Source organism: Leptolyngbya sp. FACHB-321 (assembly GCF_014695975.1).
In the GTDB taxonomy this organism is placed as follows: Bacteria; Cyanobacteriota; Cyanobacteriia; order Leptolyngbyales; family Leptolyngbyaceae; genus Stenomitos.
The window spans coordinates 1-115,343 of record NZ_JACJPI010000071.1 but is presented as its reverse complement, the minus strand read 5'-3'; the positions used below and the strand labels follow the sequence as shown (position 1 = coordinate 115,343).

91 protein-coding genes, 2 tRNA genes and 7 pseudogenes (1 of these 100 running past the window's edge) are annotated in these 115,343 nt (G+C 49.4%); 47 read left to right on the top strand and 53 right to left on the bottom strand.

Features of this window, described 5'->3' with window-relative positions; all coding sequences use genetic code 11:
* The 5 genes from rfbC to H6F76_RS19850 form a co-directional block, all read right to left on the bottom strand.
* Nucleotides 1-483, bottom strand: partial view of a dTDP-4-dehydrorhamnose 3,5-epimerase gene (gene rfbC / locus H6F76_RS19870; protein WP_190510878.1) — the 5' portion only. It extends 63 nt beyond the left edge of the window; only the first 483 of its 546 coding nucleotides appear in the window; its start codon is at nucleotides 481-483; its stop codon lies off the left edge, out of view.
* 554 nt (nucleotides 484-1,037) lie between these two features.
* On the bottom strand, nucleotides 1,038-1,436 hold the full coding sequence (locus H6F76_RS19865) for a hypothetical protein (RefSeq protein ID WP_190449261.1): 399 nt from the start codon (nucleotides 1,434-1,436) through the stop codon (nucleotides 1,038-1,040).
* Nucleotides 1,437-1,698: 262 nt separating this feature from the next.
* Nucleotides 1,699-3,915: a phosphoketolase gene (locus H6F76_RS19860; protein WP_190510877.1), complete on the bottom strand. Its 2,217-nt coding sequence runs from the start codon at nucleotides 3,913-3,915 to the stop codon at nucleotides 1,699-1,701.
* A gap of 157 nt (nucleotides 3,916-4,072) precedes the next feature.
* The gene (locus H6F76_RS19855; protein WP_190510876.1) at nucleotides 4,073-4,483 is read right to left on the bottom strand and encodes a DUF202 domain-containing protein; all 411 of its coding nucleotides are present in this window, start codon (nucleotides 4,481-4,483) and stop codon (nucleotides 4,073-4,075) included.
* A gap of 291 nt (nucleotides 4,484-4,774) precedes the next feature.
* Nucleotides 4,775-6,958, bottom strand: a complete 2,184-nt coding sequence (locus H6F76_RS19850; RefSeq protein WP_190510874.1) for a transglycosylase SLT domain-containing protein — start codon at nucleotides 6,956-6,958, stop codon at nucleotides 4,775-4,777.
* Nucleotides 6,959-7,172: 214 nt separating this feature from the next.
* Between H6F76_RS19850 and H6F76_RS19845 the strand changes: the two genes are divergently transcribed.
* On the top strand, nucleotides 7,173-7,649 hold the full coding sequence (locus H6F76_RS19845) for a CRR6 family NdhI maturation factor (RefSeq protein ID WP_190446609.1): 477 nt from the start codon (nucleotides 7,173-7,175) through the stop codon (nucleotides 7,647-7,649).
* Between the two features lie 126 nt (nucleotides 7,650-7,775).
* Nucleotides 7,776-9,179 (top strand): 3-isopropylmalate dehydratase large subunit, encoded by a 1,404-nt coding sequence (leuC, locus tag H6F76_RS19840; RefSeq protein ID WP_190510871.1) that lies wholly within the window; start codon nucleotides 7,776-7,778, stop codon nucleotides 9,177-9,179.
* A 167-nt stretch (nucleotides 9,180-9,346) separates the two neighbouring features.
* Here the strand turns inward: leuC and H6F76_RS19835 are convergent, their stop codons facing one another.
* Both H6F76_RS19835 and H6F76_RS19830 read right to left on the bottom strand, forming a co-directional pair.
* A complete protein-coding gene (locus H6F76_RS19835) occupies nucleotides 9,347-9,634 on the bottom strand; it encodes a hypothetical protein (protein WP_242036748.1) in 288 nt (95 codons plus the stop codon).
* A 317-nt stretch (nucleotides 9,635-9,951) separates the two neighbouring features.
* Nucleotides 9,952-10,101, bottom strand: coding sequence for a hypothetical protein (locus H6F76_RS19830; protein ID WP_190510867.1), 150 nt, complete (start codon nucleotides 10,099-10,101; stop codon nucleotides 9,952-9,954).
* A 48-nt stretch (nucleotides 10,102-10,149) separates the two neighbouring features.
* Here H6F76_RS19830 and H6F76_RS19825 point away from each other — a divergent pair, with 48 nt between their 5' ends.
* The 3 genes from H6F76_RS19825 (at nucleotide 10,150) to H6F76_RS19815 (ending at nucleotide 15,166) form a co-directional block, all read left to right on the top strand.
* Nucleotides 10,150-11,958, top strand: coding sequence for an iron uptake porin (locus tag H6F76_RS19825; RefSeq protein WP_190510866.1), 1,809 nt, complete (start codon nucleotides 10,150-10,152; stop codon nucleotides 11,956-11,958).
* Between the two features lie 350 nt (nucleotides 11,959-12,308).
* Complete coding sequence (locus H6F76_RS19820) at nucleotides 12,309-14,150, top strand: hypothetical protein (RefSeq protein WP_190510865.1); 1,842 nt, start codon at nucleotides 12,309-12,311, stop codon at nucleotides 14,148-14,150.
* A gap of 212 nt (nucleotides 14,151-14,362) precedes the next feature.
* Complete coding sequence (locus tag H6F76_RS19815) at nucleotides 14,363-15,166, top strand: MlaE family lipid ABC transporter permease subunit (RefSeq protein WP_347276075.1); 804 nt, start codon at nucleotides 14,363-14,365, stop codon at nucleotides 15,164-15,166.
* A gap of 165 nt (nucleotides 15,167-15,331) precedes the next feature.
* Here H6F76_RS19815 and H6F76_RS19810 read toward each other — a convergent pair whose 3' ends face one another.
* Complete coding sequence (locus tag H6F76_RS19810) at nucleotides 15,332-15,883, bottom strand: hypothetical protein (RefSeq protein WP_199304977.1); 552 nt, start codon at nucleotides 15,881-15,883, stop codon at nucleotides 15,332-15,334.
* Nucleotides 15,884-15,927: 44 nt separating this feature from the next.
* A complete protein-coding gene (locus H6F76_RS19805; RefSeq protein WP_190446603.1) occupies nucleotides 15,928-16,155 on the bottom strand; it encodes a DNA-directed RNA polymerase subunit omega in 228 nt (75 codons plus the stop codon).
* A gap of 340 nt (nucleotides 16,156-16,495) precedes the next feature.
* On the opposite strand from H6F76_RS19805, the gene H6F76_RS19800 reads away from it, so the two are divergent.
* From H6F76_RS19800 to H6F76_RS19745, 12 genes are all read left to right on the top strand, one after another.
* Nucleotides 16,496-17,206, top strand: a complete 711-nt coding sequence (locus H6F76_RS19800) for a GDSL-type esterase/lipase family protein (RefSeq protein WP_190446616.1) — start codon at nucleotides 16,496-16,498, stop codon at nucleotides 17,204-17,206.
* 86 nt (nucleotides 17,207-17,292) lie between these two features.
* A complete protein-coding gene (rdgB, locus tag H6F76_RS19795) occupies nucleotides 17,293-17,862 on the top strand; it encodes an RdgB/HAM1 family non-canonical purine NTP pyrophosphatase (protein ID WP_190510861.1) in 570 nt (189 codons plus the stop codon).
* A 362-nt stretch (nucleotides 17,863-18,224) separates the two neighbouring features.
* Nucleotides 18,225-18,899 (top strand): sugar transferase, encoded by a 675-nt coding sequence (locus H6F76_RS19790; protein WP_190510859.1) that lies wholly within the window; start codon nucleotides 18,225-18,227, stop codon nucleotides 18,897-18,899.
* 595 nt (nucleotides 18,900-19,494) lie between these two features.
* Nucleotides 19,495-20,772 carry a YdcF family protein gene (locus H6F76_RS19785; protein ID WP_190510857.1) on the top strand — a complete coding sequence of 426 codons (1,278 nt, stop codon included), beginning with the start codon at nucleotides 19,495-19,497 and terminating at the stop codon, nucleotides 20,770-20,772.
* Between the two features lie 51 nt (nucleotides 20,773-20,823).
* Nucleotides 20,824-22,584, top strand: a complete 1,761-nt coding sequence (locus H6F76_RS19780; RefSeq protein WP_190510855.1) for an ABC transporter ATP-binding protein — start codon at nucleotides 20,824-20,826, stop codon at nucleotides 22,582-22,584.
* A 189-nt stretch (nucleotides 22,585-22,773) separates the two neighbouring features.
* Entirely contained in the window at nucleotides 22,774-23,559 is a 786-nt protein-coding gene (locus H6F76_RS19775) for a DUF928 domain-containing protein (protein ID WP_190510853.1), read from the top strand.
* A 95-nt stretch (nucleotides 23,560-23,654) separates the two neighbouring features.
* Nucleotides 23,655-25,895, top strand: a complete 2,241-nt coding sequence (locus tag H6F76_RS19770; protein WP_190510851.1) for an adenylate/guanylate cyclase domain-containing protein — start codon at nucleotides 23,655-23,657, stop codon at nucleotides 25,893-25,895.
* Nucleotides 25,896-26,377: 482 nt separating this feature from the next.
* Complete coding sequence (locus H6F76_RS19765) at nucleotides 26,378-27,730, top strand: efflux RND transporter periplasmic adaptor subunit (protein ID WP_347276071.1); 1,353 nt, start codon at nucleotides 26,378-26,380, stop codon at nucleotides 27,728-27,730.
* A 9-nt stretch (nucleotides 27,731-27,739) separates the two neighbouring features.
* On the top strand, nucleotides 27,740-29,005 hold the full coding sequence (locus H6F76_RS19760; protein WP_190510849.1) for an ABC transporter permease: 1,266 nt from the start codon (nucleotides 27,740-27,742) through the stop codon (nucleotides 29,003-29,005).
* A gap of 136 nt (nucleotides 29,006-29,141) precedes the next feature.
* Nucleotides 29,142-29,813: an ABC transporter ATP-binding protein gene (locus H6F76_RS19755; RefSeq protein ID WP_277881256.1), complete on the top strand. Its 672-nt coding sequence runs from the start codon at nucleotides 29,142-29,144 to the stop codon at nucleotides 29,811-29,813.
* A gap of 150 nt (nucleotides 29,814-29,963) precedes the next feature.
* The gene (locus H6F76_RS19750; protein ID WP_347276070.1) at nucleotides 29,964-31,487 is read left to right on the top strand and encodes a GAF domain-containing protein; all 1,524 of its coding nucleotides are present in this window, start codon (nucleotides 29,964-29,966) and stop codon (nucleotides 31,485-31,487) included.
* Between the two features lie 105 nt (nucleotides 31,488-31,592).
* Nucleotides 31,593-32,585, top strand: coding sequence for an ABC transporter permease (locus H6F76_RS19745; RefSeq protein WP_190510845.1), 993 nt, complete (start codon nucleotides 31,593-31,595; stop codon nucleotides 32,583-32,585).
* 77 nt (nucleotides 32,586-32,662) lie between these two features.
* Here the strand turns inward: H6F76_RS19745 and H6F76_RS19740 are convergent, their stop codons facing one another.
* Nucleotides 32,663-32,917, bottom strand: coding sequence for a hypothetical protein (locus tag H6F76_RS19740; protein WP_190510843.1), 255 nt, complete (start codon nucleotides 32,915-32,917; stop codon nucleotides 32,663-32,665).
* 116 nt (nucleotides 32,918-33,033) lie between these two features.
* Here H6F76_RS19740 and H6F76_RS19735 point away from each other — a divergent pair, with 116 nt between their 5' ends.
* Nucleotides 33,034-33,945, top strand: coding sequence for an EI24 domain-containing protein (locus tag H6F76_RS19735; RefSeq protein ID WP_190510841.1), 912 nt, complete (start codon nucleotides 33,034-33,036; stop codon nucleotides 33,943-33,945).
* A 174-nt stretch (nucleotides 33,946-34,119) separates the two neighbouring features.
* On the opposite strand, the gene H6F76_RS19730 is transcribed toward H6F76_RS19735, so the two are convergent.
* Nucleotides 34,120-35,247 (bottom strand): S-layer homology domain-containing protein, encoded by a 1,128-nt coding sequence (locus H6F76_RS19730; RefSeq protein WP_347276069.1) that lies wholly within the window; start codon nucleotides 35,245-35,247, stop codon nucleotides 34,120-34,122.
* A gap of 193 nt (nucleotides 35,248-35,440) precedes the next feature.
* Nucleotides 35,441-36,442 (bottom strand): zinc-binding dehydrogenase, encoded by a 1,002-nt coding sequence (locus tag H6F76_RS19725; protein WP_190510837.1) that lies wholly within the window; start codon nucleotides 36,440-36,442, stop codon nucleotides 35,441-35,443.
* A gap of 164 nt (nucleotides 36,443-36,606) precedes the next feature.
* Here H6F76_RS19725 and H6F76_RS19720 point away from each other — a divergent pair, with 164 nt between their 5' ends.
* Entirely contained in the window at nucleotides 36,607-36,966 is a 360-nt protein-coding gene (locus tag H6F76_RS19720) for a hypothetical protein (protein WP_190510835.1), read from the top strand.
* A gap of 83 nt (nucleotides 36,967-37,049) precedes the next feature.
* Here H6F76_RS19720 and H6F76_RS19715 read toward each other — a convergent pair whose 3' ends face one another.
* Nucleotides 37,050-37,967, bottom strand: a complete 918-nt coding sequence (locus H6F76_RS19715) for a LysR family transcriptional regulator (protein ID WP_190510833.1) — start codon at nucleotides 37,965-37,967, stop codon at nucleotides 37,050-37,052.
* A gap of 192 nt (nucleotides 37,968-38,159) precedes the next feature.
* Here H6F76_RS19715 and H6F76_RS19710 point away from each other — a divergent pair, with 192 nt between their 5' ends.
* Both H6F76_RS19710 and H6F76_RS19705 read left to right on the top strand, forming a co-directional pair.
* Entirely contained in the window at nucleotides 38,160-39,098 is a 939-nt protein-coding gene (locus tag H6F76_RS19710) for a DMT family transporter (protein ID WP_190510831.1), read from the top strand.
* A 36-nt stretch (nucleotides 39,099-39,134) separates the two neighbouring features.
* Nucleotides 39,135-39,437, top strand: a complete 303-nt coding sequence (locus H6F76_RS19705; protein ID WP_190510829.1) for a hypothetical protein — start codon at nucleotides 39,135-39,137, stop codon at nucleotides 39,435-39,437.
* Between the two features lie 169 nt (nucleotides 39,438-39,606).
* Here H6F76_RS19705 and H6F76_RS19700 read toward each other — a convergent pair whose 3' ends face one another.
* The 3 genes from H6F76_RS19700 to H6F76_RS19690 form a co-directional block, all read right to left on the bottom strand.
* Nucleotides 39,607-39,825: a hypothetical protein gene (locus H6F76_RS19700; RefSeq protein WP_190446586.1), complete on the bottom strand. Its 219-nt coding sequence runs from the start codon at nucleotides 39,823-39,825 to the stop codon at nucleotides 39,607-39,609.
* A 216-nt stretch (nucleotides 39,826-40,041) separates the two neighbouring features.
* Nucleotides 40,042-40,115 (bottom strand) — tRNA-Asp (locus H6F76_RS19695).
* A gap of 317 nt (nucleotides 40,116-40,432) precedes the next feature.
* Nucleotides 40,433-40,506, bottom strand: a tRNA-Asp gene (locus H6F76_RS19690).
* 147 nt (nucleotides 40,507-40,653) lie between these two features.
* Between H6F76_RS19690 and H6F76_RS19685 the strand changes: the two genes are divergently transcribed.
* Entirely contained in the window at nucleotides 40,654-41,148 is a 495-nt protein-coding gene (locus H6F76_RS19685) for a GNAT family N-acetyltransferase (protein WP_190510932.1), read from the top strand.
* A gap of 264 nt (nucleotides 41,149-41,412) precedes the next feature.
* The gene (locus H6F76_RS19680; protein ID WP_190510827.1) at nucleotides 41,413-46,215 is read left to right on the top strand and encodes a CHAT domain-containing protein; all 4,803 of its coding nucleotides are present in this window, start codon (nucleotides 41,413-41,415) and stop codon (nucleotides 46,213-46,215) included.
* Nucleotides 46,216-46,315: 100 nt separating this feature from the next.
* Here H6F76_RS19680 and cpdA read toward each other — a convergent pair whose 3' ends face one another.
* The gene (gene cpdA, locus H6F76_RS19675) at nucleotides 46,316-47,107 is read right to left on the bottom strand and encodes a 3',5'-cyclic-AMP phosphodiesterase (protein ID WP_199322242.1); all 792 of its coding nucleotides are present in this window, start codon (nucleotides 47,105-47,107) and stop codon (nucleotides 46,316-46,318) included.
* Between the two features lie 684 nt (nucleotides 47,108-47,791).
* On the opposite strand from cpdA, the gene H6F76_RS19670 reads away from it, so the two are divergent.
* Nucleotides 47,792-48,277, top strand: a complete 486-nt coding sequence (locus H6F76_RS19670) for a hypothetical protein (protein ID WP_190510825.1) — start codon at nucleotides 47,792-47,794, stop codon at nucleotides 48,275-48,277.
* Between the two features lie 273 nt (nucleotides 48,278-48,550).
* Nucleotides 48,551-50,311: pseudogene (locus tag H6F76_RS19665) on the top strand (asparagine synthase-related protein).
* A gap of 441 nt (nucleotides 50,312-50,752) precedes the next feature.
* Here H6F76_RS19665 and H6F76_RS19660 read toward each other — a convergent pair.
* Together H6F76_RS19660 and H6F76_RS19655 are read right to left on the bottom strand one after the other, a co-directional pair.
* The gene (locus H6F76_RS19660; protein ID WP_190510823.1) at nucleotides 50,753-51,589 is read right to left on the bottom strand and encodes a protein-glutamate O-methyltransferase CheR; all 837 of its coding nucleotides are present in this window, start codon (nucleotides 51,587-51,589) and stop codon (nucleotides 50,753-50,755) included.
* Nucleotides 51,590-51,757: 168 nt separating this feature from the next.
* Nucleotides 51,758-52,912, bottom strand: a complete 1,155-nt coding sequence (locus tag H6F76_RS19655) for a universal stress protein (protein WP_190510822.1) — start codon at nucleotides 52,910-52,912, stop codon at nucleotides 51,758-51,760.
* Between the two features lie 191 nt (nucleotides 52,913-53,103).
* Between H6F76_RS19655 and H6F76_RS19650 the strand changes: the two genes are divergently transcribed.
* Nucleotides 53,104-54,294, top strand: coding sequence for a glycosyltransferase family 4 protein (locus tag H6F76_RS19650; protein ID WP_190450229.1), 1,191 nt, complete (start codon nucleotides 53,104-53,106; stop codon nucleotides 54,292-54,294).
* A gap of 101 nt (nucleotides 54,295-54,395) precedes the next feature.
* On the opposite strand, the gene H6F76_RS19645 is transcribed toward H6F76_RS19650, so the two are convergent.
* Nucleotides 54,396-57,872, bottom strand: coding sequence for a hybrid sensor histidine kinase/response regulator (locus H6F76_RS19645; RefSeq protein WP_190510819.1), 3,477 nt, complete (start codon nucleotides 57,870-57,872; stop codon nucleotides 54,396-54,398).
* 392 nt (nucleotides 57,873-58,264) lie between these two features.
* On the opposite strand from H6F76_RS19645, the gene H6F76_RS19640 reads away from it, so the two are divergent.
* The 5 genes from H6F76_RS19640 to fni all read left to right on the top strand — a co-directional run bounded on the left by H6F76_RS19640 (nucleotide 58,265) and on the right by fni (nucleotide 63,374).
* On the top strand, nucleotides 58,265-59,296 hold the full coding sequence (locus H6F76_RS19640; protein WP_242036746.1) for a circadian clock protein KaiA: 1,032 nt from the start codon (nucleotides 58,265-58,267) through the stop codon (nucleotides 59,294-59,296).
* Nucleotides 59,297-59,421: 125 nt separating this feature from the next.
* On the top strand, nucleotides 59,422-59,742 hold the full coding sequence (kaiB, locus tag H6F76_RS19635) for a circadian clock protein KaiB (RefSeq protein WP_190450227.1): 321 nt from the start codon (nucleotides 59,422-59,424) through the stop codon (nucleotides 59,740-59,742).
* A 125-nt stretch (nucleotides 59,743-59,867) separates the two neighbouring features.
* Complete coding sequence (kaiC, locus tag H6F76_RS19630; protein ID WP_190510818.1) at nucleotides 59,868-61,424, top strand: circadian clock protein KaiC; 1,557 nt, start codon at nucleotides 59,868-59,870, stop codon at nucleotides 61,422-61,424.
* Between the two features lie 296 nt (nucleotides 61,425-61,720).
* Nucleotides 61,721-62,254, top strand: coding sequence for a bifunctional pyr operon transcriptional regulator/uracil phosphoribosyltransferase PyrR (gene pyrR / locus H6F76_RS19625; protein ID WP_190510816.1), 534 nt, complete (start codon nucleotides 61,721-61,723; stop codon nucleotides 62,252-62,254).
* A 97-nt stretch (nucleotides 62,255-62,351) separates the two neighbouring features.
* Nucleotides 62,352-63,374, top strand: a complete 1,023-nt coding sequence (gene fni / locus H6F76_RS19620) for a type 2 isopentenyl-diphosphate Delta-isomerase (RefSeq protein WP_190510814.1) — start codon at nucleotides 62,352-62,354, stop codon at nucleotides 63,372-63,374.
* A gap of 227 nt (nucleotides 63,375-63,601) precedes the next feature.
* Here fni and H6F76_RS19615 read toward each other — a convergent pair whose 3' ends face one another.
* Together H6F76_RS19615 and H6F76_RS19610 are read right to left on the bottom strand one after the other, a co-directional pair.
* Entirely contained in the window at nucleotides 63,602-64,690 is a 1,089-nt protein-coding gene (locus H6F76_RS19615; protein ID WP_242036745.1) for a glycerate kinase, read from the bottom strand.
* A 96-nt stretch (nucleotides 64,691-64,786) separates the two neighbouring features.
* Nucleotides 64,787-66,769 carry a serine/threonine-protein kinase gene (locus H6F76_RS19610; protein WP_190510812.1) on the bottom strand — a complete coding sequence of 661 codons (1,983 nt, stop codon included), beginning with the start codon at nucleotides 66,767-66,769 and terminating at the stop codon, nucleotides 64,787-64,789.
* A 445-nt stretch (nucleotides 66,770-67,214) separates the two neighbouring features.
* On the opposite strand from H6F76_RS19610, the gene H6F76_RS19605 reads away from it, so the two are divergent.
* From H6F76_RS19605 to H6F76_RS19595, 3 genes are read left to right on the top strand one after another with little or no spacing between them, the layout of a single operon-like run.
* Nucleotides 67,215-67,424, top strand: a complete 210-nt coding sequence (locus H6F76_RS19605; protein WP_190510810.1) for a DUF2997 domain-containing protein — start codon at nucleotides 67,215-67,217, stop codon at nucleotides 67,422-67,424.
* Nucleotides 67,425-67,470: 46 nt separating this feature from the next.
* Nucleotides 67,471-67,857 (top strand): DUF1257 domain-containing protein, encoded by a 387-nt coding sequence (locus H6F76_RS19600; protein ID WP_190510808.1) that lies wholly within the window; start codon nucleotides 67,471-67,473, stop codon nucleotides 67,855-67,857.
* A complete protein-coding gene (locus H6F76_RS19595; protein WP_190510806.1) occupies nucleotides 67,857-68,342 on the top strand; it encodes a ferredoxin in 486 nt (161 codons plus the stop codon). The genes H6F76_RS19600 and H6F76_RS19595 overlap by 1 nt, the downstream gene beginning before the upstream one ends.
* 308 nt (nucleotides 68,343-68,650) lie before the next feature.
* Here H6F76_RS19595 and H6F76_RS19590 read toward each other — a convergent pair whose 3' ends face one another.
* On the bottom strand, nucleotides 68,651-70,063 hold the full coding sequence (locus H6F76_RS19590) for a DUF4335 domain-containing protein (RefSeq protein ID WP_190510803.1): 1,413 nt from the start codon (nucleotides 70,061-70,063) through the stop codon (nucleotides 68,651-68,653).
* Nucleotides 70,064-70,202: 139 nt separating this feature from the next.
* Nucleotides 70,203-70,817: a DUF3038 domain-containing protein gene (locus H6F76_RS19585; RefSeq protein ID WP_190450217.1), complete on the bottom strand. Its 615-nt coding sequence runs from the start codon at nucleotides 70,815-70,817 to the stop codon at nucleotides 70,203-70,205.
* 359 nt (nucleotides 70,818-71,176) lie between these two features.
* On the opposite strand from H6F76_RS19585, the gene H6F76_RS19580 reads away from it, so the two are divergent.
* A complete protein-coding gene (locus tag H6F76_RS19580) occupies nucleotides 71,177-71,332 on the top strand; it encodes a hypothetical protein (RefSeq protein ID WP_190450216.1) in 156 nt (51 codons plus the stop codon).
* 91 nt (nucleotides 71,333-71,423) lie between these two features.
* On the opposite strand, the gene H6F76_RS19575 is transcribed toward H6F76_RS19580, so the two are convergent.
* Nucleotides 71,424-72,587, bottom strand: coding sequence for an aminotransferase class V-fold PLP-dependent enzyme (locus tag H6F76_RS19575; protein WP_190510801.1), 1,164 nt, complete (start codon nucleotides 72,585-72,587; stop codon nucleotides 71,424-71,426).
* A 249-nt stretch (nucleotides 72,588-72,836) separates the two neighbouring features.
* Here H6F76_RS19575 and H6F76_RS19570 point away from each other — a divergent pair, with 249 nt between their 5' ends.
* Both H6F76_RS19570 and H6F76_RS19565 read left to right on the top strand, forming a co-directional pair.
* Nucleotides 72,837-73,694, top strand: a complete 858-nt coding sequence (locus tag H6F76_RS19570; protein WP_190510799.1) for a TPM domain-containing protein — start codon at nucleotides 72,837-72,839, stop codon at nucleotides 73,692-73,694.
* A gap of 126 nt (nucleotides 73,695-73,820) precedes the next feature.
* Nucleotides 73,821-74,450 (top strand): precorrin-8X methylmutase, encoded by a 630-nt coding sequence (locus H6F76_RS19565; RefSeq protein WP_190510798.1) that lies wholly within the window; start codon nucleotides 73,821-73,823, stop codon nucleotides 74,448-74,450.
* Nucleotides 74,451-74,524: 74 nt separating this feature from the next.
* On the opposite strand, the gene H6F76_RS19560 is transcribed toward H6F76_RS19565, so the two are convergent.
* From H6F76_RS19560 to H6F76_RS19545, 3 genes and pseudogenes are all read right to left on the bottom strand, one after another.
* Complete coding sequence (locus tag H6F76_RS19560) at nucleotides 74,525-75,334, bottom strand: phosphate ABC transporter permease (RefSeq protein WP_190510797.1); 810 nt, start codon at nucleotides 75,332-75,334, stop codon at nucleotides 74,525-74,527.
* 1,774 nt (nucleotides 75,335-77,108) lie between these two features.
* A pseudogene (gene cas12k / locus H6F76_RS30615) lies at nucleotides 77,109-79,130 on the bottom strand (type V CRISPR-associated protein Cas12k).
* Between the two features lie 6 nt (nucleotides 79,131-79,136).
* Nucleotides 79,137-79,571, bottom strand: coding sequence for a hypothetical protein (locus tag H6F76_RS19545; protein WP_190510793.1), 435 nt, complete (start codon nucleotides 79,569-79,571; stop codon nucleotides 79,137-79,139).
* Between the two features lie 1,283 nt (nucleotides 79,572-80,854).
* Between H6F76_RS19545 and H6F76_RS19540 the strand changes: the two genes are divergently transcribed.
* The 6 genes from H6F76_RS19540 to H6F76_RS29820 all read left to right on the top strand — a co-directional run bounded on the left by H6F76_RS19540 (nucleotide 80,855) and on the right by H6F76_RS29820 (nucleotide 84,299).
* Entirely contained in the window at nucleotides 80,855-81,109 is a 255-nt protein-coding gene (locus H6F76_RS19540) for a hypothetical protein (protein WP_206754398.1), read from the top strand.
* A gap of 64 nt (nucleotides 81,110-81,173) precedes the next feature.
* On the top strand, nucleotides 81,174-81,329 hold the full coding sequence (locus H6F76_RS19535; protein WP_190510790.1) for a hypothetical protein: 156 nt from the start codon (nucleotides 81,174-81,176) through the stop codon (nucleotides 81,327-81,329).
* A gap of 337 nt (nucleotides 81,330-81,666) precedes the next feature.
* Nucleotides 81,667-82,287 carry a hypothetical protein gene (locus H6F76_RS19530; RefSeq protein ID WP_190510788.1) on the top strand — a complete coding sequence of 207 codons (621 nt, stop codon included), beginning with the start codon at nucleotides 81,667-81,669 and terminating at the stop codon, nucleotides 82,285-82,287.
* 403 nt (nucleotides 82,288-82,690) lie between these two features.
* On the top strand, nucleotides 82,691-83,269 hold the full coding sequence (locus tag H6F76_RS29830) for a histidine kinase N-terminal 7TM domain-containing protein (protein WP_199322240.1): 579 nt from the start codon (nucleotides 82,691-82,693) through the stop codon (nucleotides 83,267-83,269).
* Nucleotides 83,202-83,543, top strand: coding sequence for a histidine kinase N-terminal 7TM domain-containing protein (locus tag H6F76_RS29825; protein ID WP_347276068.1), 342 nt, complete (start codon nucleotides 83,202-83,204; stop codon nucleotides 83,541-83,543). Before H6F76_RS29830 ends, H6F76_RS29825 begins: the two co-directional genes overlap by 68 nt.
* A 36-nt stretch (nucleotides 83,544-83,579) precedes the next feature.
* Nucleotides 83,580-84,299 (top strand): GGDEF domain-containing protein, encoded by a 720-nt coding sequence (locus tag H6F76_RS29820; protein ID WP_199322238.1) that lies wholly within the window; start codon nucleotides 83,580-83,582, stop codon nucleotides 84,297-84,299.
* 565 nt (nucleotides 84,300-84,864) lie between these two features.
* Here H6F76_RS29820 and H6F76_RS19520 read toward each other — a convergent pair.
* Nucleotides 84,865-86,382 carry an ABC transporter permease subunit gene (locus H6F76_RS19520; protein ID WP_190510786.1) on the bottom strand — a complete coding sequence of 506 codons (1,518 nt, stop codon included), beginning with the start codon at nucleotides 86,380-86,382 and terminating at the stop codon, nucleotides 84,865-84,867.
* 128 nt (nucleotides 86,383-86,510) lie between these two features.
* Here H6F76_RS19520 and H6F76_RS19515 point away from each other — a divergent pair, with 128 nt between their 5' ends.
* On the top strand, nucleotides 86,511-87,260 hold the full coding sequence (locus H6F76_RS19515; protein WP_190510783.1) for an amino acid ABC transporter ATP-binding protein: 750 nt from the start codon (nucleotides 86,511-86,513) through the stop codon (nucleotides 87,258-87,260).
* 733 nt (nucleotides 87,261-87,993) lie between these two features.
* Here H6F76_RS19515 and H6F76_RS19505 read toward each other — a convergent pair.
* Nucleotides 87,994-88,846 (bottom strand): annotated as a pseudogene (locus tag H6F76_RS19505) (IS630 family transposase).
* 277 nt (nucleotides 88,847-89,123) lie between these two features.
* Here H6F76_RS19505 and H6F76_RS30610 point away from each other — a divergent pair.
* Nucleotides 89,124-89,237, top strand: a pseudogene (locus H6F76_RS30610) (IS630 family transposase); the annotation flags it as partial.
* 452 nt (nucleotides 89,238-89,689) lie between these two features.
* Nucleotides 89,690-91,897, top strand: a complete 2,208-nt coding sequence (locus H6F76_RS19495; protein ID WP_190510777.1) for an ATP-binding protein — start codon at nucleotides 89,690-89,692, stop codon at nucleotides 91,895-91,897.
* A gap of 432 nt (nucleotides 91,898-92,329) precedes the next feature.
* Here H6F76_RS19495 and H6F76_RS19490 read toward each other — a convergent pair.
* The 22 genes and pseudogenes from H6F76_RS19490 to H6F76_RS19395 form a co-directional block, all read right to left on the bottom strand.
* Nucleotides 92,330-92,722, bottom strand: a pseudogene (locus tag H6F76_RS19490) (transposase); the annotation flags it as partial.
* Nucleotides 92,723-92,994: 272 nt separating this feature from the next.
* Complete coding sequence (locus H6F76_RS31120; protein ID WP_277881255.1) at nucleotides 92,995-93,117, bottom strand: hypothetical protein; 123 nt, start codon at nucleotides 93,115-93,117, stop codon at nucleotides 92,995-92,997.
* Between the two features lie 986 nt (nucleotides 93,118-94,103).
* Nucleotides 94,104-94,895 (bottom strand): SDR family oxidoreductase, encoded by a 792-nt coding sequence (locus H6F76_RS19485; protein ID WP_190510774.1) that lies wholly within the window; start codon nucleotides 94,893-94,895, stop codon nucleotides 94,104-94,106.
* A gap of 43 nt (nucleotides 94,896-94,938) precedes the next feature.
* Nucleotides 94,939-95,937: pseudogene (locus H6F76_RS31575) on the bottom strand (zinc-dependent alcohol dehydrogenase family protein).
* Nucleotides 95,938-96,059: 122 nt separating this feature from the next.
* The gene (locus tag H6F76_RS19475; protein ID WP_190510772.1) at nucleotides 96,060-97,055 is read right to left on the bottom strand and encodes an alpha/beta hydrolase; all 996 of its coding nucleotides are present in this window, start codon (nucleotides 97,053-97,055) and stop codon (nucleotides 96,060-96,062) included.
* Between the two features lie 208 nt (nucleotides 97,056-97,263).
* Entirely contained in the window at nucleotides 97,264-98,004 is a 741-nt protein-coding gene (locus H6F76_RS19470; protein WP_190510771.1) for a dienelactone hydrolase family protein, read from the bottom strand.
* A 511-nt stretch (nucleotides 98,005-98,515) separates the two neighbouring features.
* Nucleotides 98,516-99,385, bottom strand: coding sequence for an alpha/beta hydrolase (locus H6F76_RS19465; protein ID WP_190510768.1), 870 nt, complete (start codon nucleotides 99,383-99,385; stop codon nucleotides 98,516-98,518).
* 61 nt (nucleotides 99,386-99,446) lie between these two features.
* Nucleotides 99,447-99,911, bottom strand: coding sequence for a lipocalin-like domain-containing protein (locus tag H6F76_RS19460; RefSeq protein ID WP_190510766.1), 465 nt, complete (start codon nucleotides 99,909-99,911; stop codon nucleotides 99,447-99,449).
* Nucleotides 99,892-100,800, bottom strand: coding sequence for a dioxygenase (locus tag H6F76_RS19455; RefSeq protein WP_190510764.1), 909 nt, complete (start codon nucleotides 100,798-100,800; stop codon nucleotides 99,892-99,894). Before H6F76_RS19455 ends, H6F76_RS19460 begins: the two co-directional genes overlap by 20 nt.
* A gap of 142 nt (nucleotides 100,801-100,942) precedes the next feature.
* Nucleotides 100,943-101,419, bottom strand: a complete 477-nt coding sequence (locus H6F76_RS19450) for a DUF981 family protein (RefSeq protein WP_199322234.1) — start codon at nucleotides 101,417-101,419, stop codon at nucleotides 100,943-100,945.
* Nucleotides 101,420-101,447: 28 nt separating this feature from the next.
* Nucleotides 101,448-102,098: an MOSC domain-containing protein gene (locus H6F76_RS19445; protein WP_190510762.1), complete on the bottom strand. Its 651-nt coding sequence runs from the start codon at nucleotides 102,096-102,098 to the stop codon at nucleotides 101,448-101,450.
* A gap of 54 nt (nucleotides 102,099-102,152) precedes the next feature.
* Complete coding sequence (locus H6F76_RS31110; protein ID WP_277881253.1) at nucleotides 102,153-102,275, bottom strand: hypothetical protein; 123 nt, start codon at nucleotides 102,273-102,275, stop codon at nucleotides 102,153-102,155.
* A gap of 41 nt (nucleotides 102,276-102,316) precedes the next feature.
* Nucleotides 102,317-102,754, bottom strand: coding sequence for a cupin domain-containing protein (locus H6F76_RS19440; RefSeq protein WP_190510760.1), 438 nt, complete (start codon nucleotides 102,752-102,754; stop codon nucleotides 102,317-102,319).
* Between the two features lie 78 nt (nucleotides 102,755-102,832).
* Nucleotides 102,833-104,410 (bottom strand): GMC family oxidoreductase N-terminal domain-containing protein, encoded by a 1,578-nt coding sequence (locus tag H6F76_RS19435; RefSeq protein ID WP_190510757.1) that lies wholly within the window; start codon nucleotides 104,408-104,410, stop codon nucleotides 102,833-102,835.
* A 54-nt stretch (nucleotides 104,411-104,464) separates the two neighbouring features.
* The gene (locus H6F76_RS19430; RefSeq protein WP_190510755.1) at nucleotides 104,465-105,178 is read right to left on the bottom strand and encodes an alpha/beta hydrolase; all 714 of its coding nucleotides are present in this window, start codon (nucleotides 105,176-105,178) and stop codon (nucleotides 104,465-104,467) included.
* Nucleotides 105,179-105,267: 89 nt separating this feature from the next.
* Complete coding sequence (locus H6F76_RS19425; RefSeq protein ID WP_199322233.1) at nucleotides 105,268-106,089, bottom strand: alpha/beta hydrolase; 822 nt, start codon at nucleotides 106,087-106,089, stop codon at nucleotides 105,268-105,270.
* 175 nt (nucleotides 106,090-106,264) lie between these two features.
* Complete coding sequence (locus H6F76_RS31570; protein ID WP_347276074.1) at nucleotides 106,265-106,441, bottom strand: isochorismatase family protein; 177 nt, start codon at nucleotides 106,439-106,441, stop codon at nucleotides 106,265-106,267.
* A 58-nt stretch (nucleotides 106,442-106,499) separates the two neighbouring features.
* Nucleotides 106,500-106,658: a hypothetical protein gene (locus tag H6F76_RS19415; RefSeq protein ID WP_190510753.1), complete on the bottom strand. Its 159-nt coding sequence runs from the start codon at nucleotides 106,656-106,658 to the stop codon at nucleotides 106,500-106,502.
* Complete coding sequence (locus H6F76_RS31565; protein WP_347276073.1) at nucleotides 106,655-106,930, bottom strand: ATP-binding protein; 276 nt, start codon at nucleotides 106,928-106,930, stop codon at nucleotides 106,655-106,657. The genes H6F76_RS19415 and H6F76_RS31565 overlap by 4 nt, the downstream gene beginning before the upstream one ends.
* A 56-nt stretch (nucleotides 106,931-106,986) precedes the next feature.
* Nucleotides 106,987-107,253, bottom strand: a complete 267-nt coding sequence (locus H6F76_RS19405) for a DsbA family protein (protein ID WP_190510751.1) — start codon at nucleotides 107,251-107,253, stop codon at nucleotides 106,987-106,989.
* A 360-nt stretch (nucleotides 107,254-107,613) separates the two neighbouring features.
* Entirely contained in the window at nucleotides 107,614-108,243 is a 630-nt protein-coding gene (locus H6F76_RS19400) for a response regulator (protein ID WP_190510919.1), read from the bottom strand.
* A 21-nt stretch (nucleotides 108,244-108,264) separates the two neighbouring features.
* Nucleotides 108,265-114,228 (bottom strand): AAA family ATPase, encoded by a 5,964-nt coding sequence (locus H6F76_RS19395; protein ID WP_190510916.1) that lies wholly within the window; start codon nucleotides 114,226-114,228, stop codon nucleotides 108,265-108,267.
* 59 nt (nucleotides 114,229-114,287) lie between these two features.
* On the opposite strand from H6F76_RS19395, the gene H6F76_RS19390 reads away from it, so the two are divergent.
* The gene (locus tag H6F76_RS19390; RefSeq protein WP_190510750.1) at nucleotides 114,288-114,563 is read left to right on the top strand and encodes a hypothetical protein; all 276 of its coding nucleotides are present in this window, start codon (nucleotides 114,288-114,290) and stop codon (nucleotides 114,561-114,563) included.
* A 553-nt stretch (nucleotides 114,564-115,116) separates the two neighbouring features.
* On the opposite strand, the pseudogene H6F76_RS19385 reads toward H6F76_RS19390, so the two are convergent.
* Nucleotides 115,117-115,343, bottom strand: a pseudogene (locus H6F76_RS19385) (IS630 family transposase); the annotation flags it as partial.

Here is a 115,343-nt window from a genome sequence, read left to right as displayed (position 1 = left end):
CTCTGCCTTTAAAGTCCAATCGATCGCCAAATCGGGATCATTCCAGAGAAGGCACCGCTCAAACTGCGGCGCATAGTAATCGGTTGCTTTGTATAGAACTTCAGCAACTTCTGAGATGACTGCAAAACCATGAGCAAACCCAGCAGGTACCCAAAGCATTCGCTTGTTTTCTGCACTGAGGTAGCAACTTACCCATTGCCCAAAGGTGGGAGATTGCCGACGAATATCAACGGCTACGTCCAATATGGTGCCTGTGATCGCTCGCACTAGTTTGCCTTGGGGCTGCTGAATTTGATAATGCAGTCCACGCAAGACGTTTTGGCAGGAGCGGGAGTGATTATCCTGGACGAACTGAGCAGCTACTCCCGTCTTGTCTGTAAAAACCTGTTCGTTGAAGCTTTCAAAAAAGAAGCCGCGATCGTCTTCAAAAACGCGAGGTTCAAAAATCAAGACATCAGGAATTTCAGTAGGCAAGACGTTCATTGGAATTTCCTCACAACACTTCCTTTTAATCTAAAGGCTCAGAGTAACCCACGAGAAGTCTAAACCAATTTTCACTGCAAGTTTTGCCAACTGTAAGCGTTATAACGCGTTGCTTAATGAAGGCTCAAGCGCTTGAGGCAATCTTCATTAAACGCCATTGCAATGGTAAAGATTAACTAGAGCAGATGCCAAGCTAGCAGACAAGCGCTAAGTAGATGTGAAGCATAGCTGTTCTCTCAGTGGTATAGCAAAAGGCTAAAGGACTAAGTAGAACCTTTACTAGAAGCAGAACTGGAAACCCTAATCTGTCCTAACTCTCTCTTCAACTGCTATGGCAAGCCTCAACTATTTAGACATTTAGAGCAGTGGAGCGAGCGTCACCGGGATAACCGCTATTAATAAATTTTAAATAAAGTTATTGCTGTAGAACGAGTAGCTTAGCAAGGTGAAGGCTAGGTAGCTAATCGAAAGCGTAGTAAAGCTAACCGAAACAACTTGAGTTCACGACGTTGGGCTTCACTACGCTTGCCTGAGTTAATCAGAGGGTATGGGTATTAGATGCTGCAAACAGGCTTATCGTTGGCATTAAGCTTGATTGTGCCTTCGGTGCCACCAACGACGAAAGGATACTGTTCTTCTCCAACCGTTCTGACGAAGGTTGGTTTTTGCAGGGAACATTCTCTGATCGCTGCACCCCAAGCGGCATAATCACTGCCCAGTTTGTCAGTAATGGGAGTGTTGGTAGAAATTTCTGCATTTTTCACGATCGACAGTTCAATTGGCAATGTGAAGTAGATAGGCGCTACAGGTGGAGTCGGTAGATCGACCGAGCGACCACCCACAATGGTTTCTTCATCAGGCGAAGTCGTTACCGCTAGTGGGGCTGCTGATGCTGCGACAGCATGACCGACTGAAAGTGTAACAATGGCTGCGACAGCAAGCTTTTTCAACATAGCAAGATTCTCCTCAGTGATTTTTTAGTGATGGGTTTATCTCAGGCGATCGACGCACAAATCGTATGCTGATCGTCTGACACAACTAACGGACTTCTCAACTATAGTTCCCAACTAGAGCTTAAGTGATCCATCAATCCGCTAGTCAAGCCTCATGAACGTTAACACAACTTGTGTACTTTTAAATACCACAATTTCTTAAAAGCAAATTTTGCTTTCGCGTTAGAGGTGGTAGGGTGGGCAGCTACTGCTGGAATACTCCTTAGAGGGACAAGGCGATCGCCCGGTTTGCCAGAGCATCGGCTGTAATGCCATTAACTGCCATCAAAGCAGTGGGGCTAGCCGTTGTTTCACCGCGCTTCCAGGCAAAGGTATCGCGCTTCGCCAAACTTCTTAGCATGATTGGTTCTAGCATGCCGCTGGCACCACCCGTCACACCAATTAGGACATCACCACCAAACAGCGACTCAAACTCAGCATCGTTAAGAAAGGCACTATCGGGTTCGGAACACAGATCCCAGCCCACATCGGATGCGCGGTAAAGGCGACGTGGATTAATCACTGAGACGATGCGGACACCTATGCCCTCTGCGGTTAACTGGGTAGCTGCTTCAAAGACGGGGATCAGGGGCATATCGCCGATGACGGCAAACACAACGGTTGTACTGCCGCTAGTTTCGTGCAGGGTGATGGCACCATTAGCGATCGCCTGCTGCGTCTGGTCAAACGTCGTCCGAACGGGTAAGGGCGACTTACTAGCTGTAATCACTACCCCTTTATTTTTTTGAGTCAGCGCCCAGTCGTAGCAGACCTGAATGCTGTTAGCATCGGGCGGAAAGAGCGGGAAAACGTTGCCGTTGCGCATCATGGCAGCGAAGTAGGCTTCAATTTCGGGGCGTTGATGCGTCCAACCGTTACGTCCTTGCTCTAGTGCCCCTGCCGTAAAAAGCGTCACCGTAGCAGGCGTAGGACGACGAAGTTCTGCCATTGCCTGCGTCACCGTTTGCCAGATAGGTAAACCGTTGATCGCGAACGATTCATACGAACACCAGAGCGATCGCGATCCCATTAACGCTAATCCGGCTGCCAGCCCTGCACAAGCATCTTCGCTCAACGGTTCATAGACCTGTCCACCCGGAGCCTGATAATACAGTGGATCTTCAGTTGGATGAATGATTTTGAGCGCCTGATTAATGTTGGCAATACCTGATGCCTCGTTGCCATCAGCATTAGTTACTACATAGGCAGCATCGGCTTGCCCAACTGCTGCAACTAGCTTACCCATTGCAGTGGTGGAAACCTTTGGCTCGCCACCAACCGTAAATTCTTCTAGGGGCAGTTGACCAAGCGAGGGGAGCGATCGCTCAAATTCTGTTACCACCGTTTTGCTAGCAGGACCGCCACCTGCCCGCTCACAGTTGGTGCGTACTAGTGCCCAGGCATTAGGCGAAAGCGCACGAGCTTTCAATGCCGCTACAATGTCAGGATTTTCTAACGTGTGCTGGGCATAAAGGTTGTGAGATTTTGCGCCACGTGCATGCACACCTGCACCTTTAAGCTGCTTAATAATCAGGACGGTTAGCTTACCACCAAGGGCAGAGCGAGCCGCTTCATCCATTTTTGCCAGCACCGCTTTGCCGAATGCGAGGCGCTGCTCGGGGGCGAAGATAGTGCTATCAACGTAGGCTCCGGGCTGGTTTTGGTCATCAAAGTCTTTGGCATCAATAAGTACCACTTGCTCAAAGCCGTTGCCGCGCCAGTATGACTCCATCTGCTCATTCGTTTTTAGTGACACCATGCTGTGGTGTTCCTGGGAGTAGCCGTTCCAGACCAGCACGGGTAGAAAGTTTGTTGCAGTGGGGTAAGCTGTGTGGAAATGAGCCATCGCGCTCACAATGTAGGGTTCGCCCAAGCCGCCATCACCGACTGTGAAAGGAAAGAGCTTGTCAGGGTGCAAGAGTGCTGCTGCCATCGCAAAGTGTTGCCCTTGCCCTAAAGGTCCGGCAGGTGCAAGAATGCCAGGGATAAAGCCAGAGAGATGACCCAGCAAGCCGTGCTGCTCGCGGAAACGATCGCGCAACTGCTGCACGGTGGTGATGCCCATGTCTTCCAGTGATCGATCCAGGAACATAGCGCTGTAGAAGCCAGGTGCATGGTGCCCGACCTCAGTAATGATATTTTTGTAGCCCAACATGACTAGTGCGGCATACGCTTCTGCCTGACTGGCAAAGCCGCCGGGGTGCCCAGAAGCCTTACTGGCTGTCACCTGTAAGATTAGATAGCGCAAGGCATCAGCATACAAAAGCGTTTGATACGCAGCAGCAGGATCAGTAAGATCGGCGATCGCGGTTTGACCTTCTCCAATCGCTGGCACAGCACCATAGACATCAAAACCTGGCACTGCATCGCTGTAATACTGAATGCCATCACAGAAGGCGGGCGTGCTAACGGACTGGGGATTAGGACTAACTGCGGTCATGCTTCAGATACCTACTGCAACTAAAAATCTGGTGGCGATTGCCCCTAATCATAGTACACAGCCCATTACACAAAAAGAGCAGAGGGTTTTTGATGGTAGCGGTTGTGGCGGTCTATAGCTGATAGGGTGACAGCATCAAGGATAATGAGCATTACAGTTAGGGCTTTTTGGGCATTGAAGGGGATGGAGGTGGCTCCTGTTGCAACAGTAGAGGAATGCTCAACGCTCCTAACACGATCGTGATGCCAGTAATGACCCAAATGATTAGTCGATTCGGTCGGTAATCTCCTCGCTCAATCTGCCACAGCACCTGGTTGTAGCGCCAAGCAGCTAAAGCAATAAGCACAATGCCAAAAATGACCAAACTGATACCCAGGTTCTCTGAATTAAAAACAGGGTTGCTAGGCACCTCTTGGTCAGTAATAGCTACTCTTAACTGACGTAAAAATAAGCCAAAGCGAGCAATGGCAAGTCCGAACCCGATTAAGGTAATAGAGGTACGAAGCCAAGCCAAGAACGTACGTTCATTTGCCTGATGCTCTCGTTGTCGATCAGGTGGTCTGGTCATGAAGCAAGATGCTAACGGTTGTTCAGTAGCCCACGATCGATCTGCTACAGGCTTCAGCATTACTAGGTCGATTGCACCGGCAGTTTAGCGGCATTTCGCTCTTGTCCAAACGGCAATACAACCAGGCGATCGTTTAGCTAGACGCTCAAATTGCTCTGGTAGGTTCTGAAGCATAGAATTGCCAAAATTGAAGGGCTAAACAAGCCTCATTTGGGCAGCGTTGCTAAACGAGTAATGCTAGGGGTCAACATTATGGACGCCTTAATGCACTTAAGATGCAAGGCGATCGTTCTACGACTCAGGTGTAATGCCATCAGGTTGCTCTTTTGAAACTTGAGCGACCTTCTGAGCGACATCTGGGTTGTACAGCCGTAGATAATTCCAGTAGTTTTCAAAAACCGATTTGACGTAGCCTTTGGTCTCGTTGTAAGGAATGTTCTCGACAAACACATCAGGATCTTGTTGTCCTGCTTTTGCGACCCAGCCACCAACAGCTCCGGGACCAGCGTTGTAGCTGGCGATCGCCAGCATTGAATTGCCGCTGTATTCCTGGTGCGTGTAATCGAGATACCAAGTGCCTAGCTTAATGTTGTCGTCAGGATCATTGAGCTTGTACTCCTTCAACTTGATTTGCTTGGCAATCCAGGCTCCCGTATCGGGCATGACTTGCATTAGCCCAGTTGCGCCTACACCAGAGCGGATTCCGGGCATAAAGCGCGATTCTTGCCGGATTAGTGCCGTGACTAATAGCGGGTTAAGCTGCCGCTCTTGCGACCAGGTTTCGATCGGCTCTAAGAAAGGGAATGGGTAGAGCGCCTGCCAGTAAGATGCTTGCTGTTTAAGTGCCTGGTACTGAGATTTTTCTTCTGGCTTATCCCGTTCGCTCAAGAACGAAACCATAAAAATGCCGTCTAGATAGTCGCCCACTCCCAACCGCATCACGCCATCGGTAAACTGTTCAGCGACCGTTGGCTGTTTGGGGTTGCTAAACTCAACCTGCCATAGCTTCCAGGCATCGTGGTCTTGCCCAAGCTGAAACAGTTCTTTGAGGGTGGCTGAGCCGACTGGTAAATCTGGACGAGCGGCAGGGCGAACGACCTCTGGGTTGATTTGGCGCACGCTGTTAAAATCACCAACCTCCCAGCCTAAACGGGATGCCGATCGCCATGCATAGTATGAATGCGGATACTTTGACAACGCCTGTTGATACGCCGCTTTAGCTTCTTGCTGTTTACCAAGCTGTTCTGCCCATTTGCCGCTCCAATAAGCAGCTTCGGGCGCTTGTTCGCTGGTAGGGTTATGTAAAAGGACTGATGATGCCCAGACATATGCCGATTGGGCATCATTGGCAGCCCCACGCTCTTGAGCCAGGCTCCATCGCAGTTCTGCCGCTGCATCCGATTTGGCATAGCGCGTCAGTAGAATCTGCCGTACCTGCACGGCATACTTGAGGCTATTTTGCTGCTCCAACAGTTTGGCTTTTTCAAGCAATGCCTCGCCTGCTTTCGCTGGAAACCGCTGCACGACCTGATCCAGGTAGGCAATCGCCCGTCCTGAGTCTGATAGTTTGGCAAGCCGGAGCAAGGCTAGAGCAGACTCGTCGGCAGTGGGAAAATCCTGAACCACGCGCTGGTAGGCCTGAATCGCACCACCTTTTTCGCCCAGTTGAAAACCGCGTCCAATGCGATAAGCATTGAGTGGGGTATAGGGTGCCTGCGTATAGGCGGCTCCAGCTTTGCCGTAGAGCTGTTTTTCCCAATAGCCAAAGGCGATCGCCTCCCAGTCCTCAGGCTTAAGCTGCGCAGCGTATTGCTTGGTTAAAGTATCCAAGACAGTCAGATAGTTTTGGGCATAGAGCGCATGTTTTGCAATCAACAGCAACAGTTGTGGCTGTTTTGGGTTTTCCTTGAGCCGTTGCTGTACCAGCGCGATCGTGCTGGGATGAGACGGGAACTGAGCGATCGCCTGATCCCCATAGCGCGGATTTTCGCGCTCCAGTGCTACCAGCGCTTCTGCCGTAACGGGACTTTTGGGGTAAGCCTTAACCAATTGCTGTTGCGTTGCCTGGACGTTAGCCCGATCGCCGATCGCCTCATACGCCTGGGCACGCTGCCTCAGCACGTAGGCTCCCAGAAGCGGATAGCTGTCCTCTAAGTCCTTTAAAGACTCCAGTGCTTTTTTGCCCTGCCCTTGCTCAATGAGTTCCGCTGCCAACAGATAGCGGGCACGACTGCGTTCGGGCGATTCTTTGTCTTTGACGATCGCCTCTAGCGCTTTCGTTCGTTGGGCGGGTGGCAACGCTTTGAATGCAGTCACTTGCTTTTTGGAAGTGTTGCCTCCCCCTGGCGAACCTGCGATCGACCAAGGCTGCTCTTGCTGTCCACGCCACTTGAGAACGGGAACCGTTGCTCCTACAATCAAAGCAACCAGCCCCGCAGTACCTAACAATATCTGGATCTTTCGTCGCTTCAGCATGAAGCCTCCCAATCTGGGTGAAATCTCCTTGTGAATTTAGCACTTTTAAACGAAAGTGACTGTTTGATTTGAGGGAAATTACAGGAGCGCCAGATCCCTAAATGCTTTGAGAAGCCAGGGATCTGAACCTAACCGTTCTTTCACAAAGACTTGAGAACTGCTGCCGCAAATTTAGAGGAAGATAAAGAAGCAACTGCTTTGGTTTCTGGACTTCATGGCAACAACGACGATCGCCCTCAATGCAGACCTTATCAATGCGCTAGATCTGTCTCCGCTTCAGACTGTCATTGACCCACTGTTGCAAGAGGGTAAACTTATGACCTACGAGCAGCAGCTTCAATTTACGATCGACTACCCTCAGGAACCAACCGACCCCAGGGAACTACCCGAGATTCCGGAAATACGGCTCTGGTTCATTCGGCTCGATGCGCGTTACCCGTGGTTGCCCTTTCTGCTGGACTGGAAAGCCGGTGAATTGACGCGCTACACTGCCATGCTGGTGCCCCATCAATTTCACCCCAAAGATGGCATTCAATACAATCCAGAAGCGTTAGAAATTTTCGTGATGCACAAGATTTTTGTGCTGGCGGGCTGGATGCAGTCGCAGGGTTTAGAGGGCAAAGCAAGGCTGAAAGCCATGACTCAAATGTTTGGTTACGAACTGGATGATGCTTTTTTTGACTTGCTGTAGGTAGCTATTTTGACAGTATTTTGACAGCAAGTTCTGACAGCTCGGAAAAAGTTGAGTACATGAACGGCTGCGTCGCTTGATAGAATAGAGACCCACCAATGATTGCAGGCGAGCAACGCAAGAAATATGAGCACAGGGACGCTGTTTGATAAAGTTTGGGATGCACACACCGTTAGCGTTTTGCCTTCTGGACAGACGCAGCTTTTTATTGGGTTGCACCTGATTCACGAAGTCACTAGTCCTCAAGCCTTTGCGATGCTGCGCGAACGCAAACTGAAGGTGTTGTTTCCCGATCGCACCGTCGCTACAGTCGATCACATCGTGCCCACAGACAATCTAGCGCGTCCCCTTGCCGACTCGATCGCTGAGGAAATGATGCAGGCGCTAGAGCAAAACTGTCAAGAAAATGGCATCACCTTTCATAAGGTTGGTTCGGGCAATCAAGGTATCGTTCACGTCATTGCACCAGAGCAAGGCTTGACCCAACCTGGCATGACGATCGCCTGCGGTGACAGTCATACCGCCACACATGGAGCCTTTGGCGCGATCGCTTTTGGCATTGGCACCAGCCAGGTACGTGATGTATTGGCATCGCAAACGTTGGCGTTGGCAAAGCTTAAGGTGCGTAAGATTGAAGTCAACGGCAGCCTGAAACCGGGTGTCTATGCTAAAGATGTCATTCTGCACATCATCCGTAAGTTAGGCGTGAAAGGTGGTGTAGGCTACGCTTACGAATTTGCGGGCAGCACGTTTGAGCAGATGAGCATGGAAGAACGGATGACTGTCTGCAACATGGCGATTGAAGGTGGTGCTCGTTGCGGCTACGTAAACCCTGATCAAGTTACCTTTGACTATCTCAAAGGGCGCGATTTTGCACCCAAGGGCGCTGATTGGGAGAAGGCAGTTGAGTGGTGGAACAACATTCGCAGCGATGCCGATGCCGTCTACGATGATGTTGTTATCTTTGATGCCGCAACGATCGCTCCTACTGTCACCTGGGGCATTACGCCCGGTCAGGGTATTGCGGTCAATGAAACTGTTCCCACGCCCGACGAGATGCCAGCGGATGAGCGGGCGATCGCGGAAGAAGCTTATCAATATATGGACTTGCAACCAGGAAAACCGATGGAGGGCATTAAAGTAGATGTTTGCTTCATTGGTAGTTGCACCAACGGCAGAATTAGTGACCTGCGTGAAGCCGCCAAATTTGCTCAGGGACGGCACGTCGCAAACGGTATCAAAGCTTTTGTTGTCCCTGGTTCCGAGCGGGTGAAAAAACAAGCTGAAGCTGAAGGACTACACAACATCTTTGTAGAAGCGGGCTTTGAATGGCGCGAACCGGGCTGCTCTATGTGCCTCGCGATGAACCCCGACAAGCTCCAGGGTCGGCAACTCAGTGCGTCGTCCTCGAACCGCAACTTCAAAGGTCGGCAAGGCTCATCGTCTGGTCGCACGCTGCTTATGAGCCCAGCAATGGTAGTCGCCGCAGCGATTACAGGTCAAGTTACTGATGTCCGTGAGCTGATTTAGGCAGTGCCGCTCTTACCACTTGCTCTGGATCGTGACTTAAATAACCTGTAGACCTCGCAATTTGTCGTAGGGGCAAAAGCCCTTCAATATGGCTACGCTCAAGCAGTGGTGTGCCCCTACATGAAGAAGCTGACTTTAATTTGAGTTGTATTTTAACTGAGTTGGCACTAACCGTCGTGCAAATTTTGGTGACGGTAAAAAGCGTACGCATCAAACAGCACGCCTACTAAACTACAGGTTAAACCAATGACTAAAGCGCCCTGAAACGGGTCGCCGCTGCCAAAGACGGCTAGAAATTGCAGGAGTTTTTCGGCTCCGGCTCGACCGATCGCCTCTGCAAAAGGAACCTGTTCGAGTGTCGATAATAGCGCCAAGATTATGCCAATAAGCGCTATAGGGGCAGCAAAGCTAAACGTGCTCGTTAGCAGCAGTGAACGGACGAAAGCTGGTGACATGAGCATAAAGCCAATAACATGCTGGTCAGAGTTAAACGGTGCTGAGGCAATGTGTTCTCTCTACAGTAGGAGCGATCGCCCACAATTAGCGTGTGTGTGAGAAATCTTAAATCAAGCTTAAATATCTTGTTGAAGCTCTGTGAACAATTTCGAGAAAATCTAGACATAAGTTTTGTGTTGCCTCAAGGTTTGGCCGCAGTGCCTCGCTCTAACGTCGCCCGAAAACGTAGTTGCGGTCTCTGTGCCAGTTCACTAATTGCTTCTGGTCGGGACTGATCAGCTAGCTAAAACGTTAATGTAATGAAGGTTTAACGCTACTATTTTTCTTCCTTGGAAGCTTTTGCATCTATGAAGGTTTGATTAATTTGAAGCACAGCGCCAGTGCGATCGCGCACTGTAAGAGTTAAATTCTTGAAAGCTGTATCGACCGTTACTTTATGTGACGTTGGAGGTGCAGGGTGTGTCATAAAGCATCTCCTGGGGAATACTGTCGCTAATTAGAGGAGTTGTAGGTTATGAGAGACCGTTTATTTATGTCGGAGACGTTGTTATCCCCAGTGCTAGCTTCGGCAGTACTGGGGCTTTTTATGGTTAGTCCCGCCTTGGGAGCCGTTTTAGAAGAAGAGGGTACAGGCACAGCAGCAACAGCAGTAAGTCAGCAGCCTGCGATCGTGCCCTCGCCAGATGTTTCCCCAGCACTTTCGACTGCTCCCACGCTTGCTCAAGCGTTGCCATCTGAACAAGCGCTACCTGAAGCGGTAGATCAGAGTAATGATGTCGTTAATTTAGACGCTGCGACCCAGCCAACCGACGGCATGGCTCAGGTGACATCGGTTTCTCAGCTAACTGATGTTAAACCTACTGATTGGGCGTTTCAGTCCCTACAGTCACTTGTAGAGCGCTATGGCTGCATTGTTGGCTATCCTGATCAAACCTTTCGTGGCAACCGTGCGCTTACCCGCTATGAATTTGCCGCTGGCTTGAACGCCTGCCTCGATCGTGTCAATGAACTGATTGCAGCGGGCACAGGTGATCTGGTTAAAAAAGAAGATTTGTTAGCCGTGCAAAAGCTTCAGGAAGAGTTTGCGGCTGAACTTGCAACTCTGCGGGGACGGTTAGGCACATTAGAAGCCCGCACAGCAACGCTAGAAAAACAGCAGTTCTCCACCACCACCAAGCTGTTTGGTCAGGTCATTTTCGGAGTGCAAGGGCGCAACAGCCCCGATATTTCGTTAGCAGGCTTTAACTTTAATGGCAATGATGACCAGGTAAATGTTATCTCAAACGCTCAACTAAGTCTTTTTACTCAGTTTAGCGAACGCAGCATCTTGCTGGTTGGTCTCCAGGCAGGCGCAGGCAGATCCTTCGGCAACCAACTGCTGACAAATGATGTGCTGTTGGGCTATGAAGGCGATTCTCGTAACTCTGTAAGACTTAGCGACCTAACCTTCCGTCAACTGTTTGGCAACAACTTTGCTGTCATTGCGGGACCTGTTGGTGTCAACATGGTGAACGTCTTTCGGGGTGCTAATAGGATTGAAAGCGCCGGACAAGGACCGCTCTCTCGTTTTGCACAGCGCAACCCGATTCTTAACATTGGTGGTGATGGTGGTGGTGCAGGCTTCGACTGGCAAATTACGCCTAGCCTCTCGTTGCAAGGGGTTTACTCGTCCAACCGACCGGAAGACCCAATCAATGGTGGGCTTTTTGGCGGCAGTAACGGCGCAACGACAGCGGGCGCACAGTTAACTTTTGCACCAACTCGCAACATTGATATTGCTCTTCATTATGTAAATGCCTATTCGCCTAGTGGCTTTTTGGGTACGAGCGTAGGCGATGACCAACTTGCCCTGCCTAACCCGTTCTCCTTTCGTGCCCCTATCAAGACTAACGCGATCGGTGGTACTGCGGCTTGGCGCATTACACCCAGGATTACACTCGGCGGTTGGGCTGGCTTTACAACCTCTGACCTGAAAGGTTTCTCTGGCAATGTAGAAACGATTAACTGGATGGCGTTTCTCAACTTCCCTGATTTAGGTGCACGCGGTAATCTGGGTGCAATTTACGTAGGTCAGCCACCACGCATTATCAGTAGCGATCTGCCTGCTGGTCGCAATGTCCCCAGCTTTATTAGTGAAGGAAATTTACTTGCTGGTGAGGGTGACCAACCAGGGACAACGACTCATGTTGAAGCGTTCTACCGCTTCAGAGTCTCTGACAACATCAGTATTACGCCCGGTGTCATTTTTGTTTTCAACCCTCGGCAAAATTCAGCGAACGACACCATCACGATCGGCGTACTTCGGACAACCTTCACGTTTTAAGCGCTTGGAGACAACATAAAACAGAAAGTGAGTTGCTAGTTGTTTTGTCTTGTCTCGGTATAAACCCAGACAAGACATATTGAGAACGACAAGCTATCGCCCTTGCCTAAGTACCTTAATGACCGAAGTCGATCGTGAAAACTCCTAATTTCAAAGGGTTTTATGAGGTTTTCAAGAACCTGGCTGTAATCAGGAACTTTCCGTCCAAACTAAAGTTCTGGCAAGTTACTAGTAGCAATTGGTTTCAGTAATCTCGTTGTCTCTACTACTAACAAGCCCCGTTAGTTGCGTGTCATTTACTTAACACTTGGTTGACTTTTCATTCACCAAACATTTAGAGGATTATTACTGTGATTGATCAATCCACTCGTTTCGCCGTTTGTCTAGGACTATTAGCAGGCAGTTTGGCGATCGCTACCGCCGCCCATGCTGATATTCCCATTACTAGCGGTCAAGCAACTGGTGATGCTGCCTTCTTCTTGCCAGGTACCGCACCGACTGCCACTACTCCTGCGGGTACTCCAGTTCTCTTTGATACAGCAATTCAAACCTTGAGGCTCGTCACGCCAAATGGCACGACAACGACATCACGCTTTCTTCCCAATGCCAGTCAATTTACAGACACCAACGGCAATAACGTACCCGATAGTGGAGACAAAGGCAGGCTAGAAGGCACTCTGTCAGGTGTAGCTTTTTCGGCTAGCGGTAATCCAGTCTTCTTTCAAGGCGTACCGACTGCAATCAACTTTACACTCAGTGCTTTTTCACCTAGCTTCATTCAAGGTGGCACACTGATTAGCCCCCAGCAGGTTGGTACTGCTCCGCTTGTCTTCTTGCCTGTGCAAAATGTTACTCTGTCAGGCGATTCCAGCACCTCGTTTACCTCAAAGGAGGGTTTGTTAAGCGTAGGTGCCTTTGATGCTGCTCTGACTGGTGATTCGATCAAACTGCCGTCTGATTTGCAATTACGGTCTACCAACGTCAGCAATGATGTGTCAACGGTATTAGGACGACGCATCAAGTTTGAGTTTGAAGGCAAGGATGTTTTACCGACAGCGGGAACCGATCTTAATCCGAGCGACGGTGTAATCACTTTTAATGGACCGACAACCAAGTTTCAGGTTCAAAGTGTCGAAACTCCGGGCACCAGTGAGTTTAAGCTCGAAGGCACTGTTGCCAACTTGGATCTGAAACTCACGGCTCCATTCAGTGGAACGCTGAACGGTACACTGTCTTCAGCCGCCAGAACAAACTATGAAGTCAAGGGCGAAGGCCCAGGCTATGTTGCTTTTGGTAATAGTACTGCGACGTTTGCGGGTTCTGCTCGTAACGATACCCAATTCAAGTTTGAGCAATCCAGTGGCAAGCTAGACGGTAGAAGTAACGGTGATGTTTCATTTGCGTTAAAGACTGGCAGTGGTAATTTCACAAGCTTTTCTCCAGCAGTGGGTGTAAACAACAACGGTACGGCGTTCAACAGCAGCACGAATACCAGCACAAACACCAGCACGAATACCAGCACGAACACCAGTACGAATACCAGCACGAACACCAGTACGACTAGTACAAATACGATCGTTTTCACCAACTTTGTCGCAAATACCACCTACATCAGACTGTTTAACCCATCGCTCTTTGTAGTGAATAGCACTGACGGCGATGACGATGATGACAGCCGTGATGATGATGATAGACGTAGTGATAACGATGACGATGACAACGATGACAATAGCAATACGACCTACACCATTTATCGGCAGCGTGGTTCCGTTGAAGTGGTTGTAGAACGTGATTCGGAAGATCGTATTTTGCTGGTGGAGCGCGATCGTTCTGACCGTCAACTGCCCCCCGGTCAAGCAAAACGTGGGCGAGTTGTTTCCGCTTACCAGGTCATTGGGTTATCCAGCCGTGTCTTCCCAGGGTTAGTTGGATTGCGGCAAATTTCAGCCACACAAGCACAATCCACTACCACTCCGACAACAACAACTCCAGCAACTACCACTCCGGCAGCTACTCCGACAACAACAGCTCCGGCAACTACCACTCCGACAGCTCCAGCAACTACTACTCCAGCAACAACGGCTCCGGCAACTACAGCCCCGGCAACTACGACTACCCCCAGTAGTGCTCCCGCAGGCACCACAACTCCGATCGAATCGACGACTCCCAGTGGAACAACTACCACTCCGTAGAGACAGGAGCCACCTTTAAAGGACACAAAGAGGCAATGGAGCAGATGTGTTCCATTGCCTCTTTCTTTTCATTAATCAGTAAAGGAATGGAAGGGTGAATGATTCGCAAATCATCGATCGACCCATTATGCGATCAACAACAAGGAAGGGCAGCGGTTTCCAATTTTTAAGCGTATCCGCTATTGTGGCTAAGTTAGCGTTTGAGTTGTGTGATTGTGAGTGAACAGCAGTTTGCTACTGGCTTAAGTTTGTGGAGTCAGCGTTTGCTGGCAGCCATCCTTTTAGGGGGACAGGTAATGGTGCATCTATTAGCAGGCAAAATTCACCGCCGCAACACCCTCGATCAAATGGCGATCGTGGGTCCAGCATCGCTAATGATTGCTCTGCTGACATCTACCTTTATTGGTATGGTGTTTACGATTCAGGTATCGCGCGAATTTATCAACTTTGGGGCGAGTAATGCTGTGGGGGGTGTGCTGGCAGTCTCTCTCACGCGCGAAATGGCTCCTGTCTTAACGGCGGTGGTTTTGGCAGGTCGTGTCGGTTCAGCGTTTGCAGCCGAGCTTGGGACGATGCGCGTAACAGAGCAGATTGACGCGCTTTATATGCTCAAAACTGACCCGATCGACTACCTAGTCATTCCCAGAGTGATTGCCTGCTGCCTGATGCTACCGATTCTGACTATTCTCTCACTGCTAACTGGCATGATCGGTGGCATGGTGATCGCCAAGACTCTTTACGGCATTCCACAGAGCGTTTTTTTCGATTCTGCTCGCAACTTTGTTAGCCTATGGGATTTATGTAGTGCGCCAATAAAAGGCAGTTTCTTTGGTGCCGTGATTGCCATCATTGGAACAAGTTGGGGGCTGACGACAACTGGGGGCGCGAAAGGTGTAGGGCAATCGACAACGACTGCTGTTGTCACCTCGCTGCTTGCCATTTTTATTTCTAATTTCTTTCTTTCGTGGTTTATGTTCCAGGGCTTGGGAAGTAGCTTAGGAAAAGGTTTGAGCTGAACGCAGGCAAGAGGCGTTGTAAGTCTTTAGGGATTAGTGACAGCGATAAACATACGATCGCCAGTAATGCCATGGGCAATCGGGTCTACAGCAGTCAATCAACAAAAAAACGTGCTGCTGACGTTGGTTCTAGCGGTCTTACCTAGGGTTCTACTGCGAAAGTTCCTACTTCGGAAGTTGTGGTGAAGCGGGCGCAGGTTTTGGCTTGGAGGAACGGGTGGACTGGGGTACAAAGGTATCTACCAACGCTTGTACCAATGCTTCGCGCTGTGAGCGATTCAGACGATTAATTGCTGCTCGGTCACCTTCGGCTGGACTGGTTCGCAACGTGGCGCGGCTAGGATAGCTAGTTTCATCAAACCCTCCATCCAAGCCCAAGCCCAAGTAATCTGCCAGTGTCAGCTTCCAGTCAAAACGATAGGACGGCGATCGCCCTGCAACGTAGAGGTGATAGCGGATGAAGCGACCGACCAGGGTATTGTCTGTCTCAACTTTACCAGTTTCTTTATTTACATACTGGTTTTCTTTGGGAAAGTCAGGCAACCGTTCGTAGACAGATTGCCATGCTGTTTCTGGGCGCACTCGTTGGGCGATCGCAGGCAACGGACCGAACGGCTCAGGGCAAACGATTGCCAGAGTCGTTAGAAAAAACCACCCGCTCATAAAAGTGATCAGGGTTTTTACAGTCAGTCGAAGTGCTGTCTTTTTCTTTGGCATTACGATCGCCCATCCAATTGCAGAGAGTCAGCTAATTGAGCAACCTACTCACCAATGATTTCTGGCTGAGTTAGCTCATCTGACATTTCAATGATTGCCCGCATGACCGGCTTCATGGTTGGATCATCCACACTGTCAAAATCTTCAAACCGACGACGCTTCGCCCGATTTGCGACCTGAACCGTAATCCGATAACGATTGGATGCGGCTGAAATCAATTCATCAGCTCGACGCATCAACTGAGTGCTATCGAACGCGGTACGCTTCTGCATAAAGGTTGCCTGTAATTGCGAATAACAAAGGAGAACTGTAGCCCCCAGTCTATCAAGAGTTACAGACTTCTGTTGCAGTTTTCCTAAATTGCTTAGACCTTGACAATGCCCTGATGCTCCGGAAAAGACGCACTGAACAACCAGTAATACTGCCTACTGCACTCGATCGCTCGTACTTGGTCACACGGCAGTTTATATTGGTAACGCTATATAAAGTAATGATTAAGCCTGATTAGACAGTATTAAGCTTTGCAAAGCATTTAACAGAATGGTAGAAACCCCCTTTCAACGTGTTGCTTACCAAAAGCAGGATCTCATGGAACCAGTGACGCTCACTTCAATGTACCAGCCAACCTATGCCCGCTCTGCTGTAGCAGTGACCTCTCTAAAAGTGGTCGCACTGGGAGATAGCCTGATTTATGGCTTTGGCGACCCGGTTGGGGGTGGGTGGATTGAGCGTCTGCGCCGGAATTGGATGCAGTCGAGTGGTCCCGATTATGCGCTTTATAACCTGGGCATTCGGGGTGATGGGGTGAAGCAAGTTGCTCAGCGCTTAGAGAGCGAATTTCGCCAGCGTGGTGAGCTACGCAATCGTGTACCAGATTTGATGATTCTGTCGGTTGGTGTGAATGATTCGGCTCGTTTAGGGCGATCGCAAGGACGGAATTTCACAGATCTTGCAATGTTCGAGGCTGAAATGATTGCCTTGTTGGAGCAAGCACAGCGGTTATGCCCGACTCTCTTTGTCGGGATGGTGCCTGTTGATGAAGCCAAGATGCCCTTTCAGAAATGCTTCTATTACAACCATGCAGATCAGTTTCGCTATAAAGAGGTCACACGCTTAGCCTGTCAGCATTACCAGATTCCCTACCTTGATGTTTTTTCTCAGTGGTTAGAACGGGGTACAGACTGGTATCGATCGCAGCTAAGTGACGACGGGCTACACCCAAATGTCTCTGGCTATCAGTCCTTATTAGAAGATGTGCTGCACTGGCAGCCCTTTACTGATTATGTCTGGGGAACGACAACGAACCTGGAGTGCTTGGTCTAGAGCAGACCGATGTCCGTTAGCATTTGTGACTGTTGTCGGATGCCTGGTATAAAGTTGAGCATTGAGATCGTGGGATTTAGACGCACATGACAGCGCTGGTAGTGGCTACGGGAAACCCAGGTAAGCTAAAAGAAATGCAGGCTTTTCTAACGGGATTAGATTGGGAGCTGCTGCTCAAGCCTGAAGCCATAGAGATTGAGGAGACAGGAGAAACATTTGCCGAGAATGCTTGCCTTAAAGCCTCTCAGGTAGCGCTAACGACGGGAGAATGGGCGATCGCGGATGATTCTGGCTTGGAAGTGGATGCGCTGGATGGTGCGCCCGGTGTTTATTCCGCCCGTTATGGCAAGACAGATGCAGAACGCATTGAGCGACTGCTGAGTGAGCTAGGCAATGAGCTGAATCGTGAAGCCCGCTTTGTATGCGTGATTGCAATCGCCCAACCCGATGGCACGATCGTTCGGCAAGCGGAGGGTATCTGCGCTGGCAGTATTCTTCACGCCCCACGTGGTAGCGGTGGCTTTGGCTATGATCCGATCTTTTACGTTGCCGAACAACGGCTCACGTTTGCCGAAATGTCACGCGAGCAAAAGCAAACCCTAAGCCATCGTGGTAAAGCGCTCCAAGCCTTACTGCCACAACTGCGATCGTTGTAAGGCTATTGTTTTAAGACTGTCGATTAAAGTACTTGAACGAGTGTGCAGCCGTAGCGGTAAGACAACGCTATGCTTCCCAATTTCCTGTGCTTGAATTCTCATGTCTCAGGCAAGTGGTGGTGCCGCATTGTGTTAGAAGCACCACTACCCAAAATGGTTTAGCAGGTCTGGGCACGCCTTTTCTAAACGGAGATTCTAACCGAAATTTACAATAACTTTATAAAAAAGTTAGTTTGTGAAGTTGCCGAAAAGATTAGGTCAGTAGATCAGCGTAGACAATCAGGTGCTATGAAGTAGGGCTTATAGTTTAGCTAGGCTTTATACGTATTTATACGGTTTTATTCTTAAAAGCTGGAGCGACTATGCAATCCATATTTTTTACTGCAATGGTTGACCCATCGCTATCGACTCTTACAGAGAGCCAAACACCCCATCGATCGGCTCGCTCCCTCTTCAAGCGCGCTATCGATATAGTGGGTAGTCTAGTGGGCTTGCTACTACTAGCAATACTCTTTATTCCACTAGCGCTTGCTATCAAGCTAGATAGCCCTGGTCCAATTTTTTATGCTCAAGAACGTTATGGTCTACTAGGGCAGACATTTCGCATCTACAAGTTTCGCTCGATGGTGCAAAATGCGGATGCTCTAAAGTCGCAGGTAAAGAATGAAGCGAGTGGGCTGATTTTTAAAAATCAGGATGATCCTCGCGTGACAAGAATTGGTCGGTTTCTGCGTCGTAGCAGCCTGGATGAGTTTCCCCAATTTTGGAATGTGTTGCTGGGGGAAATGAGCTTGGTTGGAACGCGCCCACCTACGGCTGATGAGGTTTCGCGGTATGACAGCCACCACTGGCAGCGGCTAAACGTCAAGCCCGGTATGACTGGAGAATGGCAGGTCAACGGTCGATCGATGGTCAAAGACTTCGAGGACATTGTTAAGCTTGATCTGCACTATCAAGAGCAATGGCATCCGCTTTATGATTTGACGTTGATTGTGCGGACTGTCTACGTCATTGTGGCTAAGGTTGGTGCTTTTTAAGCCGCTTTGCTGGCTGTAAGCGTTTGCACAAAAACTATATGTTAAATAACTGAAGGGCGCATCCAGCGCCCTTTTTGCTTTGTTGCATCAGTGCTAAGACTAGATCAACGACTAGCTCACTATCCCGTTAGCAAAAGCAAAAAAGGGTGAGTTAAAGACAATCAAGGCAAGCATCACTGAAGCCTTACTGGCACTGCTAGAACCTCTTGAACGGACTCCAATCGAAAACATTGACTGAGCAAGCAACATCAGCTTAGTTTGCCATGCTTAAATCGTTCGGGAGCGACGTGCGATCGCCTGAATTGGCTTAACGCAAACGTACTGAATCAACGGCTGTTTCTAAAAAACGTTTGTACTAAAACGGCGTATGATTCAGGTAGATTGTTGCTGTGCTTGCTACTTGACGCTGGCGATCAATTCAACCCTTACAGTCGATCGCCGATGAATTGTTGCCAATTCACAATTTGGTTGCATCATGGTGTCTGTAAAAGGATGTCTGTAAAAGGGTCTGGGCAGCAGTCAATATGAGTATGCGATCGCGTTGGCATGGTTATCAAGCAAATTCAGTTGTAGCAAGCAGGTAGGAACGCTCGGCATGGTTTTACTGCTTACAGATGTCTTTCTGTTGCTTACCCAGGTTTTGCTGTGGATTGTGATTGGGCTAGTCACCTGGTTTGTGCTGCTCAAAGCATTGCCCAAAGCCTTTTTAGGAATGTTGGTGCTGCTGCTGATTTTGCTTATCCTGGCGGTATCTTTTTTTGGAGGACCCCCTGCCCCAAATACAGGCGTCCTGGAAGTGCTGTGGCGGATTATTTCGTTTCCGTTTAGCCCGTTAGGGCTGGGACTAATACTGGTTTTGATCCTGCTGTCTGGCGTTAAACTCGGCAAGGTCATCAAAAATGTGATTACTGCCGCGCTGATCTTGCTGGCGCTGGGCTGTTTCCCGCTTGTGGCTTATTACCTGGCGCAAGAACTAGAGATGGAGGCGATCGAGCTAATTGGTGCACAACCACCGCTTGCAGGCGATGCCCGTCGAGTCATTGTGTTGCTGGGTCAGAATACGACGCGCCTACAGCTTAGACCACGACTAGGGAATGTACCCACGCCGCCAGCCACCACACCTGCAAATGCGCCCCGAGTGGAACGCCCTGTCAGCCCTGAAGCGTTTCAAGCCATTTCTACGCAACCGATTCAAATGACTGAGCATGGCGATCGCATCATTTATGCCGCTCAACTGTATCAGGAAGAAGCTCGTGCAGGGACACGCCCTTTGATCGTCGTCAGTGCTGGACCACGCCCGGATCGCGCACAAAAGGAAGGCGAATCGAGAGAGCAAATTTCGGAAGCACGCGATGTCCAGATTTTGCTAACCCGGACATTAGGTGTGCCGGAAGCAGATATTCGTCTGGATCACGAGGGTACCAGTGTACGTCGCAGTGCTGAAAACGTATACAGGTTGCTTACAGAGGCTCAACGGGTTAATTTTGGCAATCAACTGACGCTGGTTGGCACTGCGCTCAATATGAATCGGGCGGCACTCACCTTTGTCCGTGTGTTTAACGAGAGTACTATTGTCATCCGCCCAACTGACTTTTTTACGATACCGCCTGGTACTCACCTTGCGCGGCGTGTACAGGGGCGTGACTTGATTGAGCGTCAGCTTCTCGCAACTGATGTGCTGCCTAATGTGGATGCACTCTGGTTAAGCAGCCAGGCGATCGAAGAATACCTCAATGCTATTTACTATTTTCTGCGTGGCTGGATCAGGTTTGGCGGTGCATCGCCACGAGTGCTAGCGCCACCTGCGGCTATGCTTCCGTCACCGAGTCGTCGTGCTCTGACCTCGATCGCCACTCTGATTCGTTTAGGATGAGAAAGCTTCTGCGTCGATCCAACGCATTGATATCTCGTACTACACCAAATCATGGCTCAATCTCGACTGCGTAAACTGGGGCAGTACCTTCTTCCCCATTGGAAAGCAGCAGGCTCAGGCGTTTTAGCGCTTTTAGTGGTCAATCTTTTGGGCGTTCGCATTCCATTACTGATTCGGGATGCGATCGATCGACTTCAGATTACGTTTAGCTTCAGTCAAGTTTTCTACTATGTCGTCCTGGTGCTGGGCATGGCATCAGTAATGTGGATTGTGCGCATGGCATCGCGTACGCTGCTCTTTGGAGTTGGTCGCCAGGTCGAGTTTGATCTGAAACAGAAAGTGTTTGCTCATTTGCTGACGCTGGAACCGTCTTACTTTGCAGCGAATACGGTGGGTGATCTCATTAATCGATCGACGAGTGACGTGGATAATATCCGTCGTCTGCTGGGGTTTGCGGTGCTGAGCCTGGCAAACACGCTGTTTGCCTATGGGCTAACCTTACCTGCCATGCTAAGGATCAACGTCAAGGTGACGTTGCTGTCGCTGGCAGTCTATCCCGTCATGCTGATCTTGGTGCAGGTCTTTAGCACACGGCTTCGAAGCGAGCAGATTGTCGTGCAGGAGCAGTTGTCTGACCTCAGCGAGTTGATCCAAGAAGACATGAGCGGCATTTCCCTGGTGAAGATCTACGCCCAGGAAGAAAACGAGCGAGAGGCGTTTCAGCGTCGCAACCAGGAGCTTTTGGAGGCAAATCTGTCGCTTGCATTAACGCGGAGTACGCTACTGCCGCTGCTGCCCGGTTTAGCAAGCGTTGGGCTGCTGGTCGTGTTGCGGTTTGGAGTCAGCGCCATCAACGAAGGTGCTATTACCGTCGGAGACTTTGTGGCACTCTTGCTGTATGTGGGGCAACTAGCGTTTCCGGCAGCCTTACTGGGTTTTACTATTACGGCATACCAAAGAGGCGAGGTGAGTGTCGATCGCATCGAAGCCATTCTTACGGTGCAACCCCGCATTCGCGATCAGCCCGACGCGATCGCCCTGTCACGATCGCAGGTTCGGGGCGAGTTGACTGCCGACCATCTCACGTTTGCGTTTCCAACAGCAAATGGTAGCAACAGCAAACCTGCCTTGCAAGCCGTAAGTTTTACCATTCAACCGCAGGAAACCGTTGCCATTGTGGGATCGATCGGTTCTGGCAAATCGACGCTGGCGAATGCACTGCCCCGGCTACTAGATATTGCTCCCGGTCAACTGTTTTTAGACGGCTTCGACATTACCCAGGTGCGCCTTGCAGATCTCCGTGGCGCGATCGCCTACGTTCCTCAAGACAGCTTTCTGTTCAGCACGACAATTAAAAACAACATTCGCTATGGTGAGCCGGGCGCAGACGAAGCCAGGGTGATTGAAGCTGCTAAACAGGCACAAATTCACAGTGAAATTCTCAATTTTCCACATCAGTATGAGACGATCGTTGGCGAACGCGGCATTACCCTGTCTGGTGGTCAACGCCAACGAACAGCACTTGCACGGGCACTTCTAGTCGATGCACCGATTCTTATCCTGGACGATGCCCTTTCTAGTGTGGATAACCAGACCGCTACCCAGATTTTGCGAAACCTCTCGGAAGGCACCCATCGCAAAACCGTCCTCTTTATCTCACACCAGTTGTCGGCGGCAGCGAGTGCCGATCGCATCTTTGTGATGGAGCAGGGCACGATCGTCCAGTCTGGTACTCATAGTGGTTTGATCGGACAACCAGGGCTATATCAAACCTTGTGGAACCAACACAAGCTCGAAGAAGTCTTGCAATAGATCTAGCGAGATTTTCTACAGCGCAATGGTAATTTTAGAGTATTGGTCAGCAGTGCCACTTTCTTAAATGCAAAAGTCTGCTGTCAGAACGTTTTATCGGAAAACGTCTCAAAGTCCTGCGCTGAACGGTGAATTCAAACACAGCTAGTTTTATTAATCACTTACCGAAAGTATTGAGGAACGGTCACAATGACCTGCAAAAAGAGTTCGCGCTATCAAACCATCCTTTCCCTGACGCTGCTTATGCCATGCCTAACGCTGTTTGGGCTATCTGCTCAAGCAACACCAGCAGCCAACCAGGCGACGATCGCGCCTCCCTCTAAAATTAGCCTTAAATTTAAAGTACCAAAGCGTGGCGCACCGACTTCTACAGCCGGTGGAGCAAGCCGTGGCTCTTGCGTGACAGCAAACAAGCCGCCTAGTAAGCCAGCACTAACGGCACTCAAGCCTAGTACTCGGTTAGGCTTGACGGTTGCCGAGCGTCCCAGCTTTTTTGTTTACGTGCCTCAGTCGCTCGCACGGACAGCAGTCTTTTTGCTCTTAAGTGATGATGATACTGAAGTTGTGTACGAAGCTACCTTCGCACTGCCCTCAACAGCAGGTGTCGTGCGCTTTGACCTACCAAATAATGCTCCAAGCCTGCAAGTGGGTAAGCAATACCACTGGTACATCACAACCGTCTGCAATACGACGGCTGGCTTGAGTGGCAGCCCTACTGTTGAAGGGTGGGTCGAGCGCATAGTTCCCGATGTGACACTAACAAAAGCTCTTCAGAAAACGCTACCAGGCAATCGCCCCAATCTTTACGCAGAAGCGGGCATCTGGCACGAAACCCTGACGACCCTGGCAGATCTTCAGCAGCAATACCCACAAAACACAAGGCTTCTTCAAGACTGGCGCGAGGTACTGCAATCAGTCGGGTTAGATGCAGTGGCAGCAGCACCGTTGATTACTGCTAACACTATGAAGCCATAGTAGCGGTCAGTGGGGTCTGTAGCTTGCTGCCCATAGGATTGGCTAAAGGCTAAAAGCTAATAACGCAAGATTCACAAATGCCCCGGAACTGCCCTATGTGGAAAGCGCTCAAACAAAAGGTCTGGCAATGGCGCGGTGTCATCATCGCTGTGCCGAGCGTGACGATCGCCGTTTTGGGTCTGCGATCGTTGGGCTTGCTGCAAGCACTAGAGTTTCCGGTGCTGGATCAGTTTTTTCTCATGCGCCCACAGGAAGCGATTGACCCTCGCATTGTCATTATTGAAGCTAATGAAGCCGATTTACAAAAGGTAGGGCATTGGCCATTGACGGATGCCGAACTTGCTAATGTACTGCAAACAATCAAGCAACAGAAACCAGCTGCGATCGGGCTTGACTTGTACCGCGACTTGCCTGTAGAGCCGGGTAATCAGACCTTGACGAAGCTCTTTGAAACAACTCCGAACCTGATTGGTGTTCAGAAGGTTGGCAGCAGCAGCGATAGTTCTCCAGTCAATCCACCTCCCATTTTGAAGCAGCGAGATCAGGTCGGCGCAAACGACTTCGTGCTGGATGCTGATGGCAAAGTGCGTCGTGGCTTGTTCTATCTAGAAGACAGTAAAGGCGAGAACGTCTTCAACTTTGGGTTTCTGCTGGCAGCCCATTATTTGAAAAACCAAGGCATTGAGCCAGAGTTAACTGCTGACCAAACCATCAAGCTAGGCACGGCAGTCTTTCCAGCGCTGGACGCTCATGCGGGCAGCTATGTGGGCGCGCAGGCAGGTGGCTATCAGGTGATGCTGACCTATCGTGGCACCCTGCAACGCTTTCAAACAGTAACGCTCACGGATGTGTTGGAACGCAGGCTGTCGACAGATCTGATGCGCGATCGCATTGTCCTCATTGGTACCACGGCTGAAAGCTTAAAAGATCTGTTTTATGTGCCGTACAGCAGTAGTTTAACGGCTCCTACGCGCATGGCAGGTGTCACCATCCACGCTAACTTTATTAGCCAAATTCTTAGCGCGACGTTAGATGGACGAATGCCGACGCTGAAAACATGGAATGAGCCACTGGAAGGGCTGTGGGTTCTTGTCTGGGCAACGATCGGAGCTAGCTTAAGCTGGCGGCAGCGCTATAGCGGCAAACCGGGATTTCGTCCCTGGAATATAGTCAGCATTATATTTGCAGCTAGTTGTTTAGTTAGCGGCAGCTACGTCATGTTTTTGCAGGGCTGGTGGATTCCTGTCGTGCCACCGATCCTGTCGTTATTTGGTGCCTCGATCGTCATTACGGGTTACCTCGCGCAATCGGCTGCGGAGATGCGCCGCACGTTTGGGCGTTATCTCACTGACGAAGTGGTTGCGAGTTTGCTCGAAACACCCGGAGGCTTGACGCTAGGGGGCGAACGCCGTAAGGTGACAATCTTAATTTCTGACTTACGCGGCTTTTCGGCAATTTCAGAACGCTTGCCGCCCGAACAGGTCGTCATGATTCTCAACCTCTATTTAGGCGCGATGTCCGACACGGTGACCCGTTATAGCGGCACTATTAATGATTTTATTGGCGATGGCGTTTTTGTCATGTTTGGTGCACCGATTTATCAAGAGGATGATTCAGAACGAGCAGTTGCCTGCGCGATCGCCATGCAGACGGCAATGGTAGACGTGAATCGGCAAAATCAACAGCTTGGGCTACCGACGATCGAAATGGGCATCGGCATCAATACGGGCGAAGTGGTAGTTGGTAATATTGGCTCCCAACGTCGCGCTAAATATACCGTTATTGGCAACCACGTCAACCTGGCAGCACGGATTGAATCTTATACAGTCGGCGGGCAAATTCTGATATCGGACGACACATTTCGCAATGTTGGAGACATCATCAAAGTTGATAGGCAGATCCGGGTAGAGCCTAAAGGTATCAAAGAGCCAATAACCCTCTACAACGTGAATGGCATTGGCGGCAAGCATAATCTCTCTTTGCCCGCAGACAAAGAGTTATTCATCGCGCTTACGCCCGAAATACCCGTGCAATACACCGTTCTGGAAGGCAAACATGCAGTTGGCACAATTTTTGAGGGCACGTTAGTCAGCCTGTCAGAGAAGAGCGCCGAACTACGATCGGATCACTTTCTCACCCCCCTTAGTAACCTCAAACTCAATTTGCTTGAGCCCTCTCGGGATGCTGTTGCAGTAGATGATCTCTACGCCAAAGTTTTAGACAGACCGGCAACCCATCCGAACTGTGTAAGAGTGAGATTTACAGGTATGCCCATTCGCTTGGCTGAGTTATTGCCTGATGGCTCTGTGACGATCGATGCTCCGCGTCATTCCTAGAGCGTTACAGCCATTAAAACTAACCGTTCCAGAACGCTTTTAGAGCAGTTTTTAAGCATCTACGGTTAACGCTGCGGCTCAAGAATGTATTAGGCAACCTGCTTGCGGCTGCGCTCAACCTTCCCGCAGCGGCAGGTTAAACGTTGGAGAACTCAGGCTCCTAGTTTTCTTTTTGAACAGTCCCCTTAAATCGGGATCGCATCCCAGATTCAGAGTACGTTAGCGAGAATTACAATTCGGGATAAAGTTACCGTTTGAACCTTGAGTTCAATCGTAGAGTCTAAGAGAACAGTTGATTGTTTGAAAGCCAGAACGTCGCTTCGTTGCTATAGCCTCTTAGTAAGACGATCGCCCAATTGCTTAGATATGGAAAACGCAAACATAAGGATCGCTTTTCCAGCAAGGTTTTTTTATCCTTTGGCTGACGAGAGACTGGTGTAATCAATTTGAGCCACACGCACAATGGCTAGGCGGAGAGCAAAGTGAAAGACCTTGTTAAACGTGGGATACCAAAATGGGCGATAGGGCTGCTGGTTCTAGCGCTAGTCTTGGGCGGGGGATACGTTGCCTACAGTCAGGTGATGACAGCACGACGGCAAGAAGCGCGACGGCAGATTCAAAGTGCCACAGTGGAACGTCAAAGCTTGCCAGTGAAGATTTCAGCCAATGGCTCCGTGCTACCTGAGCGATCGGCTAATGTGAGTCCAAAATCGTCGGGCATTCTCAAACAACTGTTGGTGAAGGAGGGCGATCGGGTCAAGGAAGGACAGATTCTGGCGTATATGGACGCGTCTAACCTTCAGGGGCAGTACACCCAGGCAAAAGGACAGTTAGCTCAGGCACAAGCAAATTTGGCTAAGGTCGTTGCTGGTAACCGCCCTCAAGAGATTTCTCAGGCAGCCGCTCAGCTAGCGAATGATAGAGCAGCCTTAGGTTCTGCCGAGTCCACGTTTCAGCAAAACCAACAACTGTTTAGTGCTGGCGCACTCGCCCAACGAGACCTCATCACTGCTCGTGCAACCCGCGATCAAGCCGCCGCTCAGGTACAGAAATCGCAGCAGGCTTTAAGTTTGCAGCAGATGGGTTCTCGTCCAGAAGATATCGCAACCGCCCGTGCTCAAGTTGTGACAGCGCAAGGAGCTTTGGAAACGATTCAAGCCGATCTGGACGATACGGTGATTCGCGCTCCGTTTAGCGGCATCGTCACCAAAAAGTTTGCTGATCCGGGCGCGTTCGTCACACCATCAACAGCGGGTAGCTCGGCTTCTTCGGCATCGGCTTCGATATTGGCGCTAGCTTCCACCAATCAAATTTCGGCAAATGTGGCTGAAGCAAACATCGCTCAAATCAAAGTGAGGCAGTCGGTCAAGATTACAGTGGACGCGTTTCCAGGCAAAACGTTTGAGGGACGGGTGATCCAGGTAGCTGCACAGTCAACCCTGACGCAAAACGTCACTAGCTTTGAAGTGAAAACGTCTGTTTCCGATCCCGGCAATCTGCTGCGGTCTGGCATGAGTGCCAATGTGGAATTCAACGTGGGTACGTTGAACAATGTGCTGGTGGTGCCTACGGTGGCGATCGTTCGTCAGGATGGGGTCAGCGGCGTACAAGTTATGGGTGGACAAAGAGGCGAGGGTCGTCGTCCGACGTTTCGTCCTATTACTACAGGCGTATCAACCGATGATGGTAAAACAGTTGTGCTTTCTGGGCTTCAAGAAAAAGACCGGGTACTAATTAGCTTCCCACAAGGCGGTCGTCCTGCTGGAAGAACACCTTCCCTTCTACCAGGTATGGGTGGTGGCGGTCGTGATGGCGGTGGCTCACGGCAGCGTTAGGATCATCTTATGGGACAGTTTACTCGCATTCGCCCAACCCGTGTTTCGCTGCTAGAAGTCCTCTCTATGTCGATCGAGGCGCTGTGGAGCAACCGACTCCGCACCGGGCTGACAATGCTGGGGGTGATTATTGGCATTGCTTCGGTGATTACCGTTACGTCGGTGGGACAAGGCGTGCAAAAAGCAACCGAGCAGCAAATTCAGGCGCTGGGAACGAACGTCATTTTGGTGTTAACTGGGGCTGCCCGCACGGGTGGAATCAGCCAGGGATCGGGAACTGCCTCGACCGTCACTTGGGAAGATGCTCAGGCGATCGCTAGACAGGCTCCAGCCGCTCAAGGTGTCACTGCTTACTTGCAACGTGGCGTACAGGTTGTTTATGAAGGCGAAAACGCTTCGACATTACTGCTAGGCACCGATTTAAGCTATCCCGATGTCAAGAATATCCATCCCCAAGAAGGACAATTTTTTAGCCAGGCAGATCTAGATGCTGCTAGACCTGTAGCGGTGCTGGGCAGTAGCATCCGCCATGAACTTTTTGGCACCAATGGAACCGCGATCGGTGCTCAGATTCGTGTTCAGAGCGAGCTTTATAGCGTGATTGGGGTCATGGAGACGAAAGGTTCCGTTGGAGGACAAGACCAAGACGATCGCATTTACGTTCCCCTGACCAATATGTCTGCTCGTATTGTCGGCAACAATGCCATTAATGGTATTGCCGTCAGTGGCTTTTGGGTGCAGGCAAAAGATGCGGCAGAGCTTGATGCGGCACAGTTTCAGGTGACAAACCTACTGCGGATTCGGCACAACATTTACCCGCCGCAACCCGATGATTTTCGGATTACCAATCAGGCAGATATCATTAATGCGTTCAGCAATATTGTGGGGCTGTTTACCGTAATGGTAAGCGCGATCGCGGGCATTTCTCTCGTTGTCGGCGGCATCGGTATTGCCAATATCATGCTGGTTTCTGTGGTGGAGCGCACACGAGAAATTGGTGTTCGTAAAGCAGTCGGAGCTACCAACAGCGCTGTCTTAAGCCAATTTTTGACTGAAGCTGTCATCGTCTCGATCGCAGGCGGCGCACTGGGAATCGGCTTGGGCGTTGGCATTGCGTTTGGTGCCGCAACCCTCTTCAAATTTCCCTTCGTCCTCTCTATCTGGTCGATCGTCGCAGGCTTCGGTCTATCGTTCGTCATTGGACTCATAGCAGGCGTAATCCCTGCCCGAAATGCGGCACAGCTTGACCCGATCGCGGCGTTGAGAAGCGAGTAAGCAACATCTACTAGATCCCCAACTTCTGTACCAGTTTCAGCTAACAATCAAGGCGAAACAAAGAAGTTGGGAATCTGTATGATTCGCTTTGCCTTTTACCGACTCATTACTCTTACCCTCGCCCCGCTTCTCCCCTATGGCAAACATGATTTGGATGGAAAATATCACCAAGACTTACCGTTTAGGTGAAGTGGATGTACCTGTGCTAAAAGGCATTGATTTGGCGATCGAAGAGGGGGAATATGTTGCCATCATGGGAGTTTCTGGTTCGGGTAAATCAACGCTGATGAATATCATCGGGTGCCTTGATCGCCCCAGCGGAGGCGATTACATCCTGGAAGGTAGAAACCTGACGACGCTAAATAATGATGAACTGGCGTTTATTCGCAACCAGCGGATTGGTTTTGTGTTTCAGCAATTCAATTTGCTAGCGCGATCGACGGCGCTTGATAATGTGATGTTACCGATGATCTATGCCAGCATCTCAAAGCCGCAGCGTCAAAAACGAGCCAGGGAAGCGCTGACTAGAGTGGGGCTAGCAGAACGGTTGTCAAATCGTCCAAACCAGCTATCGGGTGGGCAACAGCAGCGTGTGGCAATCGCCCGTGCCCTAGTGAACCGCCCCGCACTGGTACTGGCAGACGAACCAACGGGAGCGCTTGACAGCACAACTTCCCAGGAAGTGATGGATTTAATGACGGATTTGAATCGGCAGGGCATTACGATCGTCATCGTGACGCATGAACCAGATATTGCCGCACAAACAAACCGCATCATTCATGTGAAGGATGGGTTGATTGTTGCCTAACGATCTATGCAAAACGGTTGCAGGGCGGTTCCTGATAGCCGCTCTTTGTAGCGTCTTTGTGGCGACAGCGGTATGAACGGTATTTACAGATACAGAGCCAATTGCCTAATTGCGGCTCAATAAGAGGGCTACCGTTGGTGGATGGCGCTTGTGTCTGAGCCAACTCCTAGATTCCTCGATTCAACGCAACTGCTCTTTGACCTACAGCGAGGCAATGAAATTGCGCGTAGCCTGAGCGGTTGCCTCGACCCAGAGACAATCGCACACCGTGTCACAGAGGGTATGGTGGCAGGCTTTGGTTGTGCCTTTGCCCGCATTTGGTTGGTTGAGCCAGACCGTACAGAACTAAAGCTGGTGGCATCCTCTGGGATGTATACCCAAAGGGATGGCTCCTTTGCCAGAGTGCCGATGGGTGCTTTTAAGGTTGGCAAAATTGCTCAGAACGGCATCCCCTTTTTGAGCAATGCGTTAGCGGATGAGACCTGGGTGCGCGATCGCGAATGGGCGATCGCCAAGGGGATTCGTGGTTTTGCAGGCTATCCCTTAACGGCTGGTGGTGAAGTAGTTGGGGTGCTGGCAGTCTTTAGCCAACAGACAATGGCACCCGAATTTCTGGAAGTTTTGCAGAGTCTCTGTGCAACGGTAGCGATCGCTCTTGAACTGGCACTGCACCATCAGCAAGAGAAACAAACCTGGCAGCAGGAAAAACAAGCCTGGAACGCGCCTAAACTTGACGCTACGAATCACAGCCCTCTCTCTGAGCAACTGGCAAATATTTTAGCTAGCGTGCGTCCAACGCTAGTCGGCACCGAAGTACCCCTTTCGGCACCGTTGATGTACCTATTTTTACGAACGGCAGAAATCCTGAGTGCAATGCAATGCTTGTACTGCCGCCTGACCTACGGCACGACCCAAATTTCTCTAGAAGTCATGGCTTCGTCTCTGCCCATCAAAACGCAACCAACCAAAACGCAACCAGTCAAAAACCAAGAGAGAACGTCACCGTTTGATGAACTTTTATTTGCCGCCTCCTGTCTGGGCGGTAGTTTACAAAGCTACATGGGTGCTGATCAGCGTGCAGTGCAGGTGTTGCTGACTGTGCCCTATCCTGGCTGTGTGTTGGGTTCGCGTGTGTGCATTCAATGTCGGTTACCTGTCTTACAAATGGCATTTACGCATCTAGCGTATCTGGCTGGTTTGACTGTCTGCACGACAGCAGACGATCGCACAGTCCCCCTGCTTACCGACGATCCGGCTCAGGTGGATGCACTGAATCCGCTACTGTGGGTAGCAACGCGCGAGCAAGCAACGCCAAAACAAGCAAAAGGCAGGCTGGATTTGACAATTACCCCGATTCAACTACGGGCGGCTGTAGAAACGTTAGCCAACGGTTATAGCTGGGGCTTGGTATCTAAACCAAAGCTAGACGCACAGCGCCTTTCTGAACGCGAACAGGAAATTATGGCGCTGTTGGCTCAAGGTTTGCGCGATCGCGATATTGCCAACGCTCTCTATATCAGCGATCGCACGGTCAAATTCCACATCAACAATATTCTGGCAAAGCTCAAAGCCAAGACCCGCTTTCAGGCACTGTATCAGGTGACTTGCAACGGTTGGCTGGACCGAGAAATTTTGGAGCGATCGCGCATTCCAGAGCCGTTAGAGGGATCATAGTGACAACGCCTGCTGCGTGTATTCAAACTAAAGCCAGCGAAGCGTTCTAGCAGCGACGCCTGGCACTTAGCATTCAAAATTCAAACCTCATCTTTTTCCACTCTTATGGATACGGATCAAATCATTGCCATTCTTGCTACCGCGATCGCCACGGCTACACCCCTTGTTTTTGCCTGCATTGGCGAAACCATTACAGAACGAGCCGGTGTCATTAACCTTTCTGCTGAGGGGACGACTATGCTCGCGGCAATGACTGGGTTTGCGGTGGCAAAAACGACAGAGAGCTTGGGCAACACGCCGAGTCTGCTGTTGGGCTTTGGCAGTGCAGCACTGGTAGGAGCTGCGATCGCCCTCATCGTTGCCTTTGGTGCGCTGACCTTAAAACAGTCTCAGGTGGCGATCGGTTTTGTGCTGGCGTTGCTATGTGCCGATCTATCATCCTTTTTGGGCAATGCTTTCGTCCGTATCCCTGGACCAACGGTTCCCAGCTTCAATGTGCCGTTTTTGCAGGATCTACCGCTGGTCGGCAAGTTGCTGTTTCAAAGCGATCTGCTGGTATACGCCAGTTACGGACTCATTGCGCTGATTTGGGTTTACTTCTACCGCACTCGCGCTGGACTCATGCTGCGAGCGATCGGCGAACAACCCGCTGCCGCGTTTGCTAGAGGTACAAATGTTATTCTGATGCGCTACGTTTACACCCTGTTTGGTGGCGCTTTGATGGGTATTGCGGGCGCTGCGTTTGCGCTGGATTTCAAAGCAGGCTGGAGCCATCGTCATACGGGCGGCTATGGCTGGATTGCGCTGGCGATCGTCATCTTTGGCGGCTGGAATCCGCTTCGAGTCGCGTTGAGTTGCTACTTTTTTGGCATTTTGCAATCAATGGCAAGCGTCGCTCAGAGCGTGATCCCCGCTATTCCTACGCAGGTCTTTACCGTTGCGCCCTTTGTATTGATGATCTTGTTTCTAGTACTGACATCCAGCGAGTGGTTAGAACGCGCCTTAAAACTGTTGCCCCCGACTTTAGGACGTGCAGCGGCTCAAACGATTCACAGTACGCCACCCGCCGCACTGGGTCGGGTCTTTGAGCAGGATTAAGTCTTTGAGCAGGATTGGGATAGTAGGGACGTACGAGAGACGTTCTGCACCTGAAACCGCATGGGAGAAGACACCAATTACTCGTTGCTTTCGCTAGGTTCCAATTTGCGAGCCGGTTTGAGAAAGAGCCAGCAAACGAAAAAGAAGGAGGCTGTAAGCAATTGGGTCAGGTCAAGGGTAGACAAGGAGCCATCAGAGAAGATAGCGATGCTGCGATCGATAATGCCAAATACCCAGAAAGAAACACCAAGCAGCCAAATTCTCTGCTTAAGATCTCCTCCCAAGGGATAAGGTTGCGTCACTTGCTGATCGTTGATCGGTTTAGTTTTCATCTACCCAATAATATAAACAACGGTTAAAAGTTATTGACGAGTCAGCCTACTTATGCAGGTCTTATAGATATAGTAGAAACATTTCTTTTTTATTGCCATATTCTGGTAACCTTTTCATGCCTTTTGCAAAAAACACCATGACTGAAGAGTCCGATTTTAAGCTCCTTCATCGTGTCGGGTTGTTGCCTGTTGGCTTCGTTGCGGGACCAACCTACCCGTTACAAGCGCTGCTGCTGCTTCAAAAAACGCCTCAGCTATGGGGTTGTGTGGCAATCCCGATTATGGTGAATGTTGCGATCGGGGCAGCGCTCTATGCTGGGTTACTGCTTCCCGCTTGGCGAGGGATTGGTCAATGGGCTTCTGGCATTCCGCTATGGCTGGCGCAATGGGTCGCTGGATTGCCGTCCTGGGCATCCCGGCTTTTAACTTGGGTGCCAACAGGGGCTACGTTTCTAGATGACGTGTTGCGCTTTTTACTTGCGATCGCGCTCTTCGTGCTCACGGGGCTACTGCTCGTACAGTTCGGAGCCATCCTGGGTGCTCCCTGGTATGGCAACCTGGCAGAACAAACAGAACGGTTACGTATGGGACAGTTGCCAATCGGGTCGCCCAGTCTAAGCCGTGCTGTGCAAGATGTTTGGCGTGCCATTACGTTTCAGCTTAAAAAGCTGCTGCTGCTGCTCGTGCTGGGGCTACCGCTACTGGTGCTCAACTTTCTGCCTCCTATAGGAACGGCGATCGCTAGCGTTGGTGGTGTAGCACTGGCAGCGTTGTTAGTGGGTTTGGATTTTCTAGATGCGCCGTTAGAACGTCGTCGCTTAAGTTTTCGTCGTAAGTTGGGGGTGTTTGGGCGATCGCTGCCTGCCAGCGCCACCTTTAGCTGGAGTTGCCTGGTGCTGGTCAGCATTCCGTTTGTGAGTTTGCTGGCAGTACCCATCTGTGTTGCCGCTGGAACACTGTTTTGCTGCGATCGTGTCTTGCCGTACTTACCTGAAAGTCAAGATCCTGACAGTTCGATACAATCATAAGATTTTTAGCAAGCAAAAGACCTGCAGGGGCAGGTTTGCTACCAACGTGCTCGGCTATTCGCAAAGAATCTGGCAAAACCTGACCCCTACAAGCGGTACATTCTTTCTCAGAAATCTCCTAAGCGGTCAGCTCTTAGCGATCAGCTGTCAGCCAAATGTTGATCGCTAAACCTGTTACTTTGTGCTTTCCATGATCCTGGCTGAACGCTCTGGAGGTGCTAACAGACTAGGAGTTTGATTGCTAGCAGCGGTAGCCGCAGTTGGAATAACGAGCTTGTCACCTTGTTGCAGAACGATATCGCGGCTGCGATCGCCCGACTGAAGCAACTGCTGCACATTGACATTAATGACCTGTCTTGCCGATGACTCATCAATGCGATGGATCTCGACTTGACGTAGATCAGCACCGTCTAATGTACCGCCTGCGCGTTGGATTGCCCGTGACACAGTGGGTAATCCAGCATCAGAAGGCGCATCAATTCTGCTGCCGTTAGCAATGGCATAAATGCCAGGACGAGGCACTGCACCTTTCACTTGCACTGCCATCGTAAGGGGTGCTGAGGTTTCCTTAGCCAGCGTTTGATAAATCAAAGCGGCAGCGTCGGCGCGAGTGGGCAGGCGATCGGAGTGAAGTTGCTGTAAATCGCCATAGGAAACAGGCGATGCTGTGAATGCCTTCTGCGCCATCAAGTCAAACTGACGTGCTGTGACACGCTCATTTGGACGAAAGCTGCCATCGCGAAAGCCCCGTACAATGCCCTTTGCCGCTAGTGACTCAATATAACTTTCTGCCCAATGCCCTTGGACATCCGAGAGCGATGTGTTTACAGAGGTGAACGGTAGAGACTGAGTGACACTAGCGTTCGGTCTATTTTGATCAATGGCGTCTGGTTTACTTTGCTCAGTGGCAATCGTCTCTGGTAGCGTCATCTCAGGAACATTCTGCATCGCGGTGCTGTCAACTACTGGGCGAGCCGCTGATCGAGTCGGCAGTGATCGCATCTTCGGTGGCACATTCACTGTGGGTAAGCCACCTCTAGCGGCAGCGCTGCGGTTAGCTGCTAGTTGTCGCGGTGATGTAGCAGGCACGTTAAGGCGAAGCTTCAACCCGTCTGTCATAATGGTTTCAGGAACGGCGATCGTGTCAGGTATGTTCGTATTGGGCTGTTCTGACTTTGCCCCATCTTTTGCTGCCTTAGAAGCTGACTCATCATCCGGTTTATCAGCATTAGTAAAAAAGGTAACGTAGCCCTGATAGCACGCTAATGTCGTCAAGGTGCTGTAAATAAGCACTTTCGGCACAGTGATACGCATAAAGTTCGATCGCGAATGGGTCGGGAAGCGCTGATGTTCCGTCTTTTTTCACTAAGAAGTTGAATCTAGACGCGCTACTACCGAATACAGCACTTTGCCCACCTATCAGGACGAACGGTTGCATTGAGCCTGACGCGTTCTGTTTTGACGATCGCCCTGACGCATTCTGTTTTGACGATCACTACGGGTCAATAAGCAACACAAACTTGCCTGTTGTAGAGCCTGCTTCAAGCGATCGATGTGCCGCCGCCGCTTCAGCCAGCGCAAAGGTTTGACTAACGTGAAGCCGAAGCTGCCCTGCATCAATCAACTGTGCACATTGCTGCAAAATGTTCGCCTGTGCCTGCTGCTGTGCCACTAAGCCTTTCAACATGGGCAGCAGCATGAGTTCAAAGCTTACGCGCTGGTTGCGAGTCCGGGCTGTCTTCCAATCGGTTGTTGGGTCAGCTTCTAGAATCGTCACAACATCGCCATAGAATTTCGTAGCAGCAAACGATTGACCCAGCACAGCACCACCCACCGTATCAAAGGTAACATCGACACCCTGTCCGTGCGTCCAATTCACTACCGCCTGCGCCACGTCTACATCCTTGTAAAACAGAACTTGACTCGCACCTAAATCTCTAGCAAAAACCGCTTTAGCTTCTGTGCTGACCGTAGTGCAAACCTCAGCACCGCGTAAGTTCGCTAGCTGGATGGCAATGTGCCCAACGCCACCCGTGCCAGCATGAATCAAAACGCGCTGCCCTGCCTGAAGCCTCGCGCGGTCATAGAGTGCTTCCCAGGCGGTAATCAAGACTAACGGCGCAGCGGCAGCCTCAGCAAAACTGATGGTAGTGGGCTTGCGGGCTGCAAACCGGGCATCAACGATCGCCCACTCGGCATAGTTGCCGGGATGTCCACCCAGCCCCCCATTACAGAAATACACCTCGTCGCCAGGTTGAAACTGCTGCACCCCTGCACCCACTGCTTCTACGATCCCAGCACCATCGCACCCCAAAATGGCAGGCAGGCGATCAGGAAAAAAGGTGCCACGTTTGCGTAGCTTAGTGTCAATTGGATTCACGCCCGCTGCTTTCAGACGCACTAACAATTCCGTATCTTGCTGTAGGGTTGGCGCTGGCACGTCACAAAGCTGCAAAACATCTGGTGCTCCAGGGGTAGTCATCAGGACAGCTTTCACAGGTTCTCTCTCCTTTTACCGATCGTCTTCCGCATGTTGAGCAATCATCCTGTTGTCGCCCTTCTTACGTTGTATCTATATTAAAGATCCTCCGTACGGTAGTCGTAATTAAAACACTGCTACAGGTTGAATAAACAATAACCCTTTACGAAGTACAAAGCTCAATGATGTCAGACACGAAGCGCACGATTAAAGTCTCCGATATATCTGACGAAGCGCTGATCGAAATTTGTCGAGCCGCAGAAGTTGTTGCGTGTGAATGCCCCGGCTATCTGGCTCGAATTTTGCGCCAAGTCAGGACTTTTCGTAACTACACCACTAACTGTATTGAACAGTTTCCTGAGGACGCTGAAACTCACCTTTGGCTAGCAGAGCGTGCAGAGCAAGCAGAAATGTTGCTCCACCAAACAATGATCGAGCTGATGCAAAAAGAGTCACTGATTGATGACTCAGAATACATCATCTTGGATAAGCTTTCTGAACGAGCGCGTGTAACTGCACTCAAGCAAATTGGGATTGGTTAATTCGGTTTAATTAAGGGTGCATATCGCCATTCTCTAATGGTGAGAGATGTGAGAAAAGTGAAAATTCAATCAATTAGCGCGACTTACGCAAGCAGTTTTGGCATCAACAAATCCTTACACTTTAAGATATCTAGAAACGCAAAAACGGCTGGCACCTGTAGAGCATCTGCCAGCACAGCAATACCAATTACTCGATAGATTGGCACTGGCAAGCTAAGGACTTGAACACCTGTGGGGATAGGTTCAGCCGCCAGTCGAGGCAGCACTGCTGCCCCTAGCCCACGCGCAACCATGCTGACGATCGTCGAATCCGTATTCACCCGATAAGCAACATTTAAGGTGCAATGAAAGGCAAGACAGTGCTCGTAAAATTGCAGCATGGTTGCATCTGTTTCGGGTGGCATAATGATTGGGTGGTGTGCCAAGTCATCCCAGCTTAAGCGCACACCTTTGAGCTTGAATGTAGGTGGAAAAAGTGCAACAAACTCATCTTGCAGCAATTCCCACACCTCGAAGTCTTCGCTAGTTGGCAGATAGGTAAAGCCAATATCCGCTCGCCCTTCTCGCAACGTTTGTTCCACTTCAGGGAGGTCTTCGTGATCGGTCAATTGTACAGTAATGTCAGGAAACCGCTGCCGAAACTGCGCGATCGCCTCTGGCAAAATATGCGTTGCCACACTACGAAACGATGCAATCCGCACCTGCCCACCCTGCAAGCCTTTGGCTAAGTTTGCTTCTTTAAGCATGCCATCAAGCGACTGCATCATCTGGCGAGCATAGGTCAAGACCCGATCGCCAACAGGAGTCAGGTATGCCCCATGACGACCGCGTGAGATGAGCACCACACCCAGCATTGCTTCTAAAGTGGCGATCGCGTGGCTAACTGCCGATTGAGAAAGCCCCAACTGCAACGCCGCTTCACCAAAGTTGCCCCGTTCCGCCACTGCAATTAAAGCACGCAGTTGCGAAAGTTTAATCTGACCCTGACGAGTAGAATTCATGGTCGATGCATCACTTTTTCGATCTAAGTCAAGGTCAACTCTTTACCTCTTACTTCTCACTGCTCGTTCCATCAATTCTATTCATAGATGTGATGAGAGCTGTCTTTTGATTTATGTAAAGGCAATTGACTAAAGTGAACACAGTCCGAGTTTGCTTTCTGCTATGTCTCTAACAAAAGTTTGCTTTGTGCTATGTCTCTAACAAATACCAAAAATCTTCATACTAGAGGCATCTTACTGCTCCTTGTCATCACATTGATTTGGGGCACTACGTTTCCAGTGATCAAGCAAATCATGGTCAGCGTTTCGCCAATGGCGCTGGTTGCAGTTCGCTTTTTGCTGGCAGCGCTTGTCTTTACGCCCTGGTTGCGCCAGGTCAATCTGCCACTGTTGCGTGATGGGGTGCTGCTAGGCATAGCCTACTTGGCATCCTTTGTTACTCTCACCATCGGCATGGAGACGATTTCAGCGGATCGGGCAGCCTTTGTCCTAAGCCTCAACATTATTTTAGTGCCACTGTTTGGGCTGTTTCTGGGACAACGCTTGCAGGCAATTGCAGTAGTTGCAGCAGGAGTGGCGATCGCAGGCATTGGCATTATGTCTTGGGAAGGCGGTGGGTTAAGCCTTGGCGATCTGTGGGTGTTGGGCAGTGCAGTGAGCTATGCCGTTTACATTCTGCTGTTAGAAACAGCCACGCCGAAGCATCCCCCACTTGCCTTGACTGCCATACAGCTTGCTGTTGTGGCTGAAGCTAGCGTTCTGTGGGCAGTTCCCGAAATCATGACGCAATTGCCTGCAATCGCGGCCCACTGGGGGCAACTCATGTACTTGGGTCTTGTTGTTACTGCGACGACAACAATTGCCCAGGCGATCGCTCAACGCTGGGTTTCAGCTCACGAAACGGCTCTAATCTACACGCTTGAACCCGTTTTTGCCGCTGTCTTTTCGTTCTGGCTCTTAGGAGAACAATTAAGTGGACGCGGACTGGCAGGAGCCGGACTGATCTTAACGGCAATGGTGCTAAGCCAAAGTCAACCGTTTATTACCCAATGGCTGGGTGGAGCAGCACGCTCTGAAGCACTGGAAGAAGTAACGGAAGACGCAAAGCAACCTAGCGAAGCACCGCTCTAACCAGCAAAAAATTTATTTAACAGCAGAGGTATCGAAATGAGACTGACATTACGTTGGTTTGAAGAACAGTGGGAAATAAAACCCACACAAGGCGTAGCGACTCACTTAAAGCAGTCAATTTTAACTTGGTTAGAGCAAGCGGCACAAAGGTTCGTGCAGCGCTTGATGGCAGATGCAGAACCGCAAGTTTGGCAGACCACTGATGCAAATGGTAAGCGCTGGTGGAATGCTCATGATCCTGCAACCAGCCGATCGCTCTACAACGTACCTGAAGCTGAAATGCGTGCCTGGCTTGAGCAACGTTACTATCCTGTTAAGGCTAATGCTTCAAGGGCTTAAAACTTGTAACCAACCTCTGGCACTCCCAGCGTTAGTCTGAGAGTGCCAATCTTTTAGGGCGATCGCTCAAGAAGCGATCGCTCTAATGCAACCTGAATGCTTACGGTAGAGAACTGTCAAAAGCGTGAGATGCTCACACTACAAACGGTTGGCAGACTGAAACTAAAGTCTACAAACTGTTCGCTGGCTGTGGCTCGTCAGGGTGCATGGCATTCCAAAGTTTCTCAGCGTCCTCGTCTGATAAAGTCACAACGCTGTTTTTATTCGATGCATCTGTTGCTGCTAAATGGACAAACCCTTTGAGCGTGTCAGCGGGTGACCACACGATTCGGGTAATGTGCTCTGTATTCAATGTTGCTTGGGCAAACGGGAAGTAGATAAACGCCATATTGGTTGTTTTTTTTGGTAATGGATGAGCCCAAGTGCTAGCGAGAAAGGGCTTGAGGTAAATACACTAGCTTATTTAAGGGTGAAATGATGCATTAGCTTGCGAACGAACGATCGTAAGTAAGCCTGCTAGTGCTGCTTTTGTGTCTAGAAAAGGCAGGTGTGATGTAAAACAGCACCTATCTGGAAGCATCAACTATAAGCGTTCGATGATTTACGGGACTGACGGGGCTCGAACCCGCAACTTCCGCCGTGACAGGGCGGTGCTCTAACCAATTGAACTACAGTCCCCTATCGCCCAAAAACCAACCCCACTTACCCAGACGTAATGCTGGTAGGGCTGAAACATAACCTTTAGAATCTTACATTACTTAGTAGCGATTCTTCGCGACCGCCACTCACAATCTTTTAAACTCAAGCGTTAGTGCGACCAATCACGCCATCGCTGTCACAATTGCTTTTCCGCTGAAAGCACATTTACGCACACGCAACTCAGCATTTCCACGGAACTTAGACGAACATTCATTTGCTCGAACCAGTTGAAAGCGGTCATAATAATGCAGCTTGTGTCTAACAACAAGCACCGCGCTAGATATTAAAACTCTCTACGGGACTGACGGGGCTCGAACCCGCAACTTCCGCCGTGACAGGGCGGTGCTCTAACCAATTGAACTACAGTCCCTTATGCCCTTTAAGAGGCAATCTCTATTGTGATGATTGAGCGCACTTTTGTCAAACGTTTTTTAGCTTTTCTCAAACGATTTTGAGGAGCGGCTGCAAAACTAACTTTGTGATAAGTTCCAGCCAACCTGGAGGGTGGGGAATGGCAATGTACATTCGGGATGCAGTAGAAGGGGATTTGGCTGCGATCGTAGCGATTTACAATACAACGATCGAATCCCATCTAGTGACAGCAGATCTACAGCCTGTTACGGTTGAGAGCCGCCTGAATTGGTTTCGAGAGCATCACCCCGACAAACGACCGCTGTGGGTAATGGATGTGGAAGGAACGGTGGCTGGTTGGCTAGGGTTTCAATCGTTTTATTACGGACGGGCGGCATATGCCAGTGCCGCAGAGTTAAGCATCTATGTTTCGCTGGCTTATCGTCAGCAAGGCATTGGGCAGGCGTTACTCAAGCGCTCGATCGCTCAAAGCCCGTCCTTTGGCATCAAAACGTTGCTGGGCTTTATCTTTGCTCATAATCAGCCGAGCCTATACTTATTTGAACGGTTTGGCTTTCAACGCTGGGGCTATTTGCCGGGAGTCGCAGAGTTTGACAAGATTCCTCACGATTTGGTCATCGTGGGTTTGCAGTTGCCTTAAAATGAGCTTCGCTGGTGGGAGTGCAAGTATAGCAATGCTTTCAGCGGTAGCCCTGCTGCTTTAAGCGCACGATCGAGTACTGCACTCGCGATCGCTACAATCGTTAAAACAAAATACTTTTGTCAAGATTTATTCTATCCTTCAGGATGAGCGTCTTGCCGCTTAGATTTAATCTTTGAGGACTTAATTCCACGCTAAATTTCGAGGGATTAGGCAAGAAAGCACTACGGTAAGCAACCAATCTTTAGGCGTTAAGGCACACATATGGCACCTCTGATTTCGCTTGTGATGACAACATATAACCGGGAACGGTATGTGGGTGCCGCGATCGAGAGTGTACTGCAACAGACGTTTACCGATTTTGAACTGCTGCTGTGGGATGACGGTTCTGACGATCGCTCAGCCACCATTGCCGATAGTTTTGCTCAACGCGATCAACGGGTGCGTGTCGTTGCCGCAGCGCATCGCGGACGAGTGGCAGCACTACAGGCGGCGATCGCCCATACCACCGGCGGATATCTTGGTTGGGTTGATAGCGATGATCTGCTAGCTCCAACAGCGCTTGAGCAGACGGTACGAACGCTGAACGAGCAGCCGCAAGCGGGGGTCGTTTACACCGATTATCTGGATATGGACGAGCAGGGCGTAGTGTTCCGGTATGGGCAGCGCTGCGGCATTCCTTACTCCAAAGATCGGCTGCTGCTGGATTTCATGACCTTCCAGTTTCGCTTGATGCGGCGATCGATCTTTGATCAGGTGGGCGGCATCAATGGTGCTTCAGACTATGCGGAAGATTATGACCTGTGCCTGCGGCTGTCAGAAGTCACGGAGATTCATCGGGTCAGAGAACCACTCTATTACTACCGCAACCACGCGGACAGTACCTCCCAGCAGTGCCGTCTTGAGCAGGTGTTGCGATCAAAGGCGGCGATCGCTCAAGCACTCAAACGCCGAGGACTGGCTGATCAGCTTGCCATTGAAGTTCAGCTTCCTGAAGGACACTTTTTTCTACGTCGCAAGACTGCACCGACTCCAGCCACGCCATCTTTTGTGGCAAAAATGAGTTCACTGCTGGCATCCTTGCCCTTACTAGGAGCAATTACAGGAGTGCCTGCCTATGCTCAGTCGATTACTGCTGCACCCGACAACACCAACACCAACGTTATTCTCAACGGCGATCGTTATGACATTAGTGGCGGCACACAGGCAGGCAGTAACCTGTTTCAGAGCTTCCAACGGTTTGGACTCAGCGCCAGCGAAACCGCTAATTTCCTCGCTAATCCTCAGATTCAAAACATTCTAGGACGAGTGGTGGGCGGCGAGGCATCGGTCATTAATGGACAAATTCAGGTGACAGGCAGTAACGCTAACCTGTTTTTACTGAACCCAGCGGGCATTATCTTTGGTGCTAACGCTAGCCTGAATGTCCCCGGTTCCTTTACAGCCACAACGGCAAATGGCATTAGCTTTGGCAACGGTTGGTTTAGCGCCTCTGGTACGAATGACTATGGGGTGCTGATAGGAGCACCGGGAGCCTTCGCCTTTACGACTACCCAACCAGGCAGTATCGTCAATTTTGGCAATCTTGCCGTTACGTCTGGTCAAACACTAGGACTCTTGGGCGGGACGATCGTCAGTACAGGCACCCTTACAGCTCCAGGCGGGCAGATTATCGCCGCAGCCGTTCCGGGTCAAAGCCTGGTCAAACTCAGCCAACCGGGAAGTCTGCTGGGTCTAGAAATTCAGCCGATCGTGCCTACACAACCAACGACGTTGCCGCAGAGCTGGAGTTTGCCGATCGCCTCCCTGCCTCAACTGTTGACTGGGGGAATTTTTGGCAATGCTACTGAAGTCAGCGTCAACCCTGATGGCGCAGTGGTATTAAGTGGATCAGCAACGCGGATCGCCACAGGTGATGTTGTCGTTCGTACAGCCACAGCTCAGACAGCAACCTTCTCTGCAAATCGCAATCTGACGTTAGTCGAAAGCCAACTGCAAACAACGGGTGATTTGAGCTTGCTGGCACGAGATACGGTGTTTGTTCGTGATAGTGTTGCCACTCCGTTTGCAGCAAAAGCAGGCGGCAAACTGACAATTCAGGGCGATCGGGGTATTGATATCCTGGCGCTCAATCACCTTCAAACGGCACCCTTTCAAAGCGGTGGTGATTTAAGCCTACTCAGCAATGGCGCGATTTCTGGCGATTCGCATTTCACTAGTGGCGGCAATCTTTTTGTGCAGAACCTCTCTGGTGGTGCAGGCACTTTTGTCAGCTTTTATGACCCGATTTTTACTGTTGCGGGTGCCTTTACGTTCGGTGCCTACGAAGGTGTGGCGCTCAAGGTTCAGGCTGGTGGAGATATTACCTTCACAGGACCGATCGTCATTACGGGACCGGATACTACTGCCACTGGTGATCCAGATTCTGGCTTGTTAACGACTAGCAACGCTCTCATTTTGCGTACGAGCGCAGGCAACATCACGACTGGCGACATTACTACCAGTGGTGAGGGTGTCGATGGCGGTCCCGTCATTCTTTCAGCTCCTGGGAACATCACGACAGGCGCGATCGATGCATCGTTCGTAGGTGCTGGTTACGGAAGCTTTAATGGAGGAGCGATTACCTTAACAGCTGGCGGTATCATCACTACGGGCGCAATTAACTCATCGTCCACAACAGATATTGCCTTCGGTCCGGTTCTTAGTGGTGGTGCCGTTAGCTTGACAGCGGGCGGTAGCATTACCACAGCCGACATCAGTTCGTTTTATGCGGGTGGTGCTATCTCTGGTGCGCAGGGCGGCAATGTCACACTGCAAGCAGGCAATAGCATTGCTACGGGTGCCATTAATGCTTCTGCAATTACCAATAATGACAGCTCTCTTTTTAGCACTTACCAGGGTGGCACAGTCAATTTGACTGCTGGTGCAGCACCTGGCACCAACATTACCTTCAGCAGCATCGATACCCGTGGCGGTGGAAGCCTTGCTACCACTGATACAGGCAATGGCGGTAATGTACAGGTCATTGCGAATGGACTTGTGCAAGGGACATTCCCAATGACCACGATCAATACTCAAGGCACTGACACAAGCGGGACAGTCGCCATTCAGCATGATGGTGGACCAACCAACATCCCGTTTATCGTCGGTGGTGCCAGCCCTAATGGCACCGCAGGTGCAATCGTCCGGGACGGCACTAACATCGTTGCTTCCGGTAGCTTCCCAGTGCAAGCAATCGACACTTTGGTCGAACCAGCGACAGGCATAACTATCACCGCTCTTAACACACCACCAGTTCTCAATGCGACTTCATCGCTGTCTGGGGCAACCAAAAATGTCCCATTTACGATCGGTTACGCTGACCTTGCTCCTGTCGTGACGGATGCAAACCAGGATGTGACCACGCTCACGATCGCTTCGATCGCCCCTGGAGCCACATTGACTCTCAACGGCAATTCAGTTACTCCTGGTAGCGTTACTCTTGCGCCAGGAGATGTGCTGGTCTACACGCCGCCAACCGACGCAACGGGGCTACTCAGTGCCTTTACGCTGAATGCCAGCGATGGTGTCTCAAGCGACTCCGTGCTCGTGCAGGTGAATGTCCAGGAAGTAGTAACTATTCCACCACTCGATCCCATCCCTGAGCCGATCCCTGAGCCGATCCCTGAGCCAACACCTCTGCCAACACCTGATCTCTGCACACTGGCAGCCTGTGGGCAAACAAGTATTAAACCAGAGGTTGCTAATCCTCTTCCCGAATTCAGGTTGGCTCCCGATACCCCAGACGATCGCTTCACCCGTGCGTTTGAGTCATATCTCGGTCTCGGTGAAACTACTGCCAGATCTCGCGAAGAGCCAAGAGAGATCGTCCAGCGCATTGAGAAAGATACGGGTGCTAAGCCAGCTTTCATTTATGTCAGCTTTGTACCCACCTCGCTTCAGATGGCTGATGTGACCCAGCCCAAACCTGGGGTAAATGAAACTGCCGATACAAGCTCTGCTCAGGCAGGTCAACACAGTACCGACCAACTGGAACTGGTCGTCATTACGGCGAAGGGCGAAGCCATTCGTAAACGCATCCCAGAAGCAAACCGCGCCAAAGTACTGCCTCTGGCGCAGCAGTTCCTTCATGAAATCTCAGATCCGCGCAAGACACGCGCTACAACATACCTCAGCACCAGCCGACAGCTTTACCAGTGGCTGATTGCACCGATCGCCGCCGATTTAGAAGTCAGAGGGATCAACAACTTAGTGTTTTTGATGGATACCGGGCTGCGATCGCTCCCTATAGCAGCCCTCCACGACGGGAAGGGCTTTCTCATCGAAAAATACAGCATCGGCGTAATGCCTAGCGTGAGCCTCACTGACACTCGCTACCGTAACATTCGAGACGTGAAGGTTCTAGGGCTAGGGATTTCAGAAAGCACTCAAGAGCAAACCCCGTTGCCAGCCGTTCCTGTTGAGGTCTCTATTCTGGTGAATCAACTCTGGTCAGGACGACTGGCTTTTAACAAGAATGTCACCCTCGAAAATCTCAAAGCCTTTCGCCAAGAGCAACCCTTTGGCATCCTTCACCTGGCAACCCATGCAGATTTTTACCCTGGCACGATCAACAACTCTTATATCCAGCTTTGGAATGCCAAACTACGGCTCGATCAAGTCCGTGAACTGGGCTGGAACGATCCGCAAATCGAACTACTCGTGCTGAGTGCCTGTGCTACCGCGCTGGGCGATCGCGAAGCCGAACTTGGCTTTGGCGGGTTAGCTGTGCAAACAGGTGTTAAAACGGCTGTTGCCAGCCTATGGTACGTCAGCGATGCCGCTACTACTGCTCTCATGGCTGGCTTTTACAAAGACTTACGCACGGCTCGCATCAAAGCGGACGCACTCCGACAGGCACAGCTAGCGATGGCAACTGGCAAAGTCTTTCTGCAAAACGGGCGCTTGCAGGGCATCGAAACAGGCGAAGGCATTGCACTCCCACCTGCTAGCCTTGCTATCCGCGATCGCCAGCTCTCTCATCCCTACTACTGGGCAGCCTTTACCATGATTGGCAGTCCATGGTAGAGAAAGGCTTAAGGCTCAAGGATGAAGGCTAAAAGCTAAAGAGCGCTACTACTTTTTAGCCTTTAGCCCTTATCCTTTCTTTAGCCCTTATCCTTTCTACTTAGTATCCCGTTGCTGCCAGATCAAGCTGCGGTACGTAACTCGATCGCTTTACAGTCGTCCACCAGTCTGCATCGTCATACAGATGCAAAATTCTAAAGCCTGGTTTTTCTTCATCCAGGGCAAATTCGGCGCTACCTGGCTCAAATTGAATGCAAGTTGAGGGCGTACCAAGATATTGCACACCATGCCGGGCCTGGCTATAGTCTTGATGAATGTGCCCAAAGAGCACTAGCTTTACCTGCGGATGGCGGTCGAGCACCGCAAACAACGCCTCAGGGTTTCGCAGCGTGCTGCTATCTAGCCAATCAGACCCGACCACAAACGGTGGATGGTGTAACCCAATGAGCGTTGGCACAGCTCCAACAGTCTCTAGCTGCTCATCTAACCACTCTAAGCTGGTGGCTGACAGATGACCATGAACACAGCCTGTTACCTGAGAATTTAGCAGCAAGAAATGCCAACCACCGGCTCGAAACGACTTTTGGGCAGACATCAAGCCCTTGGTCAAAACCTGCTCCATCTCTGGTAGGCGATCATGATTGCCCGGTAGCCAGTAGGTTGGAATCCCCAACGGAGCCAACATCGACTGTAGCAAGGCATACGACTCTGGCTTGCCATCTTGCGACAAATCCCCTGTTAGCAAAAGTAGATCGGGCTGTGGTTGCAGCTGCGCTACTTGCCGCACAATGGTCTGAAATGACTCTTGCGTTGGCAGCCCTAACAGTTGACGACGCTCGTCTGCAAACAGATGCATATCAGTAAGCTGAACAACACGGAGAGGAGACATCATAAGTTATGTAAGGCAAATCTACGGAGAATCAGACACGACTGGGGCTAAACCCTATGCATCTTGATTTGAAAGGGAGCTAAGGCAACAAGAAAGCTAGATATTCTGCGCTGGTAGCATTTAGGATAACTAGGATCAATGCTCTGTAGTGCGATCAGTCGCAGTACGTTCAGTGATCTTTGTCACCTCTGGTGATCGCCTTGTACCAGGATGCCTTGCCTACAACCATCCTTAAACGCTCTACCATCACTAAAAAGAAGTGTCACCCAGACGACGCAAAGTAGACCATCGATCGCCTACTGAGGTCTTTGAATTAGCTTGGAAAGCATCGCCCAATTCTAGCGCCCTAAAGCTGGCATTCCGCCCGCTTTCCCAGAACCCTTTGCTGGCGCAAGGATAAACCTGTTAAAGAAGCTAATACCCCTTGAGCTGTGTTTACGTTTACCCCGTTACACCAATTCAACAACGTATTGGCTACAGCTTTTCTCGATCGATCCTCCTCAATCCCTTTTATCAAGGGTAGTAGGCAGAGGGATCGTAATTTGTAGAGTGTCTAAAGTGAGTTGGTGTTACCAATCGCTGATCGCTCCTCGTTCGCGTGAATCCTTTTCCCAGAAGCGTTGCAAGGATCAATCATAAATACTTATAATACTTTACATAAAGTTACAGAATCAGGACGACGCCATCATGGTTGGATTCATTAAAGGTCTCTTTGGAGCCAAGCAAACGGCGGAGACAGAATCGACTCCACCACCAGAAGCTGCGCCAAAACAGCCTAAGCCAAGACCCCAAGCTTTTTACCTCGACTCTGGTGATGCCAGAACTTTAGGCGACCTTGACTATATGCAAGCAGCGCGGGAAATTAAGCGATCGTTTCCCAAGACCCTCAATGGTGAGGTGCCAAAGTCAACCACGCTCGTGTCTTCTTTGCAGCGATCGCTAGCGCAGAAAGGACAAGGGATTGCTGCAAAAAGCATTCAGGCCGGTCTAATATCATCGCAGCAGGCGACCTTTGCGCCGCAGAAAACACCTGTCAGTGGCTGGACAGCACCGAAGGCTGATAGTGTACCTAAGGTCAAAGACCCCAAAGAGCGTCGCCGCAATGACACTAACCTGGATATGTTTCGGATAATGGCGCGGGACATCCAAAAGTCTAACAGCCGCAAGGATTGATGCTTGAAAGTACCAGAATCAAAGCGTGCTAGTTAGTGTAGCGATCTAAGAAACGGGGGTATGGTTAGACACGATCGACTTCCAGGAGCCGGTGTTTAACCGTGGTTAGCATTGATAAACCTTTTAACCCGTGCTGATGGATGGAGACTAACTGACTATTGAGCAGTTATGATCCCAACTCCTTTAAGATCGCTCTATTGCACGTTGTAAGCGGTTGTGAAACGTTCTGAACAATGGTGGAAGCGCTGGTTGCCACAGCGATCGCAGCCAGCCATCTTGCCTTCTCGATGGCAACTGGCATACGGTGCAGTGAACAGAGTCATTGGTGTGATCGCGCAGCCAATTGTTTGGCAGGATGAGCGGCTTGCTCTCATGTCCTTTGCTGATAGCAATGCCCCTGTCACGATCAGCGAGAGCCAGCGCTTTGTGGTCATGGGGGATGTTTGGTTGCCTGATCGTCTGACGCTGATGCAGCGATTAGGCATTGCGTCCCCTCTTGTAGAGAAGCAATCACAACCCAGTGACGATCGCTTGCTAGTCGCCCAACTGTGGGAGCAATACGGCACAGCCACCTGGGAAAAACTGACCGGAGCATTTGCGCTAGCAGTCTGGGATCGCGAACAACAGCAGCTTTACCTGGGGCGCGATCGGGCTGGCATTAATACCCTGTACTATACAACTGACAGTGCAATCTGCTGGATCGCGCCTCAATTGAGTGCGATCGCGCCCTTCTGTTCTAGTGACCTCGATTTGGTGGCGTTGCGCGATTACCTGTGCTGTGCCTTTGTGCCTGGTGCGCGTACCCTATGGCAACAGATACGAGAACTGCGTCCTGGCACAACTCTGCAATTGCCCAATGGCGACGTAACGGCATATTGGCAGCTACAGGAACAGATTACTCATCCCGATCGACCTTTAGAATGGCATGGCGATCGCCTCCGTGCCTTGCTTGAGCAAGTGGTGCAGGAGTATCTGCCATCCGGAGAGCCTGTGGGTGCTTTTTTGTCTGGTGGGTTGGATTCTAGCTGCATCACCGCCCTAGCAGCAAAATTTCATGATGCACCGCTGCACACCTATTCCATTCATTTTGGTGCGGCTTGCCCTAACGAGCTGGAGTTTTCTAGCCTGGTTGCTCAGCACTGTCAGACTCAGCACCACGCGTTAGAAATTACTTTTAAGGAGCTGTGGGCTTACTTACCTGAAACAATGGCAGCGCTGGATGACCCGATCGGTGATCCGCTCACGGTGCCAAACTTACTGCTGGGTCGATTGGCAGCAGGTTCAGTGCACACTGTGCTGAATGGAGAAGGTGGCGATCCGTGCTTCGGCGGTCCCAAAAATCAGCCGATGCTTATTAATGCTCTTTATAACAACGCTCTTAGTAAGTACACAATCGATCGCAAGTCCCCCAATCACAAGCCGAACAGCACGACGCAACAGGAATCACTGCAAGCGTATTTGACTTCGTTTCAAAAATGCGCGACGGATTTACCGCAATTGCTTAAGCACGATGTCTGGTCAGTCGTGCAATCGGAAGCTTCTGTCTTTGAGGCAACGTTGCATTCAAACGATCGCTACCTGAATCGACTGATGGCGCTCAATATTCAGTTCAAGGGTGCTGATCAGATTTTAACTAAAGTGCATAACCTGATGCATGCTGCTGGTGTTTACGGGCGATCGCCCCTCTTTGACCCACGTGTCATCGACCTGAGCATGACCATTCCACCCGCTTACAAACTCTCAGGCGTTCATGAAAAAGCTGTGCTGAAGCAAGCCGTTGCTGATTTACTGCCAGCCGCCATCATTCAACGTCCCAAGAGCGGCATGATGGTGCCAGTGCAACTTGGCTTTCGAGAACATTGGCAGCGGCAAGCACGATCGCTGTTGCTCAGTCGTTAGGCAGCAATCGCCCCTTACCTCAATCAAGCATTAATTCGCGACTGGCTAGATTACGAGGGCGACACGTGGGGACGCTATGGTGTCAAGCTCTGGCTTTTAGCAAGCTTGGAATACTGGCTGCAAGGGCGACGGTGAGGGAAGGGGTGAAGAGTGAAGGGGCGAAGAGGGAAACAGGAGAAGGGGAGAGCGGTGAAGAGGTAAAGGGGTGAAGGTCTTGGGTAGCAAGTATTTCAGAGCATTAGACAGTAAGTGACGTGAGTTCGGGATAAGGAATCGCTAGAAGCCCTGATTTTCTGCGGCTTGCCACCACGCTCTCGGTCAAGTTCTTGTCAATAAGTCTCACAGTTGCAAATACTTGCAGTAGCAGGTCTTATTGAGAAAGGGTGACTGGCTGGCTACTTAACTCAAGCTATTCATAGTAGGGGTTTTAGCCTTCGGCTTAACCCGAACTCACGTTAAGTGATCAAAGATCTGTGATGTTCTGTGAGACAGGCGCTCCGTTGCATGCCAACGTCTATAAGTGGTTAACAACAGAAGGGGAATCAGCCGCTCTAGATTCTGCCAATTGGTTTTGATTCAGCCGATCGCGCACATGCGCCTTGGCACCTTAGCAAAGAGGCGATGCGATCGGTTAATGGGCGTAAACAGATCGGTATGGGTCAGCAGCATTTCTGCCTTGCCCAAAAACAAAATACCTGTGTTGCTGAGTGCGAAATGTAGCCGTGACAGAATGCGCGCTTGCATTTCGGCGTTGAAATACATCAGGGTATTGCGGCAAACCAGCAAATCTAGCCGCGAGATGGGGGCATCCTGTACCAAATTATGACGACCAAAGATTACTACACGGCGCAAGTCTGCCCGAAGGGTAAAGCGATCGCCGATCGGCTCAAAATAGCGGTTTCTTAACTCTGGCGACACTGCTTGCAGAGCTTGCAGGCTGTAGCTGGCATGACGAGCCTGATGCAATGCCGCTTCATCCACATCAGTGGCGTAAATTTTGACACGCTGCCGAAACGCACTTGCTCCCAGTATTTCAGTGAGGAGCATGACTAGCGTATAGGCTTCTTCTCCTGACGCACAGCCAGCACTCCACACGCGAATGGGTGCATCGGCAGACTTTAATGCTAGCAGCGAGGGCAGTACTTGTTCTTGCAAATAGCTCCATGCAGCCGCATCCCTAAAAAATCCAGTGACGTTGATCAAAATAGTACTGAGAAGGCTAGCAAACTCGTCTGGATGCGTTTCCAGGTAGGTTGTATAGTCCTCCAACGTGGCAATGCCTCTAACGTTCATCTGTTTTTGGACGCGCCGCTGCAAGCTCGATCGCTTGTAGCCCGAAAAATCAAAGCCCTGCGATCGCTTCAAATAGTCCAGTAAGGCAACAAACGATCGATCGTTATCACTGTTATTCACACCTTTCTAAAAAGAGAACCAGGATCAAAAAAGGTACTTTAACCGAAAATTACACCAATGCAAATTAAAAAGCCATACATTCTAGGCAGGTAATTACTTGTAGATGGCTGCATTGGTTATTGCCGTATCTTTGCCTAAGTATCTTTGCCTGACGCTTGAGACGTTGCTTTAGTTAGCAGCAACGGCTGTTGTCCGGCAGAGCAAGACAGGACAGGGAGCATGGTGCAGCGTGTAGTCTTCAGTAGCGCTAAGGCGTGTATTTCGCAACGCGGGCGGTGGCTTGACCAGTAACTTGTCTTCTGGCTTTAAGCTGTCTGGTTTTGGCTCGTCTGGTTTCGATCGCCGGAACGACTGTAAGGTCAAGAGTGCTTCGCCAGCAGGAAAACGGAGCCAGCGTCGTGTCGCATTACCGCCCAACACAATCAAGTCTGCCTGCCGCTGTTGGGCAATTTGGCAGATTAGTGGTCCCGGATCGCCCGTTTGCCGCAGCGTATGAACGGTGACGCCTGGGCGGTTCAGTGCATCCTTTGCGTGTGCCAGCACTTGCTCACTCTGCTCTCTCTGTGCCTCTTGTAGCGACTGGTTTAGCTGCCAGCTTGGGGTCGGCGTGGCAAAGGGTCCAAACAAATAGTCAGCATTCAGCGGTGGTTGGGCGTAGAGGATCGTAATTTGCTGTACACCCGCTGGCAAAAGCTGATAAGCGGTAGCGATCGCCTGTTGGGTGGTGGAAGAGTCGTTGACAACCAGCAAAAGGTGATGCAGGCTTGGCTCTGCTGTAGATGCAGCACCACGAGCTACTAAAACGCTACAGGGTGCATAGCGAGCAATAATCACAGAAACACTGCCCATTAATCGTCCCAGACGGCTGCTTGGACCCCGCGACCCAACACCAATCAAACCTGCCTGGATCGTACGGGCACAACGCAAAATCTCGATCGCGGGACGACCTTGCTTTACCTGAACGGCGATCGGCACATCTACTGGAAAGTGTGGGCGCAGAGTTGTCGCCAGCTCATCGCTACTAGGAAGCGCAGTAAGCTCCACTAGCATCTCTGAAGAAGCGTCAGCAGCAGGCGCAACTGGTGTAGACTCGGTTGCCTGGCTAGCAACAGGTGCTTGCTTGGTGGGTAACCGTTTAGAGCGACTGGAGCGACGTGGCTCTACTGTTAGCACCGTCACTAGCGATCGCCCATTACCATTTTGCTGCGCCTGTAGGGTTTGGGCGATCGCAGCCAGCAGTTTTTGCGCGACCTGAGCGCTAGGCGAACCATCGGTTGCCAGAAGGAAAGGAGGAAAAAGGACTGGAGTTGTTGTCTGAGTCATTACTTTGGTCTCTTACCTCCATCATTGCATCAAGACGACTCCTCGCCATCACAGTTCCTTGCCGTAGTGCATCCTACTAGATTACGGTAACTTTTACGACTAAGTTACGCAAAATAGCTGTGCTGCCTAAGCTAGGCTAATGGAAAGGGCTGTGTAAAGTTAAACTAATCTCACTGTCGAGATAAGCGCCGATGAAGATTCTGGTACTGGCTTGGGAATTCCCGCCTCGTATTGTGGGTGGAATCGCTCGACACGTAGCAGAGCTATACCCTGAAATTGCCAAACAGGGGCACGAGATTCACCTGATCACCGTTGAGTTTGGGCAAGCGCCTCACTATGAAGTGGTCGATGGCGTATCGATCCATCGCGTTAGGGTTGGCGATAGCGCTGATTTTCTCCACTGGGTTTGCAATATGAATGACAGCCTCGGACAGCACGGTGGAAAACTATTGCTGGAAGAGGGACCCTTCGATTTGATTCATGCTCACGATTGGCTGGTGAGCGATGCTGCGATCGCCCTCAAGCACACCTTCAAAATCCCTCTCGTTGCAACCATTCATGCGACTGAATCTGGTCGCCATAACGGCATTTACACGGATGTCCAGCGCTATGTCCACACGAAAGAGCGACAGCTTGTACATAATGCTTGGCGTGTCATCGTTTGTACCAACTACATGCGGCTAGAGGTTGAGCGCACCCTGGAAGCACCCTGGGACAAAATTGATGTCGTCTACAACGGCATTCGTCCCGAAAAAAAACAGCGTAATCCAGACTTTGATTACTGGACGTTTCGCCGACGTTTTGCGGCTGACGAAGAGAAAATTACGTACTATGTGGGTCGTATGACCTACGAGAAAGGAGTTTCGGTGCTGCTTGATGCCGCGCCTAAGGTGCTGCAAGCGATCGGGCAGGCGGTGAAATTTGTGCTGATTGGCGGTGGCAATACCGAGTACCTGAAGCGCCAAGCCTGGGAGTTGGGCATTTGGAACCAATGCTATTTCACAGGCTTTATGTCTGACGCTGACCTGGATAAGTTTCAAACCGTGGCTGACTGCGCCGTGTTTCCTAGCCTGTACGAACCGTTTGGTATTGTGGCGCTAGAAAGCTTTGCTGCTCGCGTTCCTGTGGTTGTTTCTGATACAGGCGGCTTACCAGAAGTGGTGCGCCATACAAAAACAGGCATTGTCACCTGGACAAACAATCCTGATTCACTTGCCTGGGGCATTTTAGAAGTTCTGCGGCATCCTGGTTACGCACAATGGCTAGTAGATAACGCTTATGCAGATTTGAAACATCGCTTTGATTGGTACAAGCTGGCACTGCAAACAGAAGCAGTCTATGGGCGCGTGCTGCACGAGCGATCGCAAGTTGTTTGGCTCTAAGTTCGTTTCTTAGGGGAAATAGAGTCGGGATAAGGGTAAGTAAGCTAGTTGTCACCCGTGCTGTTTCCTTACGGCAATAGCCTTGACAGCAGAACGTATTCTTATCGTTTAACCTTTATCGCTTGATGCATATGCTGCAACAGTTCCGTCATCGGTAGAGACGCAGGCAGAATGTGTGCAGCAATCTGTTTCAGTGCCTCTGGCAGGGGGGCGAGCGGTGCTGCACCAGCCGTTGAGCCATGATGGCGATGATCCAAAACCAGAATGGGAGGGCGCTTTGGTAACTGCTGAAGCGCAAAGAGCATTGATAGCGTAAAGGGCTGAGCGATCGCATTCGTCCAGCAAAGCACCAACACATCCACACTACCCAACTCAAGCTGCTGAAGTACTTCTTGCCAGCAACGCCCAATGACACTCGACAAACCAGCCGTGTTTAAATAGTGCGTCAAGGCTTGCAGCCACTCTGTTTCTTGAGGAAAACTATCCAGACCTCGTGCTGATTGATCTTGAAGGTTTTGCATAGTTAACCTCAAGGGTAGCGTTACAGTATCTAACGCCAGAATTGATGGTCGCCACGCATACCCCGCCGCAACCTGAATCACTTGCAAGAGGGTAGATGCTTCAATTGTTGTATGTGGTGACGCGTTGGCTGATAGTAACGTTTCTGGGGGAGACAAGCAGGGAAAGACCAGCAAACCCGATATCTGATTTGCGGCTTGCGAGGTTGCCTGGTCGATCGTCACAAGCGGCAGGGACGCAAGCACAATATGCCGACGATACTGCTGAAAATAAGCCTCGGCATCGGCTAAAGCACCGTCAAGCAAGATAACATTTGGCTTCCACACCCGCGCTAGGAGTTCTGCCTGTTCCAGGTCGTCTGCCTCCAGGATGCGGCATGGGTAAGAGTGCAGCAACGCATTCAGTTCCGCCGTTGGCAGAGGCTGGTGGGCGTGTGACCAAACGCCAGGGTTGAGCCGCAGAATAGTCAACACGGCTGGAGGTCGAGGGTTAAGCGTTGCCTTTTGGCGATCAACGACCAGTGTTTGAAGGCATTTTTGGAGCGACTTCGGTTGAATCGGCACACTTAGTAAGCTATCCGACTGTCGCTGACGGGCTTGCCCTTCATCAACTTTCGTTGCCATCATCACCACTGGAATCTGTTGGGTTTCAGCGTTTGACTTCAATAGAGTCAGCACATCCCAACCAGACAGTAACGGCAACACTGGATTCAGAAAAATAATGCAGGGTTGCAAGCGGCGCGCTTTTTCCAGCGCTTCCGTGCCCGATCGCGCAATCACCACGCGATAACCTAACCCTGTCAGCTGATCGGAAAGCGCTTCTAAGCATTGGCGAGAGGCTTCCACAATAAGCACTAGCTGGCTACGCTGTAGGGCAGCCACATCCACCGCATAAGCACCTGCTGCCCCAGGAACATCATCCTGCACTACCTGACTTTTGCTTCGAGGCGGATACGATCGACCCACTTCACTTGCCGCTACCGTTTTAGGCACAGCCGTAAAGGTAGAAGCCGCGTCAGTGCCGGGAGGATGCGGCGGCAGCAAAATCGTAAACTGGCTACCCTCGCCTTCTTTAGAGACAAACGTAATATCACCGCCATGTAGCCGCGCCAACCGTTGCGTGAGCACTAAGCCCAAACCTGTACCTTCAAACCGCCGTGTCAACGGATTTTCAAGCTGCTGAAACTTTTGAAAAATTAAATGCTGCTTTTCAGATGGAATGCCAATGCCTGTATCCCAAACGGTGAAGGCAATCCAGCCGCCCCAGTGCCCCACTTTTAGACCGATCGGGTCATGGGACTCTGTAAACTTAAGCGCATTAGCCAGCAAATGCGAAAGCATCTGGCGCAGACGTTGTTCATCAGCAATCAGCAGTCCTAGATCTGGCTCCAGTGTCAGCGAAAACATTGGCTGCTCCGGCTCCGGCTCCGTTTCTGTTTGATTGCCCTCTTGTAGTTGCAATTGCTGTGCCTGCTCAAACGCACGACGACAAACCGTTTCCAGATTGACTGGCGCTAAGACTAGCTCTAGCTGACCAGTTTCTATACGGGTCAAATCGAGAATATCGTTGACCACTGCCATCAGGTGACGACCGCTTTGGTGAATGAGCCGTGCATAATGCACCTGTCGAGGGTTTAACGCACCAAGCGTCTGATCTTTAAGCAAACTCGACAACCCCAAAACAGATGTCAGAGGCGTCCGCAGTTCATGGCTAATACACGCCAAGAATTCATCTTTGAGTCGATTGAGCTGAATGAGGTCAGCATTTTTAGCCGTAAGTTCTCTGGCAAGCTGCTGTTGCTCTGTTACATCCTGCGCCAAGATAAGCCAAAGTTCTTCGGCTGCTGGCACAACACTGTCATCAGTGCAGCTCTTGCGACTGAAAGACGAAACAGTATCAGCAGGGTCATGAATCGTGGACAGCAGCGCAGCAAGCCGAAAAAGCTGAGAGGGAGATGCTGACTCGTCGCTGAAAGGCGTTTCACTAAAGGGTGCTTCAACGGCTGCTACCAGCGTTTGCGCTCGATCGCCCCAATCCAGAGCCGTCTGCGCCGAGAGGGAACCCAGTGGAACTCTCACAAATTGCAAAACCTGTTCCTGCCCGTCTTTCAAGGGGCAAACACAGATACAAGTCCCTGGCTTTGTACCCAGTTGGCACGAACTTGCAGTAGGGAGAGCCGCAGGAATACCAGCGCTGTCATCCCCCAAATCATACGCTTCGGGCGTTGCCGTACCAGTGCGAGTTTTAAGCGCTAGAGGAAGCGATTGCGCTGAGTTTGTACCCTGGCTAGTCGATCGTGATCCTAAAGCCGACCAGATCTCGCGATCGGACGGCAGCACAACCGATTCGAGCAACGGCATTTCTAGCAGCGTAGCAACTTCATGCCGCAGCCAGCCGGGATCGAGCAGTTCGCTAATTTGGGTGCGCCAGATGGAGTTTTGTGCCAGCACTTGCCCATGGCAGGTTTGCACCATGACAGGCAGGGGCAGTCGCTCTACCAGCTCACGCAGTAGCGGACTCAACTTTGGGTGTGATGGTTCCAGTAGTGCTGTCACAGATGCCGCCTCCAGGTAAGGCGCTGGCGGCATCACACGTGTCATCAAAAACTGTAGCAACCGAGCACTGTCCAGCAACCCTAAGAAGCAGCCTTCAGCGTCAACCAAAGCGTAACAGGCATGAGGCTGAGCCTGTAAATGCGGTAGGAAGGCATCAATTGTCCAATTTGCTGCGATCGTCAGCAGCGGCTCTACAATCGAGGGCATCACGTCCAAGACAAGTAGATCAGCCGTACGTTGGTTCGTCACAAGCGGGCGATCGTCCGACACGTCAGCCTCCTGACTGAACAGACCAGCCGCTGCTAAATAATGCAAAAGCTGCTGTGCACTCACCCACCCGATCGGGTGCTGTCGCTCGTCAACCAACACTAGCCGATTGACAGCCGTTGTTTTAGCGCTGGCTGCTTGCCCAAGCACTGCTAACGCAGTTGTCAAGCGGGCAGTTACTGCACAGCATGGTACAGGATCAACAAAAGCTTGGAGAGAGGGAATGCTTAAAACCATAGAATGCCTGCCCAAGAGAGGAGTGATGTGAGCTACCAACGCTACAGCGGGGCAGTTGCCTCTAGGCGCAATGATTGAGCAAAAACGCATTTGAGGAGTCAGGAGGGCAGCAAGTTACTGGATGAAACAGACTTGCTAGATGATGGAGTTCATCACTCAAAACTAAAGCATTAGTCTCCGTAGAGATACTTAAAGGACTTTAAAGTAATTTCCAATACACGATTGCTTATTACATTCAATTATGCGTCTGTTATAAGTAGCTTTTCCAGTACAAGATTGCTTTGTTACTATAATTAATTGAGTGCTAAAATCTTAAGAAAAAATAAAGCTTTTTTGAGAATGTTCACAGTAAGCCTTTTAAGTTAATTGCATCGATAAAACGTGCGCTAATAATGTCCCGATTTCAGACTGTTTTGAACCATCCATTACCTCATTCACAACGATCTAAGCTCTCAGTTGGCATTTTTCTTGCCCCTGAGTCACTTGCTCAGGCAGTTTTGCAGCGCCTGGATCACGATCGCTACAGTGTGACCATGCCAAAAACCAGCAGTGACTTTTTCTCGGTTGTCGAACACGAAAAGCAGCACCTGGATTGCCTCATCTTACAGGGTGGCTCTGCCCTACCGCAGCTTGCCAAGCAGCTACATGGGCAGGCAACATTACTTCCAGCCATCATTGTCTCGCCTGACATCGCTTTAGAGACGCTGCCGACAACCTCTGGCACGGTTAAATCCGACACGACCACCGCTGATCCAGCTATACCTGGTACGAATGCAATTCAGACGGCGGACGCAGCCAATGCGATCGAAGCAAGTGAGGACACGTCCCCCGTTCTTAATCTCGCTTTTGTCTATCACACAGCAGAAGTTTGGATCACAATCGCTCAATGTGATGCCATTAGTGACTATATTGAGCAGGCGATCGAGCAATTTCTCCACCTGTCGCCGACCTGCCGCTTAAGCAACGCACTGTCAACCGTCGATCTATCAACCGATATCACCGCTCAAAACTTTCTGATGCTACAACAGCGACGACTGACAGAAAAACTAAAAGAGCGTTTGGGTTATCTCGGTGTTTACTACAAGCGCAACCCACGTAACTTTTTTCGTTACATGGCGTTAGAACAGCAGCAAGAAACGCTAGAACAACTCCGCGATCACTATCGGGAGATCATACTGTATTACTTCAGCGAAGATGATACTCTCAATCAGCGTATTGATGAATTTGTCAATGCTGCTTTTTTCACCGATATTGCAACCTCACAAGTGGTGGAAATCCATATGGATTTGATGGATGAGTTTGCAAAACAGTTAAAATTAGAGGGACGCAGTGATGATATTCTGCTAGATTATCGGTTGACATTGATTGATACGATCGCCCACTTATGTGAGATGTATCGGCGCTCCGTACCTAGAGAAAACTAGCCCAGAGAAAACTAGCACTGGCTGTTAGTGAATTGCCTTACACCATAGAGTTTCTTCGCTGAAAGAGGTCGTCTTAAACTGACTTCAGGTTCCGCTATAGTTGCATGATTAATACACCTTAAGCTATGAGCCCCTTCAAAAAAACTTATGTCCTGAAGCTCTACGTGGCTGGAAATACACCAAGTTCCATTCGTGCTCTTAAAGTGCTAAATGAAATCTTAGAAAAAGATTTTCAGGGTGTTTATGCGCTTAAGGTCATTGATGTCATGAAAAATCCTCAGCTTGCTGAAGAGGACAAAATTTTAGCAACACCCACGTTGTCTAAAATCTTGCCCCCGCCCGTACGTAAAATTATTGGTGACTTATCCGATCGTGAAAAAGTCCTGATTGGTCTTGATCTACTTTACGAAGAGTTGCAGGACGATGCATCTAAATTGTTAGAATAAAAAGCCTCAGAGTAAAAACAACTGTAAATTAAATTCAGAGCCAGATTTAGCGCAAAAAAAAATTCTGGTGCGAAAAACAGCGAATTTCTAGCGATCGTCTGCGCCTTCTTCAACAAGCCCTCCTCATGAACCAACTCAATCAAAATCCGCTAAACGGTGAATATTCTGTCCCTGGTGTGAAAAAAATTCGCACCATGATCGAGGGCTTTGATGACATTAGCCATGGTGGTGTACCAACAGGACGTACTACTCTTATTAGCGGCACATCTGGCACAGGTAAAACGTTGCTAGCTGTGCAATTTTTGTATCAAGGTATTGTTGATTTTGACGAATCAGGTGTTTTTGTCACCTTTGAGGAATCTCCAGCGGATGTCATCAAAAATGCGTTTAGCTTTGGTTGGGATTTGCAGAAATTTATTAATGAAGGTAAGCTCTTTATTCTCGATGCGTCACCTGATCCTGAAGGGCAAGATGTGGCAGGGAACTTTGATCTCTCTGCTTTAATTGAGCGCATTCAATACGCGATTCGTAAATACAAAGCACGACGAGTTTCGATTGATTCGGTGACGGCTGTCTTTCAGCAATATGACTCCGCTGGAGTTGTAAGACGCGAAATATTTCGTCTAGTGGCACGCTTAAAGCAAGTTGGCGCAACGACGTTAATGACCACTGAACGGGTCGAAGAATATGGTCCCGTAGCACGGTTTGGCGTCGAAGAATTTGTATCGGATAACGTGGTCATTATTCGCAACGTGCTAGAAGGGGAACGCCGCCGTCGTACGATCGAAATTCTCAAACTGCGGGGTACGACGCACATGAAAGGTGAATACCCTTTCACCATTACAAATAATGGTATTAATATCTTTCCGTTGGGAGCCATGCGTCTAACGCAACGATCGTCCAATGTACGCGTTTCCTCCGGAGTTAAAACGCTGGATGAAATGTGCGGTGGTGGCTTTTTTAAGGACTCGATTATTCTAGCGACTGGAGCAACGGGTACAGGCAAAACGATGATGGTCAGCAAATTTTTGCAAGATGCCTGTCAGCGAGGCGATCGTGCTATTTTGTTTGCCTATGAAGAATCCCGTGCCCAGTTGTCTCGGAATGCCTCTTCCTGGGGCATTGACTTTGAAGAACTTGAACAGAAAGGTGTACTGAGAATCATTTGTGCCTATCCTGAGTCTGCTGGTCTAGAAGATCATCTACAAATTATTAAAACGGAAATCGCTGAGTTTAAGCCCTCTCGAATTGCGATCGATTCCCTCTCCGCCCTCGCACGAGGGGTAAGCAACAATGCGTTTCGCCAATTTGTAATTGGTGTAACTGGCTTTGCTAAACAAGAAGAAATCACAGGCTTTTTTACCAACACGTCTGATCAATTTATGGGATCAAATTCCATTACCGATTCTCATATTTCCACCATTACAGACACCATTTTAATGCTGCAATATGTCGAGATTCGGGGTGAGATGGCGCGGGCTATTAACGTTTTCAAGATGCGTGGCTCCTGGCATGATAAAGGTATTCGCGAATATACTATCAGCGAACGTGGTCCTCAAATCAAAGAGTCCTTCCGTAACTTTGAAGGCATCATCAGTGGCTCGCCGACTCGCATTGCTGTAGATGAAAAAAGCGAACTGTCGCGTATTATCAAAGCTGTACAGCCAAAAGATGAAGTTTAGGATAGAATTTCTTAGCTTCTAACTTTGAGGTAATTTTTAGCTTTGAAGCAAGCGAAAAGTCTATTTCTGTAGTTCTAAGACGCTAAAGATTAAGACAACTCGCATCAGCGGGTTATACCCCTTTGAGTGTGGTTGCGTTAATACCTTCGTAGCTGCACTGACTCTTCAAGAACCCTACGCAACTAACCGCACAGCAAAAAGTTTCTTTCAGTTAATCAGGCTACAAAACCACAGATTGTAGAAAATTGTTCAAAAAGGCTTTAACTCAACACTCTTAACTCAAAACTTGATTTTCTATGTCTACAGAAGTGGTCGAAATTCTGTCAGCAGAAGAAGTGCGGCGGACAGTGACGCGGCTAGCGTCACAGGTAGTAGAGCGATCAGATCTTTCCAAGCTGGTGTTGCTTGGTATCTATACACGGGGGGTTCATCTGGCAGCCATGCTAGCGCGGCAAATTGAGGCGCTAGAACAAGTAACGGTGCCAATGGGCGCGATCGACATTACCTTCTACCGCGATGACTTGGACACGATCGGCATTCGCACCCCGGCAAAAACGGAAATACCTTTTGACCTTTCTGGCAAAACCGTTGTTTTGGTCGATGATGTGATCTTTAAAGGGCGTACCATTCGTGCGGCTCTCAATGCTGTGAATGACTATGGCAGACCAGCCGTTATTCGGCTCGTTGTGCTGGTTGATCGCGGACATCGAGAAGTACCGATCCACCCTGACTTCACCGGCAAGCAACTCCCAACTGCTAAAGAAGAACAAGTCAAGGTCTACCTTCAGGACATTGATGGGCGCGATGGAGTGGAGTTGATACGGGTTTAGAAGAGAGGCTTAAGCACAAAGAATTAAGGCTAAGCACGATAATAAACATTATCGCCTTGCTCTATTGCCTACATCCCGTACCCAATCCCTCATCAATATGGAAACCCAGACTCGCAAAGCCGATCATCTCCGCATCTGTCTGGATGAAAATGTGCAATGCCGTCAGATTACGAATGGGCTGGAGCACTATCGGTTTACCCACTGCTGTTTGCCTGAGATCGATCGCGACGACATCAACCTTACAACGACCTTCCTGGGTAAAAGCCTGGGCGCACCACTGCTTATTTCGTCGATGACAGGCGGCACTGAACTGGCAAAAACAATCAACTCTAGGCTGGCAGCTGTGGCACAGCAGTACCGTCTGGCAATGGGCGTTGGCTCTCAGCGCGTAGCGGTTGAAAATCCGTCCGTTGCAACCACCTTTTCTGTGCGCGCGATCGCGCCTGATATTCCCCTCTTTGCTAATTTAGGCGCTGTACAGCTCAATTACCACTATGGGCTGGATGAGTGCCGCCGGGTAGTGGATGCACTCGAAGCCGATGCCCTGATTCTGCACCTCAATCCACTTCAAGAATGTGTGCAGACCAGCGGCGACACAAATTTTCGAGGCTTGCTCTCACAAATTGCATCGCTCTGCGCTGCGCTGTCAGTACCTGTAATTGCGAAAGAAGTTGGTAACGGTATTTCTGCCACAAGCGCAAAAAGGCTGCTGGAAACGGGGGTCGCGGCGATCGACGTGGCAGGTGCAGGCGGCACCTCCTGGTCACTGGTCGAAAGTGAACGCGCCACCGATGCCCGTCAGCGTCGTTTAGGTAGAACCTTTGCCGATTGGGGCTTACCCACTGCTGAGTGCGTCACTGCTGTACGAGCGATCGCCCCTCAGATTCCTCTTATCGCCTCTGGTGGCTTGCGGGATGGACTGGAAGCTGCAAAAGCGATCGCGCTGGGTGCCGATCTCGCAGGCATGGCGTTTCCCTTTCTCCAAGCCGCAAATGACTCCGAAGCAGCTTTGTATGAGCTAGTAGAGATTCTTGTTGCAGAACTAACTACAGCCATGTTTTGTACGGGCTGCAAACGGCTTGAAGACCTGCGATCGCCCGGGGTTTTGCAGAAGATTTAATGGGCTATCAAAAACAAAACAGTAATGCCACAAAAACTTGCATCACTACAATTTTCGTCACTAGCAAGCGCCCAGTTTTTCTTGGACACTGCCGCTACAAACCACTTCTGATGGTGCTATAGCAGTCGAAGTGAACGTGAGGACACCTATAAACCTTGAAACTTCCTTTGAACGAAGGCTTCGATTCATCCTTCATCCTTTTGCTAATTCAAGTGATTCCACAGTGATCACGTATTGGTTTCACCGCCCCGATACACTGCGCCTGCTGTGTGATCTGCCTGGATGTCGATAACGAGGTCTGCCCACCCAGGTTTAACCACTAGCGGTTTGATGAGCAACTCAGGATGCAAGGCTTTCCAAAAATACTCAACGAAAACATCAATCTCGGCATCGCTCATACCCGGTTTACCACTGGCTCGCATTTGCTGTTCTGCCTGCTTACGCCACTGTTTGCTAAGGCGATAATCGACAGGATGCAGCACAATGAGGCTGTCTAGCCGTTGCCACAGAGGTAGATAGTCAGTGAGTTTTGTATTCATGTCACGGGCAAAGGCACGATCGGACGTCGTTATGATGGGTGCGATCGCCTGCTCAAAAACGGCTGGATCAACTGGATGAACGCCCACAAACCAGCCTTCAAACAAGATGACATCCGCACCCGAAACCAGGGTCGGTGCGATTCTGTCGCCTGCGCCATCGTGCAGCGCTTTATCGAAACGGGGGAGCGAGATCGGTTGCTCAGGCGCTAATTGGCGCAAGGCATCCAATGTCTGTAGCCCTAACTCAAGATCATGGGTTCCTGGTGGACCACGCCAGAGCAAGCGAGGGTCATGCTCTCGTAGGCGCAAACGCTCGTCATACGTCTTGTAGAAATCATCCAGAGACAGGCTAACGGTCTTATAGCCGCATAATTGCAGTATCAGCACCAGGATTGCTCCAAGTGTTGTTTTGCCAGTGCCCTGCCCACCTAAAATGCCCTGTACCCAGGGGCGATCAACTGCTTGCCGCCGAGTTTTTAGCCACACTGCCAGCGGTAGCCACAAATGCCACAGAGTTTCAATCACGTTGGCAGAGAGACTCGCATGACGTTGGCAAAACTGCTCGATGCTTGGATAAACAGCCTGAAGTAAGCGCGATCGTGCCTGCAAAGTAGTGTGGATAGTCTCGGCTGTGATGCCAAATGCGATCGCGCGCCTTGTATCTTGCAACGTCGCTGCTTCTAGCTGCCGCCACTCTTTTTGCGTTAAGGACTCTCCTACTGCTAGCCGCTCAACCAACTCCTTAAGTACCGCTCGAGAAGCTATTTCAGAAGCCATGTGGTTAGAACTGAAGCATTGACTAAAGCGAGATCTTAGCGTTAGTTCTGACGTAGTGCATCCTCAAGCAGCACCTAAGCTTAAAGAATCCTAAGCTTAAAGAACCTCAAGCGCGATCGCATAGCCCTCTGGCTCGTTGCCAGACACTTCAATCATATAAGCACCATCCTGGGGTAGGCGTCCCTGCCAGCTTTTGGTATTGGTAGCGTTACTGCCGATACGCTGACCATTCGGAGCGATCGCACTAAAGCTCACGCTACCTTGTAGCACTTTTACAACCAGTATTTGCCCCTGCTTTGCTTTCAACAGATAGCGTTGAAGCTGGTTCGGTGCTATCTGCCCTGTTACAGTAGTGCCAGAGTTACCAGGCGCAAACGCAACTTGTTGAATTTGCTCTTGTGTCGGTCGTGCTAATGGCGTAATCGCCACATCCAGCGTGTAGGCACCCGTACCAGAAACCTGAATCATGTAGCGATCATCCGCAGGCAATTGGCCTGTCCAGCTACGAGTTTGGTGTGATGCAGCGTCGATCGCTTCCTGGTTCGATCGCAGCAAGTTCATGACTGCCCCCTGACCTTGCAAGGTGACAGACATAATCTGACCTTGTGATGCTTGTAGCATGTAGGGCTGCATCTCTGTTGCCTGCAAATGACCCTGAACAGCAGTTGTAACCTTGCCACGGGCAAACTGCAGGCGTTGTAAGGGTTTACTGGTTTTGACTACCGCACCATCTGTGCGTGTGGTTTCAGTCTGGTTAGGTTCAGCTTGATTAGGTTCAAAGGGCGGTTTGATGGCTAAGTTCGAGCCAGAAGCATCTGGTGCATCAATGATGCGAGACGCTTCTGACTGAGGCAGTTTAGCGCCCGAAACCCAAACCTCTCCGTTGGTATCCGGTGCTTTTATCCCCAGTTGCCACACGATCGGCAGTGCGATACCCAAGCTCGCCAGCAGCGTTGCAGCAATCCCAGCGCGCACTTTGCCGCCGATATTGTCCCAGCGTCGCCATCCAAGATCGGACGTATGGGGCGAGCGACGCGATGGCGCTCTTACCGGAGCAGGTGTTGAGGTCTGTTGACTGATGGGTTGAGGCGTTTTAGCTGTCTGGGTTAAACGATCGCTTTGAGGCGACAAAAAATTGACGATCGCTGGCTGGTCAGGCGACGGAGCAGCAGGGTCTGGCGATCGTAACAGTGTACTTTCTAACGGTATGGCTCCAAACGATTGGAGGTCTTGTAAAACCTCAGTCGCCGTCTGATAGCGATCGCCTGGATAAACCGCTAGCATTCGCCGCAACACCATTGCTAGTTCGTCACTAACGTAGGCATACGGCTCCCAGTTCCAGGTAAGCGTCCGGCTGTCCAGCAACGTTTGCGGCTCTCGTCCTGTCAGCAGCACCAGCGCTGTTGCTGCTAGAGCATACAAATCGCTGTTAGGGTAAACTCTGCCTGTTTGTAACTGTTCGGGTGGTGCATAGCCCACTTTACCGACTCGTGTTGGTGTTGACATCAGCGGCCAGTGGCTAGTTGCCTCTTTCACCGCACCAAAATCAATTAATACAGGTAAACCCGCTTCAGGAAGAGTCTGAGTTGGCTCTAGCTGCGTCGTTGCCTGAGTCTGCAAAATAACGTTTTCTGGAGAAATGTCCCGATGAATAATGCCCTGGCTATGAATGCAGGCAAGAACTGGCAACAAATGGCTAAGAAAATACAGTACTTCAGCATCTGAAAAGGTTTGCCCTTTTTGCTTGCGATCGCTCAACAACTGGCGATAAGTTTGCCCATCTACAAAATCTTGTACTAGAAAAAAACGCTTCTCATCCTCAAAAGCAGCCCAAAAACGTGGAATTTGAGGGTGTTGAATTTGATAGAGTGTACTAGCTTCGCGGTGAAAGAGCGTTTTCGACTTTTCGATCAATGTCCCATCATGATAAGGAACAATAAATTCCTTCAAAACGCAGGGTTCATTGAAGCGCTCTTGATCGAGAGCCAAATAAGTGCGACCGAAACCGCCCTGACCGAGAACTTGCTGAATCAGGTACCGCTGGCGCAGCACTGTTCCTGATGGAAGAGGAGGCACCATATTGTGTTGAGAACTAAACCGCAAAAGGGATACATTCCCTGTGAATTCTATTGTGGCTTGTAATACGCTGCTCGTTCTGCGGTGTCTCACCCCTCAGGGTTAGGCTAAGACCATACTACAGAAAGATCTTTGATGTTATGGCATCACTTTGCGGCTTAAACATCGCGTTACAAAGCATTTTCAGCTTGACGGCAATAAGAAGTTAAGCGAAACTGTCATATATCTGAGTTATCACTCTAAGTAAGCTTAACTTTCCTGAATAAATGTTAAGATTTACTTAGCAATACTGAGACACTGTTTTTATTATTTTGTCTCACAGGCTCGTAAGTCTGTACGCGTCAGGGTTAGCTGTATCCTTCCCACCTCTGTTGTTTCATTAGCGCTAGTGTCAGAACTAGAGGATTTGGTGTGAGCTGAATCAAATCGTTAAATCTTTACTAAAAGCATGGAAACGTTAGAATTTATCATCTACCCTGACGGCAGAGTACAGGAAAAAGTAACAGGTATCGTGGGTGCTTCTTGCGCTGAGGTTACTGCGGCTATCGAAGCACAATTAGGTCAGGTTGTCAGTCAAGAGCAAACGTCTGAATATTTTACTCAACCAATTAATCAGTTGTTAGATGCGTCTAATCAGATAACATTTAGCGAGTGGTAACGTTCTTTTTTGTTCAGTCTCCTTTATTCAACTTTTAAGAATCACCATGTCACACTTCAGTCAGATTAAAACCCAAATTCGTCACCTCCCCGCTCTGAAAGCAGCTTTGACAGACTTAGGAATCGTTTGGAAAGATGGTCCTGAAGCAGTGCAAGGCTATCGTGGTCTGACTCAAACTGCCGAGATCGCGATCGAACAAGATAACGGTTATGGTATTGGCTTCCGGTGGAATGGCAGTGAGTATGAACTAGTCGCTGATTTACAGTTTTGGCGTCAAGATTGGACTGTAGACCGCTTTCTGAGCCGTGTAACACAGCGCTATGCCTACCACACCGTTCTAAACGAAACAACCCAAAAGGGTTTCCAGGTTACAGAGCAGCAGCAAAACAAAGACGGTTCGATCCGATTGGTCTTACAGCGCTGGAGTGCGTAATGTCTGATGCCGCTTCATCCAATTCGGCAGATGCTTTTGCTGGATCAGAGTTTGGAGACACGTTAAACCCTCGGACAGGTCTAGAACCAGAACTGGGTGGCTTTTTGCGAGATGCACCAGAGCGATCGGGTTTGGAACCGGAGCTTGGTGGCGCTTTCAGACAAAAAGGTGTCTATGTTGATGAGATTACCTGCATTGGTTGCAAGCACTGTGCCCATGTCGCTCGTAATACGTTCTACATTGAACCAGATTACGGGCGATCGCGGGTTGTGCGTCAGGACGGCGATTCTGAGGAACTGCTTCAAGAGGCGATCGATACCTGTCCTGTTGATTGTATCCATTGGGTTGACTATACCGAGCTAAAACACCTGGAAGAAGAGCGTGTTTACCAAGTGATGCCGATTCCAGGCTTTCCAGTTGATAGTGCTGTTGTTGCTACGAACCGCCGTCGCCAAAAGCTGAAGGCACGCAAACGTCAGTCTTAATGCATCTTGCTATTAAATGAGGTTCGACGTTCGAGCAACGCTTTTGTTGCTCTAGCGACTGAGTACTCCTGTTCCTAGAGGAATTACGGCAGTTTGCTACAGAGACGGCTTTGCTAACGGAGACGCTACGCGTTTCTTCAATGCCAGAGGCTTTATACAGCCACATAGTAAAACATACCTGTAGAAGTTATAAGTCCGTCGCATTTCCTAATCAGCGGCGGACTTTGTTGAAATAGTCGCAGTTTTAGCGCTAGATATTCTAGAGCCTTAACGGCAGGCGCTTTTTGTTGCAGTCCGAGCGCTTATTGTTAGTAAAACCCTTCCAAAAAAGTTTTCACGCTGCCGTCAGGGCTAAGTACTAGTCGAACCTTAGCATTACGCCCACCGCTGATCGCCGAAACAAACGGTTCTCCCGCAAGTGGTCCCCCAGTTCGATCAATATAGTTACCTGCTGCCTGTCCTAGGGGCACTATGCGTTGAATCGAGCCATCGGCATTTACTAAAAGGGTATATTCCAGCGTTTGGGTCAACCCTTGTGGTGGAGTCCACCGTTGTTGAAAGTATTGTCGTGCTTCAGCGATTTGGGGGATGGTGTCAAAGGCAGTGTCCATTTGCTCTGCTGGAGCACCTTGATCGCCCGTCGCAGCACGCAAAGTTGACTCACTTGCAGATTGACTTGGTGAAGTCTTAGCAAACTCCCGGTTAAGAGCAAGCGGTTTTGGCATCGGCTGAGCTGGTTGCGTTGGTGCAGTAGCTGATGGTTGGCTCGTTGACGGCGATACTGTAATTTGATTCCCAGTCTCTTTACTCTGGGCACTACGAGTGTTTGGGGTGAGCGTAACTGCCCCTGCTGGAGTGTCAGCACTTGAAATGCGAGGCAGTGGTGCGGCAACGGGAAAGGTGGGCAGTCCCGGACTTGCGGGCACTGTTGAACCAATCGGTGGTGGCGATGGTAGCTTTTGCCCTGATGTGATCGGCGGTATCGGACTTTGAATTGCTGTTGGAGGCACTTGCATAGCAATGTTTTGATCGCTGCTGTCCCCTTGGCTAGCTGTGGGAGATGCAGGTCTCGAGCTGCTTTCAATAATTTTGGCAACTGAGGCTGAGAGTCCAACTACTAGCAGACCTGTAGCGGCTAGTTGCCCCCAACGAAGAGAGGATGGTGCTAATTGACGCGATCGCTGCACATCTGGCAGAGCAACTAGTTCCGAGGCATACTCATCCAACGCATTTGCTAAATCAAAGAGCTGCAAAGCACTCAAAGAAACTTTGTTAGCAGTATCCGGCGTTGCCAGTGAGCCGAGTGCCAACGTGTGAGTCAGCAGACCACTTGGCTGTAACGAAATGGCATTCGGCGGCGATGCTGCGATCGCCCGTAGTTCATCTTGTGTTGCGGTTGGTAACACGGCAACCGCCCCTTCTGCCGCTGACGTAGTGCTTACATACGAGTGAAAACGATGCATGGTATCGAGGTCGTACGATTGCTCGAGAAAGTGCTGCACATAGTTTGATACTGCCTCATGGAGCGCTTCAAGCTGAACGCGATCGCCTCGTAAAACAATCCACTCCTCTTTCGGTAGCTTTGGATCGTCCAAACTAAGCTGAAACCGGAGGTGCTTCAACACTGGCTGACCAACCCACCGAGACAGCGGCGAGTTTTTCGCTAGGATCTCTAATGTGCAGGTTGGAGGAGTGTAGCGTCGCAAAATAGAGTGAGACATGAAGCAAGAATTCAACGAGTATGTAGAAGGGCTAAGAGGCTGAGAGATGGAGCATTAGAGGAGACGAGACAGAAGCAGACAGGTCAATCAGACTAAATTGATCTTGAAACCCGTCTTCAGGTAATTGCTACCCCGATCGCTAACGGTTGCTTACCGTTTGCTGGTTGCCATTACTTGAGCGATCCATCAGCGCTAACCACAGCCGTCGAGAACCGTTTGCAGCACTGTAAAACAGTAGATCAATCAAAAGTTTGAGCGCAAGATTGTTTAGTGCTACGGGCGGCACACGATCGCCATCATTCATGCGCTCCTGATAGGTATTGTTAAACGTGTCTAGGTAATCTCCCAACAATGCTGTTTGATGTGGTTCACGTTGCTGTTCTGCCATTTGCTCTAGGAGGGCAACAGCACGTCTAATTTTTTCTGCTTGCTGCTTAGCAAGATGACAGCTAATTAGTACTAGCGCTCGTGCCTCCTCAACATCAAGTTTTTTGCGACCACCCTGCCCTTTCCGTAGTGGACTGGCTTGCCGCAACCGCCATAGGGCAACGCGATCAGCAACCAGAGACTCTAGCTTTAACTCGTTCGCCGCCTGAAGCATGGCTTCTGAACCAATCCCAGCGAGTGCTTCTAACGCTAGCAAGACCAAATCGAGTTGAGCTTTTATATTGTCCAACTGAGATGGATCGGGCTGATTGAGCAGTGGCAACGTTTCAACCGACGTGGAGTTTGGCAACTTGGCTGGAGACTGCATGACTTTAGGATAGAAAACACGAGACGATTTGACGCGGTGGTTACGTGTCTTGAAACAAGACTAGTAGATTGCTGCTATAGGTTCCCTTCTGTCTCAAGCCCAGATGAATCTTGACATATCTATAATGATCTGACCTCACCCTCTAGGCTAGAAAAAGACTTGCTTAGCTGGTGGGGCGATCACAGACACATCTCTATAGTGAAGAGGCACCCTAATCCTTCAAGAACGCTTTAGTCCAATCGGCTTGTGCATCCAAAGAGTGAATTTTTATTAAAAGATGCTTTTGTAGCTTTAGATACAGAATTTTCTGTTATATTAGCTAGTAAGAACAAAAAACGATAAATAAGGAAGTGTCAATCATGTCTACCCAAGATCAAGCACGTGCGTTAGCAAACCGTCATCAGCACACTGTTAAGAACCGTGAGCAGTCTGCGCTGAGTCGGATGGCTGCTGAAATTGGTGTATCTGGCGAAACGGCTGTGCGGAACCAACCCCGCGGTGCTGGCATGAGCTAGAGTAGCTGTCTGCTCAATGTACTTAAAACTTAGAAAGCGGGCGTAATCTCAGTTGGATTACGCCCGCTTTTGTTGTGTCTCATCTATGTGCTTAGACATGAGCAACCTGACGTAGCGATCGCACGGTTGCAATTGTGCAAGCTGCTGCCTGATCGATATCTTGCTCAGTATTAAATCGCCCAATGCCAAACCGCACGGACGCAAAGGCTAAAGCCTCTGTCAGTCCTAAAGCCTGCAATACATGCGATGGGGCAATCTGAGCCGATGAGCAAGCAGAACCAGACGAAACCGCCAACATCGGTTGTAAGCCTAGAAGCAATGCCTGTCCGTCAACACCTGCAACGCTAATATTTAAGTTTCCGGCTAGCCGCTGAGTCGGATGACCATTTAAGTGCAGTCCGTCTAGTACTGTAAGTTGCTGCCAAAGACGATCGCGTAGTGCCCGTAGCCGCTCGGTTTCCTCTGGCATAGCGGCGATCGCTAACTCCACTGCCTTAGCAAAACCAACAATTTGCGGTGGATACAGTGTGCCCGATCGTAGTCCGCGTTCATGTCCGCCTCCATGCAGTTGGGGTGCTAGTCGCACTTTAGGATTGCGTCGTCGTACATAAAGTGCCCCGATCCCTTTCGGACCATACACCTTGTGAGCAGTGAGAGACATGAGGTCAATCTGCATTGCTTCGACATTAAGGAGAATTTTGCCGATCGCCTGCGCTGCATCCGTGTGAAACAAAACCTGCCGTGTGTGGCACAGCGCACCGATCGCCGCTAGCGGCTGCAAGACACCAATTTCGTTATTTGCTGCCATTACAGACACGAGAATTGTATCTGCTCGTAGTGCTTGCTCTAAGTCTGCCAACGCTACCAGCCCATCCTGCTGTACAGGCAGCACAGTTACTTCAAAGCCCAACGTCTGCAAGTAACGGCAGGGATCAAGCACCGCGCTATGCTCAGTGGCGATCGTCACAATATGACGACCTTTACTAAGGTACGCTTCGGCAACGCCTTTAATTGCCAGGTTATTTGCTTCTGTAGCTCCGCTAGTAAAGACGATTTCTTCTGGTGTCGCACCAATCGTGGTCGCTACTGTTGCTCTTGCCTGCTGCACGCCTGCTTCTGCCTCCCAGCCATACAGGTGGCTAACACTCGCCGCATTGCCAAAGTGCTCTGTAAAGTAAGGGAGCATGGCTGCCAAGACACGAGGGTCTACAGGTGTCGTGGCATGACAATCCAGATAAATTGGGCGTTGAACCATGCACATCTCTCAGCAAAAGCTACAGGTGCTTACAGTGGCACCTCTTCATAGTCTAGATGATTGCTTACTTGAGATTGGTTACCGGAACGCGATCATACTGTTAGCCCTAGTACGAGCAGCAACAGGTTGACACCACATAATGATTGACGATGATCCCTTAGCTTCCTAAGATGAGAGTAAGATTAAAGAGTGTAAAGATAAATCACGCTTCTGTATCAGCATAGTTCTACGATAAAGCCGCTATTCCCCATGTCCACTCCTCCAGCTTTTGTTACAGGGCGATCGGTACGATCGCGGTTCGAGCAACTTCTGCGCCATACAGCTGTTCTCCTTTTTGCCTTGGCACTTTGGCTTAGTCCAATTAATGGTTTAGCTCATTCAACTGCGTACGCCTACAACAATCCTGAATTGTTGCCAGACATACAAACGCCCGTGATTGACTTGGCAAATGCCTTGACTGGTCAACAGGAAGCAAACCTGGCAAAGGATTTGGAAGACTTTGAACAAGAAACTGGTTGGAAACTGCGGGTACTCACTCAGTTTGAGCGTACACCTGGTCTTGCAGTAAAAGACTATTGGGGACTGGATAAACACAGCGTTTTGCTGGTAGCTGATCCGCGTGGCGGCAATCTACTTAATTTCAGCGTGGGTGATGATTTTTACCCGTTGATGTCTCGCACGTTCTGGATTGAACTACAGACCCGTTTTGGCAATCAATTCTTTGTGCGCGAACATGGTGAAGATCAGTCGATTCTAGAAGCGCTGGAATCAATTAAACTGTGTCTGCGTCGAGGTGGTTGCTTGGTTGTGCCTGGGCTGCCTCCCGAACAGTGGGCTCTAACGCTAATCACCTCTATTGTGGGTGGCGTTGTCTGTGGTTTTGCTGCTAAACCTCGCAAAGAAGGGCAGGTTATTGCGTGGCAGTGGGCACTGATCTTCTCTCCACTATGGGGCATTCTCTTTATTGCCTTCGGCATTGGTCCTGTTGTTACTCGCACCTCTGATTGGCTACCGCTGTTTCGCAATATTGCTGGTTTTATGGTCGGTGCTCTAGCTGCCTTTTTAGTGCCTGTACTTAGCCGTAACCCTTCTTCTGATGAAGTATAAGTCTGTTTGAGTTCAGTTTTTTAGCATTCGCTTGAGTCTCGCAGCATGGCGATCGCAAAGGGTCGCCATTTGGGGCTGGCAAGTGTAGGCTGTTTACCACAAGCAATTATTTTGTAAAGGGTCGCGATGGAATGGCACTCAACAGATGCTCAAAGTCTAGCGATTATTGATCGAGAGATTGGCGAACACATTTTCTCACCTGCCGAATATGAGCTGGTTCGTCGCGTCATTTATGCAACGGCTGATTTCGAGTACAAAGCGTTGATTCGCTTTGCAGACGCAGCACTACAGTCTGGAGCCGCCGCTCTTGCTGCGCGAAGTACGATCGTCGTCGATGTGCCGATGGTGCAGGTGGGCATCACAACTAACATTCAGAATACGTTTGCAAACCCCGTCTATTGCAGCATGGAGGCGCTCACTCGTCCTCAAAAGGAAAAGACTCGTGCGGCTTGGGGCATTGAAACACTTGCTCGACGCTATCCAGAAGGCATTTTTGTTGTTGGTCAGGCGCAGACAGCACTCACAGCGTTAGTCGATTTAATTGAGGCGGAAGAGATTCGTCCGGCACTCATTGTTGCGACACCTTCTGGTTTTGTTGATGCAGAAATTGCGAAAAAGCGCTTGGCTGATTCACTCATCCCCCATATTCGGATCGAAGGTCGCAAGGGCAATGCAGTTGTGGCAGCAGCGATCATGAATGGGTTAGTCGATCTGGCATGGCAAGCTTACGGGCGAGAGCAGAACGGCATGATGTGAAAGGGTGAATAAGCCAATGGGGCATCTGCTCATCACAGCAGCGAGCATTTAGAACTGTTGCCGTGATGCTTCAGTTACCAGTTGGTTGAGGGTCTGTTGCGAGATCGACGACGTGAGCGACGACTCAGCTCAATTGCCCCACCACGATCCCTATCCTCATATCGCTCTCGTGATTGCAGATCGCGTTCTGACTCAAATCGATCGCTGCGATAACGTTCATCCCGATCCTGCGCGTCCCGATCTTGCCCATTTAACTGGTGGCTCACCTCAACAAACGTCTCACGCAGTAGCAAGGGATAATCACTTACCCAAAGGTTGTGGTTAGGGACGTAAATGTCAGATGTCTTGTTAATTCGACCCAGATCGCCCCGGTTAGACATCACTACCATTTCTGCTGCATCACCAATTGCGATCGCCTGATAATTTCGCTTAAGCGGCACTTGGAGTCGGCTCGTAAAGCCTGTCTCATCGCCTACAACCAGGTTGAAACGCCGCTCTCTGTTTTCGACAATTACTAATTCACCCCGTTCATTCACCGTTTCTTCTTTACCAATCAGCTCCTCGGTAACAAAAGCATCAATGACATCCCCCTGCCAAAAACCGCTATAGGCGTACTTACGAAACTCAATATTCTTTAAGCTCGCCCAAAAAACAGGTCCCCATAGCCAATACAACCCCGTCATAATACCCAGTAGAAACCGGATAAAGCCAAAGCCCTCACCTAAAAGACTGCCTAACAGTAGAATGACCGTCACGCCACCGATCGAAATTAGCAGACGCAAGAGCAAGGCAGGAAATTTTCCCCAACAGTAGATGTACTGCGGTCCAGTAGCCACTGCCGGAACCAACGTTTCAAAGGTTTTACGGGTTAATGGAATGAGCATAGCTATGGCTGATGAATGCGATCGCAAACAGATGAATTGCTACGAGCCTAACATTAGACGAAGGACTCAGCCCACTGATAGGTGTTGCGTCTGTAGTTATCTCTTTTAACAATAGTTTGATCCTGTTATTGATGTTGGTGCATAGGACGCCGTCTTTGCCTATCGACTGATCAACTCATCCATGTCCTCTATGCTCTTACTAAATAGTGCTTCTTGTTGCCCTGAAACTTCCTTTTACCGAGCTTCAGTTACAAAAAGAGTGAATTTACGGACTTAGGTAGAGTAGAACTGGCCAATCTTTAGAAGTCTTTGAGTACTATATCGGATGGTTCTAGCAAGGAAAGGCAGCAGAATGGATACAGAGTCTGAGGAACGCACTCGGAAAGGCTAGACAGGTATAGGGGGCAACTATGTTCGTTTAGCTTTTGCAACTAGGAGAGCGTACTTACAGACAGACTGCCTGACCCTGGGGGCTTATTAGGGTCAGGCAATTTTTTTGGCAATTTTCGGCTGTTGTCCATTAAATCGATTTTGTCCGCTCTTAAAGCGATCTTGTCCAGAAAGACGGAATATGGGCATTTCAGGGAATAGAGCAGCCACTTAAATTTTTAGATCGGTTTTAAAGCGATTTTGTCCAAAAATGAACCGCATCAAACTTGGTGGCAGCCTTTAAGCAGCAGATTAAACGGGAAGACTTTTCTTCAACAAAAGGTAAAGGTGCCGATGACACCTTTTTATGCACTACCTCTAAAACCTTTTTCGCAGAATATTTCCAGGGTCAGGCAGTCCTTTCAACCCACATTATTCATTCACAGCACGTTTTTCTTTAGAAGTTCTTTCTACCCTCGCTGATTATGGGTTTGCGCTCTACCTGCTATTGAGAGGGTACTCATGATATCAATGACTTAGGCTAGGTGGGACCAAGGCGTTAAAACTTTCAGCTACTTGCTGTCGAGAGAGCGATCACAGTTTACCCGCTATAGGGAGGGCAGGTACGATCTGTTTTTGGAAAATGGCTGAAGAAATTAATTAACGTGAGTTCGGGTTAAGCCGAAGGCTAAAACCCCTACTATGAATAGCTTGAGTTAAGTAGCCAGCCAGTCACCCTTTCTCAATAAGACCTGCTACTGCAAGTATTTGCAACTGTGAGACTTATTGACAAGAACTTGACCGAGAGCGTGGTGGCAAGCCGCAGAAAATCAGGGCTTCTAGCGATTCCTTATCCCGAACTCACGTTAATTATTCCCTTCAACCCATCCGCTATCGGAAGGGCGATTGCGACTCCCGCAGCCAAAACACTTACATACACTTAGCTCAGTATAGAAATTTGGCGAAGTTCGTAAAGTGTCCCGAAAGATAAGCTTGAACTCGCTTGAGCAAGCAATAAGCTTGATTCAAAAAAGTTGAAAAGCTCACTCGCTAAAGAAGTTTCAAGCGTTTTGGCAAACCTCCCAGAGATTTCTCCCTTGCTTCGGTTTGTCAGATATTATTGTGGTGTGGGTTCAACCCTTTAGGGGCGTTTCTCAGCTACAGAGGGTATATGACCCTATCCTCAATGCTTGAAAGCATAGAGAACTGCAACCTTAATATAGGATTTCTCCCGTATCTTAACTCTGGAGGGGTAAGTTCTAGAGCGGATGCAAGTAGCCCCAGTTTGCGAAGCAATCCTGGTTTGACTGGGACGGAAAGCACTTAAACAACCCAGTGTTTTTGATCTACCACATTACGTGCGGATTAGTCGCTACTGTTATTGAATTGTCATAGTTCAAAAACATCAATCCGACGCTTGAAGCAGATGCTCAGGTCGGAACTCGGTTGCCATTTTGGTAGCTTTTTCGGTTAGCGTCCCTTCAATAGTCTGCGGCATGATTGCGATCGCAACTCCATCTTTCCTTGCCCGTTCCTGAATGAAAGTTGCCAGTTGACTATAGTTCCAGCAGTGAAAGCTATCTCGGGTATCTTTGGCATAATTGTCCTGCGTTCCATAGTTGTTTGGATGCCCTCGTTTAGCTTCAGCACGAATTTGTGCTTCTACTTTTTCTCGAATGTCACTCAAATCAGGAATGACAATAGCGCCTATTTGAAACTCGATCGCTAACTTGACAATTGCAGCCGCGATGACTCGTGCTAAATACTCCCGGGTATTGGATTCTGTAGAGTTCCTGCGATAGCGGTGTTTCAGTTTCTGATCCTGAGCACGTTTATTAACTCGCTCTTTATGGTGCTCGTGAAGCTTTGTGACGGTTTGATAGTCGCTCGCCACATCCTTTGCGTCCAGGTTGAGCAGTAGCAGAACTGGAATGCCAGCAATAACCAGCGCAACTCTCAACATCCGGTACTGGAACTCAGTCCACAAAATGGTGTGTCCTGTTCTCTCTACCTGATAATTCATCCAGAGCAGAAATCTGGCTGCTTCAAGATCTCCCAAGCAACGGATCAGCTTATACTGTAACGTCAGCAATCTTATCCTGCGCTTTAGCTTAAATAGGCGAACATTTCGGTTTACCGCTTGAACCTGAGTACGATGGTAAATCAGCAATTCCTCTGTTGAGCAGTGAAATGGATCTGATGGGTGCAGTTGATCGACCACCGCGATTGTCACTGGGTCTTTGCGATCAAAGCTGACTGCCATAACTCTGTTTTTCTGCCCTTGATAGGGAGGTTTGCTTGGACGTTTGAGTGTAGTGTTAGTCAAACGTTCGATTGTCGTTCTAGTGCTTTTAACTGAACTTCGTTAGTTCTTTATTTTTTTAGATTCGGCTGTTGTCAGAGGGCGCTGCTGCTGAATTACCTGATATTGCTCTTCAAGTTTGTTCAGCTTGTCCTCACTCCGTTGGAGCCGTTGTTGATATTCTTTTAGACTTTCTTGCCGAACCTGTTCCGTCCCTTCAGCAGTTAGCTGCTTATCATCAATCGCGACATGAAGATAAAGTCGGTGGGTTTTCCAAGGTGGTAGCTCTGGTAAATTGTCAGTCTTTCCGGCTTGCTTCCATTGCTGTTTTTTCATCTCACGACGTAACTTCTCATCCTCAACCCAAAACACTGTTGCAGAGCGAAAGAGAAATGACCGTGCGCTAAATTCTTCATCCTCCGACTTGGTGTAGGCTTCGTAGTCCGATAAAAATTGCTTGAAGTACTGAAGTTGACGACGATCGCAATAAACCTCAAACCTCAGGTTACGCATTGTATGAAAACAAACGCAGATCCTCGTTTGGGGAATTTTTCGCCGTCGCTTCATAGAGCGCCGTTTCTTTTTTCTTGATGTTCCAGACTTCAACGTCTGATCGGGCTGCGAACTCTTTGCTTCAACAGGCTTCTCCCGCACGACTTGAAACCCAATTAAGTCGTCTTGCGTTTCAAATCGGAGCGGGTAGTGCGCTGGGTTGAATAAGCGAATTTGCTTTTGATCAAGCCATTGATCAAATTCCGCAGCAAATTCCTCCGGTGCATCAGCCCGAGGCAATGGGGCAGAAATCGCGATGTCAATATCTTGAAGGAAGCGATCGCCTAGTGGATCACGCCCTTTCGGATGCCGAGCTTTTAACTTTTTTTGAAGTCGCTCAATTTCAATCTTCTTCGCATCCAGTCTTTTAGCTATTGCCTCTGGGGTGTGCTCCTCTTCCGCGACTTGAAGATTACTCAGAAGCAGGTGCACAATGGCAAGTTGGGTTTGGAGGTCACTGGTTTCGTCATAAGCATCGAGCAGCTCACCCAGTAAGTCTCTCTCATCCATCACAGTTGATTCGTCTTGAGGCTGATTAGCTTGTTGGAGTGTTTGCTCTTGTGAAGCAAACATTTCTTGCTAGGTTTGCTCCAAAACCTCGTGTGCTCTTGCCTGGATTTGCTTAAAGCTAAAGTCTGTTTCGGCAGCTAACTTAGAACCTGATGAAATTGTATCGAACCATTTTTGGTGACCTAGCAACTGCCAGAGCCATATTGACTGCTGCTTTAACCAAGCTCGATAGGCTTGAATTGTGATAAAAACGGCAGAAACATAAAGACGACTTGGCAAACCAGCAAAACGAACAGACTGCTTAAGGGGAAGAATCTCTTTCTCTATAGCTTCTCTAGCAACGGTTCCCTTCTGTTTCCACTGCTCAAACTTTAAGTGCTTAGGAACTTCAATAAATAGCTCATTTACGAGCAGCGTGTGTTTCTCGGTGTACTCCCATAGAATCTGGAGTACCTCGTCACTGGCACACAAAAGCGCTTGAGCAGTACGAAATTCTTTACGCACAACACAATTTTCAAGAGCAACGATTGTGAATGAGCAGAAAATATAGCGCAATTTGCAAATGAGTTGCGCAACGAGTGAGAGCAGCTCCAGTCTAGTGTTCTAGCTTCTGATAAGTTGACATCCAACTGCATTGAAGGAACAGCAATTGGAAGTGAATCAAACCCTGCAACGCGCACAGGTTTCAACTTTATAAGCTTGTGCTACCTATTTGCAAATTGCGCAAAATCTTTTGCTCAGTCACAGCATCAGCTGAAGAGTATAGACCTCTTGCAGATTAGATTTCTACACCTGTACTAAGCTGGCAAAAAAGGCCTGTGGTAACGATTCGTGTAAAAACAAGCCATTTGCTTGAAACCCTTGCAGCATATGGGTTTCAAGCAAAGCAATCGATGAGTTTCTTTTATGACACTAGAACCACTGCTTCTGACGGCTGGACCACTATTGGACTAAATGACACGTAAAAAGCGGCTTTTTTATAGAGTTTGAGCTCTTTGAGTCGAGCGAAACCCCCGTTTTTGCGTGGACCTTCTGCGCGTCCGGCAGCTAACCACGAAGAAAGTGAGCATTCGTAGAAGTCATCGCATGGACTTCATTGTGATACAAGGGCTCACTTTCACACGAATCGTTGCCAGACCCCAATTACAACGCGATCGCCAAGGGGTTTGCGAGCCTGCGCGTGCGCCAGCGACTCTATGACCTCGTTCGCAGTCCAGGTGTTTGAGTCGAACCCGTTGGCTGTTAATCAGTTCTCGCGATTTCGGGAAAGCACAACGCCAGTACAGCAACGCGTCACGAGTGCTATTCCTCGACTTCTGATAGGTGCTTTCCCAGTCCTCTAATCTTTCAATCTTTTCGATTGCTATTTCTACTTTGTTCACCAAGGAGAATCATGATGCTTCGCATCAGACCTTATAACGCTTCAACAATTTGCGGTGCTTGCAAAGTTACGCTTGGCGCAGATCATGGTCTTGGTCACTGGAATAGCAATAAGTGCCTATGGTTGCCAGTCGCCGCAACAATCGACTCAAGTAACGCTAGGGAGTTCTGCCAGCACTCCAGCGGCTACGGCATCTTCAGTGGCTTAGGCTGCTGAGTCTGGCAATTCTGCACCTGCCAATCCCGCCGTACAAAATAATCAATCGAACAATAGACCCACGATCGGCACCGTAGAGGAGCTGCAAAATGGCGATTTGACGTGCTATGTCATCTTAGTCGATGACAACAACGTCAAGTATAAAGGACTGTTTGCACGTTTTGAGATTTGTTCTCAAGAGAAGGCGTATTTGCGTCAGCGGTTGCGAGCAACCTATGAACAAGGCAATCTAGCTGATTGTCCAAGTACCGAACCGTGTGGCAAAACCCGGCGGGCATGGATTATTACAAAGCTACAGGTACTCAACTCTTCGGCACCTGCATCTTCGACACCTACGAGCGATAGCGAAACCTACACTAACGGGGAATGGACGATCAACCATCAGCAATTTCAGGTCATGGTCGGGCGTCAATGGCACCGGCAATTTAAGCTATCGGGGGTGTGATTCTAGGGGAGAATGTCTAAGCCTGAGCAACGGAAAACTCACCAGCCGCAATGGTAGGAACTCGATGGGTTGGCGCAACGGCGAGTACGTTCATATTGTAGAAATGCCGATTAGTAGCCCAGATAATCCTACCCCATGGGGTACGGGCACTCAGCTAACGGTTCGCCAAGAGGACCAGGTCATCCTCAACGAAACTGGCTTCAAGGCCGTTTCCCAGTAAGACATTATATTGGGGTCTGGCAATGATTCGTGTGAAAGTGAGCCATTTGATTAAAATGAAGTCAATTCGCTAACTTCTACTAATGCTCACTTTCTTCGTGGTTAGTTGCACCCCGGAGCAGCAGTGCCAGTGCGTCGGTGATCTAGTTAGCTGCGGATGGCAGCCATCTTTTGGTTGTTACCTGGGAGCGGCGCTTTGACTTTGGGGTGATGTCAGCAGGCTGCACGATCCTTTGTAATACTGGAACGCGGCGGCACGCTTTCCCGACGGCGGCGCGCTCATACACACTAACCGATTAATTCACCTCAGGCCGGTCTGAGCCTGCCACTTGCTTCACATGGCTTCTCTTTCCGGGTACACACTCCTCTTCGCAACGCTCCTCTTCCTGTGTGGCAGTGCCATTGGTGCTTTGGCGTACGCCTTCATTGCGGCTTACCGGCAGCGCAAACCGAGAGTTGGGTGTCGGGTTGAGCGGGCACCACTGTTTGAAAGCCTCGGTGGCACCGCTTTGCCGCGCGCGCAGCTTGAAATTTCTGATGGTGAGACGACTTACAGCTATAACCACTTGCAGCTAGCGCAGGTGCAAGTGCAGAATCAATCCAAGCAGGATTTTGACCGCTTTGAGTTCGGCCTTACTCTAGCGGCTCAAGACGTGGTCATTCAGCTCGAAGTCCAGACCGCGGATCGCCACCATCGGGTGACCCAACTTAAGCCATCCACCTTTAGCCAGCCTCAAGCCAAGGTTGACTTAAGCTTGCAACCGTTTAACCGAGACGATACTTACACCTTGCGCTTGTTAAGCATCACCGCTCAACCGAACCAACGCCTCGGTGAGATCACCTTTAGCTCCCCGATGGCAGTGCGGTTTGTTGATATGCCCCTGCTTGAAGAAACGCTTAAAGACAGTGTCAAGTCCACAACGATTTCGCTCGGACCCTTTAGCTTTTCTTTCGACTAGTTTCCTGCCACGCCTGAGCGCCTTGCAGCTTTCAGCCTTCAGGCTGAGCATCAACGCCATGCTTGCGGTTGGGGCCCTCGTCTGAGGTGCAGCAGCATCCAGCGTAGGCTCTAAGCAGGCAAGACTGGCTCCTGTCCTTCCTGTCCTAGTTTTTTTCGCCGCATAGAGGCGGTTTGAGTCTCATCCGAACCGAAAGTACGTTAAGCTGCTCAAGCCGCGTGTACAAGTTGAACCCTCTGGCACTTAAGAGCCTCAAACCCCTGCTGTGCCGTTCCTCAGGCAGCCTTTTGACACCGTCGCTGAGGCTTCTAAGGCTTTTGGTTGACTAGCCAAAGAGCGCTAAGCCGCCAGCACTCGCTGGCGGCTCTTGCGGTAAGAGCCTGTCTCAGAACTCAGCGTCACTATGCTTTTCAACCATAATCCCTCTTTTGCCATCCTCAGCCTCACAGCGCTGCTCGCGGTTGCGCTTGCGGTTGCGGCTTGGCACCGGCGTGCTGCCGCCTCTGCCAGCAGACCGTTTATTTTATTGTTGCTTTCGACTGCTGTTTATGCCACTGTTGCCGCGCTCGAAGCGGCAGCAATCGCTCTACCGGACAAAATCTTTTGGTCTAAGTGGGAATATGTTGGCTCTGGCAGCGTGATGACGTTCTTTCTCATCTTTGCGCTCTACTTCACGCACAAAAGGCAGTGGCTCACACTCAAAAACACCGTCTTGTTCTGGCTAATCCCCAGTCTCAATGTGGTTTTAGTGGCGACTAACGAACAGCATCAGTTGGTTTGGCGTGGCTTTGTGCCATCTTCCCAGGGCACTAACCAAATTGTTTACCAGCATGGTCCAGGCTTTTATTGGGTCATGACCTGCGTTTATCTTTATACGCTTGCTGGTTCATGGCTACTGGTGCAAGCGGCGCCCCGTGCGACTCCAGCAGCAACAATCGCGGCTGGCGTTAGCAGGAGCGCTCGTCCCGTTGCTCGGTGGTAGTGCGTATATGCTCAAGCTCACGCCTGCCGGTCTCAACCTCACGCCGATGAGCTTTTTGCTGGCTGGTCTCATCTATTTCGTCACCCTCTTTCGCTTTCGTCTGTTTGATCTGGTACCAGTGGCACGAGACATGTTGAGCGAGAGTATGTCGGATGGTGTCCTCGTGCCAGATCTACACCAGCGGTTGCTTGATATCAATCCAGCCGCCCAGCAGCTCACTGGGATCAGCGTCACTTGCTTGGGGCAACCGCTTAGGCAATTAGGCTCAAGCTGACCAGCGCTCGCTCAGCTTTGTCAAGCGTCTGAAACAGTGCCGAGTGAATTGCTACTGGAGCTGAGCACAGGCTGCTATGTGGAATTACACGTCATACCTTTACGCGATCACTGTAACTGTCTCACTGGGCATTTGCTTGTCTTGCGCGATGTCACTCAACGGCAACAAGCTGACCTGGAACTGCGTCAGGTAAACGAACGCTTACAAGCCCAGTTGTGCGAAATCAACGCACTCCAAACGCAGCTACGTGAACAGGCGATCCGCGATGCTCTGACGGGCTTATTCAATCGACGTTATTTTGAGGAGACGCTCCCTCGAGATTTGGCACGCGCGGCGCGGGCAGCTTATCCGGTCGCTGTGATCCTGATGGACATCGATTTTTTTAAACAAGTCAATGATACCTACGGGCATCAAGGTGGTGATTGCGTCTTACAGGCTTTTGGTCGTTTGCTGCGCGCTCACAGTCGACGAGGCGATATCGCGTGTCGTTACGGTGGTGAAGAATTCGTACTGCTGCTGCCGGCGATCACGTTGAAGGATGTTTGTCAGCGCGCCGAACAGCTTCGACGCTCCTTTCAAGCCATGCGCGTGCAGTTTGGTGCTGCAACGATCCGCACGACACTTTCGCTGGGGGTCGGTTTATTTCCTGAACATGGGGACACCAGTCAGTCGCTCATGCAAGTAGTTGATCAAGCTCTTTATGTCGCTAAAGCGGCGGGACGAAATCGTGTTAAATGTGTCGAGACAGTGGTCTAGACCACTGACCGCACAAGCACAGCAACGCCTTACTCAAGCTCTCAGCGGCAATCGTGATCGCCTTGGTGAGTTGCACCCCGGAGCAATTGGGCAAGTACGCCGGGGGACTGCATCAAGTGAGCAGTGCCTCTGTTTCTGACTTTGATTTAGCTGAGAGACCACAGAGCGTTAACCAAGCTCAGCAGTGCTTTCAGGCTTCACGTTGGTTTTAACGCTACGGCTACAGAAACGCTGAAACGCTGTCGCTACAGCTGCTGGTCCTCCACTCGGACAAAAGCAGGGAAGAGCACAAGTCGGTGCCGTCTGAGGGGAGTGAGCCCAAGAGCTGGTCGTGGTTGGGTGGCTAGACAACCCTGGAGCGCACAGCCGCCCACTCTGAAACGTGCTGCAAGCGTTACTGATCGTTTGACCTTTAACAGTTTTTGCGCTACAACCATAGACTCAAGCAACTGTGCTTTAGCAGGGTCACTAACCACAGCACAACAAAGCTTGTACCTGACCCACTACCGCGGTTGCAGCGGCGAATCGAGCCTTCTCGTCTACGTCCTAACTTCTAAGGCGACTGCTAGAGCTGCACCTTCTCTTTGGTGAACTGCTTTCGCCCCCGCTGAGCAGGGTCCATCCAGCGTTCTAGATAGCTGAAGCCTTGGGACGAAAGCAGCGTTAATGCCAGATAGATCAGCGCGATCGCGAAATAGAGTTCAAACGGGCGATAGTTCTCTGCCACAATGAGCTGCCCACGTCGAAATAGCTCCTCGAAGCCAATGACAGCAACCAAGCTGGTGTCCTTGAGCAAGCTGATGAACTGGTTGCCCAATGGCGGCAGCATCCGGCGCAACGCTTGCGGAAAGATGACGAATCGCAGGGTTTGAATCGCATCCAGTCCCAGGGATGCAGCGGCTTCGGACTGTCCCGTTTCAATCGACTGAATGCCCGCCCGAACAATTTCTGCAACATATGCTGCGCAATTGAGGCTCAGAGCGATAATCGCTGCTAGGAAGCGGTCAAAGCTAAACGTGAGTCCCAACGCTTGAAACGCGGCGGGAATGCCGAAGTAAATCATAAAAAGCTGCACCAGCAGCGGTGTTCCTCGGAAGAAGTCAATATACGCTGCCGCCGCCCAGCGCAGGAGTCGTACTTTGGACAAGCGGACAATGCCAATGAGAGAGCCGCCGACCAAGCCAAGGATGACCGCGATCGCTGCAAGCTGTAGCGTGATCAGCGTTCCGGCTAGCAGTGGCGGCAGCGACGCGAGAATCACCTGAGTGGAACTGGGAATTGCGGTCGTATTCCCTGTCGCAGAGGCAGGCGCGGTGACAGGCAGTTCCGGTGGTTGAGCATCAAACCACTTCTGATAAAGCTGCGCGTAAGTGCCATTGCTTAAAATAGTGCCAAGCCCCTGGTTAATTCGCTGTAAGTTGGGAGAGTTGCGCGGCGTGGGAATGCCGTAGAAGTCTTCGGTCAGTAGTTGATTGACAACGCGAATGCCCTTGAGGTTGCCTGTTTTGATCGCATACAGCATTACGGGCGCGTCGTTGATGATGGCATCAACATTGCCGTTGCTGAGTTCCTGAAGCGTCAGCACAGCGGCGTTAAACGTGCGAATGGTTGCCCCTGGAATTTGCTTAGCCGCATCGGCACCAGTGGTGCCAATCTGGACGGCGATCGACTTGCCGCTTAAGTCTTCGAGTCGGTTAATGTTCTGAGTTCCTTCGCGCACCGCAATCGCCAAGCCCGCTTTGAAATAAGGACGCGAGAAGGTGACGACGTTCGATCGCGCAGGCGTGATCGTCATGGCGCTAATCGCTGCATCAACAGTCTGCGCTTGCAATGCGGGAATCATGCCGTCGAACGCAATGCTTTGAAACTGGACCGTAAAGCCTGCTGCTTTACCGACCGCCCGAATCACGTCGATGTCAAAGCCCTGAATTTCGCCGTTTGCAGCGCGGAACTCGAACGGTGGATACACTGGCTCTACCGCGACCCTCAGTTCGGTACTCTCCGTTCGCCCCATGCTTACAATGAGCAGCAAACAGCTTAAACTCAACAGCAATGATCGCAGCAGTCGGCGCACAGTTGTCATGATTTAGATTGGCTAGAGGACAATCTCTTCTAAAAAGGAGAGATGCGTAAAACAGATTTTATCTATAACTGGATTAATTCATTGAACTCTGAATCTGTCTGGAGTTCCATTTTTGGTTTTTTGAGCTTATGAGCACGCCCCCAGTTCTGTTTGAGCATATCGAGAAATACTACGGACCCCTGCATGTGCTGAAGGGGATTAGCGGTCACGTCGATCGCGCTGAAGTGCTGGCAGTGATTGGTTCGTCAGGCTGCGGCAAAAGTACGCTACTGCGCTGCCTCAATCGGTTGGAAACGATCGACCAGGGACGTATTGTTGTCACAGGTATCGAGCTGTCGCAACCAGCGCTGACGCGAAAACAACTCCGCGATGTGCGATCACAAATTGGCATGGTGTTCCAGCAGTTCAATCTGTTTCCCCATTTAAGCGTGCTGGATAATTTGACGCTGGCTCCGCAGCAGGTGCTAAACCGATCGAAGCAGGAAAGCCAGGAGCGGGCGCGCTTTTATCTGGAGCAAGTAGGGCTAGCAGACAAAATAGATGCCTACCCGGATCAGTTATCTGGGGGGCAAAAGCAGCGCGTGGCGATCGCGCGTAGTTTGTGCATGGAGCCGCAGATTATGCTGTTTGATGAACCAACAAGTGCTTTAGACCCGGAACTGGTCGGTGAGGTGCTGGAGGTGATGCAGCAGCTTGCCGATAAGGGCATGACGATGGTGGTCGTCACTCACGAAATTCAGTTTGCCCGCGACGTTGCCAATCGCGTGCTGTTTTTGGATCAGGGCTTGATTGTGGAAGAGGGTCCAGCGCGTGAGGTACTGACGAATCCGCAGAGCGATCGACTCCACACGTTTCTCCGCCGCATGCGTCAGGCATGATTGGCGCGATCAAGTCTGTAAACGTTTCCATCTCAACTCGTCTCTAGAGCGCTAATTGTACGTTTTGATAAAAAAAGGCGCGGTTTTCAAATTCGTGGCGCGGCACCATAAAGCGTCCAACCTCTGCAGAACAAGCACTTTATTTTTTACCTCAGCTTTATCAGGTCTCACGAGCAAAGGCATGGCACAAAAGTTCTATCTGCTCAAATTTATGCGGCAGGTTTATTGCAACAACGGCTGCCGATGAAGGAAACGGGCGGATGCGTGATGCAAAGCTGCTTCCCCTTTTAAAGTCACGCAGCACATTACCGCGAGCCATGACGCAAAGAAGATAGGAGCTATACGCTACGAATTTGAAAACCGCGCTATCTTTCGTGAAAACGTACAACTGCTGACACCGACGGCACCGCTTTCAGCTACATCGAGCGATCGCCTAGGTTAGTTGCCCCCCGGAGCAGCTGTGCAAGTGCGCCGGTGGACTGGTTAGCTGCGGATTCTGCAGACGGGCAAAGGTGAAATTGAGGTTTGGAACCTTGTGCCAGTTTGCAGTCATCCAAAGTGAGGATCGCAATCCCTTGGTTAGTAGAGCTTATGAATCGCGTGGTTTGTTTTCAGATGTTTATCTACGGGGATTGCATAGGATCGGAACAGAAACGTACGCTAAGGTCGAAACACTAACTCAGCAGACGTTTCAAAAAGCGGTTTTCAGTCTCCATAGCTATAGACAAGAGTATTAGGACACAGCATCTTTCAGAACAGACTCCATCGCTTGACTTAAAGAATCGACATGAGACAAGCGTTTGCGAATGCGATTTTCGAGCCAAGCCTAACACTTTTCAATGCAATTGAAATCTGGAGAATAAGCAGGTAAATAGAACAAACGACAACCGACTGACTCAACCAGTTGAGTCATGCGTCCACCATAGCGGAACGTGGCGTTATCTAAAATCAACACCTTTCCAGGTTGGAGCGTTGGCAGTAAACAAGTTTCTAGCCAGGTTTCAAACACCACTCGGTTGCAAGCACCGTCTACGGTAAAAGCAGCGCTCAACTGCTGCTCACAGTAAGCGGCAATCATGTTGACTCGCCCACTTTGCCGCCCTGACTTGAGCGCTTCAAAGCGCACTCCAGGTTCGCACCAACCGTAACCATCCTCCTCCCGTTCATCCATCCCCGATTCATCGCGGTAGACTCGGTCGGACCAGGGAACCTTAGCTAGTGGTTCCAGAAAAGCAGCCCGTTTGCCCTCATCCCGTTCCCGATCGCCATACGTCTTTTTTTCGACTCAATCCAAGTTGGTGCAGTGCTTTGGAAATGGTGCGAGCACTGACCGGCTCTTCCCAGCGCTCTGCCATCTGAGCTTGGGTTTTATCCCCATGCTGTTTGGCAAACTCGGCAAACTTGTCCCAATCGGTGCTTTTGCTGCTGGTACGATGCGGTCGAGTAGTTTTGGCTTGGTAGTCTCCAGTCTCCTCTTGCCGTTGCAACCATCGGTCGATTGTGTGGCGACTGAGTTGGCAGACTTGTGCCGCTTCACTCTTCTTCAGACCGTCTAACGGAATGGCGTTGAGCACCTTTTGTCGCAAGTCCTAACTGTAGGCTTGTGCCATAGACACAGTGTGGCTCCTAGAGTCAGCATAGCTCTTAGCCTATGTCCTAATTGTCCTGGCAATAGCTATAATGCCAGCTTTCACTTTCGTAGGAGTGAATTCTGGAAGCCTTATCTAGCCTCAATTTCTCAATAAGACTGCCAAAACTCATCCGAGAAGCGAAACCGCTGTGCAGCGTAGCTTGTGGATTTCTATCCGACTAGAGTGACAGAAAAGGGATACAACGACAGTATCCTCATCAGCCAACTGGACAGCCGGGGCACATAGAGCCAAGGGCTTGCAGATTCCAAGCAACATCATCCTGATGTTTCAGCCATCACATGCGCCAGAAACTAATCCAATTGAGCGAGTATGGCAGCATTTTAAGTTGGGGTTGCGATGGCAGTTACCCAAGAGTTTGGATGAGTTGCGGTTGTTGATGCGCTCAAGGCTGGAAGCGATGACTCCAGCAGTCATTGCTTCGTTTGGAGGGTGGGACTCCATTCGGAATGCACTATCTGTAGCCGGTATTTAAAGAGTTGGTATTAGCTATTGTGCCAGTTGACCGCTGGTGCAGCATCGGTAGCACAAGCTCATCATTACCCACGTTTATCAATGGGCACCCGCAGCGTTCAGACGCCAGAAACTAAACTCGCGTTTTCGGTCCGCTGCTTTGGAGTTTTTAGCGTGCACCCTTTGAGTAATCGCCCCCAACGCTTTCACAGCAACTTGCTCAACCTGTCCATCAAATAGTGCACTGCTTGAAGCAAAGCTCATCGAAAGTTAGCTACATGGGCATTATGGGAATCCTATACGAGGATTAGTGTCGTTTTCCCTACAATGAAAATTCATCAGCCTCGCAAGGTGGGCGCGTTTCCATTACAAATTGTTCTTATTGTTCCCTTCATTCTTCAAATTCTTGGAGCCGTTAGTTTAGTCGGCTACTTGTCCTTTAAGAATGGACAGAGAGCAGTCAATGACTTGGCAGAACAGTTGATAGCTCGTACTAGCGATGTTGTGGATGAACACCTGAAGTCCTATCTTGAAATTCCTCAAACCCTTAACCAAATCAATGCAGATGCTATCCGCCGGGGAATTTTAGAGGTAGGCGATCGCGAAACAGTGGGCAAATACCTCTGGGATCAAATTCAGGCGTACGACGTAACATACATTGGTATTGGTTTAGCCACAGGTGGGGGAATCGCAGCTGCTAGTTACGACGGCAAAACTATCACTATTGATGATTGGACGACTGAGCCGTCTAAAATCAATACTAACTACGCTACGGATGTACAAGGCAATCGCACTCGGGTTAACGCTACGTGGGATTGGGATAATCTCACTGAACCTTGGTATACCGAACCCATTGCTGCTGGCAAACCGATTTGGGCAAAGGTTACTACTTCAAATCTTCCAACGGGACCCTACATTGCTGCCTCTGCCAGCCGCCCGATCTATGATTCGCAAAATCGCCTGCTGGGAATGATTGCAGTCGATATCCACCTGCTGAAACTTAGCGATTTCTTACGCAATTTGGATATCAGCCAATCTGGGGAAGTGTTTATTGTAGAGCGGGATGGTGTCCTGATCGCTAATTCGAGTACAGAGAAGCCCTTCGTGCTCATTGACGAGAAAACACAGCGCTTGCGGGCGCTCGACAGCCCGAATTTAACTATCCAGGCGATCGCCAAACATCTCCTTACCTCTAACAAGCTTCAGTCCATCACCCGAAGTACAGACTTTCAGCTTGAGGTGCAGGGAGAAAGGAATTTCATTAATGTTGTACCCTGGCGCGACGAATATGGCTTAGATTGGCTGGTTGTAGTGAGTGTGCCAGAAAACACATTTATGGCGCAAATTAATGCCAATACATACACCACAATCGCACTTTGTTTCGGCGCATTGGTGATTGCTTCTCTCATGGGTGTCCTTACATCTCGTTGGATTGCGCGTCCAATTCTTCGCCTCAACTGGGCAAGTGAGTCAATAGCATCTGGCAATTTAGATCAGACGGTAGAAACGAGCAGTATTCGAGAACTCAACACACTGTCCAATTCCTTCAATCATATGGCAGGGCAAGTGCGCGGCTCGTTTGCTGCCTTAGAGAACAGCAAAGAGGAATTGGAAGACCGGGTGGAAGAGCGCACAGCCGAACTCAAAAATACATTAAAGGAATTACAGCGCACTCAATCGCAAGTGATTCAAAGCGAAAAAATGTCGAGTTTAGGACAGCTTGTTGCCGGAATTGCCCACGAAATTAATAATCCAGTTAACTTCATTCATGGGAATCTCGCCCATGTGCAGGAATACACCGAGAATCTACTAGAGTTTGTGCAGGTGCTGCAGCAGCATGATTCTAACCCTTCCCCTGAAATTCAATCGATTGCTGAAGCTATCGATCTCGAGTTTTTACAGGAAGATCTACCAAAGATGCTGGCTTCTATGAAACTGGGAACCGATCGCATTCGTCAGATTGTCCTCTCGTTGCGAAACTTCTCCCGCATGGATGAAGCTGAATTCAAAGCGGTTGATATTCACGAAGGGATTGATAGCACCCTGATGATTCTGCAACACCGCCTCAAAGCTACATCCGAGCGACCAGAGATTGCGCTGGTCAAAGACTACTCTGTACTACCGCTCGTCGAGTGCTATCCTGGACAGCTGAACCAAGTATTTATGAATATCTTGGTGAATTCGATTGATGCGATCGAAGAGAGTCATACTAAGCGCACCGCTCAAACGCTCAAGGATCATCCCAATCAAATTACAATTCGCACGTCGATTGTGAACGCAGAATGGGTCGAAGTAGGGATTGCCGATAACGGAGTCGGTATTCCTAAAGAGGTTCAACAACAAATATTTAATCCCTTCTTTACGACTAAACCGCTTGGGAAAGGCACAGGAATGGGGATGTCCATCAGCTACCAAATCATCACAGAGAAACATGGCGGCAAATTGGAGTGCTTCTCAATCTCTGGTGAAGGAACTGAGTTCGTCATTCGGATTCCTCTCCGGCAGCACGTTAATCCAGCTAAACGGCTGGATTAACGTGCTGCTAGCACATAACGTTCGAGTTACTTCTTTACAGAAATCCTGTGGGCTAACTACTAAGAGGCGGAAAGTTTCGGTCTTTCTCTCACAGCTAGCTGGACCGAAATTGGTCTGTATCACCATTCGGTTATAGTCTGCAACACCGCTGTTCTCGTTCCTATTAGCTCTGATGCAGAAGCGAGGTTGCCGCTTCTGCTGTTAGTTAGTTGCGGGTGGCTGCGGACCACCAAGTGACTAAAAAAGTAGAACTGTTACTATGCAAGGCTTCCAAGGGTTGTGGCAGTGCTGAACGAGTCTAGCAGCGGCAGTGATCAGCACAGTCACTAGGCAAACTTCAGCCATCTCGCTGGCTGACAGGCAAAGGCGGTGGGCACGCTAGAGGGAGTGACCTTGTACAAAGTGGTGTCAATTTTACAATGTCATACCAATTTAAACGGCTTTCAAGGCAGATAAGGCATCCAAGATGAAGGGGTAAGCCGTGATGGAAGCAATCACTGCTGGTGTTAACTCAGCGAGGAGTTGATCAACTTTGGTTTGCAGTTGCGTCAGGGTTTTGAACGAAGCCCACTTGAGCTCTGCCTTGAGGTGTTTCCACAACCGCTCACTTGGGTTTAACTCTGGACAGTAAGGCGGTTGGAACAACAAGACGATGTCCTCTGGTACAACCAAGTCTTTGCCCTTGTGAAAGCGCCCCTTGTCCACTTGAAGAATATTGAGACTATCGGGATACGCTTGGGCGAACTCGTCCAAAAACCGCTGGTAGCATTCGGTATCGACATGAGAAAATTGCAAGAAGAAGGATGCGCCTGTCGCCGGTTCAACCGCACCGTAAAGTTAAAACGCTTTGAATAACCGCTGCCAAACGCCAATCGGTTTGACACCACACGCGGTGCTCAAGCGTCTGATGATGGTTTTGAGGCCAAAGCGGCTCTCATCCTGTGTAAAGTAGCGGATCGCTCGCTTATCCTGTCGTATCTGGCGGTCGTACTGTCTTAGCAATTCAAGGTTGTCTGCAAGGTTTGCTTAAAAGCAGCGCGCTGCACACTGTCTTGCTTGTCATTTTGAGGACGTGCGACCTTGAGCTTGGCTTTGAGTCAGTAGCGGGTCATCGGATCGACCGCGTGATACTCCGCTTCGACCCCTAGCGTTTCGGTTAACCACTGTTGCACCGCTCCATAGCTTTGGAAGCCATGACTCTCTTGCAACCGCTTTGCCAAAGCCGTTTCGGCTCACTGCGGAATCACTCGCACGCCCCCCTGTGGTTTCTTGACCGCCAACATCGCTGGCACACCACCTGCTCGGTAATGCCATCACCAGGTTTGCACCGTGTTTCGATGTTTTCCGACCGCTTTGGCAATGGCACTGATACTCGGTGCCTTGTCCTGTTTGAGCCAGTACTAGTAAAGGACTTGCAAGCGTTCTTTAGCTGTTGGCATTTCGACTTGGCGCAACGGTTCTGCCAGATCAGCTAAACTTTCTTTCACGTCAATTGAGGTCACGCCCACCATCAGTAGAAGGCTGGAAACAGCTCTCTCAGTCTAGTTCATCTGCCCTATAGCTCATTTAAGTTGGTATCAGATTTTTCGGACGAGCAACCGCAAGGGATCTGTGAAGCCGCCGAGGTGATTGCTTGCGAGTGTCCGGCGCACCTGGTCGGTTTGTTTCGCCGCGTCCGCCAGTTTCGCCGCTACACCTAGGAAGATACTTGGTGTTAGTGCCGGAAGCCGCCGAGACGCACTATTGGTTAAGTGACCAACTGCGACCGCTAGAAGCAGCGCTCGCTGAGGTGCTCACAGAATTTCTGCAGCGAGCGCAGCTGTTGGACGAACAGCTGCAGGTTGATTTAGGACAGTCCAACTTAAGGCTAAACGCGCACTTACAGACCTGCTAGCAAGCTCTAACAGTAAAGTTTACCTTGATAACAGGGTGACTCCTGCAGCACCAGTCGCAACCGAGAGACGTAAAGTCCACCACCTTTGTCTAAATCGAACTAGCTGCCACTGGTTGGGTACAGTTCAAACAAGAGCCAGGTTGCCGCGCTAAAAAGACGATCGCTTTAGTCAGCAGACGGACGCAGCAAGCAAGTTTGGGTGGGTGGAAACGCTAGGTCAACCACAAAAGAGTATTCCAAAAGTCTTTGCAAAGGTTCGCAATTTTTTTGACGTTGTTTGCTGTTATGTTTACAGAACCTAACTCTGATGTCTCACACGGTAGGAATGGTTCCACCATCAATTACAAGCTCAGTTCCGTTGATGTAAGAAGCGCGATCGGATACCAGGAAAGCAACCAGTTCAGCGACTTCCTCAGGGACACCCGGACGACCCATTGGAATTCCGCCAAGGGAATCCATCAGTTTAAGTCTTGCAGTATTAAAGTCTGTTCCTGCATTAGCAGCAATTCTCTCGATCCGTCTTGTGGTGGCTGACGTCTCGATGAAACCAGGAGCAACGGTATTTACCCGCACTCCTTTTGGTGCAACTTCTTTGGAGAGCCCTTTGCTGTAATTCGTCAGCGCCGCTTTCGCCGCAGCTAATGGCAAGGTTGCATAAAGTGGGAGCGTGCGTTGGATAGATGAAATATGGACGATGACCCCCGAACCTTGTTCCAGCATCTGAGGTAGAAACGCTCGATCTAAGCGAACAGCAGCGAACAAATTTGCATTAAACGTCTGCTGCCAATCCTCGTCACTGAGGACAAGTGCGCCACCAATGGGTGCTGAAGAACCACCTACATTATTAATTAAGATGTCCACACTGCCAAGACGAGCGAACACTTCCTCGGTCACTTTTTCCACACCATCAGATGTGCTGATGTCAGATTGAATAAACAAATCTGGAAATTGAAGTTCATCAGGCTTTGACCGGGCAGTTGTGATGACTTTTGCACCAGCTTGCCTCAAACGGTTGACGATCGCTGCGCCCATGCCCTTAGTTCCGCCTGTTACCAGCACTCTCTTGTTCGATAACTCATTGGGATCAATGTGAATTGTTGTCATAAGTCTAGAAACCTCATTCAGGTATTTAGAGCGCGTTTTTCAGTTATCCCTGTTGGAGTACCACTTTGCCCAACGCCTGTCCTGATTCAGCCCGTTGGTATGCCTGAGTCACTTCAGAAAAATTAAATACTCTGGTATCCAATAGAGGATGCATATGCCCTGCATCCATCAGTTGAGCCACTTGTGACAGAATCTTTCCTTAGTGCGATCGTCCCACGTTATGAAGAATGGGAATGAGTCGATAAACTAAATGTAGGGTGAGTCCTTTGGTGTGAAGTAGGGTTAGATCTTGCTGAGACGTCGAAACAATCGAAACTACGGTGCCATTCAGCTTTGCTGCTCTGAATGCATTTTGCAGATTGTCATTTCCCACCGTGTCAAACACCACATCGAACCCCTGTCCATTCGTGTGGTCTGCCACGAATTCTTCGACCGTCTGTTGGCAGTAGTTGATGGTGAAATCGGCTCCCAATTTACGGGCAATCGCCCCTTTCCCCTCACTTGATACCAGGGCATAAACCTTTGCCCCCGCCCACTTCGCCAGCTGCAACCCAATATGCCCCACACCTCCCGTTGCACCATAAATTAACACCCGTTGTCCGGGTTAGACTTTAGCGCGATCGATGATGGCTTCCCATGCCGTAATTGAAATCAGGGGCAGGGCGGCTGCGGCCACCATAGTGAGGGACTGGGGCTTACGAGCCACCAAATCTGCATCTGCCAACATATATTCAGCTACGGCACCCCCCAGCCCTTTGACTCCGTCTGGACAGCATACACTTCGTCTCCAGGTTGAAAGGTGCTTACGCCCTCACCAACTGCTTCCACCACTCCAGCCACATCCCCATGCAGCACCGCAGGAAGATCAGGGGCAACAGACGCGTATGCAGGTACGCCCTGACGGATTTTGAGATCTACAGGATTCACGCTGGTTGCCATTCACCCAAATCAACACATGATTGGGCAAAATCTGGGGAACTGGGATATCTGCCGTCTCGAAAACAGTAGGATCACCAAACCGGTTGATGATTTGAGCTTGCATTGGAATTACCTCATTGAGGATGACGCAGGAACACGAAGAGTGGGGGGAAGGGAACGCGGGAATACGGAGACATGGGGATTTTAATCACTCTTTTGGTTCTCCGCGTCCCCTCTCTCCGCGTCCTATTGCAGATATTTCTTCAATTCGGCGGCTGCTTGAACGAAAAGAGAACGAACTGCTGGAAGCTCGGCTAAACCATTAAGCAGTCCGAAGTCATGAATCATGCCGTTGTACTGCACAAGGGTCACGTCTACCCCAGCTTCATCGAGCTTACGTCCATAAGCGACGCCTTCGTCATGCAAGATGTCACTTTCTGCAACCACAACTAGCGCTGGAGGCAAGCCTTTCAGTTGCTCAATAGTAGCCCGTAGAGGAGAAGCGTAGATGTCTTTGCGTTTTTCTGGGTCAGCGATGTACATGTCATACATCCATTTCATCGTTGGTACAGTTAGGAAACGTTTGTCGCCAAACTGGTGATACGAATCCGTTTCAAAATCAGCATCTACGATCGGCCAAAATAGAATTTGCAGCTTGATGTGCGGTCCTCCCTTCTCTTTTGCCTTCAACGTAGTCACTGTGGACATGTTGCCGCCGACACTGTTTCCAACAATGGCTAGATTTTTGCCATCCACCCCAATCTCCTCACCATGCTCAGCCACCCATTTGGTCGCAGCATAGATTTCATTGATCGCTTGTGGATATTGAGCATCTGGTGTGCGGGTGTAGTTGACAAAGACCGCTGCAAATCCTGAAAGCACAACAAGGTCACGAACCATACGCTTGTGCGTGGGATAATCACCCAGCACCCAACCGCCACCATGAATAAACACGAAAACAGGCAGTATGCCTTTGACACCCTCAGGTCGCACAATGTTGAGTGTAATTGTGTAACCATCAGCGGTAATCGTCTTTTCAGATTCCTCAATGCCTGAAAGATCGACTTTAACGGAAGCCTGTCCATCCACAAGTACTTGACGTGCTTCGAGTGGGGACAATGTCTCTAAACCCACACCACCTGAATTCAACACTTTCAAGAATTCCTTCGTTCCTCTGGAAAGGCGTGGATCATCTGCAACTTCCAAAATTTTTACTGCTGGTGAGTTTAGTTGAGAAACCATGACGTTCTCCTTTTGTTGATGAATGGTGAACAATTTGTTGAAATGACACTGTTAAGCCAATTGACTTGATCGTGTTCATTGATGGGTAATGATTGTGAAATGACAATCACTTTCTACCAACATCGCTTCCGAGGCAACATTGTTTCCTGCTGGCGACTAGCATGATGTTTTCCTCAATAACGTGGATGGCTTGAGCAAAGTGGGCGAATTATCTAGCGGTAGTCGCCTCATTTGAGATTTTGCTACCATTGCCTAGATGCTGTTTCAAGAACGCTAACGTGCGATCGCTTGCTAGTTCTGCGGCTTCTTTGCGATAAGCGGAACTATTCACGCGACTAAATCCGTGACTCACTCCTGCATAGCGATAGATTGTGACCAGGGGGTTATCTTGCAGCCCTTGCTGAATGACCGCTTGAGCACTTGGAGACACGTACTCGTCATTTCCACCCATATGCAAGATCAGCGGTTTCTGAATCTTTGTCGCCTCTGCTAGATTCTTGTCAATGTCAACACCGTAATAACTCACATTGGCATCTGCGTCAGTACGTGTTGCCATGAAATAAGCCAGTTTGCCGCCCAAACAAAAGCCCAAACTACCAACTTTGCCTGTGCTACTGAGATACTGCCTCAAAAAAGATAGACTTGCCTTTAGGTCTTCTATACCGCTATCCAGATCAAATGCTTTGAGCAGCTCAAAGGCTTTAGTCCACTGGTTTTTATCTTCAGGATCAAGTTGTACATTGGGTTCCAGTCGCCAATACAGATCTGGTACGAGCACCAAATAACCTTCTTTAGCATAATCATCGGCAGTCTGCCGCATATTATTGTTGACCCCAAGAACTTCTTGAATCAACACAATTCCTGCGCGAGGCTGAGTACTCGGTGCTGCTAGATAGGCGCTAAAACTGCCTCCTGAGAAGGCTTGGATGGTTACATTTTGAGTTTTCATGATGTCCTGTTGTCCTCCTTCTTCAACGCTCACTTGATTCAAGACATTGAGATTTACTGCCCAATAGCCAATCCAACTTTCAAGTCCATCGATAATGAAGGTGAGAATTGCTGTGAGTTGAAAGAGTAAACCCCAACCTGCAAAAGAAACTTGAGAAACATGATCGGGGCTTATTACGATGAAATGCTTGTAAATTCCAAAAAGAACAAATGGCAGCAATAGTTGGAGTTAACCAGATCACAATGCTAATAAACACAAGCTGAAGCAGAGAGAGGGAGATTGAAATTTGGACGTGAGTTAAACCATGCAGTCCATGTGCGATTGAATGAAGAACTACGATCGCGGTTCTATACTGAGCAACTCTCATGAACAATTTCCTTACCTTGGCTCTTAAGCAACGGCAGTTTTAACTAGCCATTCCGGCGATCGATGCGGAGACGGAGGGACACGGAGACTTTAGGACACAAGGAATTTTCACCTAATTACACATCTCCATGTCTCCGCATCCTCTTTAGACAAGGACGGGTTGCAATCGTGACGCAAGGAATTGAGAAATATAGTTTGCGATCGTATCTCCATCCTCTTCTAAAGCAAAGTGTCCGGTATCGAGTAGATGAAACTCAACGTCTTTTAAGTCACGCTGGTAGGGATAGGCTCCTTCAGCCGGAAAAATATAATCGTTCTTGCCCCAGACAATTAGAGTCGGTGGCTGGTATTGGCGGAAATACTCCTGCCATTGGGGATAAAGTGGTGGATTGGTGCCATAGCTATATAACAGCGCCAGTTGAATCTCACCGTTACCAGGGCGATCGAGGAAATGTTGATCCATTGTCCAGGTGTCTGGGCTAATTGCTTCAGGATTACGAACGCCGTTGGTATATTGCCATTTCGTGGCTTCCAGGGTCACAAGGTATTTGAGCTTGTCTGCATTCTCAGGCGAACGATCTTGCCAATATGCCTTGATGGGGTTCCAAAACTCCCGCAAGCCTTCCTCATAGGCATTTCCGTTTTGCACAATGAGCGCTTGCACTCGCTCTGGATATTTAGCCGCAATGCGATAACCAACGGGTGCTCCATAATCCATCACATAGAGGCTGTATTTCTTAAGATCGATCGCAGTAATAAATTTCTCCACGATCTCAGCCAAATGATCAAATGTGTAATCAAATTCATCCACAGTTGGCATGGAACTGTTGCCATAACCTGGGTAATCTGGTGCAACGAGATGGAATTTATCAGCAAGCGCAGGAATCAGGTTACGGAACATGTGAGAGGAGGTTGGAAAACCGTGCAGCAGCAGAATGGTTGGATTATCACGAGAGCCAGCTTCCCGATAAAAGATATCCAAACCATCAATCGAAACGGTGCGATAGGTAGTCATGAGATTACTCCTTGTTTAAAGAGGTGAAATTGAAGTATTTGCGTGAATGAACATTGAAAAATTAAATGCGTTCCCACACCAACTCAAAAACTGTTTCAACATCATCACTTAAGACTGGTAACGTTCTCAAAGTCACTTGGCTCTCACGCAAAGTAAATGTACGAACTAACGCTGTACCAACCCGATTAGGAATCGATGCAATCTCGATCTGGTGCGTCACTGTATTTCCGCTCAGTGTGTAAGTTCCAGCATATGCATTGAATGTTGTGAATGCTTGAGCTAGCTCTTCAACAGGTAGAGATTGCATCTGGGACATCAGCGGCGCTCGGATCTCCTGACTCAGCGCTGAGCGATCGCTCCTAGAAAACATTACCATCATGTGACCGTCTGATGTATACGTAATGTAACCAACAGGATGAGTACCATATACATCTGGAGTTACCGTTCCATCAGCATGAATAGCAGCGGCAGAGATTAACTTCCACATACCAATGAGTGGGTTGTTCTCAGTTGGTGATGTAGTCATAATGTTTAGCCATTGCTTGATGATCTGTCGCTGGAGTAACGGGTTTCAGCACAAAATCAAACTCACTTGTGTAAAATGGTTTACTTTGATTGTGCACCTTTTCATCTGGTGCTTCGTGCTTGTGTAATTGAATGATCGCTGATCGAACTGAAAAGGTTGTATCCGAATCTAGGTGTGGATCGCCAGCAATAAAAATTTGAGTGGTCAACGAAGTATACTTCGGGGCATTGACTTTGAAATGAATGTGAGCCGATCGCCAGGGATGTCGTCCTAGCAATCTTAGCAACTCACCAGATGGACCACTGGCTGGCACCTTGTAACCGAGTGGTACCACCGTTTCAAACGTATACTTGCCACTGGCATCTGTTGTGAAACGTCCCCGAAAGTTTCCTGGTGGCTGAGATGGATCTTGAATGTCATACAATCCCTTGGAATTGGGTTGCCAAACATCCATCACAGCATTGGCGATCGGCTGACCATCTAAGTCTAAAACCCTGCCTGACAGAAAAAGTATATCTCCTTCTGCATCAATACCCAAGCGATCGCCCATCTGCCGTTCTGGTACATTCGGCACATACAACGGTCCTTCTAAATTGCCTTCTGTTCCGCGATAGACATCGTGCAGTAGTTCTACCAACTCTGAGATCCCTAGTAGATCCGTTAACAGATGAATTTCTCCGGTGGGAATCTCCTGAGTGTGATGACTTGCCTGGTTGATAAAATCACGTCCTTGCTGCAATTCTGACTCAGTCAGATTTACCTCACGCACAAACTCGTGCAAATGTTGAACCAGGCTTGTGTAAATTTCATACAGTCGTGGGTGAGATTTACCACGATCCCCATGATCAATGACAGCTTGAGTAATGGTATCAAGAGTAATGTTTTGCATGATTAAACTCCTTTTCATTTGCACCACAACTGATGGTCGTTGTACCGTGACTAGCCCGGTAGAGGTTGCCATATCGAGAAGTTGGCAAGATGTATCCAGTAGGTAGTCAATCCAATGTAGGCAAAGATGAGGGCTGCCACAATTAGTACAACTCCTCCAATAGTTCGCAGGAAATGAGTCTCCTTGAAATAAAGGGTTGGCGCAGAAAAATCCCGCCCAAGCCAACGAGAATGAAACCAATTCCTGACAGCAGAGGAAGCTGCGTTAGTCCCAGATCGATGATGCGAAAGCCAATGAGAAGTAATACAAGCCCTGCAAAGATTCCATAAATGCCAAGGGAAAATAATTCCCAACCCACCGTTAGGGTTAGTGAAGTTCCGACAAATAGAATGCCAAATAGAACCGTTATTTCACCAAAGGCAATATCGAAACTACCAACAATCGACCAGGTCAACGTCATGTGTAAACCAGTGGCTATGGCAACCGCACTAACTACACCAAACCCTGGAATCCAGCGTTTCTGATTTGAAGTACCAAGAGAAAAGTATAGATAGCCAGCTAACAAAGTAATTCCAGATGCTAGGTTAGCCAGCACAAGTGAAATGTAATTGATAAACATTAGGTCTCCTGCAAATATTGGGTTTTTATTAAGATTTATCCTGGCGACGGCTTTGCTCTTGGAAGTAGTCACGCCAACTCTCGGGTAACGCTTCTAACTGAGCAGCACGGTGAAGTAGCTCTGGATTGTCTTGCTCACGCACATAAAGGTGCGTGATATCAGCAACCTTGACGTTGTTGTTGTCCCGGTTCACCAACTCTAGATTGTCCCCAGCACTGACTTCGCCCTCTTGCAAAATGCGGAAATAAAATCCAGTACGACGACTAGCGAGAAATCGCTTTACCATATCGGGTCGCCCAAACCGAATTCCTAGTTTGTAGCAAGGTAGGCGAGGTTGGGTCACCATCAACTTGACAGCGCCAATTTGAAAGCGATCGCCGATGTTCAGTTCTTCTTCTTTCAGTCCAATAGTTGTGAAGTTTTCACCAAAGATACCCGGTGTTAACTCTGTATCAGGCAATTCATTCTGCCAGTAGTCATAATGTTCAAAGGGATAGACATAAATTGCTTTATCTGCTCCGCCATGAACGGTGAGATCTGCCTGCCCATCCCCGTCCAAATTGAGCGCTCGCACTATCACTCGTCCGCTGACTGGCTCTTTAAAGATTCCAGTGCTAACGGTTTTTCCTTTCCAGGTGACTTCACGCGGAAGTCCCACATTGACAGAGATGAGTTTCATCTTTAGCTCCAAAGTTTTGGATAGCATTTTGATAGCGTGCGGAGATCCGGCTTCTCAAAGATTGAGGTCGGACAATCGGGGATGACCATCGGGACGACCCAGTATCCAGTTGTCTTTGCGATCGCTTGCCCAGTGACAAAACTCGCAGTATCTCAACAGATCCCGATTGGGTGGCATGTTCGGATGCTGTAATCAAAATGGTTTTTGTCATAGTTGTCTCAGGCAGGGGGTAGATCTCCAGGCGCACCCAGCAATTCATCGCCAATCTCAGCAGAAATCTGTCCAAACAGCGCCATGTCCGGTGGTTCTGTCTCATCCACTGTCCCCACTGCTGCGATCAGCCGAGCAAAGGCACTGGGCGCAGCAACAACCAACCCACGAGCAGGTTTATCGCTGAGCACGGCAACCACATGCGGTGTGCTTGGAGAAATCAGGTAACTTTCACCGGGACCTAGCACCACCTTGTTTTCACCCGCCCAAACTGTAAACTCCCCTTCCAGCACATAGAGTTGTTCGGAATAGCGCGTGTGGCGATGGGGAGGAGGCTGTGTGCCCGGTGGAAAGTAGCCCTCGATCAGGTCGTATTTGCCGCCAGTCGTGGTGTGATCAGCAACAATGGTGAGATGGGTGCCAAAAAACCAGAGAGGTTGTGTCATGGGAGTGCCCCTATTGGTAAATGATTTGTTTTAAGGACGCGGAGACGCAGAGATATGGAGACACGGAGACGCGGGGAATCAATGCGAAAGGGATGTGGAGGCGGTTTCTTTCGATCGCTCCACGTTACCGCGTCTGCCCCTCTCCGCTTTAATCAAATCCGCTCCCTTCTCGCCAATCATGATGGTCGGTGCGTTTGTATTGCCTGCCGTGATTGTCGGCATGATAGAGGCATCCACAACTCGCAATCCCTCAACCCCATGTACTCGGAGTTCGGGGTCTACCACTGCCATCGAATCAGTGCCCATTTTGCAAGTGCCGACGACATGCCACGACGTGCTAGCCGCGTTTCGGATGTAAGCAACGAGGGCTTCATCACTCTGAACCTCATCACCCGGAGCAATTTCTGCACCGCGAAACTCATCAAAAAAGCTGGTGTGAAACAATTGGCGCATTAACTTAATTGCAGCCACTGCCTTTTGCACATCAGTTTCACTTTGCAGATAGTTCATCCGAAACATGGGTGGCTCTTTAGGATCAGAAGAACGTAAGCTGATACTACCAACGTTTTGCAGACGGTTTAAAGAAATTGCACCCGAGAATGCCCAATCAGAGCGGGCATAGCCAGGGGGTACAAACAGATTGGGACCGAAGAGAAACTGTAAATCGGGTGCGACCTCCGTATCACCCTCGCTATGCCAAAAGAATCCAGCTTCCGCAATACTACTGGTGCTTGCTGGGTGTAAATCCTGAGTTGCTTGGTATGCTACAGGTATGAGAAGGTGGTCTTGCAGGTTTTGACCGACACCTGGTAAATCAGCGACGACAGAAATCCCCAATGCTTGCAATTGTGCAGCATCCCCAATGCCGGAGAGCATCAGCAGCTTGGGCGAATCAAATGCACCTGCACTTAAAATCACTTCCCTGTTGACCCTGACTTGGTGCAGCATTCCCTCGTGCAGATATTCCACCCCAAGGGCGCGGGTTCCCTCAAACAACACGCGAGTCACCAATGCACTAGTGGTTACAGTCAAATTGGGACGCTGGAGAATGGGCACAAGGAAAGCAGCCGCAGTACTGTGTCGCTTGCCATCCTTGACAGTGTACTGAAAGAGCCCCACCCCTTCCTGTTGTGTACCGTTGAAATCAGGATTGTAATCATAGCCCCGTGCCACTGCTGCGTCGATAAAGCGTTGGGATACGACGTTTGGGGAAATCGGATCGGTCACGCTCAACTCCCCATCAACCCCGTGAAATTCGGATGCGCCTCGCTGCTGGTGTTCCGATTTCTTGAAATAAGGCAAGACATCCTGATAACTCCAACCAGGATTTCCCAACGACTGCCAATGGTCATAATCGTGATGATTGCCCCGAACATAAAACATGAAATTAATCGAACTGCTGCCACCCAAGACTTTGCCATGAGAAGAAAAACTTTTGCGGTTATTCAGATAGGGTTCGGGTTCACTAAAATAGCCCCAGTCCACCTCAGTGCCGAGTAGATTGACGCATTCCGCCGGGATAAAAATCTCTGGTTTCGTATCTGGGTTACCCGCTTCGAGAAGTAACACCGTTGTATCGCTGTCTTCTGTTAAACGGTTAGCGACCACGCAGCCTGCTGAACCTGCACCAATCACAATGTAGTCATAGTGAGTCATGACGTTCTCCTCCTCTGTTGTCTGTAGAGGATTAATGTTGTTAGGTAGATGGAATTACTTCACAGCAGAGCTTACTGTCACAACAGAGCTTGCTGCTTCAATGATTAGGTTGGCAACCTCTCTGGGCTGAGAAATATAGGGCACATGGCTGGCTCTGATTTCAGTTGTTTTAGCACCCATTCGGCTTGCCATGAACCGTTGAAGCTCAGGGGGAATTGCCCGATCTTCTTGAGCTAAGAGATACCAGGAGGGAATGGTTTGCCAAGCTGCGCTTTCCATTGATTGGTCAAAAGTTATGCTGGCGGCAGGCTTTTGCGTCACTGCCATCACCTGCGCTTCGACGGGTGACACGTCATGAGCAAAGACCTCGTGAAACTTCTCGCGATCGATGTAAAGGAAGCCTGCTGCATCCGGGGCAATGGCTTTGACAAGAGGGGAGGGAGCATTGCCAATTAACTGGCTAATGCTCTCATTTGGTCCTGGTGCCCAACCCGCAAGATAAACCAATGCTTTCACCTGCGGATTGCCAACCGCCGCGCCTGTGATTACGGCTCCACCGTAGGAATGACCGACTGCAACAACAGGTCCGGGTTGGGAATCGATCACCCGCTTGGTCGTGGCAATGTCATCTGGTAGAGAAATCAGCGGGTTTTGCACAGCGGTCACGGTATAGCCATCCTGTAGCAACAGCGGAATGACATGTTGCCAGGATGTACCATCAGCCCAGCTGCCGTGAACTAGAACAATTGAAGGTTTATCTTGAGACATAAGAGTTACTCCTTGATTTGGTTGATGAGGTCATCGCAGAGCCTACTTCGCTCAGCTCGCGATCAATTGGCAAGAATTAGAGATTGCGATTACTTCACAGCAGAGGTTGCGGCTTCAATAATCAGGTTGGCAACTTCTTTTGGATGAGAGATGTAGGCGACATGGCTAGCTTTGAGCTCAGTTGTTTTAGCCCCAATTCGCTTTGCCATGAATCGCTCAAGCTCAGGATTAATGGATCGATCTTCCTGAGACACGAGATACCAGGAGGGAATTGTTTTCCAGGCTGCTTTGTCCACGGATTGGTCAAAAATCGTCTTGGCAGGCGGCTTTTGCGTCACTGCCAGCACTTGCGTCTCAGATGTTGATACATCTTGAGCAAAGACCTCGTGAAACTTCTCGCGATCGATGTAGAGAAAGCCTGCTGTATCAGCTATCAGTGCTTTGGCGAGTGGAGGAGGGGCGTATCTGCTATTTAACTCGCTAGTGCTTTCGCCTGGCTCTGGTGCAAAACCAGCGATATACACCAATGCTTTCACTCGTGGGTTGCCAGCCGCCGCAGATGTAATCACGTTTCCACCGTAGGAGTGACCGACTACCACAACGGGTCCCTTCTGGACATCAATTACCCGCTTGGTCATGGCAATATCGTTTGACAGGGAAGTCAGCGGATTTTGCACAGCAGTCACGGTATAACCATTCTTTTGCAACAGCGGAATGACGTGCTGCCAGGATGTGGCGTCGGCGTTGGTGCCATGAACCAGAACGATCGACGGTTTAGAGCCAGACGCTTGGGCTATTTCCTTTGAAGTGGCTGATGCTGGGTGCATCACGATCGATACGATAACGACAACACTAAATGCGAGTAGCCACAGCAATAATCGTTGAATGTTTTTCCATGTAAAAATCACCATTGTGATCACCTTTGTATTCCTAATACATTGCTGAAATCCCTAAAATGGGCTTTGTTGTTCGCATGATAAACTTGAGAGTTGGTGAAATTTGCAACCAGTGAGATTTCGCGTTATGCCATTGCTGCTACAACCTTGTTTGTAGACAGAACCGCATTGGCAATATATTCATAGTTAATCAGTGCCGCCTGATAGCGTCGCCTAGATCTGGATATTGAGGAGCAGCCGTTGCATCCTTGACGACGAGAACCTCGACTCTATACTCAACCAGGTCGCGCAGGTGAGATTCGACACAGAGATTTTCCAGCATTCCCAGGAGAATCACTTTGCTAATGGAGCGATTCCCTAGTTGCAAAATCAGGTCGTTGTTTCGCGAGCCAAAAACTTTATGAGGATTGACTATCAAGGTGACATCAGGTTGTAGTGCCGATATTGGTCAATGGCTTCCTGTCCATTGCCTGCTTGACCACTACTGTCATATCCGGCTCGTTTTCAATCATTGCAACAAGTCCTTGCCGCACAATGGCATGGTCATCAACAATCAGGACGCGAATGGCTGCGGATTGGCTCATACTGTCATCTCTCGATGCACAGATACAATGATTTCCGTTCCCTGCCCCAAGTGGCTTTGAATTGAAAGTTTTCCCCCAATCCGTTTTGCACGTTTGGTCATGCCCAACAAACCAAACCCTTGTTTTAGGGTTGTATCATTGGCTTCAAATCCTTGTCCATTATCCTTAACTCGTAAAGAGCATAATGTTGACTCGTAGACTAGATCAATCCGGATCTCGTTTGCTCGAGCGTACTTAATGGCATTTGTAAATGCTTCTTGCCCAATTCTCAGCAGGATATTCTCAGTTTCAGGAGGTAACGCATACGGCGTGCCGCTAATCTCACAAATTAGGTGGGTCCGCTTGCAATATCCTGATTGATGCAGTCGATATATACTTTTCTGGCAATCTCTCTCACAAACTGTGTCACATTCAGTCCTAACTTGTCTGCGTACTCTGCCAGGTAGTCATCTCCTCGTTTCTGCCCATGATTCAATAACATCTCATGCATCTGCCAGAACTGCCCTTGTGCTGACGCTGCCTCTGACGCTGCTGTGTACAAAGCTGTTTCTGAATGGTTTGAATTAAAGCATAAAGTTCTCCACATTAAGGTCATTGATAATCTCCATACGTAACCAGCACAACTTTGGCATCTAGTGCTCCTTGTCGATGATCTCGTTCACACGGTAGTACAGCTAATTGGTTGCTACTGCTGATTACTTCAGCAGAAACATTATGATTCATTCTTAAACCTCTGAAGGAAAATAAGTTCCTGTGTAGAAAGTACCGTTCGATTCCTTTGCTTCAACTCCTATTGTTAGTCTGTATGGCTTACCATACCAGGCAAATCTAGAGCTGTCTTCAAATCAGAGTCTACATTTAAGTAGCAGAATGACCATAAATAAATAGCCTGTGGTATCGGCATAACCTAGACTTAAGTTCAGTTTTTTCTCAAACTTAAGTTGGTACGAAGGGCTTAAAGGCTAGCAATTCCTCGTTTAAGAGCAATAATTGTTGCCTGGACGCGGTCTTTCGCTCCCAGCTTGCTTAGGATTCGGCTGATGTTGGATTTGACCGTGCTTTCGCTAATGTTTAAAGTCGTACCGATTTCCAGATTATTCATGCCCTGAGCGACCAATCGAAGTATCTCTAACTCACGATCGCTCAACTCCGGACTGCTCATTCGCTGGATCAATTTAGCAGCCACATTCGGTGGAATATATTGCTGCCCATCGTGAACAGTACGAATGGCGGTTCGTAGCTCACTCGGTTTACAATCCTTCAGCAGATAGCCCTTTGCACCTGCCCGCAAGCCACGATAAATTTCCTCATCGCCATCATAGGTAGTCAAGACAATAATGCGAGCCGTATTGAATTCTGCACAAATGGATGAGATCGCTGCTACTCCATCCATTTGAGGCATCCGCAAGTCCATTAGAGTGACATCGGGCTGCATTTGACGAAAGAGGTTGATCCCTTCGATGCCATTGCTGGCTCTACCCACCACCGTCATATTCGCCTCTTTGTTGATGATGTTAACCAGTCCTTGCTGGAAGATGACATGATCATCCACAATTAGAACTCGAATCGCAGTTGTCTGATCCACATTTGTCTGACGCAAGACTACCTACTCCCGACTCACGACAACAACAACTTCTGTACCTTGACCCGGTTGGCTTTGAATGACTAACTCACCCCTCATTTGCTCAACTCGTTCACTCATGCCCAGTAACCCAAAACCTTGACTGAGAGAAATTTGACTAACGTCAAATCCCCTTCCATCGTCTTTGATTCGCAATAAACACTGTGTCTCCTCGTACTCCAGCTCAACCTGAATTGCTGTAGCATGAGCGTGTTTAACAGCGTTCGTGAGCGCTTCCTGTCCAACGCGCAACAGGTTATCTTCAACATCTGAGGACAACACATAGATTGCTCCAGTGACCTCACAGCTTACTTGAATATTGGTAGAAGATTTTATATCGGCGGTGAGACGGTTCAAGGCACAATACAAGTCCCCCTCCTCTAGCAGTTTCGGTCGCAGAGCAGTAACCGAGCGACGAGCTTCAGTGAGTCCACTACTGGCTAATTCTTCTACCGTTCGCAGATAGGTTTGGAGTGTTTCTAGATTTTGCGGGGCAAGTTCTGTAACGCTCTCTGCGACGGCGGCTGTGTGCATGATGATACTTGTGAAGGCTTGGGCTAGCGTATCGTGTATTTCTCTTGCCATGCGGTTGCGCTCGTTGAGGATGGATGCTTTCTGTTCCTGCTGACGCTCCCGCAGAGCCGCATTTCGCTGTTGGGTGACATCTGTGACTAAACCGTAGTAGCCTCGAACTTGATGATTGGCATCAAAATCAGGAATGAGAGAACCACTGACATAGCGATCGCCAAAAGGATAGGGCAATTCCGCTTCGTAGAGTGTAAGCTGTCCTGCTAGAACTTGATCAATATAAGGTTGAGCAACTTGATAAGCGGCTTCTCCAATGATCTCACGAATGTGCCTACTGAGAATTTCGTCTCGGCTACAGCCAAACCAGTCCTCATAGGTCTGGTTGACAAACCGATAGCGCAAATCGGCATCGACGTAGCTGATGCATACGGGTAGAGCGTTGGTAATCAATCGAAGTTGCTGTTCTCGCTCACGCAGTTCTGCTTCGCTTTCTTGTAACGCTGCCGTTCGTTCTGCGACTTGTTGCTCTAAGGTGCGATTGTAATCAGCTAACAGTTTTTCTGCCTGTTTACGCTCGGTAATGTCTTGAAAGGCTGCGATCGCATAAGCCACATTACCCTGTTCGTCAAACACGGGAGTGCCCCACACCTCAACGGGAATGACTGCGTTATTTTGATGAATTTCTAAATCGTTAGCTGTTGTCCGTTCGCCACTCAATGCTCGAATAGATGGCAACCTCTCAGTAGGATAGGGTTGCTTTGTTCCTGCCAGATAAACCTGATAAACCTGTGTAAGCTGATCTAGAGCTACAGACGGATCACTTCCTTTGCCCACTAATTGAATCCCTCGCTGATTCATGTAGTAAGGGCGACCTACGGCATCTAATATGCTAATTCCCACTGGAATTGCTTCGAGGAATTGAGTGATTCGACTTTCGCTGGCGCGTAGCTTTGAGTAGAGTTTGGCATTCTCGATCGCAATGGCTGCTTGAGTCGATAGTAGATGTAAGAGTTGCAATCGCTCTGGTGTAAACGCCCCAGTTGCTAATTGATTCTCCAGATACAACACACCAACGAGCTTACTTTGATTCAGCAGCGACAAACAGAGAAGCGATTGAGTTTGGTTATGTTGAATGTAAGGATCATTGATGAAATTCCCCTCACGAGTTGCATCATTCAGAATTACAGCTTCATGAGTCCGGATCACGTACTGAATAACGGATTCGGGTACACGAGTTGCCATTGGAACTGATTGCAGCACTTGCGTCATACAGACCTGCTCACCATCAGCCAGTTCACAAGACGCTTCGATTCTCCATTCGCCTAAACTTTCCAAAAGTAGACAACCAGTTTGTGCACCCGCATTCTCGATTAGGAGCTGCATCAAAGAACTGAGCAACTGCTCCAGTTCAATTTCACTCGAAATTGCCTGAGCTGCTTTCATCACCGTTGCTAAATCCAAAGCAATATGTGAGGTATTTGAAGTGGTTCCAGCAGTAGTGCGAATTGACGTATCAGCAACACTCGATGATTGAGGAAAAAACTGGGGATAGCGAGTCTCTAAATCTTTGACTTTTGCAGTTGCTCCCCACCGCTCATAGCAGTAATGGGACTCCTTCATATAGAGCTGAGCAAACCTTTCTCGACCACGAGCCAGGTAATGTTTGGCAGCTAACTCATAGCTCAAGGCTTCTTCTTGAAGATACTCATTTTCTTTAGCACGTTGAATGGCTTGTTCATAAAACCCCTCTGCTTCAAAAAACTGACCCGAAACTCGCGCTTTCTCTGCCTCAACCAACTGAAATTTATGCAAAAAGTTCATGGGGGCGTGGTATGCCCATTTTTGCATCTTCTCCTGGTTAGCGTTGACGCGACTTAACCAGACTTCTTTTTCAGAGTTTGAAGCATTTGCTAACAAGCTCAGAACTATTAGGGAGTCATAGAAATAAAATATAGCAACAGAGATTAATCCTGTGGCTGCACTTAAATACGGTTCTGCCAAAGTAGCCGTTTTTGCAGCTTGCTCATACTCCCCGAACAGATAGCATAGAATCAGCTTATTTAAGTAAAACCAGTGAAGGCTAGTTCCATCCTTGACCGCGATCGTCCATGATAGTGCTTGCTCTTCGTCATAGAGACAACCCACTAAGCGACTTGGATTTTCAGATTGACCTCGCAGATTAAGGATTGTTTGTTGCAACATTGCCAGATAGGTGGCAGGAATCTCTCGTCTAATTTGATGAGTGGCTTTACGATAAATTGCTGTTTTTTGTTCCAGTTCTGTCAGTTCTTGTCCTGCAAAAAAGGGGTAGTAACATACGTTAACTGCACAATAACTCGCATATTCAAACTCTCCACTTTCTATACCGCTTTGATAAGCTTCAGCTAAACTAGGAAGCGTCTCTTTAAGGTGGGCTTTCCGGTAAATGATACTAGAATTTACCATCAGCAATGCTTTAAAGCTGCCTCTCTTGTTATTTGATCGTTTCGCTAAATTTAAGGATAATTTGCCAAATCGATAGCCCAATTCAAAGTCTTGTACAACTCCACATAGCGTCATGCCATAGGCAGCATAACCAAGCAGCGACCACATCGCGTTTCCATAGGCGATTGATAAATTCACCATCTTACACACAATCAGCACTAGCAGAGCGGGTGACACACTATAAGCCGAACCCAGTGTGCTGGCTAAAATGTAGATTGCTGCCAGTGGTACAGGTTCAGTCATCTCTGGCAGATCAATCAAATCTTCGATTTCCCACCCAGCCAATTGTGACGCGGTTTCCTCTAATTCTGCTTGAACATCTAATTGACTTGGAGCTTCCACCAAACGAATTCCTAAAAGTTGCAGCACTTCCAAGCCAGTTTTCAGAGCTTCTTTAGAGTTTCCCCGCGACATCCATGCTTGAATCCTACTATCGTAAACTTTCACTGTGTCTAGCACAGTCTTCGCACGGTTAAGCACTGCTTCTACAAGCCGCTCCATCTCGTCAAAGTGACCACTGAGGTATGCTGCCTCTGCTGCCTCTGAATGCAACGCCAAAGTTAGGTCATACTCACACTGCCAACTGTCCACATCAAGTAATTTAAGCCCTGTATTGAAATACTTGAAAGCTGCTTCATAAGCCGTCGCTGCCAGCGCTTTCTGACCTGCTTGCAAATTCAGTTTGGCAATCTCATTCCGTTTAGCTTGCTCAATGATTAACTCAGTTCCACAATTCAGATGGTCAACAATTTCAAATAACCGCTCTGCTCGCTGCTCTGGCAACGTCTTTTCAAGTAAATTACGACCGATTTGCAGATGTACGCCTTGTTTCTGCGACTCATCGAGTAGAGCATAAGCGGCTTGCTGAACGCGATCGTGCAAGAACTTATAGTCCTGAACTAACAAGTCTTCGTCTAATCCAGAGATAGGTTGAATAAATCCCGCTTGTATCGCTGTTAATAAGTTCTGAAAAACGGTTGTAGGGGACTGCCCACATACGATCGCCAACGTCTCCAAATCAAATTCAGCCCCGATGCAAGCGGCTAATTGCAGAATTTGCTGTGTCACCTCTGGTAGTTTCTTTAACTTACTCAGCAACAACTCCACAACATTATCGGTAATATTCTGAGCTTCAATCTGAGTGATGTCCCACTGCCAGGTTCGTTGCTCGGTATTAAAGTGCAACAAATTTTCGCTGTGCAACGATCGTAAAAATTCGCCCACAAAAAAGGGATTACCTGCCGTTTTACACAACACTAGCTGAGCTAAGGAACGAACCGTGCCTAGATGCTGTTGCATTGAATCAGCAATTAACTGATTCAATGGCTCTAGCGTTAAAGAGTTTAAGGCAATTTTCTGAAATATTACTCCTTGCTTCCGTAATTGCTTCAACATCAATGCGAGTGGGTGGGTTAAATCTACTTCATGATCTCGATAAGCTCCGATCAAAAGTAGGTGTTGAGCTTGATCATCCAATAGTATCAGTTCGATTAACTTCAACGTAGCAGAGTCAATCCACTGCAAATCATCCAGGAAGATTACCAACGGATGTTCTTTAGAGCAGAATACTCGTATAAACTGCTGAAAAACGCGATTGAAGCGATTCTGTGCTTCTGTTGCCCCAACCTCTGGCACAGGTGTTTGCTTACCAATAATTAACTCTACTTCCGGAATGACATCAATGATCAGTTGTCCGTTGCTACCTAATGCAGTAAGTAGGTGCGATCGCCACTGTTGCAACTGCGCGTCTGGTTCTCCAAGTAGTTGCTGCACCAACTTTTGTAGGGCATCCACAACTGCACTGTAGGGAATGTTGCGCCCAAATTGGTCAAACTTACCAGAGATGAAATAGCCACACTTAACAGTGATGGGCTTGTAGAGTTCCTGCACTAAAGCTGATTTGCCAACTCCAGCATAGCCAAAGATCAACATCATCTCGACTTTGAGAGAAGAGTTTTCTGCATCCCTCATTCCAGCTATTCTGTCGAACGCTGCCAACAATGCTGCAATTTCTGCTTCACGTCCATACAACTTTTGGGGAATGTGAAACTGATCAGAAACATCTTGTAAACCCAGTTGGATACTGCCAATTTGACTTGTTTTTGTCAGTTGTGCTGCACAATGTTCTAAATCTGCTTTGATGCCCCAAGCACTTCGATAGCGATCTTCTGCATTTTTTGCCATCAATTTCATCACAATGTCTGAGACAGCTTTAGGGATTGCTGCATTCAGTTCATGCATTGGAACAGGCTGTTTAGCAATATGGCAATGAACTAGCTCTAGGATGTCTGTGGTAGGAAACGGCAGTTGTCCAGTCAGCAGTTCGTAGAAGGTGACACCCAGCGAGTAAAAATCGGTGCGGTAGTCCAGCAAGCGGTTCATGCGTCCGGTTTGCTCTGGAGAGAGATAGGCGAGTGTACCTTCCAAACCATGAGGACTTTTGAATAACGGATTGGTGCGGTTAAATCGGGTGGCAATGCCAAAGTCAATGATTTTAACAACGCCCGTTTCTAAGTTAAGGACAATGTTGCCAGGATTTATATCCTTATGAATAACCCCAGCAGCCTGGATTCTGCCGAGAATGTCAGTGAGGTCGATCGCTAGCTGCAGAAATGCAGATAAGGACATTGGAGAAAAGTCTGGACGTTGCTGCATCCACTTTTCGAGAGATTCTCCACCAAAATCCTCTAAAAAAATGACGAGTGTGCGTTGATACTCCTGTTGGCTATGTGCCTTGATTACGCCTTCTAAATTAAGGGAGCGAGTAATCTGGTATTCCTGTTTGTAGCGCGTTAGTTCTTGAGGAGAAGGATAATTCTGCTTGAGCAGTTTGACGACGACTGCACGATTATCGTGCGCTCTAATGCCGCGGTACACTAGAGACACGGAACTCTCATAGATTTTGCTGTGGACGGCGACTCCAGGTAGGGCAATCATCATTTGAACCCTCTGCATAAACTCATGCCTTGCATCTAGCAATTTACCGCACTCATTCAGTGGTAGCAATCACTCAGGGTATTCTTCCAGTCTTTATCGTCGATGGCATTGGTAAAAGTAACTTGGCAGCCAAGCTAGTGCGGCAGATTGAAGCTGAATTTGAGGTTGTGGTGTGGCGATCGCTAACAATGGAACTGATCGTAGAACAATTGCTCATCCAATTTGGCTATCTTCCAATGCGATGTTTTACAATTTCAACTGGCTTTCTTCCTATTTTCCTCTGCTCCATTTCTGCTCTTGCTCTCTCCAGCAAACTATTTTTGCTGTTTAGCTAACATAAGCTCTAACTTTGTCCTTACTCTGCTCTCTGTAAATCTGCGCCACATATGGGCTACCCAAAATCAGCACCAACGTAACATTTTTCCGGCTATAACTGTTCTCAAAGGCACTTCGACCAGCCAAGTAGTCTAACTTGATTGGAGTGCAAGCTTGTACACCTTGACTATATTGTTGCCACATCTGTTAGTAATGTTCTTTGGAAACCAGCTTTTCTTGGTTGGGTCGCAAAAACTTTTTAAGAACAAACGATACCGATCGTTTGCATTCGCTTAGGCAGTAATTCCAAAGATGGCTTCGATAAACTTGGCTTGAGACAAACTGTCCCCTTGTTTGGCTCCTTTTACCTGCGTGGCTGACAAAACTAAGAAGCTGGAAAGCGACTGAGGACGGTAAATTCACGCTTGCAGGAATCATTCTGTTGTCGTTTGGAGGCGATGGCAGGTTGAGGGTCAGGCAGACCTGAGAGGCACTGATAAACCTGTATCTTCCATTGGTGGGTGATGGCAAGGCGAATCCAATTCCAACCGAGAGTGAATTTATACCAATTCTTTAAATATCGGCTACGGATAGTGCTTCCCGAATGAAGTTCCAGCCTACGAGCGAAGCAATCACCGCTTGGGTCATCTCTTCCAGCTTTGAGCGCATCGACAAGCGCAACTCATCCAAGTTCTTCGGCAGTTGCCATCGCAACCCCAACTTGAAATGCTGCCAGACTCGCTCGATGGGGTTGGTCTCTGGCGCGTGCGACGGCTGGAACAGCAGAAGGATGTTCGGTG

What these genes read in the sequence shown, in the direction of transcription:
- H6F76_RS19850 (WP_190510874.1), bottom strand. Translation starts at nt 6,958, where the DNA reads ATGCTGAAGCGACGAAAGATCCAGATATTGTTAGGTACTGCGGGGCTG.
- H6F76_RS19415 (WP_190510753.1), bottom strand. Translation starts at nt 106,658, where the DNA reads ATGAGCCAATCCGCAGCCATTCGCGTCCTGATTGTTGATGACCATGCC.
- H6F76_RS19495 (WP_190510777.1), top strand. Translation starts at nt 89,690, where the DNA reads ATGAAAATTCATCAGCCTCGCAAGGTGGGCGCGTTTCCATTACAAATT.
- H6F76_RS19680 (WP_190510827.1), top strand. Translation starts at nt 41,413, where the DNA reads ATGGCACCTCTGATTTCGCTTGTGATGACAACATATAACCGGGAACGG.
- cpdA (WP_199322242.1), bottom strand. Translation starts at nt 47,107, where the DNA reads ATGATGTCTCCTCTCCGTGTTGTTCAGCTTACTGATATGCATCTGTTT.
- H6F76_RS19590 (WP_190510803.1), bottom strand. Translation starts at nt 70,063, where the DNA reads ATGTCTCACTCTATTTTGCGACGCTACACTCCTCCAACCTGCACATTA.
- H6F76_RS19615 (WP_242036745.1), bottom strand. Translation starts at nt 64,690, where the DNA reads ATGGCTTCTGAAATAGCTTCTCGAGCGGTACTTAAGGAGTTGGTTGAG.
- H6F76_RS19835 (WP_242036748.1), bottom strand. Translation starts at nt 9,634, where the DNA reads ATGTCACCAGCTTTCGTCCGTTCACTGCTGCTAACGAGCACGTTTAGC.
- H6F76_RS19775 (WP_190510853.1), top strand. Translation starts at nt 22,774, where the DNA reads ATGACCTGCAAAAAGAGTTCGCGCTATCAAACCATCCTTTCCCTGACG.
- H6F76_RS29830 (WP_199322240.1), top strand. Translation starts at nt 82,691, where the DNA reads ATGCTTTTCAACCATAATCCCTCTTTTGCCATCCTCAGCCTCACAGCG.
- H6F76_RS19640 (WP_242036746.1), top strand. Translation starts at nt 58,265, where the DNA reads ATGTCCCGATTTCAGACTGTTTTGAACCATCCATTACCTCATTCACAA.
- rdgB (WP_190510861.1), top strand. Translation starts at nt 17,293, where the DNA reads ATGACAGCGCTGGTAGTGGCTACGGGAAACCCAGGTAAGCTAAAAGAA.
- H6F76_RS19720 (WP_190510835.1), top strand. Translation starts at nt 36,607, where the DNA reads ATGATGTCAGACACGAAGCGCACGATTAAAGTCTCCGATATATCTGAC.
- H6F76_RS19465 (WP_190510768.1), bottom strand. Translation starts at nt 99,385, where the DNA reads ATGACTACCTATCGCACCGTTTCGATTGATGGTTTGGATATCTTTTAT.
- H6F76_RS19595 (WP_190510806.1), top strand. Translation starts at nt 67,857, where the DNA reads ATGTCTGATGCCGCTTCATCCAATTCGGCAGATGCTTTTGCTGGATCA.
- H6F76_RS19770 (WP_190510851.1), top strand. Translation starts at nt 23,655, where the DNA reads ATGTGGAAAGCGCTCAAACAAAAGGTCTGGCAATGGCGCGGTGTCATC.
- H6F76_RS19425 (WP_199322233.1), bottom strand. Translation starts at nt 106,089, where the DNA reads ATGGTGATTTTTACATGGAAAAACATTCAACGATTATTGCTGTGGCTA.
- H6F76_RS19580 (WP_190450216.1), top strand. Translation starts at nt 71,177, where the DNA reads ATGTCTACCCAAGATCAAGCACGTGCGTTAGCAAACCGTCATCAGCAC.
- H6F76_RS19710 (WP_190510831.1), top strand. Translation starts at nt 38,160, where the DNA reads ATGTCTCTAACAAATACCAAAAATCTTCATACTAGAGGCATCTTACTG.
- H6F76_RS19645 (WP_190510819.1), bottom strand. Translation starts at nt 57,872, where the DNA reads ATGGTTTTAAGCATTCCCTCTCTCCAAGCTTTTGTTGATCCTGTACCA.
- H6F76_RS19830 (WP_190510867.1), bottom strand. Translation starts at nt 10,101, where the DNA reads ATGACACACCCTGCACCTCCAACGTCACATAAAGTAACGGTCGATACA.
- H6F76_RS19440 (WP_190510760.1), bottom strand. Translation starts at nt 102,754, where the DNA reads ATGACACAACCTCTCTGGTTTTTTGGCACCCATCTCACCATTGTTGCT.
- kaiC (WP_190510818.1), top strand. Translation starts at nt 59,868, where the DNA reads ATGAACCAACTCAATCAAAATCCGCTAAACGGTGAATATTCTGTCCCT.
- H6F76_RS19715 (WP_190510833.1), bottom strand. Translation starts at nt 37,967, where the DNA reads ATGAATTCTACTCGTCAGGGTCAGATTAAACTTTCGCAACTGCGTGCT.
- H6F76_RS19855 (WP_190510876.1), bottom strand. Translation starts at nt 4,483, where the DNA reads ATGACCAGACCACCTGATCGACAACGAGAGCATCAGGCAAATGAACGT.
- H6F76_RS19520 (WP_190510786.1), bottom strand. Translation starts at nt 86,382, where the DNA reads ATGACAACTGTGCGCCGACTGCTGCGATCATTGCTGTTGAGTTTAAGC.
- H6F76_RS19485 (WP_190510774.1), bottom strand. Translation starts at nt 94,895, where the DNA reads ATGACAACAATTCACATTGATCCCAATGAGTTATCGAACAAGAGAGTG.
- kaiB (WP_190450227.1), top strand. Translation starts at nt 59,422, where the DNA reads ATGAGCCCCTTCAAAAAAACTTATGTCCTGAAGCTCTACGTGGCTGGA.
- H6F76_RS19460 (WP_190510766.1), bottom strand. Translation starts at nt 99,911, where the DNA reads ATGACTACATCACCAACTGAGAACAACCCACTCATTGGTATGTGGAAG.
- H6F76_RS19560 (WP_190510797.1), bottom strand. Translation starts at nt 75,334, where the DNA reads ATGCTCATTCCATTAACCCGTAAAACCTTTGAAACGTTGGTTCCGGCA.
- H6F76_RS19845 (WP_190446609.1), top strand. Translation starts at nt 7,173, where the DNA reads ATGGCAACAACGACGATCGCCCTCAATGCAGACCTTATCAATGCGCTA.
- H6F76_RS19435 (WP_190510757.1), bottom strand. Translation starts at nt 104,410, where the DNA reads ATGACTCACTATGACTACATTGTGATTGGTGCAGGTTCAGCAGGCTGC.
- H6F76_RS19805 (WP_190446603.1), bottom strand. Translation starts at nt 16,155, where the DNA reads ATGCAGAAGCGTACCGCGTTCGATAGCACTCAGTTGATGCGTCGAGCT.
- H6F76_RS19565 (WP_190510798.1), top strand. Translation starts at nt 73,821, where the DNA reads ATGGAATGGCACTCAACAGATGCTCAAAGTCTAGCGATTATTGATCGA.
- H6F76_RS19405 (WP_190510751.1), bottom strand. Translation starts at nt 107,253, where the DNA reads ATGACCTTAATGTGGAGAACTTTATGCTTTAATTCAAACCATTCAGAA.
- H6F76_RS19610 (WP_190510812.1), bottom strand. Translation starts at nt 66,769, where the DNA reads ATGGTGCCTCCTCTTCCATCAGGAACAGTGCTGCGCCAGCGGTACCTG.
- H6F76_RS19705 (WP_190510829.1), top strand. Translation starts at nt 39,135, where the DNA reads ATGAGACTGACATTACGTTGGTTTGAAGAACAGTGGGAAATAAAACCC.
- H6F76_RS19530 (WP_190510788.1), top strand. Translation starts at nt 81,667, where the DNA reads ATGGCTTCTCTTTCCGGGTACACACTCCTCTTCGCAACGCTCCTCTTC.
- H6F76_RS19655 (WP_190510822.1), bottom strand. Translation starts at nt 52,912, where the DNA reads ATGACTCAGACAACAACTCCAGTCCTTTTTCCTCCTTTCCTTCTGGCA.
- H6F76_RS19475 (WP_190510772.1), bottom strand. Translation starts at nt 97,055, where the DNA reads ATGGTTTCTCAACTAAACTCACCAGCAGTAAAAATTTTGGAAGTTGCA.
- H6F76_RS19445 (WP_190510762.1), bottom strand. Translation starts at nt 102,098, where the DNA reads ATGAAACTCATCTCTGTCAATGTGGGACTTCCGCGTGAAGTCACCTGG.
- H6F76_RS19785 (WP_190510857.1), top strand. Translation starts at nt 19,495, where the DNA reads ATGGTTTTACTGCTTACAGATGTCTTTCTGTTGCTTACCCAGGTTTTG.
- H6F76_RS19865 (WP_190449261.1), bottom strand. Translation starts at nt 1,436, where the DNA reads ATGTTGAAAAAGCTTGCTGTCGCAGCCATTGTTACACTTTCAGTCGGT.
- H6F76_RS19585 (WP_190450217.1), bottom strand. Translation starts at nt 70,817, where the DNA reads ATGCAGTCTCCAGCCAAGTTGCCAAACTCCACGTCGGTTGAAACGTTG.
- H6F76_RS19515 (WP_190510783.1), top strand. Translation starts at nt 86,511, where the DNA reads ATGAGCACGCCCCCAGTTCTGTTTGAGCATATCGAGAAATACTACGGA.
- H6F76_RS19650 (WP_190450229.1), top strand. Translation starts at nt 53,104, where the DNA reads ATGAAGATTCTGGTACTGGCTTGGGAATTCCCGCCTCGTATTGTGGGT.
- H6F76_RS19860 (WP_190510877.1), bottom strand. Translation starts at nt 3,915, where the DNA reads ATGACCGCAGTTAGTCCTAATCCCCAGTCCGTTAGCACGCCCGCCTTC.
- H6F76_RS19455 (WP_190510764.1), bottom strand. Translation starts at nt 100,800, where the DNA reads ATGCAAAACATTACTCTTGATACCATTACTCAAGCTGTCATTGATCAT.
- H6F76_RS19575 (WP_190510801.1), bottom strand. Translation starts at nt 72,587, where the DNA reads ATGGTTCAACGCCCAATTTATCTGGATTGTCATGCCACGACACCTGTA.
- H6F76_RS19745 (WP_190510845.1), top strand. Translation starts at nt 31,593, where the DNA reads ATGGATACGGATCAAATCATTGCCATTCTTGCTACCGCGATCGCCACG.
- leuC (WP_190510871.1), top strand. Translation starts at nt 7,776, where the DNA reads ATGAGCACAGGGACGCTGTTTGATAAAGTTTGGGATGCACACACCGTT.
- pyrR (WP_190510816.1), top strand. Translation starts at nt 61,721, where the DNA reads ATGTCTACAGAAGTGGTCGAAATTCTGTCAGCAGAAGAAGTGCGGCGG.
- H6F76_RS19470 (WP_190510771.1), bottom strand. Translation starts at nt 98,004, where the DNA reads ATGAAAACTCAAAATGTAACCATCCAAGCCTTCTCAGGAGGCAGTTTT.
- H6F76_RS31110 (WP_277881253.1), bottom strand. Translation starts at nt 102,275, where the DNA reads ATGCCACCCAATCGGGATCTGTTGAGATACTGCGAGTTTTGTCACTGG.
- H6F76_RS19570 (WP_190510799.1), top strand. Translation starts at nt 72,837, where the DNA reads ATGTCCACTCCTCCAGCTTTTGTTACAGGGCGATCGGTACGATCGCGG.
- H6F76_RS19800 (WP_190446616.1), top strand. Translation starts at nt 16,496, where the DNA reads ATGTACCAGCCAACCTATGCCCGCTCTGCTGTAGCAGTGACCTCTCTA.
- H6F76_RS19790 (WP_190510859.1), top strand. Translation starts at nt 18,225, where the DNA reads ATGCAATCCATATTTTTTACTGCAATGGTTGACCCATCGCTATCGACT.
- H6F76_RS19735 (WP_190510841.1), top strand. Translation starts at nt 33,034, where the DNA reads ATGCCTTTTGCAAAAAACACCATGACTGAAGAGTCCGATTTTAAGCTC.
- H6F76_RS19535 (WP_190510790.1), top strand. Translation starts at nt 81,174, where the DNA reads ATGGGTTGGCGCAACGGCGAGTACGTTCATATTGTAGAAATGCCGATT.
- H6F76_RS19395 (WP_190510916.1), bottom strand. Translation starts at nt 114,228, where the DNA reads ATGATTGCCCTACCTGGAGTCGCCGTCCACAGCAAAATCTATGAGAGT.
- H6F76_RS19600 (WP_190510808.1), top strand. Translation starts at nt 67,471, where the DNA reads ATGTCACACTTCAGTCAGATTAAAACCCAAATTCGTCACCTCCCCGCT.
- H6F76_RS19450 (WP_199322234.1), bottom strand. Translation starts at nt 101,419, where the DNA reads ATGTTTATCAATTACATTTCACTTGTGCTGGCTAACCTAGCATCTGGA.
- H6F76_RS19780 (WP_190510855.1), top strand. Translation starts at nt 20,824, where the DNA reads ATGGCTCAATCTCGACTGCGTAAACTGGGGCAGTACCTTCTTCCCCAT.
- H6F76_RS19760 (WP_190510849.1), top strand. Translation starts at nt 27,740, where the DNA reads ATGGGACAGTTTACTCGCATTCGCCCAACCCGTGTTTCGCTGCTAGAA.
- H6F76_RS19670 (WP_190510825.1), top strand. Translation starts at nt 47,792, where the DNA reads ATGGTTGGATTCATTAAAGGTCTCTTTGGAGCCAAGCAAACGGCGGAG.
- H6F76_RS19825 (WP_190510866.1), top strand. Translation starts at nt 10,150, where the DNA reads ATGAGAGACCGTTTATTTATGTCGGAGACGTTGTTATCCCCAGTGCTA.
- fni (WP_190510814.1), top strand. Translation starts at nt 62,352, where the DNA reads ATGGAAACCCAGACTCGCAAAGCCGATCATCTCCGCATCTGTCTGGAT.
- H6F76_RS19700 (WP_190446586.1), bottom strand. Translation starts at nt 39,825, where the DNA reads ATGGCGTTTATCTACTTCCCGTTTGCCCAAGCAACATTGAATACAGAG.
- H6F76_RS19605 (WP_190510810.1), top strand. Translation starts at nt 67,215, where the DNA reads ATGGAAACGTTAGAATTTATCATCTACCCTGACGGCAGAGTACAGGAA.
- H6F76_RS19755 (WP_277881256.1), top strand. Translation starts at nt 29,142, where the DNA reads ATGGCAAACATGATTTGGATGGAAAATATCACCAAGACTTACCGTTTA.
- H6F76_RS19685 (WP_190510932.1), top strand. Translation starts at nt 40,654, where the DNA reads ATGTACATTCGGGATGCAGTAGAAGGGGATTTGGCTGCGATCGTAGCG.
- H6F76_RS19810 (WP_199304977.1), bottom strand. Translation starts at nt 15,883, where the DNA reads ATGCCAAAGAAAAAGACAGCACTTCGACTGACTGTAAAAACCCTGATC.
- H6F76_RS19740 (WP_190510843.1), bottom strand. Translation starts at nt 32,917, where the DNA reads ATGAAAACTAAACCGATCAACGATCAGCAAGTGACGCAACCTTATCCC.
- H6F76_RS19430 (WP_190510755.1), bottom strand. Translation starts at nt 105,178, where the DNA reads ATGTCTCAAGATAAACCTTCAATTGTTCTAGTTCACGGCAGCTGGGCT.